72 protein-coding genes and 1 riboswitch (1 of these 73 cut by a window edge) are annotated in these 86719 nt (G+C 67.9%); of the genes, 34 read left to right on the top strand and 38 right to left on the bottom strand.

Annotated features, from left to right (window positions below):
* The first annotated feature begins 135 nt into the window (after positions 1 to 135).
* Complete coding sequence (locus ACYVGE_RS08930) at positions 136 to 582, top strand: DUF192 domain-containing protein (protein WP_460729091.1); 447 nt, start codon at positions 136 to 138, stop codon at positions 580 to 582.
* Positions 583 to 642: 60 nt separating this feature from the next.
* On the opposite strand, the gene ACYVGE_RS08925 is transcribed toward ACYVGE_RS08930, so the two are convergent.
* Complete coding sequence (locus ACYVGE_RS08925; protein ID WP_460729089.1) at positions 643 to 834, bottom strand: rubredoxin; 192 nt, start codon at positions 832 to 834, stop codon at positions 643 to 645.
* A 72-nt stretch (positions 835 to 906) separates the two neighbouring features.
* Here ACYVGE_RS08925 and thiE point away from each other — a divergent pair, with 72 nt between their 5' ends.
* Together thiE and hemL are read left to right on the top strand one after the other, a co-directional pair.
* Positions 907 to 1539, top strand: coding sequence for a thiamine phosphate synthase (gene thiE / locus ACYVGE_RS08920; protein ID WP_460729087.1), 633 nt, complete (start codon positions 907 to 909; stop codon positions 1537 to 1539).
* Positions 1536 to 2825, top strand: a complete 1290-nt coding sequence (hemL, locus tag ACYVGE_RS08915) for a glutamate-1-semialdehyde 2,1-aminomutase (protein ID WP_460729085.1) — start codon at positions 1536 to 1538, stop codon at positions 2823 to 2825. Before thiE ends, hemL begins: the two co-directional genes overlap by 4 nt.
* A 64-nt stretch (positions 2826 to 2889) precedes the next feature.
* On the opposite strand, the gene ACYVGE_RS08910 is transcribed toward hemL, so the two are convergent.
* The 4 genes from ACYVGE_RS08910 to ACYVGE_RS08895 form a co-directional block, all read right to left on the bottom strand.
* On the bottom strand, positions 2890 to 4113 hold the full coding sequence (locus tag ACYVGE_RS08910) for an acetylornithine/succinyldiaminopimelate transaminase (protein ID WP_460729083.1): 1224 nt from the start codon (positions 4111 to 4113) through the stop codon (positions 2890 to 2892).
* Between the two features lie 183 nt (positions 4114 to 4296).
* Positions 4297 to 4731, bottom strand: a complete 435-nt coding sequence (locus ACYVGE_RS08905; RefSeq protein ID WP_460729081.1) for a VOC family protein — start codon at positions 4729 to 4731, stop codon at positions 4297 to 4299.
* Positions 4732 to 4752: 21 nt separating this feature from the next.
* Positions 4753 to 5571, bottom strand: a complete 819-nt coding sequence (locus ACYVGE_RS08900) for an SDR family oxidoreductase (protein WP_460729079.1) — start codon at positions 5569 to 5571, stop codon at positions 4753 to 4755.
* Positions 5568 to 6227 (bottom strand): protein kinase family protein, encoded by a 660-nt coding sequence (locus ACYVGE_RS08895; RefSeq protein WP_460729077.1) that lies wholly within the window; start codon positions 6225 to 6227, stop codon positions 5568 to 5570. Before ACYVGE_RS08895 ends, ACYVGE_RS08900 begins: the two co-directional genes overlap by 4 nt.
* A gap of 89 nt (positions 6228 to 6316) precedes the next feature.
* On the opposite strand from ACYVGE_RS08895, the gene ACYVGE_RS08890 reads away from it, so the two are divergent.
* Positions 6317 to 8302, top strand: coding sequence for a bifunctional DedA family/phosphatase PAP2 family protein (locus tag ACYVGE_RS08890; RefSeq protein WP_460729075.1), 1986 nt, complete (start codon positions 6317 to 6319; stop codon positions 8300 to 8302).
* A gap of 16 nt (positions 8303 to 8318) precedes the next feature.
* Here the strand turns inward: ACYVGE_RS08890 and ACYVGE_RS08885 are convergent, their stop codons facing one another.
* The 3 genes from ACYVGE_RS08885 to ACYVGE_RS08875 form a co-directional block, all read right to left on the bottom strand.
* Positions 8319 to 8894 carry an LON peptidase substrate-binding domain-containing protein gene (locus ACYVGE_RS08885; protein ID WP_310055833.1) on the bottom strand — a complete coding sequence of 192 codons (576 nt, stop codon included), beginning with the start codon at positions 8892 to 8894 and terminating at the stop codon, positions 8319 to 8321.
* Between the two features lie 31 nt (positions 8895 to 8925).
* The gene (locus ACYVGE_RS08880) at positions 8926 to 10359 is read right to left on the bottom strand and encodes a Mur ligase family protein (protein WP_460729127.1); all 1434 of its coding nucleotides are present in this window, start codon (positions 10357 to 10359) and stop codon (positions 8926 to 8928) included.
* A gap of 422 nt (positions 10360 to 10781) precedes the next feature.
* Entirely contained in the window at positions 10782 to 11360 is a 579-nt protein-coding gene (locus ACYVGE_RS08875; RefSeq protein WP_460729073.1) for an adenylate kinase, read from the bottom strand.
* Positions 11361 to 11525: 165 nt separating this feature from the next.
* Here ACYVGE_RS08875 and ACYVGE_RS08870 point away from each other — a divergent pair, with 165 nt between their 5' ends.
* From ACYVGE_RS08870 to ACYVGE_RS08860, 3 genes are all read left to right on the top strand, one after another.
* Complete coding sequence (locus ACYVGE_RS08870) at positions 11526 to 12782, top strand: 6-phosphofructokinase (RefSeq protein ID WP_460729071.1); 1257 nt, start codon at positions 11526 to 11528, stop codon at positions 12780 to 12782.
* 82 nt (positions 12783 to 12864) lie between these two features.
* The gene (locus tag ACYVGE_RS08865) at positions 12865 to 13500 is read left to right on the top strand and encodes a hypothetical protein (protein ID WP_460729069.1); all 636 of its coding nucleotides are present in this window, start codon (positions 12865 to 12867) and stop codon (positions 13498 to 13500) included.
* A gap of 3 nt (positions 13501 to 13503) precedes the next feature.
* Positions 13504 to 13995, top strand: coding sequence for a DUF2846 domain-containing protein (locus ACYVGE_RS08860; RefSeq protein ID WP_460729067.1), 492 nt, complete (start codon positions 13504 to 13506; stop codon positions 13993 to 13995).
* A gap of 60 nt (positions 13996 to 14055) precedes the next feature.
* On the opposite strand, the gene ACYVGE_RS08855 is transcribed toward ACYVGE_RS08860, so the two are convergent.
* Entirely contained in the window at positions 14056 to 14559 is a 504-nt protein-coding gene (locus ACYVGE_RS08855) for a hypothetical protein (protein WP_460729065.1), read from the bottom strand.
* A 248-nt stretch (positions 14560 to 14807) separates the two neighbouring features.
* On the opposite strand from ACYVGE_RS08855, the gene ACYVGE_RS08850 reads away from it, so the two are divergent.
* Complete coding sequence (locus ACYVGE_RS08850; RefSeq protein WP_460729063.1) at positions 14808 to 16838, top strand: sodium-translocating pyrophosphatase; 2031 nt, start codon at positions 14808 to 14810, stop codon at positions 16836 to 16838.
* 165 nt (positions 16839 to 17003) lie between these two features.
* Here the strand turns inward: ACYVGE_RS08850 and ACYVGE_RS08845 are convergent, their stop codons facing one another.
* On the bottom strand, positions 17004 to 17297 hold the full coding sequence (locus ACYVGE_RS08845; protein WP_460729061.1) for a putative quinol monooxygenase: 294 nt from the start codon (positions 17295 to 17297) through the stop codon (positions 17004 to 17006).
* A gap of 171 nt (positions 17298 to 17468) precedes the next feature.
* On the opposite strand from ACYVGE_RS08845, the gene ppa reads away from it, so the two are divergent.
* Positions 17469 to 18017, top strand: a complete 549-nt coding sequence (gene ppa / locus ACYVGE_RS08840) for an inorganic diphosphatase (protein WP_457096916.1) — start codon at positions 17469 to 17471, stop codon at positions 18015 to 18017.
* A gap of 121 nt (positions 18018 to 18138) precedes the next feature.
* On the top strand, positions 18139 to 19719 hold the full coding sequence (locus ACYVGE_RS08835; RefSeq protein ID WP_460729059.1) for a tetratricopeptide repeat-containing sulfotransferase family protein: 1581 nt from the start codon (positions 18139 to 18141) through the stop codon (positions 19717 to 19719).
* Here the strand turns inward: ACYVGE_RS08835 and ACYVGE_RS08830 are convergent.
* The 7 genes from ACYVGE_RS08830 to thiC form a co-directional block, all read right to left on the bottom strand.
* Positions 19716 to 22610, bottom strand: coding sequence for a TonB-dependent receptor plug domain-containing protein (locus tag ACYVGE_RS08830; RefSeq protein WP_460729057.1), 2895 nt, complete (start codon positions 22608 to 22610; stop codon positions 19716 to 19718). The genes ACYVGE_RS08835 and ACYVGE_RS08830 overlap by 4 nt on opposite strands.
* A 155-nt stretch (positions 22611 to 22765) precedes the next feature.
* The gene (locus ACYVGE_RS08825) at positions 22766 to 23743 is read right to left on the bottom strand and encodes an aspartyl/asparaginyl beta-hydroxylase domain-containing protein (protein ID WP_460729055.1); all 978 of its coding nucleotides are present in this window, start codon (positions 23741 to 23743) and stop codon (positions 22766 to 22768) included.
* Positions 23744 to 23796: 53 nt separating this feature from the next.
* Positions 23797 to 24483: a potassium channel family protein gene (locus ACYVGE_RS08820; RefSeq protein ID WP_460729053.1), complete on the bottom strand. Its 687-nt coding sequence runs from the start codon at positions 24481 to 24483 to the stop codon at positions 23797 to 23799.
* Positions 24484 to 24581: 98 nt separating this feature from the next.
* Positions 24582 to 27464 carry a TonB-dependent receptor plug domain-containing protein gene (locus ACYVGE_RS08815; RefSeq protein ID WP_460729051.1) on the bottom strand — a complete coding sequence of 961 codons (2883 nt, stop codon included), beginning with the start codon at positions 27462 to 27464 and terminating at the stop codon, positions 24582 to 24584.
* 79 nt (positions 27465 to 27543) lie between these two features.
* The gene (locus tag ACYVGE_RS08810) at positions 27544 to 28461 is read right to left on the bottom strand and encodes a helix-turn-helix domain-containing protein (RefSeq protein ID WP_460729049.1); all 918 of its coding nucleotides are present in this window, start codon (positions 28459 to 28461) and stop codon (positions 27544 to 27546) included.
* A 154-nt stretch (positions 28462 to 28615) separates the two neighbouring features.
* Positions 28616 to 30883 (bottom strand): winged helix-turn-helix domain-containing protein, encoded by a 2268-nt coding sequence (locus tag ACYVGE_RS08805; RefSeq protein ID WP_460729047.1) that lies wholly within the window; start codon positions 30881 to 30883, stop codon positions 28616 to 28618.
* A 268-nt stretch (positions 30884 to 31151) separates the two neighbouring features.
* On the bottom strand, positions 31152 to 33029 hold the full coding sequence (gene thiC, locus ACYVGE_RS08800) for a phosphomethylpyrimidine synthase ThiC (RefSeq protein WP_460729045.1): 1878 nt from the start codon (positions 33027 to 33029) through the stop codon (positions 31152 to 31154).
* 155 nt (positions 33030 to 33184) lie between these two features.
* A riboswitch (TPP riboswitch) is annotated at positions 33185 to 33280 on the bottom strand.
* Between the two features lie 73 nt (positions 33281 to 33353).
* On the opposite strand from thiC, the gene ACYVGE_RS08795 reads away from it, so the two are divergent.
* The 4 genes from ACYVGE_RS08795 to thrC all read left to right on the top strand — a co-directional run bounded on the left by ACYVGE_RS08795 (position 33354) and on the right by thrC (position 39249).
* A complete protein-coding gene (locus tag ACYVGE_RS08795) occupies positions 33354 to 34097 on the top strand; it encodes a TylF/MycF/NovP-related O-methyltransferase (RefSeq protein WP_460729043.1) in 744 nt (247 codons plus the stop codon).
* Between the two features lie 348 nt (positions 34098 to 34445).
* Positions 34446 to 36983: a bifunctional aspartate kinase/homoserine dehydrogenase I gene (gene thrA, locus ACYVGE_RS08790; RefSeq protein WP_460729041.1), complete on the top strand. Its 2538-nt coding sequence runs from the start codon at positions 34446 to 34448 to the stop codon at positions 36981 to 36983.
* Between the two features lie 47 nt (positions 36984 to 37030).
* Positions 37031 to 37963, top strand: coding sequence for a homoserine kinase (locus ACYVGE_RS08785; RefSeq protein WP_460729039.1), 933 nt, complete (start codon positions 37031 to 37033; stop codon positions 37961 to 37963).
* Positions 37960 to 39249, top strand: a complete 1290-nt coding sequence (thrC, locus tag ACYVGE_RS08780) for a threonine synthase (RefSeq protein WP_460729037.1) — start codon at positions 37960 to 37962, stop codon at positions 39247 to 39249. Before ACYVGE_RS08785 ends, thrC begins: the two co-directional genes overlap by 4 nt.
* A 103-nt stretch (positions 39250 to 39352) precedes the next feature.
* Here thrC and ACYVGE_RS08775 read toward each other — a convergent pair whose 3' ends face one another.
* Entirely contained in the window at positions 39353 to 42586 is a 3234-nt protein-coding gene (locus ACYVGE_RS08775) for an efflux RND transporter permease subunit (RefSeq protein ID WP_460729035.1), read from the bottom strand.
* Between the two features lie 170 nt (positions 42587 to 42756).
* Positions 42757 to 43902: an efflux RND transporter periplasmic adaptor subunit gene (locus tag ACYVGE_RS08770; protein ID WP_460729033.1), complete on the bottom strand. Its 1146-nt coding sequence runs from the start codon at positions 43900 to 43902 to the stop codon at positions 42757 to 42759.
* Positions 43903 to 43984: 82 nt separating this feature from the next.
* On the opposite strand from ACYVGE_RS08770, the gene ACYVGE_RS08765 reads away from it, so the two are divergent.
* The 3 genes from ACYVGE_RS08765 to ACYVGE_RS08755 all read left to right on the top strand — a co-directional run bounded on the left by ACYVGE_RS08765 (position 43985) and on the right by ACYVGE_RS08755 (position 46916).
* Positions 43985 to 44650, top strand: a complete 666-nt coding sequence (locus tag ACYVGE_RS08765) for a TetR/AcrR family transcriptional regulator (RefSeq protein ID WP_460729031.1) — start codon at positions 43985 to 43987, stop codon at positions 44648 to 44650.
* Positions 44651 to 44786: 136 nt separating this feature from the next.
* Positions 44787 to 45443 carry a protein-L-isoaspartate O-methyltransferase family protein gene (locus ACYVGE_RS08760; protein ID WP_460729029.1) on the top strand — a complete coding sequence of 219 codons (657 nt, stop codon included), beginning with the start codon at positions 44787 to 44789 and terminating at the stop codon, positions 45441 to 45443.
* A 27-nt stretch (positions 45444 to 45470) separates the two neighbouring features.
* Positions 45471 to 46916: a TolC family outer membrane protein gene (locus ACYVGE_RS08755; RefSeq protein ID WP_460729027.1), complete on the top strand. Its 1446-nt coding sequence runs from the start codon at positions 45471 to 45473 to the stop codon at positions 46914 to 46916.
* Positions 46917 to 46997: 81 nt separating this feature from the next.
* Here the strand turns inward: ACYVGE_RS08755 and waaA are convergent, their stop codons facing one another.
* Positions 46998 to 48308: a lipid IV(A) 3-deoxy-D-manno-octulosonic acid transferase gene (waaA, locus tag ACYVGE_RS08750; RefSeq protein WP_460729025.1), complete on the bottom strand. Its 1311-nt coding sequence runs from the start codon at positions 48306 to 48308 to the stop codon at positions 46998 to 47000.
* A 71-nt stretch (positions 48309 to 48379) separates the two neighbouring features.
* On the opposite strand from waaA, the gene lpxL reads away from it, so the two are divergent.
* Positions 48380 to 49339: an LpxL/LpxP family Kdo(2)-lipid IV(A) lauroyl/palmitoleoyl acyltransferase gene (gene lpxL, locus ACYVGE_RS08745; protein ID WP_460729023.1), complete on the top strand. Its 960-nt coding sequence runs from the start codon at positions 48380 to 48382 to the stop codon at positions 49337 to 49339.
* Here the strand turns inward: lpxL and ACYVGE_RS08740 are convergent.
* From ACYVGE_RS08740 to ACYVGE_RS08715, 6 genes are all read right to left on the bottom strand, one after another.
* Positions 49332 to 50660: an O-antigen ligase family protein gene (locus tag ACYVGE_RS08740; protein ID WP_460729021.1), complete on the bottom strand. Its 1329-nt coding sequence runs from the start codon at positions 50658 to 50660 to the stop codon at positions 49332 to 49334. The genes lpxL and ACYVGE_RS08740 overlap by 8 nt on opposite strands.
* The gene (locus ACYVGE_RS08735) at positions 50653 to 51759 is read right to left on the bottom strand and encodes a glycosyltransferase family 4 protein (RefSeq protein ID WP_460729018.1); all 1107 of its coding nucleotides are present in this window, start codon (positions 51757 to 51759) and stop codon (positions 50653 to 50655) included. The genes ACYVGE_RS08740 and ACYVGE_RS08735 overlap by 8 nt, the downstream gene beginning before the upstream one ends.
* A gap of 151 nt (positions 51760 to 51910) precedes the next feature.
* Complete coding sequence (locus tag ACYVGE_RS08730) at positions 51911 to 52108, bottom strand: zinc-finger domain-containing protein (RefSeq protein WP_460729016.1); 198 nt, start codon at positions 52106 to 52108, stop codon at positions 51911 to 51913.
* Between the two features lie 178 nt (positions 52109 to 52286).
* Entirely contained in the window at positions 52287 to 52988 is a 702-nt protein-coding gene (locus ACYVGE_RS08725; protein ID WP_460729014.1) for a pirin family protein, read from the bottom strand.
* Positions 52989 to 52994: 6 nt separating this feature from the next.
* On the bottom strand, positions 52995 to 53600 hold the full coding sequence (locus ACYVGE_RS08720) for a YceI family protein (RefSeq protein WP_460729012.1): 606 nt from the start codon (positions 53598 to 53600) through the stop codon (positions 52995 to 52997).
* A gap of 79 nt (positions 53601 to 53679) precedes the next feature.
* Complete coding sequence (locus ACYVGE_RS08715) at positions 53680 to 54270, bottom strand: malonic semialdehyde reductase (RefSeq protein ID WP_460729010.1); 591 nt, start codon at positions 54268 to 54270, stop codon at positions 53680 to 53682.
* 134 nt (positions 54271 to 54404) lie between these two features.
* Here ACYVGE_RS08715 and ACYVGE_RS08710 point away from each other — a divergent pair, with 134 nt between their 5' ends.
* A complete protein-coding gene (locus ACYVGE_RS08710; RefSeq protein ID WP_460729007.1) occupies positions 54405 to 55355 on the top strand; it encodes a mitochondrial fission ELM1 family protein in 951 nt (316 codons plus the stop codon).
* Positions 55356 to 55378: 23 nt separating this feature from the next.
* On the opposite strand, the gene glnE is transcribed toward ACYVGE_RS08710, so the two are convergent.
* The 6 genes from glnE to ACYVGE_RS08680 all read right to left on the bottom strand — a co-directional run bounded on the left by glnE (position 55379) and on the right by ACYVGE_RS08680 (position 63265).
* Entirely contained in the window at positions 55379 to 58156 is a 2778-nt protein-coding gene (gene glnE, locus ACYVGE_RS08705; protein WP_460729005.1) for a bifunctional [glutamate--ammonia ligase]-adenylyl-L-tyrosine phosphorylase/[glutamate--ammonia-ligase] adenylyltransferase, read from the bottom strand.
* Positions 58157 to 58231: 75 nt separating this feature from the next.
* A complete protein-coding gene (locus ACYVGE_RS08700; RefSeq protein WP_460729003.1) occupies positions 58232 to 59653 on the bottom strand; it encodes a S8 family serine peptidase in 1422 nt (473 codons plus the stop codon).
* A 338-nt stretch (positions 59654 to 59991) separates the two neighbouring features.
* Positions 59992 to 60681, bottom strand: a complete 690-nt coding sequence (locus ACYVGE_RS08695) for a TorF family putative porin (RefSeq protein WP_460729001.1) — start codon at positions 60679 to 60681, stop codon at positions 59992 to 59994.
* A 9-nt stretch (positions 60682 to 60690) separates the two neighbouring features.
* A complete protein-coding gene (locus ACYVGE_RS08690) occupies positions 60691 to 61980 on the bottom strand; it encodes a S8 family peptidase (RefSeq protein WP_460728999.1) in 1290 nt (429 codons plus the stop codon).
* Positions 61981 to 61982: 2 nt separating this feature from the next.
* The gene (locus ACYVGE_RS08685) at positions 61983 to 62666 is read right to left on the bottom strand and encodes a S8 family serine peptidase (RefSeq protein WP_460728997.1); all 684 of its coding nucleotides are present in this window, start codon (positions 62664 to 62666) and stop codon (positions 61983 to 61985) included.
* Positions 62663 to 63265 carry an RNA polymerase sigma factor gene (locus ACYVGE_RS08680; protein ID WP_460728995.1) on the bottom strand — a complete coding sequence of 201 codons (603 nt, stop codon included), beginning with the start codon at positions 63263 to 63265 and terminating at the stop codon, positions 62663 to 62665. Before ACYVGE_RS08680 ends, ACYVGE_RS08685 begins: the two co-directional genes overlap by 4 nt.
* 202 nt (positions 63266 to 63467) lie before the next feature.
* Here ACYVGE_RS08680 and ACYVGE_RS08675 point away from each other — a divergent pair, with 202 nt between their 5' ends.
* A complete protein-coding gene (locus ACYVGE_RS08675; protein ID WP_460728993.1) occupies positions 63468 to 64553 on the top strand; it encodes a TIGR03118 family protein in 1086 nt (361 codons plus the stop codon).
* Between the two features lie 83 nt (positions 64554 to 64636).
* On the opposite strand, the gene groL is transcribed toward ACYVGE_RS08675, so the two are convergent.
* Both groL and groES read right to left on the bottom strand, forming a co-directional pair.
* Complete coding sequence (groL, locus tag ACYVGE_RS08670; protein WP_457096883.1) at positions 64637 to 66277, bottom strand: chaperonin GroEL; 1641 nt, start codon at positions 66275 to 66277, stop codon at positions 64637 to 64639.
* Positions 66278 to 66334: 57 nt separating this feature from the next.
* A complete protein-coding gene (groES, locus tag ACYVGE_RS08665; RefSeq protein WP_187713004.1) occupies positions 66335 to 66622 on the bottom strand; it encodes a co-chaperone GroES in 288 nt (95 codons plus the stop codon).
* A gap of 541 nt (positions 66623 to 67163) precedes the next feature.
* Between groES and ACYVGE_RS08660 the strand changes: the two genes are divergently transcribed.
* The 14 genes from ACYVGE_RS08660 (at position 67164) to ACYVGE_RS08595 (ending at position 82422) form a co-directional block, all read left to right on the top strand.
* Positions 67164 to 67559 carry a helix-turn-helix transcriptional regulator gene (locus ACYVGE_RS08660; RefSeq protein ID WP_457096882.1) on the top strand — a complete coding sequence of 132 codons (396 nt, stop codon included), beginning with the start codon at positions 67164 to 67166 and terminating at the stop codon, positions 67557 to 67559.
* Positions 67560 to 67661: 102 nt separating this feature from the next.
* Positions 67662 to 67997: a divalent-cation tolerance protein CutA gene (gene cutA / locus ACYVGE_RS08655; RefSeq protein WP_460728990.1), complete on the top strand. Its 336-nt coding sequence runs from the start codon at positions 67662 to 67664 to the stop codon at positions 67995 to 67997.
* 6 nt (positions 67998 to 68003) lie between these two features.
* Complete coding sequence (locus ACYVGE_RS08650) at positions 68004 to 70379, top strand: protein-disulfide reductase DsbD family protein (RefSeq protein ID WP_460728988.1); 2376 nt, start codon at positions 68004 to 68006, stop codon at positions 70377 to 70379.
* On the top strand, positions 70376 to 70975 hold the full coding sequence (locus tag ACYVGE_RS08645; protein ID WP_460728986.1) for a TlpA family protein disulfide reductase: 600 nt from the start codon (positions 70376 to 70378) through the stop codon (positions 70973 to 70975). The genes ACYVGE_RS08650 and ACYVGE_RS08645 overlap by 4 nt, the downstream gene beginning before the upstream one ends.
* A 223-nt stretch (positions 70976 to 71198) precedes the next feature.
* The gene (aroQ, locus tag ACYVGE_RS08640; protein ID WP_310055730.1) at positions 71199 to 71642 is read left to right on the top strand and encodes a type II 3-dehydroquinate dehydratase; all 444 of its coding nucleotides are present in this window, start codon (positions 71199 to 71201) and stop codon (positions 71640 to 71642) included.
* 56 nt (positions 71643 to 71698) lie between these two features.
* Entirely contained in the window at positions 71699 to 72169 is a 471-nt protein-coding gene (accB, locus tag ACYVGE_RS08635) for an acetyl-CoA carboxylase biotin carboxyl carrier protein (RefSeq protein ID WP_460728984.1), read from the top strand.
* 97 nt (positions 72170 to 72266) lie between these two features.
* The gene (gene accC, locus ACYVGE_RS08630) at positions 72267 to 73634 is read left to right on the top strand and encodes an acetyl-CoA carboxylase biotin carboxylase subunit (RefSeq protein ID WP_310055725.1); all 1368 of its coding nucleotides are present in this window, start codon (positions 72267 to 72269) and stop codon (positions 73632 to 73634) included.
* Between the two features lie 109 nt (positions 73635 to 73743).
* On the top strand, positions 73744 to 74220 hold the full coding sequence (locus ACYVGE_RS08625; protein WP_460728983.1) for a hypothetical protein: 477 nt from the start codon (positions 73744 to 73746) through the stop codon (positions 74218 to 74220).
* A gap of 28 nt (positions 74221 to 74248) precedes the next feature.
* A complete protein-coding gene (gene prmA, locus ACYVGE_RS08620; protein ID WP_460728981.1) occupies positions 74249 to 75172 on the top strand; it encodes a 50S ribosomal protein L11 methyltransferase in 924 nt (307 codons plus the stop codon).
* 32 nt (positions 75173 to 75204) lie between these two features.
* Positions 75205 to 75966: a zinc-ribbon and DUF3426 domain-containing protein gene (locus ACYVGE_RS08615; RefSeq protein WP_460728979.1), complete on the top strand. Its 762-nt coding sequence runs from the start codon at positions 75205 to 75207 to the stop codon at positions 75964 to 75966.
* A 127-nt stretch (positions 75967 to 76093) separates the two neighbouring features.
* The gene (gene fis / locus ACYVGE_RS08610) at positions 76094 to 76369 is read left to right on the top strand and encodes a DNA-binding transcriptional regulator Fis (protein WP_310055715.1); all 276 of its coding nucleotides are present in this window, start codon (positions 76094 to 76096) and stop codon (positions 76367 to 76369) included.
* A 177-nt stretch (positions 76370 to 76546) separates the two neighbouring features.
* Positions 76547 to 78118 (top strand): bifunctional phosphoribosylaminoimidazolecarboxamide formyltransferase/IMP cyclohydrolase, encoded by a 1572-nt coding sequence (purH, locus tag ACYVGE_RS08605; protein WP_460728976.1) that lies wholly within the window; start codon positions 76547 to 76549, stop codon positions 78116 to 78118.
* Between the two features lie 222 nt (positions 78119 to 78340).
* The gene (gene purD / locus ACYVGE_RS08600; RefSeq protein WP_460728974.1) at positions 78341 to 79633 is read left to right on the top strand and encodes a phosphoribosylamine--glycine ligase; all 1293 of its coding nucleotides are present in this window, start codon (positions 78341 to 78343) and stop codon (positions 79631 to 79633) included.
* Positions 79634 to 79785: 152 nt separating this feature from the next.
* Positions 79786 to 82422: an ATP-binding protein gene (locus ACYVGE_RS08595; RefSeq protein WP_460728972.1), complete on the top strand. Its 2637-nt coding sequence runs from the start codon at positions 79786 to 79788 to the stop codon at positions 82420 to 82422.
* A 143-nt stretch (positions 82423 to 82565) separates the two neighbouring features.
* Here the strand turns inward: ACYVGE_RS08595 and ACYVGE_RS08590 are convergent, their stop codons facing one another.
* From ACYVGE_RS08590 to ACYVGE_RS08575, 4 genes are all read right to left on the bottom strand, one after another.
* Entirely contained in the window at positions 82566 to 82847 is a 282-nt protein-coding gene (locus ACYVGE_RS08590; protein WP_460728970.1) for a hypothetical protein, read from the bottom strand.
* Positions 82848 to 83060: 213 nt separating this feature from the next.
* Positions 83061 to 83957 carry a pseudouridine synthase gene (locus tag ACYVGE_RS08585; RefSeq protein ID WP_460728968.1) on the bottom strand — a complete coding sequence of 299 codons (897 nt, stop codon included), beginning with the start codon at positions 83955 to 83957 and terminating at the stop codon, positions 83061 to 83063.
* An 88-nt stretch (positions 83958 to 84045) separates the two neighbouring features.
* Entirely contained in the window at positions 84046 to 85050 is a 1005-nt protein-coding gene (locus ACYVGE_RS08580) for a diguanylate cyclase domain-containing protein (RefSeq protein ID WP_460728966.1), read from the bottom strand.
* 82 nt (positions 85051 to 85132) lie between these two features.
* Positions 85133 to 86719, bottom strand: partial view of a S41 family peptidase gene (locus ACYVGE_RS08575; protein WP_460728964.1) — the 3' portion only. Its footprint extends 93 nt past the window's final position; the window shows 1587 of its 1680 coding nt (coding positions 94–1680); its start codon lies beyond the right edge, outside the window — the gene reads right to left on this strand; its stop codon occupies positions 85133 to 85135.

The raw sequence follows: 86719 nt of genomic DNA, 5'->3' as shown, positions 1-86719 counted from the left end.
TCCCGATCAGCGGGGCGCGCATTGTGCACAGCCGCACTCCGATTGGGAAGAGGGTTTTGTAAAAAAATTTCGGCGCGCTTGACGATGCGTCCGCCGTGCAGGATGTTTCGCCCTGCTTTTTCAAGGGGAATACCGATGCGTTTGATCAAGACTGCCGTGCTGTTTTCCGGATTGATGCTGGGTGGATGCGCGACCGGCAGCAATACGTGGGTGGAGCTGGGCGGACAGCGCTACCAGGTGGAAATCGCCGACGACGATGCCGAGCGCGCGCGTGGGCTGATGTTCCGCGACGAAATGGCCGCCGACCACGGCATGCTGTTCATCCATGACGCCGAGGAGCCGCAGGCGTACTGGATGAAAGACACCCATATCCCGCTCGACATCCTCTATTTCGACAATGCGCGGCGCCTGGTGTCCCAGCAACGCGATGTCCCGCCCTGCGCCCTGGGTGACGGCTGCCCGCCTTATCCCAGCAACGCGCCGGCGCGGTTCGTGCTGGAACTCAATGCCGGTGAAGCGGCGCGGCTGAAGCTGGAAAACGGCGCCGAATTGATCTTCAGCCCGGCCATTCCCCACTCCTGACTGCCCCTGGATGCAAAAAGGGCCGCAATGCGGCCCTTGGCATGACTTTCGCGGATGTGGTCAGACTTCCATCATCTCGAAATCGTCCTTGGTGACTCCGCAGTCCGGGCACGTCCAGGTATCGGGCACGTCTTCCCAGCGCGTACCCGGCGCGATGCCCTCTTCCGGCAGCCCCTTGGCCTCGTCATAGATGAATCCGCAGACGACGCACATCCAGGTGCGGTAAATGGTGGTCGTGGCGGCTTCACTCATGGATAAATATGGCTGGAATTTGCGGTGCGGGGGATGCATTTTGTCACGCCCGGACCGAGGATGCTCGCCGCCATGAACCCGCGCTGGCCGCCTCGCGGCCTGTATGCCATCACTCCCGATGAAGCCGATACCGCTCGATTGCTCGCGCGCGTCGAAATCGTGCTGCGCGCCGGCGCCACCTGGCTGCAATACCGCAACAAGCCCGCGAGCGAGGACCTGCGAGCCGAGCAGGCGCTGGCACTGCAGCCACTGTGCCGCAGCTTCGACGTCCCGCTGATCATCAACGACGACTGGGCCCTGGCGGCCGCGATCGGTGCCGCCGGCGCGCATCTGGGCGAAGACGACGGCGAAATCGCACTGGCGCGGCACGAACTCGGGCCCGGGGCAATCCTCGGCGCCTCCTGCTACGACGATGCCGGGCTGGCCAGGCAGGCGGTCTTCGCCGGCGCCACCTACGTGGCATTCGGCGCGTTCTTCCCTTCGCCCACCAAGCCTCACGCGCGCCGCGCGACCCTGGATCTGTTGCGAACGGCCGCCGCCCTGGGCGTGCCGCGGGTGGCGATCGGCGGCATCACACCGGACAATGCACGTCCCCTGGTGGAAGCCGGCGCCGATCTGCTTGCCGTGATCAGCGGCGTTTTCGATGCGCCCGACCCCGCGGCCGCCACCCGTGCCTACATTTCCTGCTTCGAAGAGCCCCGATGAAGAACGAACGGTCCCACTCCCTGTTCACCCGCGCGAAGGACCTGATTCCCGGCGGCGTCAATTCGCCCGTGCGCGCGTTCAAGTCGGTGGGCGGCGAACCCTTCTTCGCACAACGTGCGGAAGGCGCGCACCTGTTCGACGTCGACGGCAACCGCTACATCGACTACGTCGGTTCGTGGGGGCCGATGATCGCCGGCCATGCACATCCGCAGGTGCTGGACGCCGTGGCGCGCACGATGCGCGACGGCCTCAGCTTCGGCGTTCCCAACGCACTGGAAGTGACGATGGCCGAGGCCATCACCTCGATCGTGCCCAGTTGCGAAATGGTACGCATGGTGAATTCCGGCACCGAAGCCACGCTCTCGGCGATCCGCGTGGCGCGCGGCGCGACGGGGCGCAACCGCATCGTCAAGTTCGAGGGCTGTTACCACGGCCACGGCGACAGTTTCCTGGTGAAGGCCGGCAGCGGCGTGATGACGCTGGGCCTGCCGAATTCGCCGGGCGTGCCAGCGGCGCTGGCCGATCTCACCCTGACGCTGCCGTACAACGATTTCGATGCCGCCACGAAACTGTTCGATGAAGCCGGCAGCGACATTGCCGGCCTGATCATCGAACCCATCGTCGGCAACGCCAACTGCATCCTGCCGCGTGCCGGCTACCTGCAGCATCTGCGCGAACTGTGCACGCGGCATGGCGCGCTGCTCATCTTCGACGAGGTGATGACCGGCTTCCGCGTCGCGCTCGGCGGCGCCCAGGCGCTTTATGGCATCACCCCGGACCTGAGCACGTTCGGCAAGATCATCGGCGGCGGCATGCCCGTGGGTGCGTACGGTGGACGTCGCGACCTGATGGCGCAGGTCGCGCCCAGCGGCCCGATCTATCAGGCCGGCACGCTGAGTGGCAATCCGGTGGCGATGGCCGCGGGCCTCGCCACGCTGGACCTGATCCGCACGCCCGGCTTCCACGCCGCGCTGGAGCGCAGCACCCATGCGTTGTGCGACGGCCTCGAAGCCGCCGCGCGCGATGCCGGCATCGCCTTCACCACCACGCGGGTGCCCGGCATGTTCGGCCTGTATTTCCGGGAAGGCCCGGTGGAAACGTTCGAGGACGCCAAGGCTTCGGACACGGCACGCTTCAACCGGTTCTTCCACGCGATGCTGGAACGCGGGGTGTACCTGGCGCCGTCTGCCTTCGAAGCCGGCTTCGTCTCGAGCGCGCATGGCGAAGCGGAAATCGCGCAGACCATCGCGGCCGCGCGCGAGGCCTTTGCCATCATCCGCAACTGACCGCGGGGCTCGAGCCTCCGCGAGCCATCAAAAAAGCCCGGTTTCCCGGGCTTTTTTGTTTGGATCAAGCCTTGGCGAAGCCGGCAATCGCCGCGCGCAGGCGCGTAAGTCCTTCCGCGACATCCGCATCGCCGATATTGAGCGCCGGCACGAAGCGCAGCACGTCCGGTCCGGCCTGCAGCGTCAGCAGGCCATGGTCGACGCAACGGTCGAGGATCTCGCCTGCCTTGCCGGCATGACGTTCGCTCAGCTGCGCACCGAGCATCAGACCGCGGCCGCGGACCTCGGAAAAAATGCCAAATTCCGCATCGATGGCAGCCAACCCGTCGCGGATCGCCTGCGACTGCTTTGCAACGTTGGCCAGCAGCGCCGGCGACGTCAGTTCATGCAACGCCGCACGCGCGACCGCCGTCGCCAGCGGATTGCCGCCGAAAGTCGTGCCGTGCGCGCCGAACTGCATCACGTCCGCCGCCTTGCCGCCGACGAGCATCGCGCCGATCGGGAAGCCGCTGCCGAGCGCCTTCGCCAGCGTCACCACGTCGGGCGTTACGTCGTACGTGTGCGCGGCGAACAGTTGGCCGGTGCGGCCCATGCCGCATTGGATCTCGTCGAACACCAGCAATGCGTCGTGGCGATCGCACAGCGCGCGCAGACCCTGCAGGAATTCGGGCGTCGCCGGCGTCACGCCACCTTCGCCCTGCACAGGCTCGACCAGCACGGCGCAGACGTCACCCGTCGCCATCGCGGCCGCGGCGGCGTCCAGGTCGTTGAAGTCGCTGTAGCGGAAGCCCGGCGGCAGGGGTTCGTAGCCTTCGTGGTACTTCGGCTGCGCAGTGGCGGTGACCGCCGCCAGCGTGCGGCCATGGAAGCTGCCACGGAAACTGAGGATCACGCGACGCTCCGGTGGACGTCCCTGCGCGGTCGCCCACTTGCGCACCAGCTTGATCGCACCTTCGTTCGCCTCGGCGCCGGAGTTGCAGAAGAACACCCGCTGGGCGAACCGCGAGGCGGCGACGAGTTCCTCCGCCAGCCGCAGTGGCGGCTCGCTGACGAACACGTTGCTGGTGTGCCACAGCTTGCCCGCCTGCTCGGTCAGCGCGGCGACCAGCGCCGGATGCGCGTGCCCCAGCGCATTCACTGCGATGCCGGCGCCGAAGTCGACGTATTCGCGGCCGTCGCGGTCCCACAGGCGCGAACCCTTGCCATGATCCAGCACGATCCGGCGTGGGCGGTAGACGGGCAGGTAGTAGCGCTCGGACAGCGCGAAGAGTTCGGCGGAGGTGCTCATGGCGGTATGGAGGGGGAAGAACCGCCATTTTCGCGCATCCGCGCGCGCGCCGCTTAGCCGAAACAGTGGGGGACGAAGCGACTGGTGCCGGTCGCCGGCATGCCGCCCTCCCGCGCGTGGTGGGCTTAGTCGCCTACCGCCGTCGAAAGCGCCTCAGGGTGAGGCCTGGCGATTACCGCGCAATCACCATTGCCCGATGTTCGGCATCGATCGCCACGGCTCCTGCGGCGGCAGGTGGCCGTCCTGCAGCAGCTCGATCGAGATCAGGTCGGGCGAGCGCACGAACGCCATGTGGCCATCGCGTGGAGGCCGGTTGATGGTGTAGCCCATCGCCTGCAGGTGCGCGCACATGTCATAGATGTTGGCGACTCGGAAGGCGAGATGGCCGAAGTTGCGTGCGGAACCGTAGTCCTCGCTGGGCGAGCCGTCTTCGGGCAGCCAGTTGTAGGTCAGCTCGACTTCCGCATCGGGCGTGCCGGGCGCGGCGAGGAAGATCAGGGTGTACTTGCCTTCCGGGTAGTCGTTGCGCCGCTTCAGCTCCAGGCCGAGTCCTTCGCAGAAGAAGCGCAGCGAGGCGTCGATATCGCGGATGCGGATCATGCTGTGGAGGTATTTCATGGCAGCTCCCGTGCAGCGCACTCAATCGAGGAACAGATCCGGATACAGCGGTTGCGAAGGATCCACCGCGTAGCCCGACAGGTCGGTGACCCCGGCTTCGGCCAGCACCTCATCATCGATCAGGAAGCGGCCACTGAAGCCTGCGGCAGCGCGCGTCAGGATCGCGTGGGCGGCGTCGCCCATGATCGCGGGCGAACGACCATTGCCCGGGCTCACCCCGGGAATCATGTTCAGCGCATCGGTGGCGATCAGCGTGCGCGGCCACAGTGCATTCACCGCCACGCCGCGCGGACCGAACTCACCCGCCAGCCCGAGCGTGACGAAGCTCATGCCCATCTTCGCCAGCGTGTAACCGGTATGCGGCGCCCACCATTTCGGGTCCAGCGAAGGCGGCGGGCACAGCGTGAGGATGTGCGGATTCGCCGCCTGCAGCAGGTGCGGCAGGCAGGCCTGCGCGCACAGGTAGGTGCCGCGCGCGTTGACCTGCTGCATCAGGTCGAAGCGCTTCATCGGCGTGTCCAGGGTGCCGCGCAGGTAGATCGCACTGGCGTTGTTGACCAGGATATCGATGCCGCCGAAGGCGTCGACCGTGGCGGCGACCGCCGCCCGCACCTCGTCCTCCTCGCGGATGTCGCACTTCAGCGCCAGTCCGTGCCCACCGGCCGCGTTCACCGCGTCCGCCGCCGTGTGGATGGTGCCGGGCAATTTCGGGTTGGGTACCGCCGATTTCGCGGCGATGGCGATGTTGGCGCCGTCACGCGCGGCACGCAGCGCGATGGCGAGGCCGATGCCGCGCGAGGCACCGGTGATGAACAAGGTTTTTCCTGCCAGCGACGTCATGGCTTGGGTCCCTGCCCTTCGTTGTCTTCCCACTTCAACAGCTTGCGGGTGATGAAGCGATACACCGGCTTGCCGGTGGCGAACCACGCCTCGCGCAGCCACGAATGCCGCTTCAGTACCCGCCGCTCCACCGGCGTCAGGGCGTGCGGGCAGTAGGTGCGCTTGTGCTTGAGCAGGTGGCGCAGGTCCTCGCGCGCGAGCAGCCGCATCCAGCGCGAACGCGGATGTCCGCGCGTGGCGAGCTGGAAGTCGATGATCGCGGGCGACCCGTCCGCCAGCACCAGCCAGTTGGCTTCCTTGGCGAGGTCGTTATGGGCGAGGCCGCGACGATGCAGCTGCTGCAGCAAGCGGCGCGCTTTGCGGAAATAGGCGAGATCGCCGTGCGGCGGGCGCTGGTACATCGCGCCGCCGTCGAGGTAGCTGCGATCGAGCTTGCGGCCGTCCCAGCGCAGCAGCTGCGGCGTTGCCGCGAGCCCCGAGACGCATTGCAACGCGTGCGCCTCGCGCCGCGCGAGCCACCACGCAGGCAGGCGCAACCACAGCGGGACGTGGCCCAGGTCGCGGCGCACGAACAGACCGGCGTCATCGCGCATGAGGGCGATGCGGCCGAAACTGTCGGCCTTGAGGGCGGCGACTTCGCGTGAGGCGGATGACATGGCGGCAGTGTAAGGAAATCGCCGCAATCGGGCTCCTCCCATGGCCGCAGTGGTGACGAAGCGCGGTCTGCTGCTGCCATAATCCGGCCATGGAACCGACCTGGATCGACACCGCCAGCGCATGGATCAGCGCGCATGCATTGGCGGCAGGCGCGGTGATCTTCCTGATCGGGCTGTCCGAGGCGCTGATCTTCCTCGGATTCTTCGTGCCGGCACTGCCGCTGCTGTTCGCGGTGGGGGTGCTCATCGGCCTCGGCCACGTCAACGGCCCCTATGCGCTGGTGTGCTGCACGCTGGGCGCTTTCTGCGGCGATGCATCGAGTTACTGGGTGGGCCACCATTGGGGCCCCCGGTTGCGACGACTCTGGCCGTTCTCGCGCTACCCGCAGTGGCTCGATCGCGGTGAGGCGATGTTCCGCCGCAACAGCATCAAGAGCATCTTCTTCGCCCGCTTCGTCGGGGCCATGCGGCCCTTCGTGCCCGCGATCGCGGGAATGGCGCGAATGCCGCTGCGCCGTTACGCCCCGCCGAGTTTCATCGCATGCCTGGCGTGGTCCGCTCTCTACCTGGCCCCGGGCTGGCTGCTGGGCGCGTCCTACGACGCGATCGCGGCCGTCGCGGATCGCCTGGCGCTGGTCCTGGGCGGCCTGGTGGCCGCGGTGGCGCTGGCGTGGGTCGTCGTGCTGTACACGTGGCGCTGGTTCGCCGGGCATGCCGACAATCTGCTGTCGCGCATGCTCATGTGGACGCGCCGGCATCCGCACCTGGGCCGTTATGCCGTCGCGCTGATCGATCCCAACCGTCCCGAATCGCCCTCTTTGCTGATGCTGGCCGTATGCCTGCTGGCGATCAGCTGGGCGTGGTTCACCCTGCTGGCGTCGCTGCTGGCGAGCGGCGGTCCGCTGGCGCTGGACCACACCGTCCACGAATTCATGTGGAACCTACGCAACCCGCTCGCCGACCACCTGATGGCGGGCCTGGCCAGCCTGGGCGACGTGCAGGTGCTCGGGCCTGCGGCGCTGGTGGCCCTGCTCTACCTGCTGTGGCGCAAGCGCTGGATGGCGGCGACGCACTGGATCGCGGCGATCGTGTTCGGGCTGGTCTTCACCCGCCTGCTGAAGGCGTTGATCGACATGCCGCGCCCGCCCACGGCGCCGGCCGGCTTCGGCTTTCCGTCGGTCGCGGTGACGATGACGACGATCGTGTTCGGCTTCTTCGCCGTGCTGATCGCGCGCGAACTGCCGGGACGCCAACGCGTCTGGCCGTACCTGCTCGCGGGCGTGGTGACGACGGTGATCGCGTTCGCCCGGCTGTATCTGGGTGCGCACTGGCCGAGCGACCTGATCGGCGGAACCCTGTTCGGCATCCTCTGGTTGCTGGTCCTGGGCCTTGCATATCGTCGCCACGTCGCGCGTTCGTTCTGGATGCGTCCGCTGGCGTGGGCGTTCTACCTGGCGTTTGCCGCGGCGGCGTTGTGGCACGCGCCGCGCAACGCCGATCGCCTGCTGGCCCAGTTCACCGCCGCCGCACCGACGACCGCGCTCGCGGCGCAACGCTGGTGGGACAACGATTGGGCCACCCTGCCCGCGCAGCGCAACGAGCGCGACGAACGACGGCGCTGGGCATTGGACCTGCAGGTCGCCGGTCCGCTGCGACCCCTGCAACAGGTGCTGGTGGCGAAGGGTTGGCGCGTGCAGTCCCAGGCGAACTGGGTGACGACGCTGGGCCTGCTCGATGACGACACACCGGCGCGCGAACACGTGGTCTTGCCGGCCACGCTGGAGGCGCGTCCGGAAGCGCTGCTGCTGCTGCGACCGGGCAAGCAGGCGAATGAACTGATCGCCCTGCGCCTCTGGCCGGCGCCTGCGACCCTGAGCGACGGCACGCCGCTGTGGCTGGGCACGGCGCAGACCCTGCGTTACCAGCGGGCACTGAGTGCCGCGTCACTCTGGCTGCCGGTGGCCGATGAGGGTTATGCGCATGCGCAGGTGCGCGAAGCCTTGCAATCCTTCCATCCGGCCGAGGCCGCACATCCGGACGGTGGTGGCCTGGTGTTGCGGATGCGCTCCCGGTAGGCGGGCCGGACGCCCGCTACGACACCAGCGCCAGGATCCGGTCCAGCCGCGCATGCGGGTCGTCGAGTTGCAGCAGTTCCTGCCGCTGCGCATCGTGCAGGGGCAGCAATTCCGCCAATCGCCAGCCGACCCACGCGGCATCGTCGAACAAGGCGCGATCCGCGTGCGCGTATTCGCTGCCGCTCTTCTCGATCAGGCTCTCCAGCAGCACGGACAGCAACCCATGCTCGGGCCGCACGGGCTCGGCGGCACCGGCCTCGCACCAGCGGACATCCGCGACCTGCAGGCCGTTGTCGCGCACGCGCGCGCGCTCGACATGGAAGCGGCGGGCGCCACGCACGCGCAGGGTGAGCAGGCCATCGTCGCCCTGGCCGAAATCCTCGATCACCGCTTCGGTACCGAACGCCGCCGCCGTGGCCGGAGCGCCGACCTCCTCGCCCTTGATGATCATGCAGACGCCGAAGCCACGGCCGCTGCGGCCGCAATCGCGGACCAGGTCGAGGTAGCGCGCTTCGAACACCCGCAGCCCCAGCGATGCGCCGGGCAGCAGCACGGTGTGCAGGGGAAACAGGCTGAGGCTTTCGTTGGCCATCGGCCGCAGTGTACCTGCGGCGATGGCGCCGTCAGCCGTGCAACGCGGCGAGGAAGCGGCGCGGCGCGCCGTCGAAGCCGCCGTTGGACATGAACACGACGTGGTCGCCCGCACGCACGCGCTCACGCAACGCGGCGATCAGGCGGTCGACGTCGGGCGCGGCGACGCCCTCACCGCGCAGGCCGGCCACGACCTTGCCCGCATCCCATGCGAGTTCGGGGCGGTGCAGGAACACCACGGCATCGGCGAGGTCGAGCGACGGTGCCAGTGCCTCGGCATGCGCGCCCAGGCGCATCGAGTTGCTGCGTGGCTCCATCGCCACGACTATTCGGGCACCACCGACTTTCGCGCGCAGCCCCGCGAGCGTGGTCGCGATCGCAGTTGGATGGTGGGCGAAGTCGTCGTAGATGGTCACGCCCCGTGCTTCGCCTATGACTTCGAGGCGGCGCTTGACGCTGCGGAAGTCCGACAACGCGGACAACACCGCCTTCACGTCGACGCCGACGGCATTGGCGGCGGCGAGCGACGCCAGCGCGTTCATGACGTTGTGGCGACCCAGCAGCGGCCAGCGCACTTCGCCGATCTCGGTGCCGTTGTGGACGACGGCGAATGCGCTGCCGTCCTCGTTGAGCATGCGCGCGGTCCAGTGGAACGAAGCACGCGCGGTCGCGCCGTCGTCGGCGCGGTCGCCATGCGACAGGGAGCGCGACGCCTGCGGAACCAGGCTGGCATCGAGGCCGAAGGTCTCCACCGGGGTCCAGCAACCCATCGCCAGCACTTCGGCGAGGTACTTGTCTTCGCCGTTGACGATCAGGCGGCCGCGACGCGGCACGGTGCGCACGAGGTGGTGGAACTGGCGCTGGATCGCGGCCACGTCCGGGAAGATGTCGGCGTGGTCGTACTCGAGGTTGTTGAGGATCGCGACCAGCGGCCGGTAGTGCACGAACTTGCTGCGCTTGTCGAAGAAGGCGGTGTCGTACTCGTCGGCTTCGACCACGAACTCGCGGCCCGAACCGCGGCGCGCGGAAACGCCGAAATCCTCGGCGACGCCACCGATCAGGAAGCCGGGCGCACGGCCCGCCGCTTCCAGCAGGTAGGTGAGGATCGTGGTGGTGGTGGTCTTGCCGTGCGTGCCGGCCACGGCCAGCGTGTCGCGGCCCGGCAGCACGTTCTCGGCGAGCCATTGCGCGCCCGAGTTGTACTTGCGGCCGTCGTCGAGCACCTGCTCCACCGCGCCGTTGCCGCGCGAGAGCGCGTTGCCGACCACGATCTCGTCGCAGTCGCCGGAAATGTTCTCCGGTGCATAGCCCTGGCGCAGCGCGATGCCGAGCTGCTCCAGCTGCGTGGACATCGGCGGATAGATGTTCTGGTCGCTGCCTTCGACCTCGTGGCCGAGTTCGCGCGCGAGGGCGGCAACGCCGCCCATGAAGGTACCGGCGATACCCAAAATATGGAGTTTCAAGATCAGTAACCTCTGCAAGATTGCGGGATTATCGAACAACACGACTCCCGCACGGCACCTACTCCCCTTCCTCCGCTTGCGGGGGAAGGCAAGGGATGGGGGAGAGTGCCCGCTGCTTCTATCGAAGCCGGCGCCCTGCCCTCACCCCAACCCTCTCCCGCAAGCGGGAGAGGGAGCTAACTCCCCTTCCCCCGCTTGCGGGGGAAGGCAAGGGATGGGGGAGAGTGCCCGCTGCTTCTATCGAAGCCGGCGCCCTGCCCTCACCCCAACCCTCTCCCGCGAGCGGGAGAGGGAGTTTCACAATCGCTTCTGGTGGAATCCGTTGCCATCCATGGCGCAACTACCCCGCTTCGTATCGTCCGGCCCGTCCATCCGTGGCCGGGCGTTCGTCGAAGCGCGAGCCAATGGCTCGCAAGCGCTTCTCCTCACCCGACTTCGTGCGCCGGCACGATCGCCTCGATGATGCGGGCGAACACATCGTCCAGCGAACCCACGCCGTTGACCACGGTCAGCTGGCCCTGCTGGCGGTAGTAATCGATCACCGGTGCGGTCTGGTCGTTGTAGACCTGCAGGCGCGTGCGCACGGATTCCGGGCTGTCGTCGGCGCGACCCTCGGCCTTGGCTCGGCCGGCGATGCGTTCGACCAGCAGGTCGGTCGGCACGTCCAGCTGCACGGCGTAGTCCATCGGCTGGCCGATGCGGACCAGCAGCTGGCCCATCGCATCGGCCTGGGCGAGGTTGCGCGGGTAACCATCGAGGATGAAACCGCCACGGGTGTCGGGACGCGAGAAGCGGTCCTCGAGCATGCCCAGCAGGATCGCATCGCTGACCAGTTCGCCACGGGCCATGACTTCCTTGGCCTCGAGGCCGAGCTTGCTGCCGGCGGCCACTTCGGCGCGCAGCAGGTCACCGGTGGAGATGTGCGGCACCTGCAGGTGGTCCTTGAGCCTTGCGGCCTGGGTGCCCTTGCCGGAACCGGGCGCACCGAGCAATACCAATCGCATCTACATCACTCCTGAAACAAAGGGGGAATTCTTTGAGAGAGGGTCGCCCGCGAGGCGGCGCTACACTGCAGCAGCCGGGCCGTCGGGCGGACGCCGAAACAGGGTCACGAATCGGGTCAAATCGGGCGGCCAGCTTACCCCATCCTGCCTGGAGCATTGATTCCCATGGCCTCTGGAACCCTGCTGTACGCGCAGTCCGGCGGCGTCACCGCCGTCATCAACGCCACCGCCTCTGCCGTTATCCAGACGGCCCGTGCCCGCAAGGTGAAGGTCCTGGCCGCCCGCAACGGCATCCTCGGCGCCCTGCGCGAGGAACTGATCGATACCTCCAGGGAATCCGCGGCCGCGATCCGTGCCCTCGCCCATACCCCCGGGGGTGCCTTCGGATCCTGCCGGGTCAAGCTGAAATCGCTGGAGCAGGACCGCGCGCGCTATGAGCGCCTGCTGGCCGTGCTCAAGGCGCACGACGTGCGCTGGTTCCTCTACAACGGTGGCAACGATTCGGCCGACACCGCGCTCAAGGTGTCGCAGCTGGCGGCCGAATTCGGCTACCCGCTGACCTGCGTGGGCGTGCCCAAGACCGTCGACAACGACCTCGCCGTCACCGACTGCTGCCCCGGCTTCGGGTCCGCCGCCAAGTACACCGCCGTGTCCGTACGCGAGTGCGCGCTGGACGTCGCCGCCATGGCCGACACCTCCACCAAGGTCTTCGTCTACGAAGCCATGGGCCGCCACGCCGGCTGGCTCGCCGCGGCGGCGGGATTGGCCGGCGCGTCGGCTGACGACGCACCGCACCTGATCCTGTTCCCGGAGCGTCCCTACGACGAGGCGAGCTTCTTCACCCGGGTGAAGGCGACGGTGGAGCGCGTCGGCTACTGCGTCGTGGTCGCCAGCGAAGGCATCCAGACCGCGGATGGCCGCTTCGTCGCGGATGCCGGCGCCGGCAAGGACTCGTTCGGGCATACCCAGCTCGGCGGCGTCGCCTCGTACCTCGCCGGCCGCGTGAAGGACACGCTGGGCTACAAGGTGCACTGGACCCTGCCCGACTACCTGCAGCGTTCCGCGCGCCACCTCGCATCGAAGACGGACCTTGCCCAGGCGCAGGCCGTGGGCAAGGCCGCCGTGGAATTCGCCTTGAAGGGCATGAACGCGGTGATGCCGGTGGTCGTGCGCACGTCCGATGCACCGTACCGCTGGAAGATCGAAGCGGCACCGCTGTCGAAGATCGCCAACCACGAGAAGAAGATGCCGACGAACTTCATCCGCAAGGATGGTTACGGCATCACCGACGCCGCGCGACGTTATCTCGAACCGCTGATTCGCGGCGAGGCACCGCCGCCGTATGGGCGCGATGGATTGCCGAAGTATGTAACGCTCAAGAACGTCGCCGTGCCTCGCCGACTGGCCGAGTTTGTCGGCTAGCTCAGGGCGATAAGACAAGCCTCTCAGTTGGCAATCGGGAAACGTTCGGCTACCGTTTGCCGCTACCGGTTTGGGGAACCGAATGAAGATTCGCATTTGCGCGATGGCTGTCGCCATCGCGGCCAGCAGCCCGTACGCGCTCGCTCAGACAGCCGATCCGGTTACGACGATGCCGGCGGAAAGCACAAGCAATGCTGCTTCGACCGCACCATCCACCGTGCCTCCGGAGACCGGTTGCCAGATCGCACCTGATGCACTGGTGGAACTGGAGATCGCTGAAGCCATCAGCTCCGCGCGACAAAAACGCGGCGACAAATTCGCACTCAAACTGCATGCGCCCGTCACGTGCGACGGCACTACGCTGATTCCGACCGACACCACTGGCATCGGCGAGATCGTGCACGCCGAGCCTTCGCACGGCGGCGGCAAACCGGGAGAACTGCTGATCGCAGCTCGCTACCTGGAACTCAATGGCACTCGGTGGCGTCTGCGCGGCCTCAAACTCGGTGGCAAGGGACAGGATAAGACCAACGAAGCAGTGGCAGCCTCGTTCGCGCTGGGACCGTTTGCCCTCTTCATCCACGGAAAAGAGATCGAGATTCCTGCCGGCACCCTCGTCACTGCAAAGCTCGCGCAGGACCTACCTCCTTCCTCCGGCGCGTCAACGAACTTCACAACCGCGCCGACACTGCCCGTAACCTCAGCACAACAGGAATAGACCATGCGTTCCATGCTTCACCGTTTCGCGCTTTGCATCATGCTCGCCATTCCGGCTGCGGCGTTCGCACAGGAGGCCGCTCAGGCCATCGACGCCACTGCCGCCGCCGAAGTGGCAACGCCCGCCGCAGACACCGCATCCCCTGCCGCTTCAAGCAAGATCGGTGCCCCGCAGGCCGGCAAGGCCCAGATCGTTTTCTTCCGTCCCTCGAAGTTCACCGGCGGCGGCGTCGGCTTCAAGGTGCGCGAAAGCGAAGTCGAGCTCGGCAAGCTGCGCAGCGGCAAGTACTTCGTCGCGAACGTCGAACCCGGCACGCATCAGTACACGGTGCACTCAGAGGTCAAAGACGTGCTGACGATGGAAATCGAAGCCGGCGAGACTTACTACGTGCAAGCCACGGTCACCATGGGCCTCTTGGCTTTCCGCCCGAACCTGTCGCCGTCCGACCAGGCAACGTTCGACGGCATGGCCGACAAGCTCAAGCTCGCCGAGTGATTCGTTGTTCCTGAACCAGCAACAAGGGCCGCACAGCGGCCCTTGTTGTTTCCAGCCTGCTCAACCGCCGCAGGCCTTGCCTTCCAGCTTCATCTCCGCCGCATACATCGGCACGTTCGGCATCCCCTTCTGTTTCGCCTGCTGCTGCGCGTCTTCCAGGTAGATGCGCGCGCGGCCCTGCGCATCGAGCGTGGGTGGCGCGACCTCGACCGGCTTGCGCCACACGCGCACGACCGCCAGCTGCGACGGACACGCCGCATTGGGCACGCGGATCTCGTCGTTGAATTTCCAGCCACTGGCTTCCGACGGCTTCGCCTTGGCGAAGTCGACAAAGCGCGCGCGCGGCTGGCACGTCGGCGAGCTCCTCACCGGCGCCAGGCGGTAGGGCTGCGCGGCATCGCCGGTGAACATGCCCTCCAGCCGGGCGCAGGCCTCCGGGATGGAGCGGACAGTGTGCAGCGCACCGACCGCCTGGGGCGTGCCGGTGGCGCGGGCGATTTCGGGCTTGCCTGCGGCCGACGCCGGAAAGGCGAAGGCGATCAGCAGGAGGGGCAGGACGCGCATGCGGCGGCTCCTTCACGGCAACGAAACCGCAGGCTGGCATGCGCGGCGTGAACGCGTTTTGACGCCGCCCCTGGCAGGGGCCGCGCACCCGCGTGATCGCGGTCACGGCCCGCGTCCGTTCCGATTGGGGAAATGTGCCATAGTCGGGTCGTTGCCTTGTCCGGCGTGTTTTCCAGCCGCCCGCAAGCGCACCGAACAACCTGTGGTTTTCCCAGAAATTCCTTTTATGTCCACTCGGGGGAGGGTTCATGCTGGAGCAGTACGGTTTGGCCTTGGCGCTGGTTTGCGCCGTCATCGCGATCCTGTACGGGATCGTTTCCGCGCGCTGGATCAGCGCACAACCCGCCGGCAACGAACGCATGCAACAGATCGCCGGCGCGATCCAGGAAGGCGCGCGCGCCTACCTCAATCGCCAGTACACGACGATTGCGATTGCCGGCGTCGTGCTGTTCGTGGTGATCTGTTTCGCTCTCAACTGGCAGACGGCGATCGGTTTTCTGATCGGCGCGGTGCTGTCGGGCGCGGCCGGCTACATCGGCATGAACGTGTCGGTACGCGCCAACGTGCGTACCGCCGAAGCCGCGCGTAGCGGCATCAGCAAGGCGATGGACGTCGCGTTCCGCGGCGGCGCCATCACCGGCATGCTCGTCGTCGGCCTTGGCCTGCTTGGGGTCGCCGGCTACTACGTCGTGCTCACCCATCACATGGGCGTGACCGGTGAAGCCGCGCTGCACGCGCTGGTCGGCCTCGCCTTCGGCGCCTCGCTGATCTCGATCTTCGCGCGACTGGGCGGCGGCATCTTCACCAAGGGTGCGGACGTCGGCGCGGACCTGGTCGGCAAGGTCGAAGCGGGCATTCCCGAGGACGACCCGCGCAACCCCGCGGTGATCGCCGACAACGTCGGTGACAACGTCGGCGACTGCGCGGGCATGGCGGCCGACCTGTTCGAGACCTACGCGGTCACGATCATCGCGACGATGCTGCTGGGTGGGCTCATGGTCAACGAAGCCGGCCACAATGCGGTGATGTACCCGCTGGTGCTGGGTGGCGTGTCGATCATCGCTTCGATCATCGGCGCCTTCTTCGTCAAGGTGAAGGCAGGCGGCTCGATCATGGGCGCGCTGTACAAGGGCGTCATCGTGTCGGCGGTGCTGGCCGCGATCGCGTTCTTCCCGATCACGCAGCAGCTGATGGCGGATTCGAGCTACGGCGCGATGAACCTGTACTGGTGCGCGCTGATCGGGCTGGTGCTGACCGGCGCGATCGTGTGGATCACCGAGTACTACACCGGCACGCAGTTCAAGCCGGTGCAGCACATCGCGCAGGCGTCCACCACCGGCCATGGCACCAACATCATCGCCGGCCTGGGCGTGTCGATGAAGGCGACGGCGCTGCCGGTCGTGGTGATCTGCGCCGCGATCTGGGGTGCGCAGGCGCTCGGCGGCCTGTACGGCATCGCGATTGCCGCGACCTCGATGCTGTCGATGGCGGGCATGATCGTCGCGCTCGACGCCTACGGTCCGATCACCGACAACGCCGGCGGCATCGCCGAGATGGCGGAACTGCCGCCGGAAGTGCGCAGCATCACCGACCCGCTCGACGCCGTCGGCAACACCACCAAGGCGGTAACCAAGGGTTACGCGATCGGCTCGGCGGCGCTGGCGGCACTGGTGCTGTTCGCCGACTACACGCACAACCTGCAGGCCAACAATCCGGGCGTGAACTTCACCTTCGACCTGTCCGACCACATGGTGATCATCGGCCTGCTCATCGGCGGCCTGATTCCGTACCTGTTCGGTGCGATGGCGATGGAAGCGGTGGGTCGCGCGGCCGGTGCGGTGGTGGAGGAAGTGCGCCGCCAGTTCCGCGACATCCCCGGCATCATGCAGGGCACCGGCAAGCCGGATTACTCGCGCGCCGTGGACATGCTGACCAAGTCGGCGATCAAGGAAATGATCGTGCCGTCGCTGCTGCCGGTCGCGGTTCCGGTCGTCGTCGGCCTGCTGCTGGGGCCGAAGGCGCTGGGCGGCGTGTTGATCGGCACGATTGTCACCGGCCTGTTCGTGGCGATCTCGATGACCACCGGTGGTGGCGCATGGGACAACGCCAAGAAGTACATCGAGGACGGCCACCACGGCGGCAAGGGTTCCGAGGCGCACAAGGCCGCGGTGACCGGCGACACCGTCGGCGATCCCTACAAGGACACGGCCGGTCCCGCGGTGAACCCGCTGATCAAGATCATCAATATCGTGGCGCTGCTGCTGGTACCCCTGCTCTAAACAGATGGCGTTGTCGCGCGCAGCGCGACGATCACTCCCCCTCTCCCGTGCACGGGAGAGGGCTAGGGGTGAGGGACGGCCAGATCGCGGCATTTCGAAGAACGGCGGCCCCTGCGGCCGCCGTTTTTTTTCCGCAACGTGCCGGGCGACCCTCTACCCATCCCCCTACTTCGACGCCAGCACATCAATCCGGTCGATCTGCGGGGCAGTCGCGAGCAGCCGATCGGCATTGTCCATGAGCGCCTTGGCGATCCCGCCCTCGAGGTGGGCCTGGCGCCCGGCCTCGCCCTCGAAGGTATCGAAGATGCCGAAGGTCGAAGGCCCGAGCTGGAACGCGTACCAGGTACGCGTCGCCGGCTCCGCCTGTGCCAGGGGCAGCGCCCCCGCCAGCAGCGCCTCGAGTTCCGCTTCCTTGCCGGGCTTGGCTTCCAGCCGGGCGAGCAGACCGTACCGGACCATGGCAGATCCTCCATTGGCGGGGTTTGCGAACGTAGCAGGCGGCGCGTTCACAGCCGATGCAGGCCGATTGGGTGCCTGCGCCCCACTCCGGCAGCGGGTAAAATGCGCGCCCTCCCCTTCCCCCCAACCGCGGCCGTTCCGGCTGCGGCCCAGCACGTCGGAGCAATCGCAATGGGCCTGGACCTCGTCCCCACCGGCAAGAACCCGCCGGACGAAATCAACGTCATCATCGAAATCCCCAAGGACGCCGAGCCGGTCAAGTACGAGGTCGACAAGGCTTCGGGCGCGATCTTCGTCGATCGCATCCTGTCCACGCCGATGCGCTACCCGTGCAACTACGGCTACGTCCCGCACACGCTGTGCGGCGACGGTGACCCGGCCGACGTGCTGGTGATCCTGCCGCTGCCGCTGGTCCCCGGCTCGGTGATCCGCTGCGTGCCGGTGGGCGTGCTGAAGATGACCGACGAGGCCGGCAGCGACGAAAAGCTGATCGCAGTGCCGGTGCCGAAGATCTTCGGTGGCTACGCCCACATCACCGACATCGCCCAGGTGTCGCAGCACTGGCTCGATCGCATCGGCCACTTCTTCGAGCACTACAAGGACTTGGAGAAGGGCAAGTGGGTGAAGCTGGACGGTTTCGGCGACGCCGTCGAAGCCAAGGCCATCCTGCTCGATGCCATCAAGCGTTACGAGGACAGCGCGGACAAGCCGAATTTCTGAGCACCGCCGTTTTCGAATACGGAAAGGCCGCCCGATGGGCGGCCTTTTTCGTATGGCGCGCCAGGCCGACCCGCCAAGCATCGCGGGGGACGCCGTCGCCGCGCGGTGTTAGCGTTTTCGCATGGGCCTCACCACCGACCCCCGGCAGTTGTGGCTGTCCGGCCAGGAACACGCCGTCGCCGGCCGCCTGGAGCAGGCGCGGTCCGCGTTCGAATCGCTGCTGGAATCGGCGCCGGCACACGTCGGTGCGCGCCTGTTCCTGTCCAGCGTGCTGCTCGCCCAGGGCCGCGTGCGCGCGGCCGCGGAGCAACTGAAGTTCGCCGCCTTCGCGCTGCCCGATGACGTCACCACGGTCTGCCACGTCGCGCAGGCCCTGGCCGCCGTGGGCGAAACCAACGCCGCGCGCGCCTGCCTGCGCCATCCCGTCGTAGCCTCGACGCGCTCCGCGCCGGCGCTGGCCGCGCTCGCCCAGGTCTGCCAGGGCCTGGGCCTGAACGCCGACGCCCTGCAGCTGATGGAGCGCGCGCGTTCTCTCGGCCTCGACACGGCCGATTTCCGCTACTTCCACGCCTTGCAACTGCAGTTCAACGGCCAGATCGAGCGCGCCGGCGCGGAACTCGAAGCCTGCCTGCGCGCGGGCCCCAGCTTCGGCCGCGCGTCCCTGACCCTGGCCCGGATCCGCCGGCAGACGCCGGCGCACAACCACGTGGACGCCCTCCACGCGCGCCTGGCAAGCGTGCAGCGCGGCAGCGAGGACCATGCCGCCCTCGAATTCGCCCTGCACAAGGAACTGGACGACCTGGGCGACCACGAAAACGCCTGGGCGGCGCTGGTGCGCGGCAACGCGGTGATGGCGGAGCGGTTGGACTATGACGCGCCGGCGGAGACGCGCCTGTACGGCGCGGTGATCCGACGTTTCGATGCGGCCTTCGTCGCGCCGCCCGGCCGCCTTTTCGGCGGACCACAGCCGATCTTCATCGTCGGCATGCCGCGCTCGGGCACGACCCTGCTCGAACGCATCCTCGGCAACCACCCACAGGTGGCGGGCGCCGGCGAACTCACCGACCTGCCACGCCAGTTGCGCTGGGTCGCCGACCGCCACGGCCATGCGCTGCTCGACGAAGCGCTGCTCGCGGACATGGATGCCCTCGACTTCGGCGAGCTGGGGCGGCGCTACCTCGAACAGAGCCAGTGGCGCGCCGACGGCCGTGCGTACTACATCGACAAGCTGCCGCCCAACTTCCTGTTGCTGGGCTGCATCCGCCGCGCCTTGCCGCAGGCGAGGATCGTGCACATGGTGCGCGACCCGATGGACCTGTGCTTCTCCAATTACCGCGCGCTGTTCGGGGATACCTACGCCTACAGCTACGACTTCGCCTCGCTGGCGCATCACCACGCGCAATACCGCCGGCTGATGCGGCACTGGCGCGAGGTGATGCCGGATGCATTCCTGGACCTGTCCTATACCGCGCTGGTCCAGGACACGCAGGGCACCTGCCGCGCGTTGCTCGAACATTGCGGCCTGCCCTTCGCACGCGAATGCCTGGACCACACGCGCAACACCGCCAGCGTCGCCACGCTCAGCAGCGCGCAGGTGCGCGAACCGATCCACGCGCGCGGGATAGGCGAATGGCGCCGCTATGCGCGGCAGTTGCAGCCGCTGCAGGACCTCATCGAAGCCAGCACAGACCCGGCGCGCTAGCCGTCGCCGCCGCCACCGAAGTCGATGCGGTATTCCAGCCACCACGAACGCCCGTAGCCGTTGTACGCGAAGATGTTGTAGAACGGCGGCGCGAAGCCCTGCGATCCGTCATAGCTGGAATCACGCGGCGGCTCCGAGTTGCGGATGTTGTTGATGATGACGCTCAGCACGCTGCGCTCGGTCAGGTGGTAATCGACGCTGAGGTTGTACAGCATCCACGGCGCCACCCGTCCCGGCCCGACTCCGTTGCTGGTGACGTAGGGATTCTCCGGATCGGTGCTGAACTGGCGCGCATAGTTCGGCATCGAGCCGTAGCGCGTGCCGTGCAGGTTCGCGCCCCACTTCCCACGCTCCCAGCCGATGTCGCCGGCGACGATGCTTCTGAACTCCGCCGTGAGCAGTTGCCCGCTGGAGAAAAGATCGAACGTGGGCTGGTCGGGGAAGGTGCGGGTCTCGTGCTCCAACGTGTGGTTGTACTCCAGGCCGATCTGCCAATGGCCCCAGTCGCTGTCGAAGCGGTAGTTGGCGCCGGCGGTAATGCCGGACACGTTTTCCTCGGCGATGTTGATGCCCTTGACCACGATCAGGTCGAGGTTCTCGCTCAGCAGCGGATTGTTTGGATTCACGGGCAGGCGCTGCACCCGTGCCAGCGCATCGATGCAGCGCGCCGACTGCGGATCCAGGCGTCCCTGCCGGCACTCGTTCTCGTCGAACAGCGTCTGCGTGGTCGACTGCGGTACCACCTCATCCTCGATCTTGACGTTGTAGTAGTCGGCGCGCAGGTCGAAGTTGCTGCTGGGCGCCCACACGAAGCCAAACCCGTACGACTTCGCGTTGATCGACTTGAGGTCGGGGTTGGCGACCTGGTTGCCTTCCACCGAAATGCCGGTGTAGAGCGTGCAGTTGTCGGGGTCGATCTCGCACTTGTAGAAATCGGTCTCGGTGGTGAAGAAGCCGTTGCCACCGGTGAAGATGTAGCCCATGTCCGGCGCGCGGAATGCGGTCGCGTAGTTCGCGCGCAGCAGCAGGCTCTGGATCGGCCGGTACTCCAGGCCGAGCTTGTAGGTCGGCTTGGAATCGGAGCCGGCATCGACGTTCTTGTAGTAGTCGTAACGCCCGGCGATGCTCGCGGTCAGGGATGCCAGCAGGGGCACGCTGAACTCGACGCCCACCGCGGTATTGGTGCGGTCGCCCTTGCCGCTGGTACCGCTGAGGCCGAAGAAGAAATCGCCGGCGACGCCGGGATCGATCGGGTTGTCCCAATGCTGCTTGCCGGCCTGGAATATCGCCGCCATGCCGACATCGCCCGCCGGCAGTTTGAACAGGCTGCTGTTGACGAGCTGCAGGTTGACGTTCTGCGTCCACGTCGACGATTCGTTGTGGATGTTGTCGGAGAACGCGCGGTACTGCGCTGGCGTCACCGACTGGTAGAAGGCGTTCTTGTCGGGCGCATACACCGGGTAGCCGTAGTAGGTGCCGAGCTGCGGACCGAGGAACTGGTCGCGGAAGAACTGCTCCATCCGGTCGGCGACGGGCCACAGCTGGTCCGAGGTGACCTTGTAGCCGGAACGGCTGTAGTAGGCGTCGTAGTCCCAGCTGGAATTCCCGATCGCGCCCTTGACGCCGAAGGCGACGTTGTACGAGTCGGAATCGGTGTCGTAGAAGTTCTCGCCCGGCCCCTGTTCTTCTGGAGAGAAGATGCGCTGGTAGGTTTCCAGCGTCTGCTCGGTCTCGTTCCAGATGAAGTTGTTGTGGGTGCCATTGATGTCGGGGATCCAGAAGTGCGAGCCGCCGTCGTTCTTGGCGCGGTACTTTCCGAACAGCACGCTGGCGTAGAGCTCATCGTCGTCGGTCAGCCGGTAGCTGGAATTCAAATAGGCCGAAACACCGCGCTCGTCGTTGAGCAGCGTGGCATAGCCCGGCTGCGCGCGGCTGCCGCAGAAGTTGCCGCGCCCGGGCCGGAAGTCCAGTCGGGTGGTGCCGCCGAAGTTCTCCGCGACGCGATCGCAGTTGCTGCCGGGATCGTCGTATTGGTTGGTGAAGCCATTGAGGATGATGAAGGTGCGGCTGCCGTAACGCAGGTTCGGATTCGGGTTGTCGTCGGTGGTGTCGGTGAAGTCGCGCTGGCGCATGTAGATCGGATCCTGGTGGCTGTACTGCACGCCCCAGGTCAGGTCGAGCCGGTCCCAGGTGTTGCCACCGGTGACCTGCAGGCGTTGGTTGTTGCCGCCGCCCTCCGTGTAACCGCCGATGCGCGCATCGAGCTGCACGCCCTCAATGTGCTTCTTCAGGATGATGTTGACCACGCCGGCGATCGCCGCCGAACCGTAGATGGACGACTGGTTGCCGGGCACGATGTCGATGCGCTCGACCATCGCCGTGGGGATGCTGGTGAGGTCGGTGAAGTTGCTCTGGCCGTTATAGAGCAGCGGGTAATCGGCGATGGGGCGCCCGTCCAGCAGGATCAGGGTGAAACTCGGCGACAGGCCCAGCAGGCTCACCGTGGTCGCGTTGGCGGTGAAGCTGCCGGCGAACTGGTTGTCCTGCAACGATCCAGTCGCCAGCGGCTGCGCGCGCAGCACGTCGGAAACGTTGCGGTATCCCTGCTTCTGGATATCTTCGGCGGTGATGGTGGTGACCGGCGAAGCGGTTTCGATCTGGCTGCGCGGGATGCGCGATCCGGTGACCACGACGCGATCGAGATTGGTGGCCTCGCGGCGCTCCTCGGCCGGCGGCGTTGCCGGCGTCGCGGGCGCCTCCTGCGCGGAGGCGTCCTGGGCCGTCTGGTCTTGAGCCGCCTTGTCCTGGGCGGTCGTGTCCTGCGCCTGCGCGTTCACAGCCTGCACGAAAAGCACCGCGCATACGGCGGTGGTCAGCAGCTTGCGTTCCATATGCCACCCCGGCCCGAGCCAACGAAGTGCCTACGCGCAGGATGTGGCGGAATCAGTGCGACCCACTTGATGGGTCTTGTCGCGGAGGCAGGACGAGGTTGGCGTCGACGCCCCGGGCCCTGCCGGAAGTCACGGCAAAATCGCTGGCGAGTGCCTCAGGCGTAGTCGCCCGGGTCGCGCTGGCGGATGGCATCTTTCGTGCCGGCCTGCACCGCGGAGCGACCGATCATCACCTGCATGGCGCCGTACCAGTTGAGCTCGTTCTTCAGTCGGATCGGCTCGGCCAGCGGGCGGGACTCGGCGATGTAGTTCGCCAGCAGGCGGCGGAACTCGTCGCGCCCGGCGGGCGCATCGCCGTACTGGAACCACAGCCCCTGCCACGCGCGGGTGAAGCGCTGGGTCAGCGCGCGCAGGCGTTGCAGGTTGGCGTGCGGCTCCACGTCCGCGAACAGCAGGGCGAAGTGGCTCTTGAGTTCCCACGGACTCATCACCGCCGGAACGTTCACGGTTTCGCAGGCGAACCCGGCGACCTGTCCGGCCACCGGCGCGAGCTGGCGCGGCGTCCATCCCGCGCGTGGCCCGTCATGCGGGCGGCCTTGGTCGACCAGGTCCCAGAAGCCCGCTCCGCCCACGGTGTCGAGCACCAGGTGCACGCGCGACTGGGTGGCATCGTTGACCACGCAGTGCTGCCGCCAGGTATCGAAGATCCAGCATTCCCCGGGCGCCATGTTGATGGTCTCGCCACCGCATTCGAAGCGCACGGTGGGCTGGGTCACGATGGGCACGTGCACGCGCACGCGTTCGGCCCAGTAATAGCCCTGGTCGGCGTGGCGCTTCACTTCCGCCTGTCCGGCCAGGCGCATCAGCCGGCTGCGTCCCACGGTGGCGCCGATGCTCGCGAATACCTGGCTCAGGTACGGACAGCGCTGGAGGTACTCGGTGGCGCGCATGGTGCCGGCGTAGCTCTCGTTGTCCGGATCGCCGTCGATGGCGACCAGCGGCAGCATCGAGTTGCCGGGAAATCCCTGCGGGTGCGGGCGCCAGCTCGATTCCTCGATGGCGTTGACCTCCGCTGCCAGCGTCGCGGCATCGAACAGGAGCGGCAACTGGATGAAGGGAAGCGGCAACTTCATGTACGAACCTCGACGGAAACGATCGCCATCCTAACGGCCGCCATGCTAACGCCTCACCGCGAGTCGGCACGCAGGAGCGACAGTCCGATCAGGCGCGAGACGACCACCGCGATGTAACCGATGCCGGCGAGCTGCTCCAGCATCGTCAGCACGCGCGCGGCGGAACCGAGCGGCAGGATGTCGCCGAGACCGGTGGCGGACAGGTTGGTGAAGCTGAAGAACAGCAGCTCCAGCCAGGTGCGCGGGCGCTCCGGCATCACCGCTCCGGTGAAGCTGCCGGGGTACCACGCCTGGCAGATCAGGTAGAGGTAGGCGAAGCCCCACGCCAGCAGGGTGAAGGTGGCCCCCGCGGCGAACAGTTCGTCGGTGGTCACCCGGTGGTCGCTGAGCATGTAGGCGATGAGGCTCGCGGCCACGTAGAAATACAGCAGCGCTTCCAGCGCCGATGACCACACCAGCAGGAGTTCGCTGTCCGACGCCACCGACAGGATCGAGAGCACGAACGCGGGAATCGCGATCAGCCACGCGATCCAGTTGACCGCCGGGGTGCGGACGACCACCCACACCGCCAGCAGCAGCACCATTGCGCCGAAGGCGGAAAAGACCACCCGCCCGCCCGTGCTTTCGTCGAGCAGGGGAAAGATCACCAGGCTCAGCAGCTGCGCGGCCAGCAGGAAGGCCGACGGGTGGCGGCGCCAGGGGACGCGCCAGCTGGGTTCATGATCCCGGACATCGTTCATGGCGTGCGAGTGTGCCCCACTCGCCGCCGCGCCGCATCCACAAAAAACTACGGCCCCTTGCGGGGCCGTAGCGGTGTTGCTCAGCGATCCGGGAACGATCAGAAGCGCTGCTGGTACTTCACGTAGATCGTGCGGCCGATGTCGAAGCCACCGTAGTACGGGAAGTTGCTGCTCGGCTGGGTGAACATCGTCGGGCCGAGGTGGTCGAAGACGTTGTTGGCACCCACCGCGACAGTCGCATCCCACGGCAGCTTGGCGTTGACCTGGACGTCGTGGAAGGTGTTGGAACCCAGGCGATTGATCGCGTCCTCAACGCCGTTGGCGATGCGGTCCGGATCGTTGCACGGACGGTTCGGCACGCAGCTCTCATAGATGCCGGAGTAGTAGCGCGCCGTCCAGTTGGCGCCCCAGATACCGTAGTTCCAGTTCAGGCCGAGGTTCGAACGCAGGCGGAACACGCCACCCGTGCCGACTTCGCCGACCATGATGTCGTTGCCGTCTTCGTCCTGGGTCAGGGTGTCGTACTTGCTGGTGTACGAGTTGTCCCAGTTGATCGCGAACTTGCCGAACGAGGTTTCCGGCAGCTTGTAGGAAACGTTCAGGTCCCAGCCTTCCGTTTCCAGCGCGCCGAGATTGGCCAGGCCGAAGAACATGTTGGTGATGTGGCCGTCGGCGGCGCGGACGATGCTGTCGCAACGCGAGGCATTACCCAGCACGTAGCAGTCACGCAGGATCGTGTCCGGGCTGTCCTGGATGATCGCGTTGGTGAGGTCGTAGTTGTACCAGTCGAGCTCGATGTCCAGGCCTTCCACCCACTTCGGGCTCCACACGATACCGGCGGTCTTGGTGGTGGCCGTTTCCGGGGTGAGGTTCGGGTTGGAACCGCTGATGAACTGGTCCGGGGTCTGGCACGGATAGCCAGTGCAGGGCACCAGGCCCTGGCCGAGCTGCACGTAACCGAGCGGCACGCCAGCGGCGTTACAGGCGGCATTGCCGTTGACGCTGTTGTTGGCACCCACGCCGCACGGGTCGGTGTACGACTCGAAGCTGGCATTCAGACCGCCGAACAGGTCGTTGATCGACGGCGCGCGGAAGCCCTCGGCGTAGGTGCCGCGGACCAGCAGGCCGTCCATCGGACGCCAGCGCAGCGAGAACTTGCTGTTGAGCGTGTTACCGAAGTTCGAGTAGTCCGAGTAGCGCGTCGCGACGTTGAAGCTCAGCTCCTTCGCGAACGGCATGTCGGCCAGGACCGGGATTTCCAGCTCGCCGTAGATTTCGTCCAGCGAGTAGGCGCCCGAGGTCGTGGTGGCCGGCAGGCCGGTGCTCGTACCCGCCTGACGGAACGCATCGGGGACGAAACGGCCGTCTTCTGCGCGGTGCTCGATACCCACGGCCAGACCCAGGTCACCGGCCGGCAGCGTGAACGGCGAGCCGGACAGGTTGGCGCTGTAGGTCTTGGAGTTGGTGCGACCGGTGTCGGTGTACTGCGGGAACAGGAACGCGATCAGGTCGGGGTTGCCGCTGAGCGAGCCGGCCTGGGTGTCGCCGAACGGCGCCATCGGGTTCCACGGGATGCACTGCGTGGCCACGTTGGTGCCATAGGCGATCGGAGCGGCGGCGGTGCCGCACTCGACGCGACCCGTGGCCGGGTTGAACCACGACGGGCCCAGGGCCTTGCGGGTGGCCAGGAGGCTGGCGTCGCCGTGGCCGGTCTTGATGTTGTCGTTACGGTTGATGTTGGCGCTGACGTCCCAGTCCCAGTACTTCTCGCCGATCTGGAAAGTGCCGTCGAAGCCGGCCGCGACGCGGAAGGTCTCGAGGCTGCTCTCGGTGGTACGCGGCACTTCCCACAGACGGCGGCGGAAGGTCAGGGCCGTGCCCGGGGTCGGGTTGAAGTAGCTGTTGGCCGCCAGCGGGGTGGTGAACGAAGCCGACTGGTACGGGTAACCGGCGATCTGCTGGTCGGTGGTGCGCTTGTTGTACTGCAGGTCGGTCTTGAAGCGGATGTTGTCGGTGATGTCCACCGAGCCGTTCACGAACACCGACTGGCGCTCGATGCCGGTCTGCACAAACATCTGTTCGTTCGAGTTGGCGTACTGGGACGGCACCAGCGGGGTGTAGTTGGCGATGTTGCGCGGATCGGTACCCGGGGTCAGGGTGCAGAAGACGCGCGCGCCACCCGGGCCGCACGGCAGCAGGGCCGAGCCGTTCTGGCTGACCGGACTCCAGCCCGAGAACGGGAAGTCATCGGCGAAGTTTTCGCCGACGTTGCCGTAGGCGCTGAACGGACGGTCCTTGGCGAAGACCGGCTCTTCCTTGGTGTACTCGAAGCTCACGGTGAGGCTGGAACGATCGGTCTGGTTGCCGATCGTGAAGTCGTAGGACTGCTTCTCACCGTCGCCCTGGCTGTACTGGCCGAGGTAGGCGTTGGCTTCGACGCCGTCGAAGTTGCTGCGGGTGATCACGTTGACCACGCCGGCGATGGCGTCCGAACCGTACAGGGACGAACCGCCGTCCTTCAGCACTTCGATGCGCTCGACCGCGGAGACCGGGATCTGGCTCAGGTCCTGCAGGCCGCTGGTCGAGATGCCCAGGCGATGGCCGTTGACCAGGACCAGGGTGCGCTCGGCGCCGAGGTTGCGGATGTCGATGTAGTAACCACCGACGTCTTCACCGGAGGCCAGGGCCTGCGCACGCGAGATCGCCGGCGAGCCGGCCGAGGTCAGGTTCTGCAGGATGTCGGCAACCGAGGTGAAACCCTGCTGCTGGATCTGCTGGCGGGTGATCTGGATGACCGGCTGGGCGGTCTCGATGTCGGACTGGCGGATGCGCGAGCCCGTCACCTCGATGCGATCGAGGGTCGTGGCCTGTTCGGCCGGGGCGGCGGGGGCTTCCTGCGCGCCGGCGAATGCCGGGGCCAGGGCAAGCGCGATGCTGACGGGCAAAAGGCCGCGCGTCATCGCGGTGTGGCGATGGGTCATCTGTTCTCTCTCCGGATGATCGTTGTGTGTCGCTATCGTTATTGGTGCGTTACAGGCTCGTTAAGAGCGCCCCGGCAACTTACGTGCCGGTACGCAATGAAGCTTTGCGATGCACAACGGGTGCCTTTGCGGCATTTGGCGGAGATCTCGTTTCGCTGACGGCGCGCACGCCCTGGCGATAACGCGAGGCGGACACGCCAAATCGCGCGCGGAACGCCCGCGCGAAGCTGCAGCAGTTGTCGAAGCCGCACGCCGCGGCGACCTCACCGATCATCATCGACGTGCCCTGCAGCAGGTCGGCCGCGCGTTCGACGCGCAGGCGCGCGGCGGCGGCCTGCGGGCTCTCGTCGTAGAGCGAGAGGAAGGTCTTGGAGAAGTACCAGCTGGAGAAGCTGGTGAGCTCGGCCAGTTCGCTGATGCGGACGATGCGGTCGCTGTTGCCTTCCAGGAACAGGCGGGCGCGCTGCAGGCGACCAAAGACCTGGCGCTTGCGGTTGCGCGACCGGCCCGGGCAGCGCGGCACGCGCTCGGCGAGCTCGCGCTGCGCGCCGACCAGGTGCAGGAGCAGCGGGCGCAGCTGCGCGATGTCGGCCATCGGGCCCCGGGTAGCGGTGTCGCGCCACAGGCGCAGGGCGATGCGGGCATCGTGGGTGCTGAGGCGGCCGCGGCCGGCGTAGAGGGCGCCGTCGGAGAGGCGGCCCAGGGCGCGCAGCACGTCGGAGCCCAGGCTCAGGCCGATGCACAGCCCATGGCGGTCGCTCTGGACCAGCGGGCGCGAATCCTTTTCCAGCGCGATCCACTCGCCGCGCTGCAGCTGGAAGCGGCCTTCCCGGGCCTCGACCCAGGAGCTGCCCCGGATCTGGACCCAGACCGAGAAGCCGCCGTTCTCAAGCTGGACGCTGCCCAGGCGGGTCACGCCGATGCAGCCTGCCTGGCCGGCGTCGGCCATGTCAGGTTGCAGGATCTGGCCGCGGTCGGCCCACTGTGTCGATTCCACTTATCCACCTTCTCTGTGCAAGAACAGGTGTGTGGATTTGCCCGACACGGGCGCCGGCTTCAGGAAAATTGGCGGAGAGTTGTGCGAAATCCTGCCGAAAGCCGTTCCGAAAGACTTCCGATGCAGCTTTTCCCTTGCAGCTCAGCCACTTGGCTCACTGCGAACCGATCGGCTCCGGTGGCAGCGACATGGGCATGAAACCGATGTCGCCACCATCCCACAGGGAAAGGGTGACGTAGATCACGTCACCGCGCGGCGACAGACTGAAGCCGCTGGGGCCGCTGCGGCGGTTGCGGTCCACGCACAACGGCGGCGCGGCATCGCCCAGGCGGCGCAGGGCCGACGCGCAATCGGACGTGCGCACGAAGTAATAGATGTCGCCCTGCCCGGTCACGGACCACAGGCGGTAGCTGGAGACTTCCGGTACGGCAGCATCGACCTGGCGGACGCTCGCCGCCGATAGCGCCAGGTCGGCCTGCCACAGGCCCGGCTGGCCGGGTCGCGTGAACAGCACCCGCTGGTGCGCCGGATCGACACGGGCGACGGCGATGTCCTCGATCGCCGCTAGCGAGCGCCAGGGCGCCGTCCGCCGGTCGTACAGCTGCAGGCGCAGGCGCCCCTCCTCGCCACCGGCGATCACCAGCAGGCGATCGCCGTCGCCGGGGACATACAGCGCCTGGACTACGTCCGCGACCGGATTGGGCAGGCGCACGACCTGCGCGCTGGCGGGCACCACCTCATACAACCCGAACCCGGCGTCGCCGCTGCCGACCACCAGCAGGCGCCGGCTGTCGGGCGACCAGTCGGGCGGATGCCAGGACTCCGGGCGCAATCCTTCGATCAGGCGCAGCGATTCCGGCCGGGCCAGGTCGGCCCACCACAGGGCAAACGCGCCGGAGCGGTCCGAGGTGAATACCAGTTGGCGGTCGTCCGGCGCGATGACCGGAAGGCGATCGCGGCCCGAGGACGGAAACAGGCGCTCCGGGGGGCGGCGGCCGCCGAGGGCCATGCGGTGGATGCCGAAGTAACTGCGCGCTTCGGTGAAGGCCATCGAGGGCACGTGTGCCGCGACCGTGGGCTCGAGCGCATCGGCGATGCCCATGTCGTGCACCAGTCCGCTGCGCAGGTCGAGCTCCATCAACCGGCTTTCGCTGCCGCTCCAACGCGACAGGACGATGCTGCGGCCGTCGGGCATCCAGTCCCATCCGCGGATATCGCCATGCAGGCGGGTCAGGCGACGCGGTGGACCGCCCGTGCTCGGAATCCGGTAGAGGTCGCCCACCGGCGAGTTGCGGACAAAGACGATCCAGCGGCCATCGGGCGAATAGCGCGGCGCGAAATCCACGTCGAGGGCGGTGGCGCCGTAATCCAGCAGGCGCCACTCACCGCTGGCGAGATCGAGCAGGCGCAGCCCGGCGCCGCCGGTCGGGGTGCCGCGACTGCCGAATACCAGGCCGCGGCCGTCGAAGGTCCAGTCGAAGCTCGGCGGGTTGCGCGGATCGCAGCTGCCGACGCTGCGTTCGGCCCCGCCGTTCGACGGCACCACCATGACCCGGCAGTCCTCACCGCCATTTCCATCGCCATCGCGCACGCGCAGGAACGCGATCTCGCGCCCGCTCGGCGACCAGGTCGGCGCGCGGTCCGAGGTGTCGCCTTCGGGGTGGCTCAGCTGCCGCGGCGTACTCGGGTCGGTGGTCTGCAGCATGATCGCCGTGCGGCGATGCCCGGTGGGTACCGCGACGTACGCGACCAGGGCTGCATCGGGCGAGAGCGCGGGGCTGCTCTCGATGCCCGGCACCGACGTGATGAGCCGGTAACTGGTGGTCGCCGGAACGCGCGCGCCGGTCTGCGCCCGCGCCGGGCTCCCTTCACCGGGCGGCGCCTCGCGGCGCAGCGACCAGGCCAGCGCCAGCACGAACACCAGCGCGGCCGCACCCAGCGCAATGGCAATAGCGCCCCATCCGCCGCGGATATCGGTCGGCGTCGCGGCGTAGTTCGGCCATTGCCGGGGTGCCTCCTCCGGCGCTGGCGCGGCGGCGGATTCGGCACCGTTCGCCGCGGATTCGGCGAGCCATTCCACCGGCGCCAGCAGGCGATATCCGTACTTCGCGATGGTCTCGATGTAGCGCGGATTGCCGCGCTCGTCGTCGAACGCCTTGCGCAGCTGGGTGATGGCCTGCGTCACCACGTCGTCGCTCGGCATGGTCCCGGCCCACACCTGCGCAAGCAGCGCATCGCGGCTGACGACGCGGCCACCCTGCTCGATCAGCGCCGCCAGTACGGCGATCGCCTTTGGGGTCACGCGCCGGGGCCGGCGCGCGCCGGGGGCATGGATCTCCCGCAACGGCATGTCGACCGTGCAGTCGCCCACGCGCAGGCGGGCGGACGGCAGCGGCGATGGGGGCGATGAAGAGATCGACATGAATCCTGAAGATGATGCGGAGGTGCGCGCGTGGCCGCCAGTGCGGTCAATGGAACCGACAGATGCCGCAAACGGGGTTGCCAGCCACTGGAAGGCGTGTTGGCTGGACAGATTCTAGAGTCTGCGGGTTACCCGGCCGTTGCCCGCGCTGAATGCAGAGCCCCGCGACGCCCTGACGCCGGCCGCCCGGCGTCGCTCTCCCCCAGAGTCTCTTGCGCCGGAGTGGTCCCGCTCCGGCGCTCTATTGCCTGCGGAGCACGGCACGGCCTCAGGCCTTGCGGTAGACCTCGGCGCCCTGCGCCAGGAATTCCTTCGACTTCTCGGCCATGCCTTCCTCGAGCGCCGCGGTTTCGTCGACGCCATGTTCGGCGGCGTAGTCGCGCACGTCCTGGGTGATCTTCATCGAGCAGAAGTGCGGGCCGCACATCGAGCAGAAATGCGCGACCTTGTGCGCATCCTTGGGCAGCGTCTCGTCGTGGAATTCGCGGGCGCGTTCCGGGTCGAGTCCGAGGTTGAACTGGTCTTCCCAGCGGAACTCGAAGCGCGCCTTGCTCAGCGCGTTGTCACGCGCCTGCGCACCGGGGTGGCCCTTGGCGAGGTCGGCCGCATGCGCGGCGATCTTGTACGCCATCAGCCCTTCGCGCACGTCGTGCTTGTTGGGCAGGCCCAGGTGTTCCTTGGGCGTGACGTAGCAGAGCATCGCCGTGCCGAACCAGCCGATCATCGCCGCGCCGATCGCCGAGGTGATGTGGTCGTAGCCCGGTGCGATATCGGTGGTGAGCGGACCGAGCGTGTAGAACGGCGCCTCGCCGCACTCGCTCAGCTGCTTGTCCATGTTCTCCTTGATCAGCTGCATCGGCACGTGGCCGGGGCCTTCGATCATGGTCTGGACGTCGTGCTTCCACGCGATCCGGGTGAGTTCGCCCAGCGTTTCGAGTTCACCGAACTGCGCGGCGTCGTTGGCGTCGGCGATCGAACCCGGACGCAGGCCATCACCCAGCGAGAAGGCCACGTCGTAGGCCTTCATGATGTCGCAGATGTCCTCGAAGTGGGTGTAGAGGAAATTTTCCTTGTGGTGGGCCAGGCACCACTTCGCCAGGATCGAACCACCGCGCGAGACGATGCCGGTGACGCGCTTGGCGGTCAGCGGCACGTAACGCAGCAACACGCCGGCGTGGATGGTGAAGTAGTCCACGCCCTGCTCGGCCTGTTCGACCAGGGTGTCGCGGAAGATTTCCCACGTCAGCTCTTCCGCGCGGCCATCGACCTTCTCCAGCGCCTGGTAGATCGGCACCGTGCCGATCGGTACCGGCGAGTTGCGGATGATCCATTCGCGGGTTTCGTGGATGTGCTTGCCCGTGGACAGGTCCATCACCGTGTCGGCGCCCCAGCGGATCGCCCACACCAGCTTCTCGACTTCCTCGGCGATGCCGGACGACACCGCGGAGTTGCCGATGTTCGCGTTGACCTTGGTCAGGAAGTTGCGGCCGATGATCATCGGCTCGCTCTCGGGATGGTTGATGTTGTTGGGGATGATGGCGCGGCCGCGCGCGACTTCGTCGCGCACGAATTCCGGCGTGATCAGTTTCTGGATGCTGGCGCCGAAGGCTTCGCCCGGGTGCTGGCGCAGCAGGTGCGCCTCACGGATCGCCTCGATGCGCTGGTTCTCGCGGATGGCGATGTATTCCATCTCCGGCGTGACGACGCCGCGCTTCGCGTAATGCATCTGCGAGACGTTGGCACCGGCGATGGCACGGCGCGGCTGCGGGCGCTGGCCAAAGCGCACCGCATCCAGCTTCGGGTCGTGCTCGCGCGCGCGGCCGAATTCGGACGAGAGGCCATCGAGCAGTTCGGTATCGCCGCGCTCGCCGATCCATTGCGCGCGCAGCGGCGCCAGGCCGCTGGCGAGGTCGATGCTCGCCAGCGGGTCCGTATACGGACCGGAGCAGTCGTAGATCGCGAATGGCGCGTTGTCCTCGCCGCCGAACATCGTCGGCGTCTTCGTCAGCGCGACCTCGCGCATCGGCACGCGGATGTCGGGCCGCGAGCCTTCGACGTGGATCTTGCGCGAGCCTGGAATCGGGCGGGTGACGTCGGCCGACAGTTGCTCGGCCTGCTGGAGGAGTTCGGTGGGAACCGCGTTCATCTGTTTCGTCCATTGTTCGTGGGAGCGGTGGCGCGAGAGCGACCTTGATTGCCGGATTTCGTCCCGCGCTTCGGCGCGTAGACATCATGGCAAGGGAAGATCATTCGCGGCGCTACGCGGACGAAGCGGCGGCGCTCGGATCGTGACGGAATCGTGACGGATCCGGCGAAGCTTCCCTACGGCGGTGCGATCCGCATCAGGTTCGAAGGGTGTGTCTCAACCGGCCAAGGCCAGTACCCCCGCTTCGGGGGATATTAGAGCACACGCGATTTTCCCTAGCCTGCAGGTGTGAACAGCCCCTCATATCCCCCTCTGTCGTTTTCGATGGATGACATCGTTGTCGCCCGCCTGAACCGCCCACCGGGACGGCGCCAGCGCATCGCCAACCAGGTACTGGCCCGCCTCGGCACGGGATTGCGCGTCGCGGCCCGGCCGTACAGTTGGGGCTACGGCAATGTCGAGTCGCGCGTGAACGTGTTCCATCTCGCCAGCCAGACCTGCGCCTACGACGTTCCGGGCGATCTGGTCGAGGTCGGATGCGCGCTCGGCGGCTCCTCGGTCGTGATCCAGTCGGTGCTGTCGGCCGGCGGGGAAACCGGCAAGTCCTTCCATGTCTACGACAGCTTCGAAGGGCTGCCCGAACCCAGCGCTACCGACGCCGCCGACAGCGTCTACCGAAAGGGCGACATGGCCGCGCCCCTCGAACGGTTCGAAGCGAGCTTCCGCTACCTCGGCCTGCCGTCGCTGCCGGTCATCCACCGCGGCTGGTTCGACGACACCATTCCGGCGCAGCTGCCCGACCGGATCAGCTTTGCCCTGATCGATTGCGACCTGTACACCTCGACCGCGCACGTGCTGCCGCACGTGTATGCGCGGATGTCGCCGGGGGCGATCGCCATGTTCGGGGTGTACTACGACCCCGCCGTGTATCCGTGCGAAGGGATCCAGGACACCTACGCCTCGCCGGGCGTGAAGCGGGCGACCGACGAATTCTTCGCCGACAAGCCCGAGCGGGTCTCGGTCCTGTACGCGAACGAATATTCCAACGGGTACTTCCGCAAGGTCTGACCCGGTTTCGGCCAGGGGTTCCACCAGACAGCAGTGCCACCGGCAGGGTTTGCCCGGACGCATGACTGCGTGCGCGAAAGAACTGATGCCGCCACAAGGTTATTTGACACGCCCTGACACCAGCCGCTATCACTGCCCCATGCAACTTCTTTCCACGCGCTTCCGTCCGATCCGCAGCCACGCTGCGATCGACGCGCGCGCGACCGCCACTGCCCGCACTACCATCACCATGACCCGATGGTGGATGCGGCTGGGCGTTGTGGACTGAGATTCCAAACCCCGCCCCGCATCCGGACCGGATGCGGGGACACGCGTCCGGCGGCTGCGGGGCTTATCAGGAGCCCTCGCATGCCCTTCGATCCTCCTCCCTCGCCGCTGGCGAAGCCGGACGCCCACGCGCAGGCCGGCGCCGCGTTGTGCCACGCGCACAAATTCGGTGGCAGCAGCCTCGCCACCGCCGAACGATTCCGGCAGGTCGCGGCGCTGCTGCGCGGAACGGGTACACCGCGCATCGTGGTGGTCTCGGCCATGCAGGGCGTCACCGATGCGCTGACCTCGCTGGCACAGTCCGCACTGGCCAGGCAGCGCTGGCACGACGATTTCAGGGCACTGCGCGACCGTCATATCGCAGTCGCAGGCGAACTCGACGCGGAGGGCGCGCACGCGCTGGTCGCATGGCTCGAAACGGAATTCGCCGCATTGCAGGCCTCCCTGTCCACGCCCTCGCGCCGGCCGGAATGGTTCGCGACGCTGCAGGGCGCGGGCGAGGTCTGGTCTGCGCGCATGCTGCTGGCGACGCTCGATGGCGCAGCCGCCGGCTGGGCAGTACTGGATGCGCGTGAGGTGCTCGCAGTCCATCCCGGCGAACTCGGGGTCGGCGTCGACTGGCCGCGCAGCCGTGCCCGCCTGGCCACATGGCGTGCGGCGAACCGGCAGGCGAACGTCATCGTCACCGGTTTCATCGCCCGCGGCAGCGATGGCGCGGTGACGACGTTGGGGCGCAACGGCAGCGACTATTCGGCGGCGATCTTCGCGGTGCTGTGCAATGCCAGCGAACTGACCATCTGGACTGACGTCGACGGCGTGCTCAGCGCCGATCCGCGCTTGGTGCCGGACGCGGTGTGCCTGGAGTCGATGTCGTACGCCGAGGCCTGCGAACTGGCCTACTTCGGCGCCAGGGTGCTGCATCCGCAGACCATGGCGCCGGCGATGCAGGCAGGCCTGCCGATCCGCATCCGCAACACGCTGCGCCCGCAGGCGCCCGGCACGTTGATCACCGCCGATTCGGCGCCCGCCGCCTCGCCGGTGAAGGGGCTCAGCCTGGTTTCCGACATGGCGCTGCTCGAGCTCACCGGTGCCGGCCTGATTGGCGTGCCTGGCACGGCCGAGCGCATGTTCGCCGCGCTGCATACGGCCAGCGTGTCGGTGACGATGATCTCGCAGGGCTCCTCCGAACATTCCATCTGTTGCGTGCTGCGTGCCGATCAGGCCGAGCGCGGCCGCATGGCCGTGCAGGCGGCATTCCGCGACGCCATCGCCGACGGCCAGGTCGAAGGCGTGCGCGTCACGCCCGGTATCGCGGTGCTTGCGGCGGTGGGCGATGGCATGGTCGGCACGACGGGCGTGTCCGCACGCCTGTTCAATGGCCTGGCCCAGGCGCGCGTCAACATCCGCGCGATCGCGCAGGGTGCGAGCGAACGCAACGTCTCGGTCGCGGTATCCGCCGAGGACGCCACGCGCGGATTGCGCGCTGCGCACGCCGCCTTCTGGCTGTCGCCGCAGACGCTGTCGGTCGGCGTGATCGGCCCCGGCAATGTCGGTCGCGCCCTGCTCGCACAGCTGGCGCAGGCCGCGTCGCGCTACAGCGGCGCCGGGGTCATTCCGATCGAAGCGAAGCAGACAGGCGCAAGCGGCCTTGACCTGCGCCTGCGCGCGATTGCCAACAGCCGGCGCATGCACCTGGCGCCACGCAGACTCGATCCCTCGGAGGCCGTTGCAGCATTGGAGGAAGGCGAAGCGCTCGACTTCGCCCGTTTTGCCGCACACGTGCGCGCCGAGCACCTGCCGCACGCCATGATCGTCGACTGCAGCGGCAGCGATGCGGTCGCCGCGCATTACGCCGAGTGGCTCGCGGCCGGCATCCATGTGGTGACGCCCAACAAGCATGCCGGCGCCGGTCCGCTGGAGCGCTATCGCGCGATCCGCGCGGCGACCCGGCACGGCGGCCACTTCCGCTACGAAGCCACCGTCGGCGCCGGCCTGCCGGTGATCCAGACCCTGCGCAACCAGCTCGATACCGGCGACGAACTCACCGAAGTCGAAGGCGTGTTTTCCGGCACGCTGGCCTGGCTGTTCAATCGTTTCGACGGCAGCGTGCCGTTCTCGCGGCTGGTCGCCGAGGCGCGCGAACTGGGCTACACCGAACCCGATCCGCGCGACGATCTCGGCGGAGTCGACGTGGCGCGCAAGCTGGTGATCCTGGCACGCGAAGCCGGACGCGAGCTGTCGCTGGAAGACGTGGAAATCGAAAGCCTCGTGCCACCGGCGCTGCGCGAGGTGGGTCGCGAGGAATTTTTGTCGCGACTGCAGGAACTCGATGCGCCGCTGCAGGCGCGGCTGGACGCGGCGCGGCGCGAAGGTCGCGCGCTCCGCTATCTCGCACGACTGGACAGCGAAGGCCGTGCACGCGTCGGCCTGGTCTCGCCCGATCCGGACCACCCCAGCCTGCACAGCCAGCTCACCGACAACCTGGTCCAGTTCCGGACCCGCCGTTACGCCTGCAATCCGCTGGTGGTGCAGGGACCGGGCGCGGGTCCCGACGTGACGGCGGCGGGCGTGTTCGGCGATATTCTCGCCATCGCGCAGGCGCTGGGGGCACGGCCATGAGCGTTGTCCCCGTCGCCGCATCCCCCTTCCGCCCTCCGCCCGCCTCCATGACCGCGACCAAAACCACGGCCTTCGCCCCCGCCAGCGTCGGCAACATCGGCGTCGGCTTCGACCTGCTCGGCCACAGCATCGCCGGGCCGGGCGACCGCGCGCAGGTCACGCGCATCAGCGAACCGGTCGTGCGCATCAGCGCGATCGAAGGCGACGTCGCCGGGGTCGCGCAGCTGCCGCTCGATGCGCCGCTCAACACCGCAGGCCGCGCGCTGATCGAGTTGCGCGAACGCCATGGCATCGCGCACGGCTTCGAACTGCGCCTGCATAAGGGCATTCCGCTGGGCTCGGGCCTGGGTGGCTCCGCCGCGTCGTGCGTGGCGGCGCTGGTGGCGGCGAATGCGCTGCTCGACATGCCACTGGAGCGCGAGGACCTCTACCCGCTCGCCCTGGTCGGCGAGGCCGTCGCGAGCGGCAGCACGCACGGCGACAACGTCGCGCCGATGTTGTTCGGAGGCGTCGTGCTGGCGACATCGACACGGGCGATCCGCCTGCCCGCACCCGAGTTGTACTGCGCCGCCGTGCATCCGCACTTCGTGCTGGAGACGCGACATGCACGCGCGGCGCTCGTGCAGCCGTATGCGATCGGCGACTTCGTGCGGCAAAGCGAGCACTTGGCGTTGTTCCTCACCGGACTGGCACGCGCCGACCTGTCGCTGATCGCCGAGGGCCTGCGCGACGTGCTGGTCGAGCCACGCCGCGCCGCGTTGATTCCGGGTTTCGCGGAAGTGAAGGCGGCGGCGCTGGCGCACGGCGCGCTCGGCGCGAGCATCTCCGGTGCGGGGCCCACGGTGTTCGGCTGGTTTGCCAGCGCGGACGAGGCCTCATGGGCGGCGCATGCAATGCAGGTCGCCTTCGCCGGTGCCGGCCTGGAGAGCGATGTCTACGTTTCGCCGGTGAACGGGCCGCGCGCCGAGCTCGTTGCATGAGGTTCGCCAGCACGCGCGGTGGCGTCGAGCCCGCGCCGCTGGACGTGGCACTGGCGGCCGGACTGGCGCCCGACGGCGGACTCTACGTGCCCGAATCGATACCGCGCGCGGACATGGATCGCGCTGGCGCCACCCTGGCGCAGACAGCCCGCGCGGTGCTCGCCCCGTACTTCCTGCAATCGGACCTGCGCGAGGCGCTGCCCGCACTGTGCGACGCCGCCTTCGCCCGGCCCGCGCCGCTGCGCGCGCTGGCGTCATCGGACAATGATCACGTCCTCGAGCTGTTCCATGGCCCCACCGCCGCGTTCAAGGATTACGCCGCGCGCTTCCTCGCCGAATCGCTGGCGCGACTGCGCGATCCCACCGCGCCGCCCACGACTATTCTCGTCGCCACCTCGGGCGATACCGGTGCCGCGGTCGGCGCCGCGTTCCACCGCCGCCCCGGCTTCAACGTGGTGATCCTGTACCCCGACGGCCGCGTCGCGCCGCGCCAGGCGCACGGCCTGGAATGTTTCGGCGACAACGTGCGCACCTACCGCGTCGCCGGCAATTTCGACGATTGCCAGCGCCTGGTGAAGCAGGCGCTCAGCGACGAGTCGCTGCGCGCGCGCCTGTCGCTGAGCTCGGCCAACAGCATCAGCCTCGGCCGTCTGCTGCCGCAGATGGCCTACTACGCGCATGCCGCGCTGGAATTCCGGGCCGGACACGGCGTGCCGCTGAATTTCATCGTACCCACCGGCAACCTCGGCAATGCGCTGGCGTGCTGGTTGGCGCGGTGCATGGGCCTGCCGATCGGCGACATCGTGTTGGCGAGCAATGCCAACGACGCGCTGCCGCGCTACTTCGCCGGCGGCGACTACGCTCCGCGCGCGAGCGTCGCCACGCTGGCGAATGCCATGGATGTTGGTGCACCGAGCAATTTCGAGCGCCTGCGCTTCTGGCACCGCGACGATGCGGAACTGCGCGGCGCCATGCGCGCCTTCAGCGTGGACGACGACGCCATCCGCGACACCCTCCGCGAGGCACCGCAACGCCATGGCGTGGTGCCCTGCCCGCACACCGCCGTCGGCCTGTGCGTGCTTGAACGCCTGCGCGAAGCCGCCGATACGCGCCCCTGGGCCGTGGTCGCGACCGCGCATCCGGCAAAGTTCGACAGCATCGTCGAACCGCTGGTCGAGCATGCGGTGGAACTGCCACCCGCGCTGGCGGCGTGGCTGGCGCGGCCTGCGCAAGGGTGGCCGATGGCAGCTGATTACGACGCGCTGCGCGCGGAGCTGCTGGGCTGAGACGGACGCGCGGTTGCGTGTCGGCAGTGAAGAATGGGTGCGGCGAGCCATCCGAAAGTCCGGGAGGGGGGAGAGAGCCTCCGGATGGCCCGCCGCAAAGACGTCAGCCGCCGCCTGCTTCTGAGGCGTGCTGCGGCGCGTTGTTCTGACCCGCAGCTCGGCTCTCATCGCGGCGCACCCGGAACCACGTCGCGTACAGCGCCGGCAGGAACAGCAGCGTCAGCACCGTGGCCACGATCAGGCCACCCATGATCGCCACCGCCATCGGTCCGAAGAACGCGCTGCGCGTGAGCGGAATCATCGCCAGCACCGCGGCGAGCGCGGTCAGCACGATCGGGCGGAAGCGGCGCACGGTCGCCTCGATGATCGAATGCCAGCGGTCGTTGCCGGCCGCGATGTCGTGTTCGATCTGGTCGACCAGGATCAACGAGTTGCGCATGATCATGCCGCCGAGCGCGATCGTGCCGAGCATGGCGACGAAGCCGAACGGCACGCGGAACACCAGCAGGAACAACGTCACCCCGATCAGCCCCAGCGGCGCGGTCAGCAGCACCAGCGCGGTGCGCGCGAAGCTGCGAAGCTGCAGCATCAGCAGCGTCACCACCACCAGCAGGAACAGCGGCATGCCGGCGTTGATCGAGTTCTGCCCGCGGGCGGAATCCTCGACCGCGCCGCCGGTCTGCAGCAGGTAGCCCTCCGGCAGCTGCCCGCGGATGCCTTCCAGGGTCGGCAGGATCTGCGCGACCACGGTCGGCGCGGTCAGCGTGTTGCGGATGTCGGCGCGCACGGTCACCGTCGGCAAGCGGTCGCGGTGCCAGATCACGCCGTCCTCGAACACGTATTCGAGCTTGGCGATCTGCGACAGCGGCACCGGCCCGTTAGCGGTGGGCACGGCGAGGCTGCCGAGCAGGTCCAGGCGCGCGCGTTCCTCGGCGGGCCCGCGCATCAGCATCTCGACCAGCTCGTTGCCTTCGCGGTAGGTGCTGACGTGCAGGCCGGACAGCGAACCCGACAGGAAGCGCGCCACTTCCGCCGAGCTCACGCCCAGCGCACGCGCACGGTCCTGGTCGATCACCAGTTTCACCACCTTGCTGGGCTCGTCCCAGTCGAGGTTGACGTTGGCGACGTTCGGGTTCTCGCGCACCTTCGCTTCGACCTGCTTCGCCAGCGCGCGCACCCGGTCGATGTGTTCGCCGGACACGCGGAACTGCACCGGGTAGCCCACCGGCGGCCCGTTCTCCAGGCGTGTCACGCGCAGCTGCAGTTCGGGGAACTTCGGGGCGACGTCGTTGATCAGCCAGTGGCGCAGTTCCTCGCGCGCCTCGGTGTCCTTGGCGCGCACCACGAACTGGGTGAAGTTGGCCTGCGGCAGCTGCTGGTCGAGCGGCAGGTAGAAGCGCGGCGAACCGGTGCCGACGTAGGCCACGTAGTTGTCGATGCCTTCGCGCTTCTTCAGTAGCGCCTCCAGCTTCTTCGCCTGCGTCTCGGTCGAGCGCAGGGAGACGCCTTCGGCCAGTTCCATGTCGACCATCAGTTCGACGCGGGTGGAATCGGGGAAGAACTGCTGCGGCACGAAACGGAACATCGCGACCGACAGCACGAACGCACCCGCGGTCAGGCCGATCACCAGCCAGCGGCGGCGCAGGCAGGCGTCCAACAGGTTGCGGAAGGCGACATGGAACTTCGACCCGTACGGATCGTGCACGTCACTCCCTCCCCCGCCTGCGGGGGAGGGTTGGGGTGGGGGTAAGTCCGCATCCGCAGCCCCCTTCCCAGCCTTCCCCCGCTTGCGGGGGAAGGAGCTCAATGCGCGCAGTCGTTGCCAGAACGATGGTTTGGCATGGGCGTTGTGCAGGTCGGGCAGCATGCGGTCGCCCAGATAGGGAATGAACAGCACCGCGGCGATCCACGACACCAGCAGCGCGATCGTCACCACCTGGAACAGCGAGCGCGTGTACTCGCCCGTGCTCGATGCCGCCGTCGCGATCGGCAGGAAGCCGGCCGCCGTCACCAGCGTGCCGGTGAGCATCGGGAACGCGGTGGTCTCGTAGGCGAAGCTCGCGGCCTTGAGGCGCGAGAAGCCCTGCTCCATCTTGATCGCCATCATCTCCACGGCAATGATCGCGTCGTCGACCAGCAGGCCCAGCGCCAGCACCAGCGCACCCAGCGAGATCTTGTGCAGGCCGATGCCGAAGTAGTGCATCACCGCGAAGGTCATCGCCAGCACCAGCGGAATGCTGACTGCCACCACCATGCCGGTGCGGAAGCCGAGCGAGAAGAAGCTCACCAGCAACACGATCGCCACGGCTTCGGCCAGCACGCGCACGAACTCACCGACCGATTCGTGCACGGCCGCGGGCTGGTCGGAGACCTTGCGCAGCTCCATGCCGGCCGGCAGCGACCGTTGCAGGCGCTTGAACTCGCTTTCCAGGGTCTTGCCGAGCTTGAGGATGTCGCCGCCGTCCTTCATCGCGACGGCTATACCGATGGCATCCTCGCCCATGAAACGCATGCGCGGCGCGGCGGGATCACTGAAGCCGCGCGTCACCGTCGCCACGTCGGCGAGGCGGATCGTGCGGCCGCCAGTGCGGATCGGGAAGTCGCGGATCTGCTCCACCGACTTGAAGGCCCCGGTGATGCGCAGCTGCACGCGCTCGGTCGGGGTCTCGAAGAAGCCCGCCGGCACCACCGCGTTCTGCTGCTCCAGTGCACTCTTCACGGCATCGAGCGGAATGCCCAGCGTGGCCAGCTTGGTGTTGCTGACCTCGATCCAGATCTTCTCGTCCTGCAGCCCGACCAGCTCGATCTTGCCAGCGTCGGGTACGCGCTGCAGTTCCAGTTGCACGCGCTCGGCGTAGTCCTTGAGCACGGCGTAGTCGAAGCCCTTGCCGGTCAAGGCGTAGATGTTGCCGAAGGTGTCGCCGAATTCGTCGTTGAAGAACGGGCCGACGGTGCCTTCCGGCAGCGTGGGGCGGATGTCGCCGACCTTCTTGCGCACTTGGTACCAGACATCCGGGATGTCCTTCGAATGCAGCGAATCGCGCGCGACGAAAGTCACCAGCGATTCGCCCGGGCGCGAGTACGAGCGGATGAACTCGTACTTGCCGGTCTGCATCAGCTGCTTCTCGATGCGCTCGGTGACTTCACGCGAGACCTCGTCGGCGGTGGCGCCCGGCCACAGCGTGCGCACCACCATCGCCTTGAAGGTGAAGGGCGGATCCTCGGACTGGCCCAGGTGGCGGTACGACCAGGCGCCGATCAGCGCCAGCAGCAGCATCGCGTAGACGACGAGAGTGCGGTTGTTGAGCGCCCACTCGGACAGGTTGAAACGACGCATAGGTCAGCGTTCCGTATTTGAGAGTCCCTTCTCCCCGCGTCGCGGGGAGAAAGGCGAAGCGAGCGACAGCTCGCTGGGGGAAGGGCGGATGAGGGACTGCTTTTGCGCCTGCGGCGCTCCCCTCATCCCGACCTTCTCCCCGCACGCGGGGAGAAGGAGGAGTGGAAGGATCAACGGGCCGTCAGGGCTACCGGCTTCGTGGCGGCCATGGCGATGGGGCGGTTCTCGCGATCCACCGGCGCGACCACCTGGCCTTCGCGTAGCAGGTGGCCGCCGGCGGTGACGATCCAGGCGCCGGGATTCACGCCGGACAGCACGGGCGCGGTGGTTTCGCCGAAGGCACCCAGTTGCACCGGCGCGAGATGCAGCCTGCTGGTGGACGGATCGACCACCCAGACCGCGGTGGCGTCGCCGGCACCGCGCTGGATCGCCGACAGCGGCACGTTGAGCGCGGCGCGCGTCCCGCTGTCCTGCACGTACACGCGGGCGCTCTGGCCCAGGTCGACCGCCTTGGCCGCCGCGCCGGTGAGCTCAACGCGCGTGGCATAGGTGCGCGCCTGCGGATCGGCGGCCGGGGCGATTTCGCGGATCGTGCCCGGCAGGCGCTGGCCCGGCGCGCTCCACAGTTCTACCGCTACCGGCTGGCCGACGCGGAACTCGCGGATGCGGCTTTCCGGCAGTGCGATGGCGACTTCGCGGCCGCCGTCGGCGGCGATGGTGAAAACGGTCTGTCCGGCACCGACGACCTGCCCGGCCTCGGCGGCACGGCTGGCGATCATGCCGTCATGCGGCGCGCGCAGCTGCGTATAGGCCGACTGGTTGCGGGCCACATCGAGGTTGGCGCGCGCGGCATTGACCTGGCCCTGCGCCGCGGTGGCGGCGGCGTTCTGTGCGTCCAGCGCCGAGCGACTGACCAGCTGCTGGCCGGCGAGCTTGGCGTAGCGGGCCTGATCGGCGCGGGCGCGGCCGAGTTCAGCTTCCGCGGCGGTCAGCTGCGCCTGCGCGGCGCGGGCCTGCGCGGCGAGATCGCCCGCATCCAGCACGGCGAGCACGTCGCCCTGGCGCACGTGCGCGCCGACATCGACATCGCGCCGCACCAGCTTGCCGGCCACGCGGAAGGACAGCGGGCTCTCCTCGCGGGCCCGGATTTCGCCGGCGTAGGCGGTGAGCGCGGCTTCGGCGCCGCCACCGGGATGCATTACCAGCACCGGCCGCGGCGCCTCGGTCGTACGGGCCTCGCTATTGCAGCCCGCCAGGGCGACCGCCGCGGCCAGGACCGCAAGACCGCCAAAAACGTGGGGGAATTTGCTACTCATGGCGCCAGCCCTCATACGGGGGAATTAGTGAACTAGCCGGTACTGTATATTTATAAAACCCGCTAGTCTAGTATCTGACCCCATGAAGTCCGCACCCTCGAAAATCCCGACCCCCAAACCCAGCAGCCCCGGCCGGCCCAAGGACCTGGGCAAGCGCGCCGCGATCCTGGAAGCGGCCAAGCGCATGTTCACGGCGCACGGGTTCGAGCGCGTGAGCATGGATCAGATCGCCGCCGAGGCCGGCGTCTCCAAGCTCACCGTCTACAGCCACTTCGGCGACAAGGAGACGCTGTTCTCCGCCGCCATCACCGCCAAGTGCGAGGAACAACTGGCCAATGGCCTGTTCGCGGTCGACCCGGATTCCTCGCTGCGCAATCAACTGCTCGGCATCGGCCGCGCCTTCGTCACCCTGATCAACAGTGAGGAATCGCTCGCGATCCATCGCGTGGTGACCACGCAGCCGCCGCCGACCAAGCTCGGCCAGCTGTTCTGGGACGCGGGGCCGCGCCTGGTGCAGGAGGCCCTGGCCTCCTTCCTTCGGGACGAGATCGCCGCGGGTGCGCTGGATATCCCGGACGTGCAGCGTGCCGCCTCACAATTCCTGTGCATGCTCAAGGGCGAGATGAACATGCTCCTGCTGTGCGGCTGCATCGAGCAGATCGACCCGGTCGAAGCGGAGGCGCACGTGCAGGCGACCGTCGACATGTTCCTGCGCGCCTACCAGGCCACGCCGGCACGCAAGCGCTGAGCACGCTCTGGTTACTTCAGTCTTGGTTACTTCTGGCACTAAGGCGGAAATCGGCCCGGCAGCGATCCTTTCCACGGCGATGGGCAAGCCCAGTCGTTAGAATTGGCACCCCGCCGTCCCCTACAGAATCCCCGAGATGAGCACGATCGATTTCGCCAAGGCCCGTGAACTGATGGTCGAACAGCAGGTTCGCCCCTGGGACGTGCTCGACCCGCGCGTGCTCGACGTCCTCGCCACGCTGCCGCGCGAAGGCTTCGTGCCCGCCGCGCACCGCACCCTGGCCTACACCGACCTCGCCCTGCCCTTGGGCCACGGCGAAGTGATGATGAAGCCGGTGGTCGAAGGCCGCGCCCTGCAGGCGCTTGGACTCGCTCCGGGCGACGATGTTCTGGAAATCGGCACCGGCAGCGGCTTCCTCGCCGCCTGCCTGGGCCAGCTGGCGCGCGAGGTGGTCAGCCTCGAACGCCACGCCGATCTCGCCGACGCCGCGCGCGCCAACCTGGCCGCACGGGGCATCGGCAATGTCAACGTGATCACCGCCGATGCGTTCTCGTGGGAAAGCAGCCGCCGTTTCGCCGCGATCTGCGTCACGGCCGCCGTGTCCACGATCCCGACGCGCTTCATCGATTGGCTGCAACCGGATGGCCGCATGTTCATCGTGCGCGGCCGGTCGCCGGCGATGGAAGCCGTCCTGCTGCGCAACCAGTCGGGCTCGCCGCGCATCGAATCCCTGTTCGAGACCGATCTCCCCTACCTCGCCGGCGCTGCGCCGGCGCCCACGTTCGAGTTGTAACGAGTTGTATAAAAACAAGGACCTTGCATGAGCCGCCGTCATCCGCTTGTTCTCGCACTAGCCGCTGTCATCAGCACCTCGGCCCTGCTGCCCGTCGCAGCCCACGCCGAAGACCTGTTGCAGACCTACGAACTGGCGCGCGCAGGCGATCCGCAGTTCTCCGGTGCCGAATCCACCCGCCTCGCCATCCGTGAAGGTTCGGTGCAGGCCCGCTCCGCGCTGCTGCCGCAGATCGGCGCGGATGCGACCATGAACCGGAATCGCAGCACCAATCCCGGCGAAAGCACGATCGATCCGGATAACGATCCGACCACCCCGAACGACATCTTCATCAGCCGCAGCAAGTCGGAAACCACGACCCGGGACCTGAGCGTCAACGTGCGCCAGATGGTCTATGACCACAGCAACTTCACCCGTCTCAAGAGCGCCAACGCCCTGACCGAAGCGGCCGATTACCAGCTCGACTCGGCCGCGGACGCCCTGATCACCCGCACCTCGGACGCCTATTTCCAGGTCCTGGTGCAGTTGGAATCACTCGCTGCCGCCGAGGCCGCCGAAACCGCGCTGAAGAAGCAGTTCGATTTCGCCTCCAAGCGCCTCGAGGTCGGCCTCGCGCCGATCACCGACGTGCATGAAGCCCGCGCCCAGTACGACAGCGCGCGCGCCAACACCATCCTGGTCCGCAACGCGGTCGAGGATTCCTACCAGGCGCTGCGCGAACTCACCGGCCAGCCCGTGACGAACCTGAAGGGCCTGCCGGAAGACTTCAAGCCGACCCTGCCGGAGTCCACCGGCATCGACCAATGGGTGGACTCCGCCGCCACGAACAACCCGGCACTGAAGGCCAAGCAACTGCAACTGCAGTCGGCCGAGGCTGACGTGAGCACCGCACGCGCGGGGCACTACCCGACGCTGTACCTCAACGGCGGCTACGGCGACACCAAGACCTGGGGCGACAACAACTTCACCAGCACCGGCGGCCCGTTCTCGTCTGACATCGACAACCACAACTATGGTCCATTCATCGGCGTGACCCTGTCGGTGCCGATCTACACCGGCGGCTTCACCCAGTCCACCGTGCGCCAGGCGCTCGCGCGCCGCGACGTCACCGAAGACGAACTGACCCAGCAGAAGCGCGCGCTCGACCGCAATACGCGCAATGCCTACCAGACCCTGGTCGCCGGTATCAGCGAAGTGGAAGCCCGCCGCCTGGCGCTGGTTTCCGCCCGTGCCGCCTATGACGCCTCGCAGGTCGGCCTGGAAGTCGGCACCCGCACCGTGCTGGACGTGTTGACCAACCAGCAGAACCTGTTCCGCGCCCAGCTGGCCTATGCGCAGACCCGCTACAACTTCCTGCAGGCCCGCCTCCTGCTCGAGCAGGCCGCCGGCACGCTCGACGTGGATGACATGAAGGAGATCAACGCATTGCTGACGGTGGATACCGAGGCCAAGCTACAGACGCCGTTGCAATAAAACGCGGCGGATGGCGATGCAACGAAGGCGGCCGATGGCCGCCTTTGTTTTTTACTGGTGGCCGCGATGCCGGCCCTCGCCTCAACCGCGCGGGCGCAGTACCGGCTCCAGCAGGGCCAGGGTGCGCGCCACCGCACCGCGTCCGGTTTCAATCAGCATGCGCCCGGCCTGGACCATGCGCGCCCGCGCCTGCGGATCCCCGAGCAGGGCGGCGACATCGCGGCCGATGGCCTCCGCATCGGCGCCGATCTCCAGCGCGCCTGCCTGCTCGAGTCGTTGCGCGATCTCGGCGAAGTTGTGCAGGTGCGGACCGGTCACGATCGCGGTCCCCGTCGCCGCCGGCTCGAGCAGGTTGTGGCCGCCGATGGCCTGCAGGCTGCCGCCGACGAAGGCGACATCGGCACAGGCGTAGAAATTCACCAGCTCGCCCAGTGTGTCGACCACGAACACCGCGTCATCGCGTTGCGGCCAGCCGCCACGCGCCCGGGCGGAAACCCGCCAGCCCGCACTGCGCGCCTGTTCGGCCACCGCGCGGAAGCGTTCGGGATGCCGCGGCGCCCACAACAGCAGCAGGTCGGGGAACGCCGCGCGCAGGCGTCGGTGGATCGCGATGACGTCGGCTTCCTCGTCCTCGTGCGTACTCGCCGCGATCCATACCGGCCGGCCCGGGACGTGCGCGCGGAACCCGGTGGCGAACTGCGCGACGCTGTCGGGCACGTTGACGTCGTACTTGAGGTTGCCCACTTCCAGCGCCTGCTCCTCGCGCGCGCCCAGGTGTACGAAACGCTGCGCGTCGGCATGCGATTGCGCCGCGACCGTATGCACGGTTCGCAACGCGCGCCCCACCAGCGGCGCCAGCACCTGGTAGCCATGCAGCGAACGCGCCGACAGGCGCGCATTGAGGATGTAGCTGGGAATCCCGCGATCGCGGCAGCCGAACAGCAGGTTCGGCCACAACTCGGTCTCCATGATCAGCGCCGCGAAGGGTCGGTAGTGATCAAGGAAGCGCCCGACCGCACCAGGCAGGTCGTAGGGCAGGTAGACGTGCTCCACCTCGTCCTTCCACAGCGCGCGCACGCGCTCGGACCCGGTCGGCGTGATCGTGGTGACCAGCAGGCGCAGGTCGGGATAGGTGCGGCGCAGCGCCTGCACGAGCGGCAACGCGGCATTCACCTCGCCAACCGACACCGCGTGCACCCACAGCGTGCGCGGGGGCATCGGATCCTGGTTGTAGACCGCGTAGCGCTCCGCCCAGCGTTGCAGGTAGGCAGGCTGGCGGAAGCCGCGCCAGATCAGGTGATAGATCGTGATGGGAGCAAGCAGGTACAGGGCCGCCGAATACAGGACGCGCAGGAGGCGCTCGACGAGATCAGGCTTCGTTACTGGCGGCATCGGCGAAGGATAACGAAGTTGCCACCACCCTCGCTGGCCTGCTGCTTCCACGGCATCGTTAGAATCGCCCCATGTCCGAAGCGCATCCGTCCACCCCCGTCGCCAGCCCCACCGATCCCGGCACGCCCCCGCGTGGCCCGCGACACTGGCCGATGTGGCTCGCCTACGCCGCGATGTGGACCGCCGCGCGATTGCCGTGGCCGCTGCAGCGCGCACTGGGCCGCGTGGCGGGATGGCTGGCGCGGATGCTGATCCCCACGCGCCGCCGTGCCGCGCGCATCAACATCGCGCTGTGTTTTCCCGAACTGGACGAAGCCGCGCGCGAACGCCTGCTGCGCGCGCACTTCCGCGACGTCGGTATCGGCCTGTTCGAATTCGCGCGGGCATGGTGGGGTTCGGCGGAACCCATGCGCCGCACCGTCACCATCGAAGGCCTGGAGCACGTGCGCGCGCTGCAGGCGCAAAAGCGCGGCGTCCTGTTCGTCTCCGGCCACTTCATGACCCTGGAACTGTGCGGACGCCTGATGTGCGACCACATCCCGCTCGCCGGCATGTACCGCCGCCTGCGCAGCCCGGTGCTGGAGTGGGCGGTCAAGCGCGGCCGGCTGCGTTATGCCTGCGCGATGTACAGCAACGACGAGATCCGCCCGGCGATGCGCCACCTCAAGCAGGGCGGCTTCCTCTGGTACGCGCCGGACCAGGACATGCGCGGCAAGGACACTGTGTTCGCGCCGTTCTTCGGCGTACCGGCGGCGACGATCACCGCCACGCACCAGTTCGCGCGCCTGAGCGGCTGCGCGGTGATCCCGTTCTTCCATCGCCGCGAAGGCGCGGATTACGTGTTGCGCGTGGGCGCACCGCTGGCGGATTTCCCCTCCAGCGACGCCACCGCCGACAGCGCACGCGTCAATGCCAGCATCGAGGCGATGGTGCGCGAGGCGCCGAGCCAGTACCTGTGGATCCACCGCCGCTTCAAACGGCGCCCGGCGGGCATGGTGTCGCCATACAAGACGCAGCGGGCGGCTACCTAGCGACCGCCGCGCCGCGCACGCCGCGCGAGAGCAGGCTGCCGGCGTACAACGCCGCCAGCAACAGCGTCAGCCCACCCCAGAACGTGGAGTAGAACGCCAGGTGGGTGTTGAACGGGAATACGGTCGCGGCCAGCGCGAGCATGGCCGGACGGGCATCCTCGCGCGCGGCCTCGTCGGCGAAACGCCATGCCCGCCACGCCAGGGCGACGCCCGACAGCCACAGCAGCAGGCCGATGCCGCCGGTTTCGCTGAGGATCTCGAGCACGATCTGGTGCGCATGCAGCGCGGGACCGCTGCCCCAGGCCGGCGGCTGCGATGGATCGGGATCGCAGGCGGGGAAGGCTTCGCGGAAACCGCGCGCGCCCACGCCGTTGACCGGATGTTCGCGTGCCATGCACAGCGCCGCGCCCCAGATGCGACCACGGCCCGACAGCGCGCTGTCGACACCGGTCTCGTCCGCGGTCAACGCATGCGTGGTGCGCTGCATGCGTTCGCGTACCTGCGGCACGGTCGCCGTCATCACCGCCATGGCGATCGCACCGAAGGCGAACACGCCGAGCAGTCGCTTCCATCCCAACAGGCCCCAGCCCGACAACACCAGCACCACGGCGAAGGTGATCCACGATGCGCGCGAACCGGCCAACAGCAGCACCAGGCCGATCGTGGCGGCGGCGACCAGCCAGCCCGTCGCGTGGAAGCGGCGACCCGCGGCGTACAACGCGAACGGCGACATGCTCGCCAGCACCTGGCCGAGCTTCAGGTTGCACGGCCCCAGCACGCCGCTGAGGCGGTCGGCCGCGGCGACTTCCTCGCTCGTGCACATCGGATGGTGGCTGATGGCCTGCTTGATCGAATCGATGCCGAAGAACAGCGGGCTGGTGCCGGTGAACGCCTGCACCAGCGCATCCAGCGTCCACACGCCGACGATGACGGCCAGCCCGGTGAAGGTGACGCGGCGTCCGCGCGGACTGGCCACCGCGGAGGCGACCAGCCACAGGAACGGCAGGTAACGCAGGTCTTCGGCGGTCTGCGCGAACGAGTGCGCGCGATCGATGCTGTCGATGGCGGACACCAGTTCCGGCACCCAGTAGGCGCAGAACAGCACGCTCGTAAGCGCCCAGGCATGGTTGCTCAGCAGTTGCGCGCCGCCGCGGAAGCGCGACACCACCAGTTTGAAGATCGCCGCCAGGGCGCCCAGCACGAGGACCGCTTCGGCATAACCCGGCGCCGGCCACAGGGCGACATAGGTGAGGATCCAGGCGGGCGCCCAGTGCCAGCCACCCTCCTGGTCGCCATGGATGGCGGCAGGGGCCTCAGCCACAGAGTTCGGTGTAGACGGCAAGCGTGGACTCCTGCATCGCGCGCAGCGTGTGCGGAATGGTAGCCGGAGGCGACGGCGGCTGCGCCAGCAGGTCGCGTGCGGCCTGCAGCAGTGCGTCGGCATCGAAGGGGGCGACGCCGCCGCGTGGTTGCAACTGTGCGAGCAGTTCGCCCACGCCGCCATGGGCCCAGCCGAGCACGGGACGCCCCACGGACAGCGCCTCGACGACGGTGCGGCCGAAGGATTCGGGTTTGCGCGAGAGCTGCAGCACCAGGTCGCTGGCCGCGTAAGCGCGCGCGATCTCGTGGGTGGGCGGAGTGAAGGCGACGGCCTCGGCGACGCCAAGCGCAGCGGCTTCGCGTTCGAGTTCGGCGATGTAAGCCTCGCGGCCGGCCTCGCGCGCGCCCGGCAACCACAGCGTGGCCGCGCTGCCCGCAGCGCGCAGCCCCGCCAGCAGCCTGAGCGCATCGGCGTGGCCCTTGAGGCGTGTACCGCGCCCGGGCAGCAGCAGCAACGGGCCAGGCGTCGCCAGGGCCGGATGCTGCGTCGCTGCCCACGCCCGTGCGGCGGCATCCGGGTACGGCGCGCGCGGGAACATCGCCGTGTCGATGCCACGGGGAATCACGCGCAGCCTGGCCGCGTCGGTCGCCGGGTAATGCTTCAGCACGTAGTGGCGCACGGTGTCGGACACGCAGATCACACGCTCGCCGCGCGTCATCACCGCGCTGTAGCGCGAGGGCGAATTGAGTCCGTGCACGGTGGTGACGAAGCGCGGCCGGTTGCGCATGCCGCGCAAGGCGAACACCGCCAGCCACGCCGGCAGGCGCGAACGCGCGTGCACGAGGTCGACGCGTTCGTGCGCGAACAAGGCGCGCAGCGCGCGGACATGGCGCAGTGTCAGCAGCGACTTGCGGCCGATGTCCAGGGTGATGTGTTCGGCGCCCAAGGCCTGCAATGCCGGCACCAGCCGACCGCCGGCGGAGACGACGATGGCGCGATGGCCGGCGCGCACCAGCGCCTCGGCGATCTCGAGCGTGGAACGTTCGACCCCGCCGGATTCCAGCGCGGGCAGCAACTGCACAACTGTCAGGCGGCGCATGGGCCCGCGACAGACCCGACGACACGCCAGGGTTTAAGCCGCGCCCGCGGCCGGTAATGGCAAACCACCGGCGCCTCGATGGCGATCGGAATGCGGCGGGGCGCTCGCATGGCCTGTCCTTAGCTGATCGAAGAGATCGGGATGACGGCGGTCAATCTTCGAGCACGAAGTGCGCGCCGCAGTACGGGCACTGGCATTCGCGTTCGGCTTCGATGGGCAGGTACACGCGCGGATGCGAGTTCCACAGCGCCATCGACGGCAGCGGGCAGCTCAGCGGCAGGTCGGCGCGGGTGACGACGTAGCGCTTCTCGGCGTTGGCCTGGGTCGGATGAATCGGGGCGGCAGTCATGGCGTGCGACTTCGTGAAGCGTGGGGGCGCATTGTAGGGCGCCGCGATGATCTTCCACTAGCGGCCCGGTTCAGCGCGCCGCAGCGCGCCGAGGCAGGTGGCGACCGGCTTTTCGACGGTACATTGTGCTTACCCGGGCTCGCGGTCCGCCCCCTCAGTGGAACGCGGCTGAGTCCGCCTACGGCAGGTCGAACAGCAGCACTTCGCTGGCCTCGGTGGCCGCGAGCTGCAAAGTTCCGCTTTCCTCGGTCAGGCCGATGGCATCGCCGGCGGCGAGCTTCCTGCCCGCCGCTTCGACGGCGCCGCGCACGACCTGCAGCCAGTAGCGGCGCTGCGGATCCAACGGCTGCCCGATCCCGGCGCCTGCCTCCAACCGCGTGAGGTACAGCCGCGCGTCCTGGCGGATGGCGAGGCTGCCATCGGCGCCGTCGGGCGAGGCCAGCAACGCCCAGCGTCCGCGGGATTCGTCGCCTGCCGCCACCCGTTGCCCATAGGCCGGCCGCGCGTTGAGGCGGTCGGGCTGGATCCAGATCTGCAGGAAGTGCACGGGCTCGGCATCGCTGGCGTTGTATTCGCTGTGCTCGATGCCATGGCCGGCGCTCATCCACTGCAACTCGCCGGCGCGGATCACGCCGCCACCGCCGCTGTCGTCGCGATGAGCCAGTGCGCCCTCGAGCACGTAGCTGAGGATTTCCATGTTGGCGTGGCGATGCGGGGGGAAGCCCGCACCGGCGGCGACGCGATCGTCGTTGATCACCCGCAGCGCACCGAAACCCATCCACGCGGGGTCGTAATAGCTCGCGAAGGAGAAGGTGTGCCGGCTGGCAAGCCAGTCGGCACCCCCACGGCCACGCGCATCGGCGGGACGCTCGATGATCATCGCGGCTTACTTCTTGGCCGCGTCCGGCTTCGGCACCATCGCCTCGGTGGTGATGCGGATGGTGATGTCGTCGCTGACGTTGGGGACGAACTTGGCGATGCCGAACTCGCTGCGCTTGATCGTGGTGCTGGCGTCGAAGCCGATGGCCGCACGCTTGCCCAGCGGATGCTCGCCGGACTTGTTCAGGGTCACCTCGAGCACCGCCGGCTTGGTCACGCCGTGCACGGTGAGGTCGCCGATCACGCGCAGCTTGTTGTCGCCGGCGGGTTCGGTCTTGGTGCTGGCGAAGGTGATGACCGGGAACTGCCCGGCGTCGAAGAAATCGCCGCTGCGCAGATGCTCGTCCAGATCCGGCACACCGGTGTCGAGACCGGTCAGCGGGATGGTGACCTTGACCGACGACTGGCCGACATGGGCGGCGTCGTAGACGATCACGCCATCGACCTCGCCGAAGCGCGCGGTCGGGTGCGAGAAGCCGAAGTGGGTCCAGCCGGCGATGACGTTGGTGTGGTTGGGATCGATCTTGTACGACACCGGGGCAGCGAAGGCGTTGCCAGCCAGGGTATTACCCGCCAGGAACAGCGCGGCGGCGAGGGTCAGGGGTTTGAACATGGTGGACTCCGTGGAAATGTGGTGATGCAGGGAGGCGCGTAACGCGCCGGAAGATTCGCAAAACAGATCAGAACCCAGATCAGACGATGCGCGCGGCCTCGTCGAAGGCGAGGCGGGGCGAGCGCGGGAACAGCTTTTGCGCATCGCCATGGCCGAGGTTGACGAGGAAGTTCGATTTCCAAGGCGTGCCCGCAAAGAACGCCGCGTCGACCTTGGCATTATCGAAGCCCGACATCGGCCCGCAATCCAGGCCCAGCGCGCGCGCGGCCAGGAGCAGGTAGGCGCCCTGCAGGCTGCCGTTGCGCAGGCAGATGGTCTCGATCGCGGCTGCGGGCTTGCTGTCGAACCAGCTCCTGGCGTCGGTGTGCGGGAACAGGTACGGCATCTTCTCGAAGAAGGTCGTGTCGTAGGCGACGATCACCGTCACCGGCGCGGCCATGGTCTTGGCGTAATTGCCTTCGTCCAGCGCCGGACCGAGCTTGGCCTTGGCCTCCGCCGACTTCACGAACACAAAGCGCGCCGGGGAGGAATTGGCCGTGGTCGGTCCCCACTTGAGCAGGTCGTAAAGCTGGTGCAGCAACTCGTCGCTGACCTCACCGCCGATCTCGTTGTGGGTGCGGGCGGTGCGGAACAACTGGTCCAGCGCGTCGGCCGGCAAGGCGGAATGCATCAATCGATCTCCAGGACACAGGAATACGGATACAGCGGGCGCAGGGGTGCGTGGCCGTCGCGGCCAAGGCGGGGAAGTGTAGAGTCTGGCGCGTGAAACCACAGGCGGCGACGCCGGAACGGACCTATTCCCCGATGCAACAACGCCCCGATGCCTGGACGCTCAGCGATGGCCATGCCGGCAACGTGCGGCAGGCGCAGGCCCTGGTCGCGGCGTTGGGCACGGCATCGGCGCGAGAGTGGACGCTGCAGGCACGCGCACCCTGGCGCTGGCTGTCGCCGCGGCGGCTGCCGGCGGCGCGCAACGCCTTCGGCGCTGCCTTCGCGCACGCACTGGCGGCCCCGCCGCACCTCGCCATCGGCTGCGGTCGCCAGGCCGCCCTGGCGACGCGGCTGTTGCGCGAGCGCGGCACACGCGCGGTGCAGATCCTCGATCCGCGCATCGATCCGCGGCATTGGGACGTGGTCATCGCCCCCGAACACGATGGCCTTGGCGGCGACAACGTCATCACCCTGCTCGGCAGCCTGCATCCGGTCGACGACCTGTGGCTGGCGGCTTCGCGGCAGCAATTCGCCGCGTTCGCGCAGTTGCCGCAACCGCGCACGGCGGTGCTGCTCGGCGGGACGAGCGCGCATGGCAGCGTCGACCTCGAGGCGCTTGCGCATGGGCTCGACGCACTGGCGGCGCACGTTGCACGCGAAGGCGGCAGCGTGCTGGCAACCGCGTCGCGCCGCACGCCCGCGCCGGCACAGGTGCTGCTGCGGGAAAAGCTGGGGGCACTCGGCGTCACGTGGTGCGACGCAGGCGACGGCCCCAATCCGTACGCAGGGCTGCTGGGCTGGGCGGACCGCATCGTCTGCACCGCCGACTCGGTGAACATGCTGTCGGAAGCGGCCGCGACCAACGCACCGGTGTTCGTGTCCGGCCACGACGCGATCAGCGGGCGGCCGCGCCGCTTCGTCGACAGCCTGATCGCACGCGGCCGCATCCGCGCGCTGGACGAGTCGTTGGTTCCCTTTGCGGTGACCCCGCTGCGCGAGACCGCACGCGTCGCGGCGGAAGTCCGTACCCGCCTGGGCCTGTAGCCCGCAAACGCACGGCTTTGGCGCTATTCGAAAGCGAGGCCGTTGGCCCGCGCGGCGGTACGCACGGCCACGCGCGCGGCTTCGAGCCCGGCATCGAGTGGCAGGCGCCGCGCACGGCGATCCAGCGTGCACTCCAGTCCACGCGACAGCAAGGTAGCGTGCGCCTCCAACAGCGCGGCGGTGGTCGCGGCGTCGAACAGGCCGGCCGCGTGCATCGCATCCACCAGTCCGGGGGTGTTGCGTGGCGCGAGCAGCTCGCGCCGCGATTGCGCATGCACCAGCACCAGCGCCTGCAGCACGAACTCCAGGTCGACCAGCCCGCCCTCGCCCTGCTTGAGATCGAACACGGCCGCATCGCTGCGATCCAGCTCCGCGCGCATGCGCCGGCGCATCGCGACCACATCCTCGCGCACCTGCGCGGGATCGCGTGCATGCGCCAGCGTTTCCGCGCGCACGCGCTCGAAGTCGGCATGCAGGACCGGGTCGCCGGCGACGAAGCGCGCGCGCACCAGCGCCTGGTGTTCCCAGGTCCACGCGCGCTCGCGCTGGTAGTCGCCGAAGCTGGCGAGCGATGACACCAGCAGGCCCTTGGCGCCGTCGGGACGCAGGCGCACGTCGACCTCGAACAGCCGTCCCGCGGCAGTGACCGCGCCCAGCAGCGCCACGATCTTCTGCGCCAGCCGTGCGAACCAGCGCGTCGCGTCCAGGGGCCGCGCGCCATCCGAGTGCGCGTCGGGCGGCGCGTCGTACAGGAAGACCAGGTCGAGATCGGAGCCGAAGCCGAGCTCCTCGCCGCCAAGGCTGCCGTAGCCGAGCACGACGAACCGCGCATCGGCGATGACGCCGTGCGCGCTGCCGACTTCCTGCCACGCCAGCGCCAGCACACGCGCGACCACGCCGTCGGCGAGCCAGGCCAGCTGCTGCGCGCTCGCTGCAGCGGGCTGGCGGTGGTCGCGCACGGCCATCGCGATGCGGAAGCTCAGCGCCTGCCGCAGCTCGTTGAGTTCCTGCAACACCTCTTCGGTGTCGTCGCCGGCGACGGCGGCGCACGCTTCGAGCAGGGCCTCGCGACCGGGCAGGCTGCCGCCGACACGCGCATCCAGCAGTTCATCCAGCAGGAGTGGATACGCGGCGAGACGTTCGGCCAGCAGGGCACTGCGGGACACGACGTCGACCAGCCGCTGCAGCGCCGCGGGTTGTTCGTCGAGCAGTGCCAGGTAGGCACTGCGGCGTAGGATGTTCTGCAGCAGGGCCAGGAGCCGGCGCAGCGCCAGCATCGGGTGCTGCGAACCCGCCGCCCCCTGCAGCAACGCCGGCAGCACGCGATCGAGGCGCGCGCGCGCAGAATCCGACAGCCCTTTCACGCCCGGACTGCGGGCGAGATCACGCAGCAGACCGTCGGCCTGCTCGGCTTCCGCGAAACCGGCAGCGCGCAGCTCGTCGGCATCTCCTGCATCGGGCAGCGCATGCCAGTACGACGCCAGCGCGCCGGGGGTCAGCGCCTTGTGCCGGGGCGCGAGCAGTGCGTCGAACTCGGCGGTGACGCGCGCACGATGCGCATCGAGCTCGGCCCGCAAGGCGTCCCAGCCGGTGTAGCCCAGTGCAATGGCGATGCGCCGCCGATCCTCATCGCGATCCGGCAGCGCGTGCGTCTGCGCGTCGGCAAGCATCTGCAGGCGGTTCTCGATGCGTCGCAGGAATCGATAGGCATCCGCCAGTGCGATGCCGGTGTCCGCGCTGACGTGGCCGGCATCGACCAGGGCCTGCAGCGCCGGCAACAGGCGGCGCTCGCGCAGGTGCGGCTCGCGCCCGCCGCGGATCAGCTGCAACGCCTGCGCCAGGAATTCGATTTCGCGGATGCCGCCAGGACCGCGCTTGATGTCGTCGGCCAGCTCGCGGCGGGCGACTTCGGCGCTGATCGCCGCCTTCATCGAACGCAGTCCGTCGAGCGCGCCATAGTCGAGGTAACGCCGATACACGAACGGCCGCAAGGTTTCGAGGAAACGTTCGCCCGCCGCGAGGTCGCCGGCGACCGGGCGCGCCTTCTGCCATGCGTAGCGCTCCCAGTCGCGACCTTCGTGCTGGAAGTACTGCTCCATCGCCGCGAACGACCACGCGACGCGGCCGACGTTGCCATACGGGCGCAGGCGCAGGTCGACGCGGTGACTGAAACCGTCGGCGGTGGCTTCATCGAGCAGCTTCGCCAGTTGCTGGCCGATGCGCGCGTAATAGGTTTCGGCCGCCAGCGCGCGGGCGCCGTCGGACTCACCGTCGCACTCGTAGGCATAGACGAGATCGATGTCGGAACTGAAGTTCAGTTCGCCACCGCCGAGCTTGCCCAGCCCGTACACCACCAGCCGCTGCGGCTGGCCCTGGCGGTCGCGGATCACGCCATGGCGCTGGGCGAAATCCTGCTCGATCGCGCCCAGCGCGCGTTGCAGGCAGGTTTCCGCCAGGGCCGTGGCACCCGCGAGCGTGTCGCCCACCGCATCCATGCCCAGGACATCGCGCCACACCAGCCGTGCCGATTCCGCCGCGCGGTAACGCCGCAGCAGCGCGGGCCAGTCGGCCCGGTTCTCCGCGGTCAGCTCCGGCGGCGCCGGTGCCGGCATGTCGGCCAGCAACCGGGGCAGCAGTTCGGGCTGGCGCAGCATCGTCTCGACCGCGAAGTCGCTGGCCAGCGCGACGCGGCGCAGGCGATCGCAGGCCTGCGGATCGGCCAGGGCCTCGGCGCACCCGGGCAGGTTGCGCAGGCGCTGCAGCGCGCGTTCGGCGATGGCATCACGGGTTGCGTCCTTCATCCGCGCAATTCTGGCATGCGCGAAAAAATGCGGCCGCCCGGAGGCGGCCGCATGGTCTGACGCATTAGCGGAAACTCAGAACTGCACGGCTTTGGCAGCGTTGACGCGTCCGGCACCGTAGAAGTCGTCGTTACCCGGCTTGCCCAGGTCGTCGGACGACGCGCGCAGGATGCGCTCGACCTCCGACGGAGCCAGCTCGCCACCGTGCTTGCCGATGATCAACGCGGCAACGCCCGAGACGTGCGGCGCCGCCATGCTGGTACCCGACGACCAGCTGTAGGACGCCAGCAACGGACCGCCCGGATTCTGGGCGTAGCCACCCACCGCAAACACGCCGTCGAACACCCAGCACGGACGGACGATGCCGGCGACAAGGCAGTTCTCGTTGCCCGCATAGGCGAAGTCGCCGCCTGGCGCGGCTACCGTGATTCCCGACTGCCCGTAGTTGGTGTAGCTGGCGGGAAGGTCGAGGTTGCTGCCGCCAGTGGTCGCCCAGCCCATCGGCGACGTTGCCGCGACGCTGACCACGTTGGGCAGCTGTGCCGGGAACGCACGCAGGTTGGCGCGGTAGCAGTCGGCGCCATCGCAGATCTGCACGCCCGAATCGTGGTCGAGATCGCGTCCGTCGTTACCGGCGGAGACAATCGTGATCGCGTTCTGCGAGCGCGCATAGGCCACCGCGCGCTTGGTGGCATTGACCAGTTCCGCCGTGTCGTTGGCGCCCGGGCCATTGACCTGGAGTCCGCCACGCACGCCCAGGCTCATGTTGATGACATCGGCACCGTGGTCGGCGGCATAGACGATGCCGTTGATGATCCCCTCGAAGCTGCCGCTGCCCGAGACTTCCGACAGCACCTTGACCGCCAGGATCTTGGCTTCCGGCGCAACACCTATCGTGCCGATGCCATTGTCCGGCGATGCGATGGTGCCGGCGGTGTGCGAGCCATGGTTGAACGCGTTGACATGGGTCAGGCAGACGCCCTCCCCCGCTACGAACGAGGTCGATTCCGACATCAGCAGGTTGGCGGCGATATCCGGATGCAGGCACGCGATGCCCGAATCGAGCACGGCTACCGTCGCGCCGGCGCCGCGATAGCCGGCATTCCAGGCCCCTGCGACGTCGACGGCCGCACTGCCCCACTGCAGATTGAATCGTGTGTCGTTATCGCCTGACGCGGGCGGATTGGCGAAGTCCGCCTCGACGACCGAAGTCGCTTCGGGAATGTCGTACTGCAGCACGATGTCCTGCACCACCGAACGCACACCCTGCACTTTCGCTGCGCGCGCCTTGAAGGCACCGTCCGTCGATTCGACGAAGACGACGCCGATCTGCGGCAGTCGCGCGGTGATCGTGCCGCCCGCGGCTTCGATCTTGCGCGCGAGCTGCGTATCGAACGCGAGGTTCTTTGCCTGGACCACATAAGTCGCCGCGTGCGCGGACGACGCAAACACCACACCACCGAGTGCCACGCAAATGGCACGAGAGAGCTGTCTCATGAGTAGTAATCCTTGATTGCCCCTGGGGAAGCGTGCGGCCCATCACGCTTTGGCCAGTCTAGACAGCCGGTGCAGCCCGGCGCCCGCTGCACTGCAGCATCGGGCCGGCTCAAGGAAGCGCCCATAAAAAAGCCCGCTATCGGTCGGAACCGGTAGCGGGCCTTGCTCCCTCCCCCACGTCGGGATGCGAGCCGATCGTGAAGGAAGCGTTATTCCCAATGCACGCTGCAGTGCAAAACGATACTTGGGAGTTCAGAAAGCCGCCCGCCGAGGCTGCTTTTCCGGGGGCTTGGGGCACGCCAAGCCATGGAGGTGGATGGCTTCCACGGCTGTCAGGGTCACCACGCGCGCGACAGCGTCACGATCCAGCCGCTGTCGTCGTTGCCCCCGGCCGGGTACTGGCGCGCACGTTCGTCGCGGCCATTGACCTGGCTCCAGGCTATCCGCAGATCGAACGGTTCGAGCGCGATGCCCAGCCCGACCTGGGCGTCGACGCGTGTGTCGCCCCCGTCATCGCCGGTTCCATCTTCGCCGCGGCGCTGCCATCCCAGGTGTCCCAGCAGCCGCAGGCGCCTGCCCATCGGCTGGTTGCCGTTGAGCTCGAAATAGACCGCAGGAACATCCCGGTCGGGATAGCGCGGCGCGTACGAGAGCCGCGCACCCAGTCGCTGCGAGGCGAGGCCGACATGGAACTCCGGATAGTTGTAGTCCGGCTCCCCCACCAACGCCACGTACTCGGCGCCCGCGTCCCAACTCAGATTGCCGCGCATGCGCCGCGCATAGCCGGCGTATGCAATCGCCTGCAGATCCGCCTCGGTGCCGAACGGGCGTCGCACGCTCGAGAGCATGGCTCCTGCATACCAGCCCCCCGCCGTGTCGTAGGCGAGACCCAGTTGCAGTGCCGGCCCTTCATCGCTCAGCGAAATGCCACGCCAGCGGTAGTCCGACGTCAAGGTGACGGTGCCCGAAACCTGGGCATGGGCGCCGGCAGCAGCCAACAGGGCGCCAAGTGCAACCACGACTCGCACGGGATGCTCTCACCGGCGCGGCATCGACCTCGCTGTCTGCGCTGCGGCGCAGTCGCAGACGCAACGCTGGCTGACGTGCGCGACCGCGGCGCACGCGTCGATCGACTGGGGCCGCCTCGGCGCCAACCCTACCGCATCGGTGGTCAATGCGTGGCGCAGCTGCGCAGGGGCGAGTCCGGGCGAGAGTTCGCGCAACAGGGCCACTAGGCCACTGACCTGCGCCGCCGCATACGACGTCCCCGACACCAAGCGCCAGTGGCCGCCGGGCACCGGCGCAGGAATGCCCTGGCCGGGTGCCAGCAGGACCCCGGGCACGCGCGCGCCCTCGTTGATGGCGGCGATGGCGAGCACACCCGGATGGATGGCCGGGAAGCCACCATCCACGGCTTTCGCATCGACGGCCCCGACGATCGCCACGCCCTGCGCGAGCGCGACATCCAGCAGGCGCGCGAGCAGCCGATCCGGTGGACCGGTCAGGCTGAGGTTGAGCACCTGCGTCTTCGCATCCACTGCGAACTGCAGTGCCTTGGCGAGGGTGAAGGTGCTGCATAGCGCGGTGTCGGTCGCCGTCGGTTGCCAGCACGCCCGCAATGCCAGCAATCGCGCATCCGGCGCGACGCCTTCGATCCCGATGCGGTCATCGGTGCGCGCCGCGATGATCCCCGCCACCTCGGTGCCATGGCTCTCGGCGCGATACGCACTGCCGTCAACGAAGTTGCGCGCCAGCGCCACCCGTCCGCGCAGATCGGGATGCGCGGTGTCGACACCGCTGTCGACGGCCGCAATGGTGATGCCGTGACCGGTCGCCAGCGCATGCAGTTCATCCAGGTGCCAGCGCGCAACCGCAGGCTGGGCCATCGCCAGGGGATCACCGGCGCCCAGCATCCGGAAGCGCTGCATCGGCTCGACCGACTCCACGCGCGGATCGGCGGCCAGACTCGGGATGGCGCGCGCGCGCTCGTCGGCGTTGGGCGCTTCGAGCACGAAGCAATCCAGCCCCAGCGCCGGCATCGGCCATTCGTCCGACAACTGCAGGCCATGCTCGCGGGCAAGCGTGGCGACGATGCGCTTGCGCGCCGCGTGTCCGGGCGCGGACTGGTAGCCGTTGCCGTAGGCATTGTCGGGACGGAAGTGCGGCGGCGGTGCGCGCAACATCACCAGCAGTTGCCGGTCGAGGACGGCTTCATCCTTGGCGCCGCTGTCGATGGCCGCGCGCCCAGGATCCGGCTGTACCTGTGCCATCGCGCTGCCCACCATCGACAGGCACGCCGTCAACAAGAGGAGCAGAAGCGCGCGCATGGTCAGCGTCCGGCCGCGGCATCGAGCGGCTCGACCAGCACCACGCCCTGGGTGGCGCGCAGCGCGGCGTGCGCGCTTGCGACGCGCGCGGCCGGGATGGCAAGCACGTAAGCCCCCGCCTCGTTGGGCCCGTCGATGATGCGTGCCCCGTTCGCGCGCAGTAACGCGCGCATCCGCTCCTGGCTCATGGCCGGTTCGAACACCACGACCAGCTGGCGGCTTTGCGCATCGACCGGTAGGGCATCGGTCGCGCCAAGGGCGTGGTACACCGCGGGCCCGTCGCGTTGCACGCCGGGATCCGGGACCATGCTCATCAGCAGCGTGCCTCCCAACACGAGGATGCCCAGCCCTTGGGCGACCACCAGGCCGCGCAGCCACAACGGCATCTGCGGCCACGCACGGTGCCAGTCCCGCCACTGCAGCGGCGCAGGCGACTTGTCGCTCGCCTGCACGCGACGCCGCAGCCTGGCGAAGGAGGGCGCAGGCATCGCCGGTGCGGCCTGCGCGTACGTCTCGCGCAACTGCTGCAGTTCCTCTACTTCGCGCCGGCACTGTGCGCACTCGTCGAGGTGGTGCGACATGCGTTCGAACTCGCTTGCCTCGAGCGTGCCGTTGACCCACCAGGGCAGCAGGCGCTGCGCCTCGAGGTGCGCCGAACCGCCGAACGGGAGCACGCGGCCGCTCACATGGCCTCCTCGCGGTCCGCGCTCAACAGGTTTTTCAATCGCTGGCGTGCGTAGAACATGCGTGTCTTCACCGTGTCGACCGGGCAACCCATGATCTGTGCGATTTCGCGGCAGGCGTAGCCCAGGTAGTACGTCAGCTCGATCGCGGCACGCTGCTCCGGCGACAAGGTTCGCAGGGCCGCATCCAGTCGCACGCGCAATTCATGCCGCGCCAGCTCGCTTTCCGGCTCCTGCTCGGCGGGCATCGGCCCCGCCGAGTCCGCGCCGGATTCGACGGCATCGTCGACCTGCCGCAAGGCCTTGAGCGCCTGCCGATAGGCGATCCCGAAAATCCATGTCGACACCCTCGCATCCGGGTTGTAGGTATGCGCCTTGCGCCACACCACCAGCATGGTGTCGTCGAGGATTTCCTCGACCAGCGGCGGCCGCCGCGTCATGCCCAACAGGAATCGCGCAAGCCGCGGGTGATACAGGCCATACAGCAATTCGAACGCTTTCATATCCTCGGCTGCGACCTTCTCCATCAGCGCGGCCTCGTCCACGGACGCCGCACCCTGCATGTCTCGCGCATCGATGCCGGTGCCCGGCCGTCGCACCATTCGTTCTCGTCCTCGCTGCTTGGTGAATGCCCGGAGCGGACGCTGCGGTTCAATTGTCGGCGCCCCGAACGCCGTCGATGTTCAGGCGGCGTGAGGATGAACCTTCGTCGGCGTGGCCGGCATACACCCTTGGCCGCAGCGCCCGCCGCACGCAGCGCTGCGCACTCGCAGTTGCAACTGCACTATCCCAAGGAGAACCGAGATGAAGTCGCTTACCGCGCGCACCTGCGCGACCCTGGCCCTGGCGTTCGCATTCGCGGCCGCCCCCGCATTCCAGGGGGTCCAGGCACACGGAGGATTACGCTTCGAACAGCGCAACCTGGTGTCCGACGGATTCATCCCCGCCGAGCACACCGATCCGAACCTGGTGAATTCCTGGGGCGTTGCCTTCAACCCGTTCGGCTTCGCCTGGGTGGCGAATGCCGATGGCCACACGTCCACGCTCTATGACGGCGACGGCAACGCCAACGCTCTGGTCGTGCAGATTCCCACTCCCACCGATCCCACCGGCGGCTCGCCGACCGGCATCGTCTTCAATGGATCCGGCAACTTCCTGGTCGCGCCCAACCAGCCGGCCCGCTTCATCTTCGCCACCGAAGAAGGCGTCATCGCCGCATGGGCGCCCGCGGTCGACTTTACCCACGCCATCCGCATGGCCGACAACTCGGCCAGCGGCGCCAGCTACCGGGGCCTGGCGCTCAGTGCAAACGGCAACATGCAGCTACTGTACGCATCGGATTTCTTCCACGCGAAGGTCGATGTGTTCGACCAGAACTTCAAGCCGCTGCAGCTGCCGGCGGGTGCGTTCGTTGATCCTGACATCCCGAAAGGATTCGCGCCGTTCGGCATCCATGCCATCGGCGGCGACATCTATGTCACCTACGCCAAGCAGGACCCGTCGATGCTCGAAGACGAGACGGGGCCGGGCCTGGGCTACGTCGACGTGTACTCGCCCAAGGGCACGCTGATCCGGCGCGTCGCAAGCCGTGGCGTCCTCAATGCGCCGTGGGGCGTTGCACTCGCACCGGCAAAGTTCGGGGTCTTCAGCAACGCCTTGCTGATCGGCAACTTCGGCGATGGCCGCATCAATGCCTTCGAGCCGGTCTTCGGCCTCCCGATGGGCCCGCTGCGCGACAAGAACTTCAACCCGATCGTGATCGATGGCCTGTGGGCTCTCGCCTTCGGCAACGGCCTGCTGCACCAGCCGGTCAACACGCTGTTCTTCTCCTCCGGCCCGGATGACGAGGAACACGGGTTGTACGGGCGCCTGGATCTGATCACCCAGTGACAACACGCCCAGTGACAACAGGAAAAAGAAAAGCCCCGCATCGCTGCGGGGCTTTTCCGTGTTACGCGTTCATCGCGGCGCGATCAGAAATCCATGCCGCCCATGCCGCCCATGCCGCCGCCGCCCGGCATCGCCGGCTCTTCCTTCTTCGGCAGCTCGGCGACCATCGCTTCGGTCGTGATCATCAGGCCGGCGATCGACGCGGCGTTCTGCAGCGCGGTGCGGGTGACCTTGGTCGGATCCAGGATGCCGGCTTCGATCATGTCGACGTATTCGCCAGTCGCGGCGTTGTAGCCGTAGGCACCCTTGCCTTCCATCACCTTGTTGAGGATGACCGACGGCTCGTCACCGGCGTTGGTCACGATCTCGCGCAGCGGCGCTTCCATGGCGCGCAGGGCGATCTGGATGCCGTGGCTCTGGTCTTCGTTGGCACCCTTGAGACCAGCGATCGCGGCCTTGGCGCGCAGCAGCGCGACGCCGCCGCCCGGGACGATGCCTTCTTCCACGGCAGCGCGGGTGGCGTGCAGCGCGTCTTCGACGCGGGCCTTCTTTTCCTTCATCTCGACTTCGGTAGCCGCACCGACCTTGATGACGGCGACGCCGCCGGCCAGCTTGGCCACGCGCTCCTGCAGCTTCTCGCGGTCGTAGTCCGAAGAGGTTTCTTCGATCTGCGCCTTGATCTGCTTGATGCGCGCTTCGATGGCGGTGTGTTCGCCGGCGCCGTCGATGATGGTGGTGTTCTCCTTGGAGATCTGCACCTTCTTCGCGCGGCCGAGGTCCTTGATCGTGGCCTTCTCGAGCTGCAGGCCGACTTCCTCGGAGATCACGGTGCCGCCGGTGAGGACGGCCATGTCTTCCAGCATCGCCTTGCGACGGTCGCCGAAGCCCGGGGCCTTCACCGCGCAGACCTTGACGATGCCGCGGATGGTGTTGACGACGAGGGTGGCGAGGGCTTCGCCTTCGACTTCCTCGGCGACGATCAGCAGCGGCTTGCCGGCCTTGGCGACGCCTTCGAGCACGGGCAGCAGCTCGCGCACGTTGGAGATCTTCTTGTCGTGCAGCAGGATGAACGGATCTTCCAGTTCGGCCTGCATCGACTGCTGGTTGTTGATGAAGTACGGCGACAGGTAGCCGCGGTCGAACTGCATGCCCTCGACGACGTCGAGCTCGTTCTCCAGGCCCGAACCGTCTTCGACGGTGATCACGCCTTCCTTGCCGACCTTGTCCATCGCCTGGGCGATGAGGTCACCGATGTTGGTGTCGGAGTTGGCCGAGATCGCGCCGACCTGGGCGATTTCCTTGCTCGTCGAAGACGGCTTGGAGATCTTCTTCAGTTCGGACACGGCTTCGACCACGGCCTTGTCGATGCCGCGCTTGAGGTCCATCGGGTTCATGCCGGCGGCGACCGCCTTCATGCCTTCGCGGATCAGCGCCTGCGCCAGCACAGTGGCGGTGGTGGTGCCGTCACCGGCGTTGTCGGAGGTCTTGGAAGCGACTTCCTTGACCATCTGCGCGCCCATGTTCTCGAACTTGTCGGACAGTTCGATTTCCTTGGCGACGGACACGCCGTCCTTGGTGATCGTCGGGGCGCCGTAGCTCTTCTCGAGCACGACATTGCGGCCCTTCGGGCCGAGCGTTGCCTTGACGGCATTGGCGAGCACGTTGACGCCGCGCAGCATCTTTGCGCGGGCGTCTTCGCCGAAACGGATTTCCTTGGCAGCCATTTGCGGATTACCTCAAAGAGAATTCAGTAAAAAAGAAAATTTGGAAGCGACGCGCGATCAGACAATGACCGCGAAGATGTCGTCTTCCTTCACCACCAGGTATTCGGTGCCGTCGAGCTTCACTTCGGTGCCGCTGTACTTGCCGAACAGGACCTTGTCGCCGACCTTGACCTTGGGGGCACGGACGTTGCCGTTGTCGAAGACCTTGCCGTCGCCGACGGCGACGACTTCGCCCTTGATCGGCTTCTCGGTGGCGGAGTCCGGGATCACGATGCCGCCCGCGGACAGCTTTTCTTCTTCCATGCGCTTGATGACCACGCGGTCGAACAGCGGCTTGATGTTCATGGCAACCCTCGTAAATGCTTGAGTGGTAAGGAAATGGCCTGCGTTTTAGCAGTCACTTCAGGCGACTGCCAGATTCGCGGCGTAGAAAGACCCGGCGAGCCGGGACTGCCACCAGATGGGGCCCAGGGCCGGGCTTTCAAGCGCCGGAAAGAAAAAAGTCCGAACGGGGGAGGTTCGGACCTAAGGGAGAGGGCCAAAAAGAAAGAGCGCGGACAGGGGTTCGCGCTCTTTCCGGTTTGGAGATGGCTGTCCTCGCCCTGGCGCAGTCCCGGCGCCGCATCTCCTTACCTGACGTCTTGTCGAGCCGGCATCCGTGCCGGACCGGGGCAATTTGTGCCGGCGGTTGCCCCTTGTCCAGTATGAAATCGTAGTCATTTGTTGAACATTGGTATCCACAACGCCCTATAAACTCGTCTAAAGCACTGATAGATAAATATTTTGTTTCTGTTCATGATACCAATAGTGAACACCGGCTGGTGTCTGTTGATATCGACGTGACTTTTGGTAACAATCGGCCCGTGTTCATGGAACGGAGCAGGCAATGACGCCCCAGCAGCGCATCCGATTGGCCCGGCGCCATGCCGGCCTGTCCCAAGCCGCCCTCGCCAGTGCGATCGGGGTGCAGCGCAGCGCCGTCAGCCATTGGGAAACCAACAACAGCAAGCACCCCAAGGTCACCCACATGCGCGAGGTGGCCCTGGCTTGCGGGGTGCAGTTCGAGTGGCTCGCTACCGGGCGCGGGAAGATGAGCCTGTCCAGCGATACCGCCCTGGATTCGGTCGCCGCGGCCGATGCGTTGTTGATCGAGGACCCGATCGAGCTGCGCCTGATCCTCGCTTTCCGCGACGCTCCCACCCGTTCGCGCGCGCCCCTGGTGGAAGTGGTCGAGCAACTGGCCTCGCTGCGCACCGGCCGCAAGATCGGCAGCGCGCGCTAGGGCCGCTGCCTGGTGAAGTCCGCAGCCCGCGATTATCAGCCGCGGGCGCGGCACGACCCGTGCTGGAGCTTTGAGTTTGTGGCGGGCCAGTACAATCGCGCCATGTCCGTCCTGCTCGCCTATAGCACCTGCCCTGATGCGGCCAGCGCCGACGCGATCGCGCGCGTCCTGGTGGATGAACGCCTGGCCGCGTGTGTGAACCGCCTGCCCGGCGTGCATTCGACCTACCGTTGGCAGGGCCAGGTCGAGCAGGCCGACGAAGTGCTGCTGCTGATCAAGACCACCGCCGATCGTCTGGACGCCCTGACCGCCCGGCTGCGCACCCTGCATCCGTACGAACTGCCGGAACTCATCGCGGTCGAAGCCTGCGCCGGCCTGCCCGCCTATCTCGACTGGGTGAGTGCGGAAACCACCTTGTCACCCTCCCTGGGCGCCTGATCCCGAATGAGCTTCCCCACCTCGCGCATGCCGCGCGCCTTCCTCGCACTGGCCCGCCAGCTGCTGGTGTGTACCGCCCTGCTGTGGACCGGCGCCGCGCCGGCTTTGGCTGCAGCGCCGTCGTGCAACGACCAGAACAACCTGCTGCCGGTCGAGCAGGCTTTCGTGCTCGAAGCCCAGGCGACCTCTGCCGATCGCATCGCGCTGCGCTGGAAGATCGCGCCGGGCTGCTACCTCTACCGCCACCAGATCCGGGTGCAGAGCGATGCCAGTTTCACTGCACAGGCGCCGCTGATCCCGGCCGGCGAGCCGCACCAGGACGAATACTTCGGCCGCGTCGAAACCTATCGCAATGCGCTCACGGTCAACCTGCCGGGTGAAGCGCACGGCGCGTCGACCACACTGAAAGTGCGTTACCAGGGTTGCGCCGACGCGGGCATCTGCTATCCGCCGCAGACGCGCACCCTCACCGTGGCGCTGCCCGCCGCGGCCGCGGCCGACGAGCCGGTCGTGGCGTTCGGCAGCAATGCGGCGCGCGGTTCCGGCGTGCCATTGAGCGGTGGTCTGCTGGGCAACGCCGGCGCGGGCGCCGTAGATGCCGCGCCACTGCCTCCCGAAGACGCCTTCCGTTTTGAAGCCATCGTCGGCGATGGCAATGCGCTGCTGCTGCGCTTCACTCCAGCGCGTGGTTATTACCTCTATCGCGACAAGACCACCTTCAAGTTCGATGCGGCGGCCGCGAAGGCCGGCATCGCCGCCGGGCGACCGAAGTGGCCGCAAGGCACGGCGCATCACGACGAACACTTCGGCGACGTGATCGTTTTCTTCGACCAGGTCGACGTGCCGTTACCGCTGCAGCGCACGCGCACCGATGCGGCGAAGCTGACCCTGACCACCACCTTCCAGGGCTGCCAGACGGACGGCATCTGCTATCCGCCCATGACGCGGTCGGTGACCCTCGACGTGCCAGCGGGCACGATCACGCCGGTCGCCAATCCCGGCGACGCCGCCCTGGCCGCGGCGGCCGCGAACGGGGCTGCTCCTGCAAACGCTGCGTCGGCTGCAACGACTGCGCAGGCAGGTGACGCAGCGACGGGGACGCAACCCGCAAGTTCCAGCACCACCGCGATGCCCGCCGGAATCCCGCGCGGCGGCAATCTCAATCTGTTCTCCGCGCTCGCGCTCGCCCTGCTCGGTGGACTCATCCTCAACCTGATGCCGTGTGTCCTGCCGGTGCTGTCGTTGAAGGCGTTGTCGCTGGCCGGCAACGGCGAGGACCCGGCGCGCGCCCGCAGGCATGCGCTCTGGTACACCGCTGGCGTGGTGCTCAGCTTCATCCTGCTCGGCGGCCTGGCACTGGCGCTGCGGCAGGCGGGGCTGGCGCTGGGCTGGGGTTTCCAGCTGCAACAGCCGCTGGTGGTGGCGCTGCTGGCGCTGCTGATGTTCGGACTGGGCCTGAGCATGTCGGGCGTCTGGCACGTTGGCGGACGCTGGACCGGCGCGGGCCACGCACTGACCACCAAATCCGGCCCCCTCGGCGACTTCTTCACCGGCGTTCTCGCGGTGGTCGTGGCGACGCCATGCACCGCACCGTTCATGGGCGCCGCACTGGCCTGGGCCTTCACGGCGCCCCCGCTGATCGCGTTGCTGGTGTTCCTGGTGCTTGGCCTGGGCCTGGCGTTGCCGTTCCTGTTGATCGGCTTCGTGCCCGCGCTCGCGCACCGGTTGCCGCGCCCGGGTGCCTGGATGGAAACCTTCAAGCAGGCGCTCGCCTTCCCGCTCTACCTCACCGCGGCGTGGCTCGCCTGGGTGCTGACCCGCCAGCGTGGCGCCGACGCGATCGGCTGGTGGCTGTTCGCCGCGGTACTGCTCGCCTTCGCCGCCTGGGCGTGGACGCGCGCGCGCGCGACCGGCCACCGCTGGGCCATGGTGGCAGCGGTGCTGGCGGCGGTCGCCCTGGCCTGGCCGTTGCGGGTGATCCACACGATGCCGCGTCCGGACACGACCGCCACGCTCGCCGCGCCCAGCGAAGGCATCACCCCGGTGCCCTTTTCCGAACAGCGCCTCGCCGACCTGCGTGCCGCGGGCCGCGTCGTCTTCGTCAACATGACCGCCGACTGGTGCGTCACCTGCAAGGCCAACGAACGCGCCGTGTTCCGCAGCGACGGCTTCCGTAACGCGATGTCAGCGGCCAACGCGGTCTACATGGTCGGCGACTGGACCGATGTCGACCCCGCCCTGACCGCCTTCCTGCAGCGCTATCGGGCGGTAGGCGTGCCGCTGTACGTGGTGTTTCCGCGCAACGGCGGCGAAGGCCAGGTGCTGCCGGTGGTGCTGACCGGCGACGGCGTGCGCGCGGCACTGACCAACGCCGCGCGATGAAGCTGGGGTCGACAGCGAAGCTGCTGCTGGTCGCACTGGTCGCCGGTGGCCTCGGGGTCGCGGCCGGCCTGTGGCGCCACGGCTCCGCTCCGTTGCTGCACACGGAACTCGGCCAACGGGTGCTGCAGGGGGCGCTGTCGGCTTCGGCGCCCAAGCCGCCTGCCGACCTGAAGATCGCCGAACGTGGTGCGATCGTGCCCACGTTCACCGTGCCCACCCTCGGCGGCGAAGCGGTCACCCTGCCGCAGGCCTACGCCGGCCGGCCGCTGCTGGTGAACGTCTGGGCCAGCTGGTGCGGACCCTGTGTCCGGGAAATGCCCGAGCTGGACCGTTATGCCCGGTCCCAGATGGCGAACGGCACGCAAGTGGTCGGCATCGCCCTGGATGACACCGCCGCGGTCGAGGCCTTCCTGCAGCGGATTCCGGTGAGTTACCCGCTGCTGGTCGATGCCCCCGGCCCGCGCGATGCCGGCGTCCGCCTCGGCAACCCCCGCGGCGTCCTGCCCTACTCGGTGTTGCTGGACGCGCAGGGCCGGGTCGTGAAGCAGAAGATCGGCCCCTTCCGGGAAGGCGAAATCGAGGAGTGGGCGCGCTGAGCGCCGACGCCAGGCGGCCAAAAGCCCGTGCGTTTGTGACCCAGCGCGCGGCGGCGCGGCGAAAATCACGGTAGCCTGCCGCCCGGACGGCACCGTTCTAGAGTGACCACTCCAACAACTGCTTAACTCCCTACAACTTCGCCGATACGGTAGCGAACGTCTGGACAGCCGAACCGCCTTGGGCCACACTCCCGGCCTTCGGTTCGCGGACCCCGCTCCTCCCATGGCAAAGCTGTTGGTCCTGCATGGCCCCAACCTCAACCTGCTCGGCACCCGCGAGCCTGGGGTTTATGGCCACACCACGCTGGACCAGATCGACGGAGACCTGGAGTCCCGTGCCCGCGCCGCCGGCTACGACTTCGACAGCCTGCAGAGCAACGCCGAGCACGAGCTCGTCGATCGCATCCAGGCCGCGCGCACGGACGGCACCCGCTTCATCGTGATCAATCCGGCCGCCTTCACCCATACCAGTGTGGCGATCCGCGACGCGCTGGCAGCGGTGGCGGTTCCGTTCATCGAAGTGCACCTGTCCAACCCGCACGCGCGCGAACCGTTCCGCCACACCAGTTATTTCAGCGACCTCGCGGTCGGCGTCGTCGCCGGCTTCGGCGCCGACAGCTACCGCTATGCGCTCGATGCCGCGCTGGCGCGGCTGGACCAACACTGACGCCGCACGCGCGCGTCGCTCCGATTTCCCACTCATCGTCGTTACAGAGGCCCACCATGGACCTGCGCAAGATCAAGAAGCTCATCGACCTGCTGGAAGAGTCGAACCTCGCCGAAATCGAAATCAAGGAAGGCGAAGAGTCCGTCCGCCTGGCACGCACGCCCAGGGGCACGATGACGATGGCCGCGCCGATGATGCAGGCCCATGCCGCACCCGCGCCGGTGATGCCGATGGCGGGTCCGACCGAAGCCGCCAGCGGCGGCACGCCCAAGCTCGCGGCCGACCTGCCGCCGGGCCACGTCGTGCGCGCGCCGATGGTCGGCACCTTCTACGCGTCGCCCGCGCCGGACAAGCCGGCCTTCGTCACCGTCGGCCAGGCAGTCAAGGCCGGCGAGACGCTGGGCATTATCGAAGCGATGAAGATGTTCAACCCGATCGAAGCCGACGTCGCCGGCACCGTGGTCAAGGTCCTGGTGGAGAGCGGTCAGCCGATCGAATTCGACCAGCCCCTCTTTGTCATTGGGTGAGCGGTGTTTCGAGCGGCGCCAGCCGCGAGCCCGCGAACGTCCGTCGGCCTGCAGGCCGACGGACCGGAACGAACTCCAGAATTCATGAGAACCACCCATGCTCGATAAAGTCGTAATCGCCAACCGCGGTGAGATCGCGCTGCGCATCCTGCGCGCGTGCCACGCGCTGGGCATCCGCACGGTCGCGGTGCATTCCACCGTCGACCGCAACCTCAAGCATGTCGCCATGGCCGACGAGTCGGTGTGCATCGGCCCCGCGCCGTCCACCGACAGCTACCTCAACATGGCGCAGATCATCGCCGCCGCCGAAGTCACCGACGCGCAGGCGATCCACCCGGGTTACGGCTTCCTCAGCGAGAACGCCGACTTCGCCGAACGCGTCGAGCAGTCCGGCTTCATCTTCATCGGCCCCAAGGCCGACACCATCCGCCTGATGGGCGACAAGGTCGAAGCGATCCGCGCGATGAAATCCGCCGGCGTGCCCTGCGTGCCCGGCAGTGGCGGCCCGCTCGGCGACGACGCCGCGACCAACGTCAAGATCGCGCGCGAAATCGGCTACCCGGTGATCGTGAAGGCGGCCGGTGGTGGTGGTGGCCGCGGCATGCGCGTGGTCCACACCGAAGCGCACCTGCACAGCGCCATCCAGACCACCAAGACCGAAGCCAAGGCCGCGTTCGGCAACGACATGGTCTACATGGAGAAATTCCTGGAGAACCCGCGCCACGTGGAGATCCAGGTGCTCGCCGACGGCCAGGGCGGTGCCATCCACCTGGGTGAACGCGACTGCTCGATGCAACGCCGCCACCAGAAGGTCGTCGAGGAAGCACCGGCGCCGGGCATCACGCCGGAGCAGCGCGCGGAGATCGGCAAGGTCTGCGTCGAAGCGTGCAAGCGCATCGGCTACCGCGGTGCCGGCACGTTCGAGTTCCTCTACGAGAACGGCCGCTTCTATTTCATCGAGATGAACACCCGCATCCAGGTCGAGCATCCGGTCACCGAGATGGTCACCGGCATCGACCTCGTGCGCGAGCAGCTCAGCATCGCCGCCGGCAACAAGCTCACGCTCAAGCAGAGCGACATCGTGCTCGAAGGCCACGCGATCGAATGCCGCATCAACGCGGAAGATCCCGAGACCTTCATGCCGTGCCCGGGCCTGATCCAGCACTTCCACGCACCGGGCGGTCCCGGCGTGCGCGTCGACAGCCACATCTACGAGGGCTATCGCGTGCCGCCGAACTACGACTCGATGATCGGCAAGCTCATCGTGCACGGGCCCGACCGCGAAACCGCGATCGCGCGCATGCGCGTGGCGCTGAGCGAGATGGTCGTCGACGGCATCAAGACGAATATCCCGCTGCAGCAGCGCATCCTCTCCGACGCCGGCTTCCAGCAGGGTGGACAGAACATCCACTACCTCGAGAAGCGGCTGAAGGAACAGAAGGAAAAGTCGATCTCGATGGCGTGACATGTCGCGATGCGGCGTATCCCTCGCCCCGCTTGCGGGAGCGAGGGACCGCGCCGCCTGCGACGCAGGGTGAGGGACGTGAGCCCTCGCAAAACGGAGACGATCACGCATGGAGCTGCAAGTCTTCATCGGGTTGAGCGTCGACAGGAAGTTGTTCGACGGCCGGGATCCCGCTTCCGAGGAATTGGAGGCGCTGCTGGAGCAGGCCTCCGAACAATTCGCCACGCATCTGGCCGCCACCGTAGCCGCGCAAAGATCGCCGCTGCGCCAGATCCACGCGACCTGCGGCCTGTTCGATGCGACCGACACCAGCGCCTCGCGCGCCCGGTTCCGTCGTCAGGGCGAGCAGTTGGAAGTGGAGTGCGCCGTCGACTGGCGCCCGTGGCTGGAGCGTCCCGCGCTCGCACAGGCCGGCTGCGTCGTCGAGCATGCTGGTGAGGCCATGGCCACGGCACTGGAAAACAAACAACAGCGCACGCTGGCGGACGCCTGCCGTACGTTTCGACCGGCTTTCGATCTCGATGCGGCACTGGCGAAGCGGCGTGCATGGCTCGAGGGCGGGGACTCGTCGCCTGGTGAGGGATAATGCGCACCGGTTTACGCGGCGCGCCCCCATGCCCTTCCTCGAACTCAGCCTTCCCTGCACCGAAGCCCAGCAACCGCGCTTTGAACGCGCGCTGGAAGACGTCGGCGCGCTCGCGGTCACGCTCGCCGACGCGCACGCCGATGCGCCCGACGAACAGGCGATCTTCGAGCCCGGCGTCGGCGAGCAGCCCTTGTGGGGCGAACTGGTGCTCACCGCGCTGTTTTCCGACGACACCGACGCCCTGATCCTGCTGGCGGCACTGGAGGCCTTCGACGGCGAACTCGACTGGACCCAGGCGCGCTTCCGCAAGGTCGAGGACCAGGACTGGGAGCGCGCATGGATGGACCAGTACGTGCCGCTGCGTTTCGGCGCACGCACCTGGATCGTGCCGTGGAACAGCGAGCTGCCCGCGGACGCGCAGGCAGCCGATGCTGCGATCGTGCGCCTCGATCCCGGCCTCGCCTTCGGTTCCGGCACCCATCCGACCACCGCGCTGTGCCTGCAGTGGCTGGATCAACTCGCCAGCGACAACGCACTGCAGGACCGGCGCGTGCTCGATTTCGGCTGCGGCAGCGGCATCCTCGCGCTCGCCGCGCTGAAGCTGGGCGCCGCGCACGCGGTCGGCGTCGACAACGACCCGCAGGCACTGATCGCCACCCACGACAATGCGGAGCGCAACGAGGTCGGCGATCGCCTCAGCGTGCATCTGCCCGCCGACGAACCCGCCGCCGCCTATCCGATCGTGGTCGCCAACATCCTCGCCTCCGCGCTGGTCACGTTGGCCGACACGCTCACCGCACGCGTCGCCCCCGGCGGCCGCCTCGCCATGTCCGGCATCCTCGCCGGCCAGGAAGACGAAGTGATCGCGCGCTATGCCGCCGACTTCGAGGACCTGCGCGCCGAACGGCTCGAAGACTGGATGCGCGTCACCGGCACGCGTCGACGCGGCTGACCGCGCGCGCGTCGGCGTGCTTGAATAGGGCCATGTTCGTCGCCTGCCCGAATTGCAGCTTCCTCGTCGCCGCGCCCAAGGGCGCCAGCCTGCGCTGTCCGCGCTGCGGCAGCGCGATCGATCCCAAGCTGGCCAAGCCGCTGGCGAAGCCTGAAGCCCAGGTCAGCGCAACGGTGCCACCGGCCGACGCCGCCATCGCACCGATGGCAACGACCGACGATGAAGACAACAGCGCCGCACCCACACCGCCCGCGGAAGTCGCGCCACCGCGCCGCAAGCGCAGCTCCCACGCGCCCAGCTTCGCGCGCCGCCACGCGCCGGCACCGGTACGCACGACGCACTGGCGCAGCTGGCTGGCGGTGATTGCACTGGCCGTCGTGCTGTTCGCGCAGATCCTGCTCGCGCAACGCGAGGAACTGGCCGCCAACGCACGTTGGCGCCCGCTCATCAGCGGCGTTTGCGGCGCACTGCGTTGCCAGGTGCCGGCATGGCGCGAGCCGGCGGCATTCACCATGCTCCAGCGCAGCGTGCAGCCCAAGCCGGGCGCACGCGGCGTGCTGCACGTCAGCGCCAGCTTCCGCAACGACGCCCGCTGGGAACAGCCGTGGCCGACGGTCCTGTTGACGCTGTCCGACATGGACGGCCGCCAGGTCGGCCTGCGCGCTTTTACCCCCGCCGAATACCTGGGCAAGCGTGACGACGGTCACATTGCACCCGGCCAGAGCGCGACCATCCAGCTCGACGTCATCGAGCCGCCCCGGCAGGTCGTGGCGTTCACTTTCGACTTCATGTAGGCCAAAAACGCGAATTGCGGACCCCCCCGCATTTCTTGTTGTTGCCTGCGACACCCCCGCGCTAGACTCCCGGTCCCGTCGGCACCGTGTGGGCACACGTGCGGCGGAAGATTCCGGGGGGAACTGCTTGAACGCCGCTGCCGATCGTAACGATCACAATCGCACCAAACCGCGCCCCCCCTTGCGCGACCACGTCGCCACTTCGATCCGCCGTTACCTCGGCGATCTCAACGGCAGTGGCACCGAGAATCTGTACGAGATCGCCCTGCGCGAACTCGAGATTCCGTTGTTCGTCGAAGTGCTCGCGCACTGCGAAGGCAACCAGAGCCGCGCCGCCTCGATGCTGGGCATCCATCGCGCGACGCTGCGCAAGAAGCTGCGCGAATACGGGCTCGAGCAGTAACTCGAGCAGTAAGCGGCAGCGCAGGCGCGGCTTTAGGGACGCACTGTCCGCGCCGCACCATCCAGGACGCACCATCCAGGACGCACCATCCGGGCCGCACTATCCGGAAACACAGGCCCTCCGGCCCATCCTGCGGCCGCCGGTATAATTCCGGGTCTTTCCCCCCGCCTCACTCCCATGACTACCGATCGTCTGCCCGTGCGCCGGGCATTGCTGTCCGTTTCCGACAAGACCGGCCTGATCGACCTCGCCAAGGCCCTGGCCGCACGCAATGTCGAACTGCTCTCGACCGGCGGCACCGCCAAGGCGATCCGCGAGGCCGGCCTGGCCGTGAAAGACGTCAGCGACCTCACCGGGTTCCCGGAAATGATGGACGGCCGGGTCAAGACCCTGCACCCGCTCGTGCACGGTGGCCTGCTTGGCCGCGCCGGCATCGACGATGCGGTGATGGCGCAGCACGGCATCGGCAAGATCGACCTGCTGGTGCTCAACCTGTATCCGTTCGAGAAGGTCTCGGCCGATCCAGGCAGTTCGATGGACGACATCGTCGAGAACATCGACATCGGCGGGCCGGCAATGCTGCGTTCGGCGGCGAAGAACTTCGCCCGCGTCGCCGTCGCCACCGATCCGGCGCAGTACGCCGGGCTCGTCGACGAATTGAATGCCAACGACGGCACGCTCTCGGCGAAGACGCGCTTCGCATTGTCGGTCGCCGCCTTCAACCGCGTCGCCCAGTACGACGCCTGCATCAGCGACTACCTTTCCTCGATCAGCGACGACGGCTCGCGCGCCTTGTTCCCGGCGCAGCAGAACAGCAACTTCGTCAAGGTGATGGACCTGCGCTACGGCGAGAATCCGCACCAGCACGGCGCGTTCTACCGCGACCTGTGGCCGGTGCCGGGCACGCTGGCGACGTTCACCCAGCTGCAGGGCAAGGAGCTGTCGTACAACAACCTCGCCGATGCCGACGCCGCGTGGGAATGCGTGCGCCAGTTCGACAAGCCCGCCTGCGTGATCGTCAAGCACGCCAATCCCTGCGGCGTGGCCGAAGGCAACGGCTGCCTCGATACCTACGAAGCCGCCTACGCCACCGATCCGACCTCGGCCTTCGGCGGCATCATCGCCTTCAACAAGCCGCTCGATGCGGCGACCGCGAAGACCATCCTCGACCGCCAGTTCGTCGAGGTACTGATCGCGCCGGATTACGAGCCGGGCGCACTCGACTACGCGAAGAAGAAGGCCAACGTCCGCGTCCTGCGCATCCCGCACGGCGACGGCCGCAACAACATGGACGTGAAGCGCGTCGGCTCCGGCCTGCTGATGCAGACCGCCGACATCCGCGAAGTCGGCCGCGACGAACTCAAGGTGGTCACCAGGCTCGCGCCGACCGAGGCGCAGATGGCCGATCTGCTGTTCGCCTGGCGCGTCGCCAAGTTCGTGAAATCCAACGCCATCGTCTACGTCAGGGACCAGCGCACCGTCGGCGTCGGCGCCGGCCAGATGAGCCGCGTGGTGTCGGCGAAGATCGCCGCGCTCAAGGCCGAGGAAGCCGGCCTGGAAGTCCCGGGCTCGGTGATGGCGTCCGACGCCTTCTTCCCATTCCGCGACGGCATCGACGCCGCCGCGGCCGCGGGCATCAAGGCGGTGATCCAGCCGGGCGGTTCCATGCGCGACAACGAGGTCATTGCGGCCGCCGATGAACACGGCATCGCGATGGTGTTTACCGGAATCCGCCATTTCCGGCATTGAGCAAAGCTGTAGTTTTCCGAGGCGTCGCTGCTTCACTCCTCGGCGGGAAAGGCCGTCGCGTTAAGCCTTTCCCGTTGGGATGAACGTTAGAGTTGTGTTCCTTCCCCCGCACGCGGGGGAAGGTGCCCGAAGGGCGGATGGGGGCCGACTCACCTACCTCCCCCACCCCAACCCTCCCCCGCCAGCGGGGGAGGGAGTGAGAGAACAAAGGAGCAGGCACGCATGAAAGTTCTCGTCATCGGTTCCGGCGGTCGCGAACACGCCCTCGCCTGGAAGCTCGCGCAGTCCGCGCGCGTGACCGAAGTGGTCGTGGCCCCCGGCAACGCCGGCACCGCGACGGAAACCAAGTGCCGCAACGTCGCCGTCAATGCCACTGACATCGACGGCCTGCTGGCGCTGGCAAGGAACGAGGACATCGCGGTGACCGTCGTCGGTCCCGAAGGCCCGCTGGTCGCCGGCGTCGTCGACCGCTTCCGTGCGGAGGGCCTGCGCGTGTTCGGCCCCACCGCCCAGGCCGCGCAACTGGAAGGCAGCAAGGCCTTCGCCAAGGATTTCCTCGCCCGCCACAACATTCCCACCGCGCATTACGCCGTGCACACGCACGTCGACGAAGCGCTCGAATACGTGCGCCAGAAGGGCGCGCCGATCGTGATCAAGGCCGATGGCCTCGCCGCGGGCAAGGGCGTGATCGTGGCGATGAACCTGGCCGAAGCCGAAGCCGCGATCACCGACATGCTCGGCGAGTACGCCTTCGGCGCCGCCGGCGCGCGCGTGGTGATCGAGGAATTCCTCGACGGCGAGGAGGCCAGCTTCATCTCCATGGTCGACGGCAAGACCGCGTTGCCCATGGCCACCTCGCAGGACCACAAGCGCGTCGGCGATGGCGACACCGGCCCCAATACCGGGGGCATGGGTGCGTACTCACCCGCGCCGGTGGTCACGCCCGAGGTGCACGCGCGCGTGATGCGCGAAATCGTGGAGCCCACCGTGCAGGGCATGATCAAGGACGGCGTGCCGTTCACCGGCTTCCTCTACGCCGGCCTGATGATCGACAAGTCGGGCGCACCCAAGGTGATCGAATTCAACGTGCGCTTCGGCGATCCGGAAACCCAGCCGGTGATGCTGCGCCTGCAGAGCGACCTGCTCGACCTCGTCGAAGCCGCGATAGACGCGCGCCTGCACGGCGTGCAGGCGCAGTGGGATCCGCGTCCGAGCCTCGGCGTGGTGATGGCCGCGGAGAACTATCCGGGCACGCCGCGCACCGGCGATGTCATCAACACCATCGACGCCCCCGAGATCGACGACACCCAGGTCTTCCACGCCGGCACCAGGACCGAAGGCGAGCACGTCGTCACGTCCGGTGGCCGGGTGCTGTGCGTGTGCGCGCTGGGCGACAGCGTGGCCGATGCGCAGCGCCTCGCCTATGAGGCCGTCGCCGGCATCTCCTGGCATGGCGAGTTCCATCGTCACGACATCGGCTGGCGCGCGATCGCCCGCGAGCGCAAGGCCGCCTGAGGGGCTATCGCCCAGCGTTCGCGCGAACGCGAACAGCGGCGCCAGCCAATGGCGGCGGCGCGCACCGGAAGCCGCGCCGACTCGCGGTGTGAAGCCGCTCTTCACATCGCTAACGCAAGATTTCCCATCCGTCCGTCTCATCGGGAAACTCCATGGCTTCGAGCGCCGCGGGTGAAGGCCACGCTGCCGGCCTGCCGTTGTCGTCCGCCGAATCGGCCGGCACGTCACGGCCCGCGGACGTACCGCCGGTAGCCACCGCTGCGGACAGCGCGCCGGCGCAGTTCGAACACGCCCTGCAGGCCGGCAGGATCGGGACCTGGCATCTCGACCTGGTCACCCACGAACTCACTGTCTCGGCCTTGTGCAAGGCCAACTTCGGCTTGCCGGCCGATGCGGACCTGACGCTGGAGCGTGGCCTGGCCGCGATTCCGGAGCCCGACCGCTCGCGGGTGCAGCGCGCACTGGACGATGCCGCGGCGGGCCACTGCGACTACGACATCGAGCACCGCGTGGTCTGGCCGGACGGCTCGATCCACTGGATCAACGCGCGCGGCGGCAGCGGCGAGGCACACGGTCAACCCCACAGCTTGTCCGGCGTCACCGTCGACATCACCCGTCCACGACGCGCCGAAGCCCTCGCCATGGCGCAGAACGCCCTGCTGGAGATGGTCGCGCTGGGGCGGCCACGCGCGGAATGCCTCGAGGCGGTCAACCAGGCCGTGCATGGCCTCAACCCGCGCATGCACGGCTGTTTCGTATTGACCGATCCGCAACGCACGCAGGTCGTCGAGGCCGTCGCCCCGTTCGCGGCGAGCGCACTGGCCTACCTCGTCCAGATGCCGATCAGCCCGGGACACCACGGCACCTGCAGCGCGGCGATCCACCACAATCGTCCGTTCTCCTGCGCCGACACGGCCGATGACACGTCGTGGGATGCGCAGTGGCGTGACGTGTGCCTTGCGCACGGCATCCACGCGACGTATTCGGTGCCGGTACTGCGCCCCGACGATGGGCTGGCGATCGGCTCGTTCTGCCTGTGCCTGGAGGAAGCACGGGCACCGTATGAATGGGAAACGCAGCTCGCCGTGTTTGGCGCGCAGATGGCGGGCATGCTGGTCGAACGCGACAGGCTGGACGGCACGCTGCGCGAACGCGAGGCGCAACTCGCCGGCGAACTCGCCGATGCCCATACCCTGCACGAGGTCAGCCGCGAACTCCTCGGCGAGGACGACGTCGCGATCATCCACGAGACGATCATCGACGCGGCCTGCACGATCATGCATTCGCCCTTCGCCAGCCTGCAGATGCTGCACGGCGAGTCGCGCCTGCAACTGCTCGCCTATCGCGGCTTCAGTCCCAGCGCCGCGGCGGCGTGGGAATGGCTGGACGACCATTGCGGCACGTCCTGCGGCGTCGCGCTCGCCACCGGCCAGCGCGTCATCTACGGCGACGTGCGCGGCATGGCCGCCGAGATCGGCGAAGCGCTGGTGGAGAACTATCGCGAAACCGGCATCGTGGCGATGCAGACCACGCCGCTGAAGTCACGCAACGGCCGCATCGTCGGCATGATGTCCACGCACTGGGGCGAGCCGCACCAGCCCTCCGAGCACGAGCTGCGCCAGCTCGACATCCTCGCTCGCCTCGCCGCCGACCTGCTCGAACGCCGGCATACCGACATGGAACTGCGCGAAAGCGATCGCCGCAAGGACGAGTTCCTCGCCATGCTCGGCCACGAACTGCGCAATCCGCTGGCGCCACTGTGCAACTGCCTGCACATCCTGCGCATGGAGGGAACGGCAAGCGCCGATTCGCGCGCGCTGTTCGACGTGATGGACCGCCAGGTCAATCAACTCGTGCACCTGGTGGACGACCTGCTGGAGGTATCGCGCATTACCCGCGGCCGCATCGAGCTGCGGCGCCGCCACGTTGCCCTCAGCGACATCGTCACCACCGCGGTGGAGACCAGCCAGCCGTTGCTGGACGCCTATGGCCACCGGTTCAGCGTCGACCTGCCCGAGCAACCCGTCGCGCTCGACGTCGATCCGATCCGGATCGCGCAGGTGCTGTCGAACCTGCTCAACAATGCCGCCAAGTACACGTCCATCCGCGGCGAGATCGCGCTCAAGGCGCGTGTGGACGACGGCAAGGTATGCATCAGCGTCGTCGACAACGGCGCGGGTGTCGACCCCGAACTGCACTCGCACATCTTCGAACTCTTCACCCAGAGCGAACACACGCGGCTGCAGACGCAGGGCGGGCTGGGGATCGGCCTCACCCTGGTGCGCAACCTGGTGATGCTCCACGGCGGGACGGTGGCCGTGCACAGCGAGGGTATCGGCAAGGGCAGCGAATTCATCGTCGAACTGCCGCTGCTGGACGCGAACGCCGCCCTCGACCACACGATCGAAACCGCCATCGCGCCCAGCGCCCGCCCGAAACGCATCCTCATCATCGACGACAACAGCGAACACGCCGATTCCCTCGCCCGCCTGCTCGCCCTCGCCCACCACGAAGTCCACGCCGTGTATGACGGCTTCGACGCGCTCTCGGTGATCGAAGCGGTGGCACCGGACGTCGTGCTGCTGGACCTGGGCATGCCGGACATGGACGGCTTTGAGGTGTGCGACCGGATCCGCGCGCTGCCGGGCGGCCGCGACGTCGTCGTGATCGCCGTCACCGGCTGGGGCCAGCAGGACGATCACGTGCGAACGGCCGAGCACGGCTTCGATGGCCACCTGGTCAAGCCGGTGGATCCGGCCGAAATCCTGGGGCGGCTCGAAGCCGCCTAGTGCGATGGCTAGTGCGTTGCAGTGCGATCAGGGTCCGCGCCCTGGCCCACGCGATCCCCTAGCGAATGCCTAAGTGGCAAGCCCTTGCCGGCCTCGCAGCCGGCAAGGGCCACCCTCCCCTCATCAGGCAACGTATCCGTGCATCAGTGCAGCGTGCTGGCCTCTTCCTCCGGCGTCGGTTGCAACGTCACCGCCAGCGCCTCGAGTTCGGTGATCTCGGCTTCGAGCGCGTCGTACAACTCGCCCTGGCGCGTCATCAGTTCCTCGATCCGCGCCGCCTGTTTCAGCTTGGACAACTCACCATCGAACAGCAGCCATTGCGTCGTCAGCAGCTCCACGTTGTTCTTGCAGTAGTGGCGCATCTCCTTGAGCTGCACCACGGTGGCATTGACATGATCGAGCGGCGTCTTGGTTTCCGCGGACATGGCGACCTCCTCTTGCAGGTGCTCTTGCAGGTGTTGTCCGACAGGTTAGGCGCGCCTTGCGGCCGGACGACGTGAAGACCGCAGCCACGACTTGGCCGCGGTTCACCTTGGTGACGCCGCCCTGCACAGGAGGGGATTCGAGCCGGTGCCGGTCGCCGCCGATCCGGCCCGGATCGCGCAGATATCCGCCAATCCGCGCATTCACGCCGCGCCTTACGCGACGCCGTCCCCTTGCAGCGACAGGCGACTCACGAACACACGCTCGGCGCCCGTGAGCGGATCGGAAAACCGCAGTTCCCGCGCCAGCAGCTGCAACGGCCGCGCGAAGTCATCGGTGGCGGCCGCCGTGAGCTGCGGATACAGGCGGTCGTTGCGGATCGGTGCGCCCAGCGCCGCCATGTGCACGCGCAACTGGTGCTTGCGCCCGGTGACCGGCTCCAGCACGTAGGTCCACGTCGCGCCACGGCGGCTGAGCACATCGATGCGGGTCTGGCTGTTCGCCACGCCGTCGACTTCGCGCATGCGGAAGAACGGCTCGCCCGCCTCCAGGCGCGAGGCATGCACCAGTGGAAACGCCAGGGCCGGCAGCGCGGGCGCGATCGCCTCGTAGCGCTTGTGGATGCGGCGCTGGCGGAACAGCGACTGGTACGCATCGCGTGTGGCGATGTTGGCCGAGAACAGCACCAGCCCGGCGGTATCGCGATCGATCCGGTGCAACGGCACCAGGTCCGGATTGCCCAGCCTGCGCACCAGCCGCGCCAGCAACGTCTCGCGCACGTGGCCGCCGGCGGGCGTCACCGGCAGGAAATGCGGCTTGTCTGCCACCACCAGCTGCGCATCGGCGTGCAGCACGGTTTCCGTGAAGGGAATCGGCGCCTCGTCCACGACCTCGCGGAAGTAGCGGATCTCCGCGCCGACGCGGTACGGCGCGTCGAGCGGCAACGCCGTGCCGTTCGGCTCCTGCACGAGGCCACGGGCGAAGCGATCGATCCAGACGTCGCGCGCGATCGCGGGGAAGCGGTGACACAAGCCGTCGAGCACCGTGGTCCACGGGCCCGGGGGCAATTGCAGGCGGCTGGGAGCCAGGCCTTCCGCGTCCTGCATCGTCATTGGCTCCGTAAGGCATCGCGCGGAGCTTAAGGCCGCCGGCGCCGACGATGTCCTGTTCCGCGGCAACGACGCCTGGCCGCGGCAGCTGTCACGGCCAAAGCGGCTCTCGCTTTTGCGGTGTCCGCGCCGGCACGCCGGACAGGCCCACGGCGGCCTCGACCTCGAATTGCCCGCCGCCGCGCGCCTTGGCCTGGTAGCACAGCTCGTCCGCACGCTGCAGCAGGCTGTGCGGCGACAGCGCGTCGCCGTGGAAGGTGACCACGCCCATGCTGGCGCCGACCGAGAACTCGTGCTCCTGCCAGCGAAAACGGAACTCGCCCAACGCCTCCATTACGCGCCCGGCCAGCAATCGCGCTTCGGCGGGATCGCAATGCTCCAGCAGCATCACGAACTCATCGCCGCCCAGCCGCGCCACGGTGTCTGTGTCACGCAGGCTGCGCTGCAGCACTACCGCGAATCCGCGCAGGAGTTCGTCGCCGGCGAAATGTCCGCAGGCATCGTTGACGGCCTTGAAGCGGTCCATGTCTAGGTACAACAGCGCATGTGCCGTGCCGTCGCGGGCCGCGTTGGTGACCGCGCGCTCCAGGCGCGACTCGAAGGCACGCCGGTTGGACACGCCGGTCAGCGGGTCGTGGGTGGCGTGGTAGTGCAGCTCGTCGTTCAGGCGTGTGGCCGTGGTGACATTGCGAAAGGTGACGACCGCACCGATGCGGCGACGACTCTCGTCGAGGACGGGCGCGCAGGTGGCATGCACCAGCACCTCGTGCTCGTCCTGGCGGACCAGCAGGGTCGCACCTTTGCCATGGCCCGCCGCCATGAGGTCCACGGCCAGCCCCTGCGAGTCACGCAACTGGACGACTTCATGCACGGGGCGCCCCAGCGCCTGCGCCTGCGGCCAGCCCGTCAGGTGCAACGCGCACAGGTTGATGTCGGTGATGCGGCCCTCGGGGTCGAGGACCACGACTCCATCCGGCAGCGCGTGCAGCGCCGCCTCCAACCTGGCCAGTCGCGCCTGCGATGCGCGCAGGGCCGCTGTCGCCCTGGTCCAGCGCTGGCGCAGCTTCGCATCGCGGGAAACAGCGGAATCGACCACGTCCGTCGTTGATCAAACCAGATGAAACGACGGTACGGACGCTCATGCCAAGGCCAAGTGATGGCGCGCCCGTCCCGCTGGATCACGGGGTCTTCGCCGGCTCCGCCAGGACCTGCTGCGCTTCCGCGTTGCCGGGATTGAGCTGCAGCGAGCGCCGGTACGCCGCCAGCCCCGCCTCGCGATGTCCGTTCTTCAGTTCCAGGTCGCCGACATTGTTCCAGGCGCGCCACAGGCCGGGATTGGCTTCGGCATCGACGGTCAGGACTTCGAGCGCATCGGCCAGCTTGCCCTGGTCGACCAGCGCATAGCCGGCGGAGGTCATCGGATCATCGCGTGCCGCGGTCCACCACGGCACGCCACGGAACCGCGCCTGGCGCTGCGCGTACACGCGACGCACCGCCGCACCGCCGTCGCCAGCGGCGATCAGGTGCAGCGCGCGCATCTCCTCACCGGCGAGGATCGGATCCACCGCAGGATCGCGTCCGGCGATGTAGTCGGCGAAGGAAAACACCGCCGGCACGTCCACCGGCGTGTACGGATCGTGGCTGTCGGAACGGCCCCAGTGGCGGCGCCTCGAGCAGCTCAGCGACAGCTGCGCGTGTTCGAATTTGAACGTGCCCGCATCGCCGAAGGAATTGAGCCCCGCGCCCGCCGGCTCGCCGACGAAGGTGGCCGGCGTGCGGGCGAGGAACTCTTCGACCGCGCCCACCGCGGCGCTGAAGGTCTTGCGTCCGGTGAGCACGTACAGCTCCCGCCACGGCGGCGCGTCGCCGCGGCGGATGAACTCGGCGATCATCGCGGTCAACTTGCTGCCATCGCCCCCGGAGTTGTAACGCCAGTCGACGATCAGGCGGCGCGGCTTCTGCTTGTCGACCTCGGCCATGGCACGGTGGAAGAAGGCGTTGAACGCCTCGTCCTCGTTATCGAGCACGTAGTTGACCTGCATGTAGTACGCGTCGCGCTCGGGCAGCGGCACGCCGATGTAGTGGCGGCGATAGCGCAGGTGCAGCGGACGCGCCGGATCGGGTGTACGGAACGCGCTGGAAGGCGACGCACCGAAGGCCGCCACCCAGTCCGGATAGTCGCCGATCGATGCGCCGAACACTTCGCTGCGGAACCGCCAGCCCAGGCCACTGCCACCGGGCTGCGGCGCAAGTTTCTGCACGCGCACGCGGCCATCGCGCAGGCGCACCTTCACCGGCAACGCACCGCTGGCATCGGCCAGTCCCAGTCCCTTCGCCAGCCCGGCGTTGCTGAGCGCAGCCACGTTCTCGCTGGCCCCGACGTCGTTGTCGGCCCCCATCAACGCCCGCGCGCGATCGAGCGCCTCGTCCGCCGGCATCCCGCCGATTTCCAGCATCCGCGCGCCGGCCAGCCCGGCCACGGACTTGTGCGCACTGGTGACGAAGATGCCATCGGAGAACCGGTACAAGCGGATCGGATACCACGCCTTGAAGGCATCGCCCGTGGGCTCCAGGAAGGTGTGGCCGTCGCCGATCGACGCGACCAGGCGCATCGCCTCGACCACGCGTTGTTCTTCGCTCAACTCCGGCAGGCGCCGCTTGAGCGATTCGAGATCGCGGGCAAAGGCCTCGCGGCCGATGCGGGTGTAGGGATCGGGGTGCTGCAGGACGAGCGTGTTGCCGATCTCATCGAGGTCGACCCGCCA

This window comes from Lysobacter rhizosphaerae, from assembly GCF_054779795.1.
Note: the sequence above shows the minus strand (reverse complement) of the source record. Positions and strands in the feature narration are given on the sequence as shown.

What these genes read in the sequence shown, in the direction of transcription:
- ACYVGE_RS08900 (WP_460729079.1), bottom strand. Translation starts at nt 5,571, where the DNA reads ATGACGTCGCTGGCAGGAAAAACCTTGTTCATCACCGGTGCCTCGCGC.
- ACYVGE_RS08730 (WP_460729016.1), bottom strand. Translation starts at nt 52,108, where the DNA reads ATGACTGCCGCCCCGATTCATCCGACCCAGGCCAACGCCGAGAAGCGC.
- ACYVGE_RS08680 (WP_460728995.1), bottom strand. Translation starts at nt 63,265, where the DNA reads ATGGTGCGACGGCCGGGCACCGGCATCGATGCGCGAGACATGCAGGGT.
- ACYVGE_RS08870 (WP_460729071.1), top strand. Translation starts at nt 11,526, where the DNA reads ATGGCCTCTGGAACCCTGCTGTACGCGCAGTCCGGCGGCGTCACCGCC.
- groL (WP_457096883.1), bottom strand. Translation starts at nt 66,277, where the DNA reads ATGGCTGCCAAGGAAATCCGTTTCGGCGAAGACGCCCGCGCAAAGATG.
- ACYVGE_RS08815 (WP_460729051.1), bottom strand. Translation starts at nt 27,464, where the DNA reads ATGACCCATCGCCACACCGCGATGACGCGCGGCCTTTTGCCCGTCAGC.
- lpxL (WP_460729023.1), top strand. Translation starts at nt 48,380, where the DNA reads ATGTCCGAAGCGCATCCGTCCACCCCCGTCGCCAGCCCCACCGATCCC.
- ACYVGE_RS08875 (WP_460729073.1), bottom strand. Translation starts at nt 11,360, where the DNA reads ATGCGATTGGTATTGCTCGGTGCGCCCGGTTCCGGCAAGGGCACCCAG.
- ACYVGE_RS08690 (WP_460728999.1), bottom strand. Translation starts at nt 61,980, where the DNA reads ATGCGCGCGCTTCTGCTCCTCTTGTTGACGGCGTGCCTGTCGATGGTG.
- ACYVGE_RS08765 (WP_460729031.1), top strand. Translation starts at nt 43,985, where the DNA reads ATGAAGTCCGCACCCTCGAAAATCCCGACCCCCAAACCCAGCAGCCCC.
- ACYVGE_RS08760 (WP_460729029.1), top strand. Translation starts at nt 44,787, where the DNA reads ATGAGCACGATCGATTTCGCCAAGGCCCGTGAACTGATGGTCGAACAG.
- hemL (WP_460729085.1), top strand. Translation starts at nt 1,536, where the DNA reads ATGAAGAACGAACGGTCCCACTCCCTGTTCACCCGCGCGAAGGACCTG.
- ACYVGE_RS08770 (WP_460729033.1), bottom strand. Translation starts at nt 43,902, where the DNA reads ATGAGTAGCAAATTCCCCCACGTTTTTGGCGGTCTTGCGGTCCTGGCC.
- ACYVGE_RS08625 (WP_460728983.1), top strand. Translation starts at nt 73,744, where the DNA reads ATGGAGCTGCAAGTCTTCATCGGGTTGAGCGTCGACAGGAAGTTGTTC.
- ACYVGE_RS08590 (WP_460728970.1), bottom strand. Translation starts at nt 82,847, where the DNA reads ATGTCCGCGGAAACCAAGACGCCGCTCGATCATGTCAATGCCACCGTG.
- thrC (WP_460729037.1), top strand. Translation starts at nt 37,960, where the DNA reads ATGAGGTTCGCCAGCACGCGCGGTGGCGTCGAGCCCGCGCCGCTGGAC.
- ACYVGE_RS08710 (WP_460729007.1), top strand. Translation starts at nt 54,405, where the DNA reads ATGCAACAACGCCCCGATGCCTGGACGCTCAGCGATGGCCATGCCGGC.
- ACYVGE_RS08650 (WP_460728988.1), top strand. Translation starts at nt 68,004, where the DNA reads ATGAGCTTCCCCACCTCGCGCATGCCGCGCGCCTTCCTCGCACTGGCC.
- ACYVGE_RS08820 (WP_460729053.1), bottom strand. Translation starts at nt 24,483, where the DNA reads ATGAACGATGTCCGGGATCATGAACCCAGCTGGCGCGTCCCCTGGCGC.
- ACYVGE_RS08895 (WP_460729077.1), bottom strand. Translation starts at nt 6,227, where the DNA reads ATGTCATCCGCCTCACGCGAAGTCGCCGCCCTCAAGGCCGACAGTTTC.
- ACYVGE_RS08845 (WP_460729061.1), bottom strand. Translation starts at nt 17,297, where the DNA reads ATGGTCCGGTACGGTCTGCTCGCCCGGCTGGAAGCCAAGCCCGGCAAG.
- accC (WP_310055725.1), top strand. Translation starts at nt 72,267, where the DNA reads ATGCTCGATAAAGTCGTAATCGCCAACCGCGGTGAGATCGCGCTGCGC.
- ACYVGE_RS08645 (WP_460728986.1), top strand. Translation starts at nt 70,376, where the DNA reads ATGAAGCTGGGGTCGACAGCGAAGCTGCTGCTGGTCGCACTGGTCGCC.
- ACYVGE_RS08720 (WP_460729012.1), bottom strand. Translation starts at nt 53,600, where the DNA reads ATGTTCAAACCCCTGACCCTCGCCGCCGCGCTGTTCCTGGCGGGTAAT.
- ACYVGE_RS08795 (WP_460729043.1), top strand. Translation starts at nt 33,354, where the DNA reads ATGGATGACATCGTTGTCGCCCGCCTGAACCGCCCACCGGGACGGCGC.
- ACYVGE_RS08585 (WP_460728968.1), bottom strand. Translation starts at nt 83,957, where the DNA reads ATGACGATGCAGGACGCGGAAGGCCTGGCTCCCAGCCGCCTGCAATTG.
- ACYVGE_RS08675 (WP_460728993.1), top strand. Translation starts at nt 63,468, where the DNA reads ATGAAGTCGCTTACCGCGCGCACCTGCGCGACCCTGGCCCTGGCGTTC.
- purD (WP_460728974.1), top strand. Translation starts at nt 78,341, where the DNA reads ATGAAAGTTCTCGTCATCGGTTCCGGCGGTCGCGAACACGCCCTCGCC.
- ACYVGE_RS08930 (WP_460729091.1), top strand. Translation starts at nt 136, where the DNA reads ATGCGTTTGATCAAGACTGCCGTGCTGTTTTCCGGATTGATGCTGGGT.
- prmA (WP_460728981.1), top strand. Translation starts at nt 74,249, where the DNA reads ATGCCCTTCCTCGAACTCAGCCTTCCCTGCACCGAAGCCCAGCAACCG.
- ACYVGE_RS08805 (WP_460729047.1), bottom strand. Translation starts at nt 30,883, where the DNA reads ATGTCGATCTCTTCATCGCCCCCATCGCCGCTGCCGTCCGCCCGCCTG.
- thrA (WP_460729041.1), top strand. Translation starts at nt 34,446, where the DNA reads ATGCCCTTCGATCCTCCTCCCTCGCCGCTGGCGAAGCCGGACGCCCAC.
- accB (WP_460728984.1), top strand. Translation starts at nt 71,699, where the DNA reads ATGGACCTGCGCAAGATCAAGAAGCTCATCGACCTGCTGGAAGAGTCG.
- ACYVGE_RS08660 (WP_457096882.1), top strand. Translation starts at nt 67,164, where the DNA reads ATGACGCCCCAGCAGCGCATCCGATTGGCCCGGCGCCATGCCGGCCTG.
- ACYVGE_RS08925 (WP_460729089.1), bottom strand. Translation starts at nt 834, where the DNA reads ATGAGTGAAGCCGCCACGACCACCATTTACCGCACCTGGATGTGCGTC.
- ACYVGE_RS08860 (WP_460729067.1), top strand. Translation starts at nt 13,504, where the DNA reads ATGCGTTCCATGCTTCACCGTTTCGCGCTTTGCATCATGCTCGCCATT.
- thiC (WP_460729045.1), bottom strand. Translation starts at nt 33,029, where the DNA reads ATGAACGCGGTTCCCACCGAACTCCTCCAGCAGGCCGAGCAACTGTCG.
- thiE (WP_460729087.1), top strand. Translation starts at nt 907, where the DNA reads ATGAACCCGCGCTGGCCGCCTCGCGGCCTGTATGCCATCACTCCCGAT.
- ACYVGE_RS08775 (WP_460729035.1), bottom strand. Translation starts at nt 42,586, where the DNA reads ATGCGTCGTTTCAACCTGTCCGAGTGGGCGCTCAACAACCGCACTCTC.
- ACYVGE_RS08825 (WP_460729055.1), bottom strand. Translation starts at nt 23,743, where the DNA reads ATGAAGTTGCCGCTTCCCTTCATCCAGTTGCCGCTCCTGTTCGATGCC.
- ACYVGE_RS08890 (WP_460729075.1), top strand. Translation starts at nt 6,317, where the DNA reads ATGGAACCGACCTGGATCGACACCGCCAGCGCATGGATCAGCGCGCAT.
- ACYVGE_RS08910 (WP_460729083.1), bottom strand. Translation starts at nt 4,113, where the DNA reads ATGAGCACCTCCGCCGAACTCTTCGCGCTGTCCGAGCGCTACTACCTG.
- ACYVGE_RS08905 (WP_460729081.1), bottom strand. Translation starts at nt 4,731, where the DNA reads ATGAAATACCTCCACAGCATGATCCGCATCCGCGATATCGACGCCTCG.
- ACYVGE_RS08755 (WP_460729027.1), top strand. Translation starts at nt 45,471, where the DNA reads ATGAGCCGCCGTCATCCGCTTGTTCTCGCACTAGCCGCTGTCATCAGC.
- ACYVGE_RS08595 (WP_460728972.1), top strand. Translation starts at nt 79,786, where the DNA reads ATGGCTTCGAGCGCCGCGGGTGAAGGCCACGCTGCCGGCCTGCCGTTG.
- ACYVGE_RS08785 (WP_460729039.1), top strand. Translation starts at nt 37,031, where the DNA reads ATGACCGCGACCAAAACCACGGCCTTCGCCCCCGCCAGCGTCGGCAAC.
- glnE (WP_460729005.1), bottom strand. Translation starts at nt 58,156, where the DNA reads ATGAAGGACGCAACCCGTGATGCCATCGCCGAACGCGCGCTGCAGCGC.
- waaA (WP_460729025.1), bottom strand. Translation starts at nt 48,308, where the DNA reads ATGCCGCCAGTAACGAAGCCTGATCTCGTCGAGCGCCTCCTGCGCGTC.
- ACYVGE_RS08700 (WP_460729003.1), bottom strand. Translation starts at nt 59,653, where the DNA reads ATGAGACAGCTCTCTCGTGCCATTTGCGTGGCACTCGGTGGTGTGGTG.
- ppa (WP_457096916.1), top strand. Translation starts at nt 17,469, where the DNA reads ATGGGCCTGGACCTCGTCCCCACCGGCAAGAACCCGCCGGACGAAATC.
- groES (WP_187713004.1), bottom strand. Translation starts at nt 66,622, where the DNA reads ATGAACATCAAGCCGCTGTTCGACCGCGTGGTCATCAAGCGCATGGAA.
- ACYVGE_RS08850 (WP_460729063.1), top strand. Translation starts at nt 14,808, where the DNA reads ATGCTGGAGCAGTACGGTTTGGCCTTGGCGCTGGTTTGCGCCGTCATC.
- cutA (WP_460728990.1), top strand. Translation starts at nt 67,662, where the DNA reads ATGTCCGTCCTGCTCGCCTATAGCACCTGCCCTGATGCGGCCAGCGCC.
- aroQ (WP_310055730.1), top strand. Translation starts at nt 71,199, where the DNA reads ATGGCAAAGCTGTTGGTCCTGCATGGCCCCAACCTCAACCTGCTCGGC.
- ACYVGE_RS08725 (WP_460729014.1), bottom strand. Translation starts at nt 52,988, where the DNA reads ATGATCATCGAGCGTCCCGCCGATGCGCGTGGCCGTGGGGGTGCCGAC.
- ACYVGE_RS08835 (WP_460729059.1), top strand. Translation starts at nt 18,139, where the DNA reads ATGGGCCTCACCACCGACCCCCGGCAGTTGTGGCTGTCCGGCCAGGAA.
- ACYVGE_RS08830 (WP_460729057.1), bottom strand. Translation starts at nt 22,610, where the DNA reads ATGGAACGCAAGCTGCTGACCACCGCCGTATGCGCGGTGCTTTTCGTG.
- ACYVGE_RS08885 (WP_310055833.1), bottom strand. Translation starts at nt 8,894, where the DNA reads ATGGCCAACGAAAGCCTCAGCCTGTTTCCCCTGCACACCGTGCTGCTG.
- ACYVGE_RS08735 (WP_460729018.1), bottom strand. Translation starts at nt 51,759, where the DNA reads ATGCGCCGCCTGACAGTTGTGCAGTTGCTGCCCGCGCTGGAATCCGGC.
- ACYVGE_RS08855 (WP_460729065.1), bottom strand. Translation starts at nt 14,559, where the DNA reads ATGCGCGTCCTGCCCCTCCTGCTGATCGCCTTCGCCTTTCCGGCGTCG.
- ACYVGE_RS08715 (WP_460729010.1), bottom strand. Translation starts at nt 54,270, where the DNA reads ATGCATTCCGCCTTGCCGGCCGACGCGCTGGACCAGTTGTTCCGCACC.
- ACYVGE_RS08615 (WP_460728979.1), top strand. Translation starts at nt 75,205, where the DNA reads ATGTTCGTCGCCTGCCCGAATTGCAGCTTCCTCGTCGCCGCGCCCAAG.
- purH (WP_460728976.1), top strand. Translation starts at nt 76,547, where the DNA reads ATGACTACCGATCGTCTGCCCGTGCGCCGGGCATTGCTGTCCGTTTCC.
- ACYVGE_RS08865 (WP_460729069.1), top strand. Translation starts at nt 12,865, where the DNA reads ATGAAGATTCGCATTTGCGCGATGGCTGTCGCCATCGCGGCCAGCAGC.